The 114,129-nt window shown below is 65.0% G+C and carries 99 protein-coding genes and 12 pseudogenes; 43 read left to right on the top strand and 68 right to left on the bottom strand.

The window, feature by feature from the left end; all coding sequences use genetic code 11:
• Positions 1-191 precede the first annotated feature (191 nt).
• The 10 genes and pseudogenes from M5E06_RS14685 to M5E06_RS14640 all read right to left on the bottom strand — a co-directional run bounded on the left by M5E06_RS14685 (position 192) and on the right by M5E06_RS14640 (position 9,565).
• Positions 192-788, bottom strand: coding sequence for a fumarylacetoacetate hydrolase family protein (locus M5E06_RS14685; RefSeq protein WP_252138790.1), 597 nt, complete (start codon positions 786-788; stop codon positions 192-194).
• Positions 789-828: 40 nt separating this feature from the next.
• A pseudogene (locus tag M5E06_RS14680) lies at positions 829-1,521 on the bottom strand (IS6 family transposase); the annotation flags it as partial.
• 106 nt (positions 1,522-1,627) lie between these two features.
• Positions 1,628-2,632, bottom strand: a complete 1,005-nt coding sequence (locus tag M5E06_RS14675) for a helix-turn-helix domain-containing protein (protein ID WP_252138788.1) — start codon at positions 2,630-2,632, stop codon at positions 1,628-1,630.
• The gene (locus M5E06_RS14670; protein ID WP_252138787.1) at positions 2,608-3,786 is read right to left on the bottom strand and encodes a type II toxin-antitoxin system HipA family toxin; all 1,179 of its coding nucleotides are present in this window, start codon (positions 3,784-3,786) and stop codon (positions 2,608-2,610) included. The genes M5E06_RS14675 and M5E06_RS14670 overlap by 25 nt, the downstream gene beginning before the upstream one ends.
• Positions 3,787-4,255: 469 nt before the next feature.
• Positions 4,256-5,119: an IS5 family transposase gene (locus M5E06_RS14665; protein WP_252138786.1), complete on the bottom strand. Its 864-nt coding sequence runs from the start codon at positions 5,117-5,119 to the stop codon at positions 4,256-4,258.
• A 132-nt stretch (positions 5,120-5,251) separates the two neighbouring features.
• On the bottom strand, positions 5,252-6,406 hold the full coding sequence (locus M5E06_RS14660; protein ID WP_252138785.1) for an iron-containing alcohol dehydrogenase: 1,155 nt from the start codon (positions 6,404-6,406) through the stop codon (positions 5,252-5,254).
• A 26-nt stretch (positions 6,407-6,432) separates the two neighbouring features.
• Positions 6,433-6,879 carry an acyl-CoA thioesterase gene (locus M5E06_RS14655; RefSeq protein WP_252138784.1) on the bottom strand — a complete coding sequence of 149 codons (447 nt, stop codon included), beginning with the start codon at positions 6,877-6,879 and terminating at the stop codon, positions 6,433-6,435.
• Between the two features lie 39 nt (positions 6,880-6,918).
• Positions 6,919-8,121, bottom strand: coding sequence for an acetyl-CoA C-acyltransferase (locus M5E06_RS14650; protein ID WP_252138783.1), 1,203 nt, complete (start codon positions 8,119-8,121; stop codon positions 6,919-6,921).
• On the bottom strand, positions 8,118-9,086 hold the full coding sequence (locus M5E06_RS14645) for an SDR family NAD(P)-dependent oxidoreductase (RefSeq protein WP_252138782.1): 969 nt from the start codon (positions 9,084-9,086) through the stop codon (positions 8,118-8,120). The genes M5E06_RS14650 and M5E06_RS14645 overlap by 4 nt, the downstream gene beginning before the upstream one ends.
• Positions 9,083-9,565 carry a MaoC family dehydratase gene (locus tag M5E06_RS14640; protein ID WP_252138781.1) on the bottom strand — a complete coding sequence of 161 codons (483 nt, stop codon included), beginning with the start codon at positions 9,563-9,565 and terminating at the stop codon, positions 9,083-9,085. The genes M5E06_RS14645 and M5E06_RS14640 overlap by 4 nt, the downstream gene beginning before the upstream one ends.
• Before the next feature lie 241 nt (positions 9,566-9,806).
• Between M5E06_RS14640 and M5E06_RS14635 the strand changes: the two genes are divergently transcribed.
• Positions 9,807-10,451, top strand: a complete 645-nt coding sequence (locus M5E06_RS14635) for a TetR/AcrR family transcriptional regulator (RefSeq protein ID WP_252138780.1) — start codon at positions 9,807-9,809, stop codon at positions 10,449-10,451.
• Positions 10,452-10,516: 65 nt separating this feature from the next.
• Here the strand turns inward: M5E06_RS14635 and M5E06_RS14630 are convergent, their stop codons facing one another.
• Positions 10,517-12,088: an AMP-binding protein gene (locus M5E06_RS14630; RefSeq protein WP_252138779.1), complete on the bottom strand. Its 1,572-nt coding sequence runs from the start codon at positions 12,086-12,088 to the stop codon at positions 10,517-10,519.
• A 235-nt stretch (positions 12,089-12,323) separates the two neighbouring features.
• Here M5E06_RS14630 and M5E06_RS14625 point away from each other — a divergent pair, with 235 nt between their 5' ends.
• From M5E06_RS14625 to M5E06_RS14590, 8 genes are all read left to right on the top strand, one after another.
• Complete coding sequence (locus M5E06_RS14625; RefSeq protein ID WP_252138778.1) at positions 12,324-13,058, top strand: enoyl-CoA hydratase/isomerase family protein; 735 nt, start codon at positions 12,324-12,326, stop codon at positions 13,056-13,058.
• 42 nt (positions 13,059-13,100) lie between these two features.
• Complete coding sequence (locus tag M5E06_RS14620) at positions 13,101-14,327, top strand: ABC transporter substrate-binding protein (protein WP_252138777.1); 1,227 nt, start codon at positions 13,101-13,103, stop codon at positions 14,325-14,327.
• Between the two features lie 73 nt (positions 14,328-14,400).
• Positions 14,401-15,156 (top strand): ABC transporter ATP-binding protein, encoded by a 756-nt coding sequence (locus M5E06_RS14615; RefSeq protein ID WP_252138776.1) that lies wholly within the window; start codon positions 14,401-14,403, stop codon positions 15,154-15,156.
• A complete protein-coding gene (locus M5E06_RS14610) occupies positions 15,149-15,871 on the top strand; it encodes an ABC transporter ATP-binding protein (protein ID WP_252138775.1) in 723 nt (240 codons plus the stop codon). The genes M5E06_RS14615 and M5E06_RS14610 overlap by 8 nt, the downstream gene beginning before the upstream one ends.
• An 18-nt stretch (positions 15,872-15,889) precedes the next feature.
• The gene (locus M5E06_RS14605; protein ID WP_252138774.1) at positions 15,890-16,777 is read left to right on the top strand and encodes a branched-chain amino acid ABC transporter permease; all 888 of its coding nucleotides are present in this window, start codon (positions 15,890-15,892) and stop codon (positions 16,775-16,777) included.
• 61 nt (positions 16,778-16,838) lie between these two features.
• Entirely contained in the window at positions 16,839-17,750 is a 912-nt protein-coding gene (locus M5E06_RS14600) for a branched-chain amino acid ABC transporter permease (protein WP_252139351.1), read from the top strand.
• Positions 17,751-18,118: 368 nt separating this feature from the next.
• Entirely contained in the window at positions 18,119-18,289 is a 171-nt protein-coding gene (locus M5E06_RS14595; RefSeq protein ID WP_252138773.1) for a hypothetical protein, read from the top strand.
• Positions 18,290-18,523: 234 nt separating this feature from the next.
• Positions 18,524-19,522: an IS5 family transposase gene (locus tag M5E06_RS14590; RefSeq protein WP_252138772.1), complete on the top strand. Its 999-nt coding sequence runs from the start codon at positions 18,524-18,526 to the stop codon at positions 19,520-19,522.
• Here the strand turns inward: M5E06_RS14590 and M5E06_RS14585 are convergent.
• Positions 19,450-20,649, bottom strand: coding sequence for an IS256 family transposase (locus M5E06_RS14585; RefSeq protein WP_252136941.1), 1,200 nt, complete (start codon positions 20,647-20,649; stop codon positions 19,450-19,452). The two genes, M5E06_RS14590 and M5E06_RS14585, sit on opposite strands and share 73 nt — an antisense overlap.
• A gap of 259 nt (positions 20,650-20,908) precedes the next feature.
• Here M5E06_RS14585 and M5E06_RS14580 point away from each other — a divergent pair, with 259 nt between their 5' ends.
• Positions 20,909-21,514: a hypothetical protein gene (locus tag M5E06_RS14580; protein WP_252138771.1), complete on the top strand. Its 606-nt coding sequence runs from the start codon at positions 20,909-20,911 to the stop codon at positions 21,512-21,514.
• 74 nt (positions 21,515-21,588) lie between these two features.
• On the opposite strand, the gene M5E06_RS14575 is transcribed toward M5E06_RS14580, so the two are convergent.
• The 4 genes from M5E06_RS14575 to M5E06_RS14560 form a co-directional block, all read right to left on the bottom strand.
• A complete protein-coding gene (locus M5E06_RS14575; protein WP_109075382.1) occupies positions 21,589-22,308 on the bottom strand; it encodes an SDR family oxidoreductase in 720 nt (239 codons plus the stop codon).
• A 220-nt stretch (positions 22,309-22,528) separates the two neighbouring features.
• Positions 22,529-23,173: an HD domain-containing protein gene (locus tag M5E06_RS14570; RefSeq protein WP_252138770.1), complete on the bottom strand. Its 645-nt coding sequence runs from the start codon at positions 23,171-23,173 to the stop codon at positions 22,529-22,531.
• Between the two features lie 49 nt (positions 23,174-23,222).
• On the bottom strand, positions 23,223-23,678 hold the full coding sequence (locus M5E06_RS14565; protein WP_252138769.1) for a carboxymuconolactone decarboxylase family protein: 456 nt from the start codon (positions 23,676-23,678) through the stop codon (positions 23,223-23,225).
• A gap of 17 nt (positions 23,679-23,695) precedes the next feature.
• The gene (locus tag M5E06_RS14560; protein ID WP_252138768.1) at positions 23,696-24,115 is read right to left on the bottom strand and encodes a cupin domain-containing protein; all 420 of its coding nucleotides are present in this window, start codon (positions 24,113-24,115) and stop codon (positions 23,696-23,698) included.
• Positions 24,116-24,190: 75 nt separating this feature from the next.
• Between M5E06_RS14560 and pdxR the strand changes: the two genes are divergently transcribed.
• Positions 24,191-25,618: a MocR-like pyridoxine biosynthesis transcription factor PdxR gene (pdxR, locus tag M5E06_RS14555; protein WP_252138767.1), complete on the top strand. Its 1,428-nt coding sequence runs from the start codon at positions 24,191-24,193 to the stop codon at positions 25,616-25,618.
• Positions 25,619-25,780: 162 nt separating this feature from the next.
• Here the strand turns inward: pdxR and M5E06_RS14550 are convergent, their stop codons facing one another.
• A complete protein-coding gene (locus M5E06_RS14550) occupies positions 25,781-26,422 on the bottom strand; it encodes an HD domain-containing protein (RefSeq protein WP_252138766.1) in 642 nt (213 codons plus the stop codon).
• Positions 26,423-26,644: 222 nt separating this feature from the next.
• On the opposite strand from M5E06_RS14550, the gene M5E06_RS14545 reads away from it, so the two are divergent.
• The gene (locus M5E06_RS14545) at positions 26,645-27,613 is read left to right on the top strand and encodes a GlxA family transcriptional regulator (RefSeq protein ID WP_252138765.1); all 969 of its coding nucleotides are present in this window, start codon (positions 26,645-26,647) and stop codon (positions 27,611-27,613) included.
• A gap of 61 nt (positions 27,614-27,674) precedes the next feature.
• Here the strand turns inward: M5E06_RS14545 and M5E06_RS14540 are convergent, their stop codons facing one another.
• The 6 genes from M5E06_RS14540 to M5E06_RS14515 all read right to left on the bottom strand — a co-directional run bounded on the left by M5E06_RS14540 (position 27,675) and on the right by M5E06_RS14515 (position 32,239).
• Positions 27,675-28,634 carry a GlxA family transcriptional regulator gene (locus M5E06_RS14540; protein ID WP_252138764.1) on the bottom strand — a complete coding sequence of 320 codons (960 nt, stop codon included), beginning with the start codon at positions 28,632-28,634 and terminating at the stop codon, positions 27,675-27,677.
• A 69-nt stretch (positions 28,635-28,703) separates the two neighbouring features.
• A complete protein-coding gene (locus M5E06_RS14535; protein ID WP_252138763.1) occupies positions 28,704-29,360 on the bottom strand; it encodes an energy-coupling factor ABC transporter permease in 657 nt (218 codons plus the stop codon).
• Between the two features lie 29 nt (positions 29,361-29,389).
• Positions 29,390-29,746 carry a nitrile hydratase accessory protein gene (locus M5E06_RS14530; RefSeq protein WP_252138762.1) on the bottom strand — a complete coding sequence of 119 codons (357 nt, stop codon included), beginning with the start codon at positions 29,744-29,746 and terminating at the stop codon, positions 29,390-29,392.
• A gap of 26 nt (positions 29,747-29,772) precedes the next feature.
• Positions 29,773-30,393 (bottom strand): nitrile hydratase subunit alpha, encoded by a 621-nt coding sequence (gene nthA, locus M5E06_RS14525; protein ID WP_149272633.1) that lies wholly within the window; start codon positions 30,391-30,393, stop codon positions 29,773-29,775.
• Positions 30,394-30,408: 15 nt separating this feature from the next.
• Positions 30,409-31,131, bottom strand: a complete 723-nt coding sequence (nthB, locus tag M5E06_RS14520; protein WP_252138761.1) for a nitrile hydratase subunit beta — start codon at positions 31,129-31,131, stop codon at positions 30,409-30,411.
• Positions 31,132-31,168: 37 nt separating this feature from the next.
• Positions 31,169-32,239 carry a CobW family GTP-binding protein gene (locus M5E06_RS14515; protein ID WP_252138760.1) on the bottom strand — a complete coding sequence of 357 codons (1,071 nt, stop codon included), beginning with the start codon at positions 32,237-32,239 and terminating at the stop codon, positions 31,169-31,171.
• Between the two features lie 291 nt (positions 32,240-32,530).
• On the opposite strand from M5E06_RS14515, the pseudogene M5E06_RS14510 reads away from it, so the two are divergent.
• A pseudogene (locus tag M5E06_RS14510) lies at positions 32,531-32,725 on the top strand (IS6 family transposase); the annotation flags it as partial.
• A gap of 53 nt (positions 32,726-32,778) precedes the next feature.
• Here the strand turns inward: M5E06_RS14510 and M5E06_RS14505 are convergent.
• Positions 32,779-33,492 (bottom strand): IS6 family transposase, encoded by a 714-nt coding sequence (locus tag M5E06_RS14505; RefSeq protein WP_252138757.1) that lies wholly within the window; start codon positions 33,490-33,492, stop codon positions 32,779-32,781.
• A gap of 53 nt (positions 33,493-33,545) precedes the next feature.
• Between M5E06_RS14505 and tnpC the strand changes: the two are divergent.
• Positions 33,546-34,247: pseudogene (gene tnpC, locus M5E06_RS14500) on the top strand (IS66 family transposase); the annotation flags it as partial.
• 85 nt (positions 34,248-34,332) lie between these two features.
• Here tnpC and M5E06_RS14495 read toward each other — a convergent pair.
• Together M5E06_RS14495 and M5E06_RS14490 are read right to left on the bottom strand one after the other, a co-directional pair.
• Positions 34,333-34,947 carry a hypothetical protein gene (locus tag M5E06_RS14495; protein ID WP_252138759.1) on the bottom strand — a complete coding sequence of 205 codons (615 nt, stop codon included), beginning with the start codon at positions 34,945-34,947 and terminating at the stop codon, positions 34,333-34,335.
• Positions 34,948-34,949: 2 nt separating this feature from the next.
• Complete coding sequence (locus M5E06_RS14490; protein ID WP_252138758.1) at positions 34,950-35,096, bottom strand: hypothetical protein; 147 nt, start codon at positions 35,094-35,096, stop codon at positions 34,950-34,952.
• 682 nt (positions 35,097-35,778) lie between these two features.
• Here M5E06_RS14490 and M5E06_RS14485 point away from each other — a divergent pair.
• Complete coding sequence (locus tag M5E06_RS14485) at positions 35,779-36,492, top strand: IS6 family transposase (protein WP_252138757.1); 714 nt, start codon at positions 35,779-35,781, stop codon at positions 36,490-36,492.
• Between the two features lie 184 nt (positions 36,493-36,676).
• Here the strand turns inward: M5E06_RS14485 and M5E06_RS14480 are convergent.
• From M5E06_RS14480 to M5E06_RS14425, 12 genes and pseudogenes are all read right to left on the bottom strand, one after another.
• A pseudogene (locus M5E06_RS14480) lies at positions 36,677-37,747 on the bottom strand (IS630 family transposase).
• A gap of 188 nt (positions 37,748-37,935) precedes the next feature.
• Positions 37,936-41,100, bottom strand: coding sequence for an ATP-binding protein (locus tag M5E06_RS14475; protein WP_252138756.1), 3,165 nt, complete (start codon positions 41,098-41,100; stop codon positions 37,936-37,938).
• Between the two features lie 203 nt (positions 41,101-41,303).
• A complete protein-coding gene (locus tag M5E06_RS14470) occupies positions 41,304-42,581 on the bottom strand; it encodes an ABC transporter permease subunit (protein ID WP_252138755.1) in 1,278 nt (425 codons plus the stop codon).
• Positions 42,582-42,594: 13 nt separating this feature from the next.
• The gene (locus M5E06_RS14465) at positions 42,595-43,464 is read right to left on the bottom strand and encodes a branched-chain amino acid ABC transporter permease (protein ID WP_252138754.1); all 870 of its coding nucleotides are present in this window, start codon (positions 43,462-43,464) and stop codon (positions 42,595-42,597) included.
• A 10-nt stretch (positions 43,465-43,474) separates the two neighbouring features.
• Complete coding sequence (locus M5E06_RS14460) at positions 43,475-44,191, bottom strand: ABC transporter ATP-binding protein (protein WP_252138753.1); 717 nt, start codon at positions 44,189-44,191, stop codon at positions 43,475-43,477.
• 7 nt (positions 44,192-44,198) lie between these two features.
• A complete protein-coding gene (locus M5E06_RS14455) occupies positions 44,199-44,939 on the bottom strand; it encodes an ABC transporter ATP-binding protein (protein WP_252138752.1) in 741 nt (246 codons plus the stop codon).
• The gene (locus M5E06_RS14450; RefSeq protein ID WP_252138751.1) at positions 44,933-45,850 is read right to left on the bottom strand and encodes a branched-chain amino acid ABC transporter permease; all 918 of its coding nucleotides are present in this window, start codon (positions 45,848-45,850) and stop codon (positions 44,933-44,935) included. Before M5E06_RS14450 ends, M5E06_RS14455 begins: the two co-directional genes overlap by 7 nt.
• 12 nt (positions 45,851-45,862) lie before the next feature.
• Positions 45,863-46,756, bottom strand: coding sequence for a branched-chain amino acid ABC transporter permease (locus tag M5E06_RS14445; RefSeq protein ID WP_252138750.1), 894 nt, complete (start codon positions 46,754-46,756; stop codon positions 45,863-45,865).
• Between the two features lie 66 nt (positions 46,757-46,822).
• Positions 46,823-48,031 carry an ABC transporter substrate-binding protein gene (locus M5E06_RS14440; RefSeq protein WP_252138749.1) on the bottom strand — a complete coding sequence of 403 codons (1,209 nt, stop codon included), beginning with the start codon at positions 48,029-48,031 and terminating at the stop codon, positions 46,823-46,825.
• Positions 48,032-48,081: 50 nt separating this feature from the next.
• Positions 48,082-48,846 (bottom strand): SDR family NAD(P)-dependent oxidoreductase, encoded by a 765-nt coding sequence (locus M5E06_RS14435; protein ID WP_252138748.1) that lies wholly within the window; start codon positions 48,844-48,846, stop codon positions 48,082-48,084.
• Complete coding sequence (locus M5E06_RS14430; RefSeq protein WP_252138747.1) at positions 48,843-50,033, bottom strand: acyl-CoA dehydrogenase family protein; 1,191 nt, start codon at positions 50,031-50,033, stop codon at positions 48,843-48,845. The genes M5E06_RS14435 and M5E06_RS14430 overlap by 4 nt, the downstream gene beginning before the upstream one ends.
• A 6-nt stretch (positions 50,034-50,039) precedes the next feature.
• Positions 50,040-51,710, bottom strand: coding sequence for an AMP-binding protein (locus M5E06_RS14425; protein WP_252138746.1), 1,671 nt, complete (start codon positions 51,708-51,710; stop codon positions 50,040-50,042).
• Between the two features lie 672 nt (positions 51,711-52,382).
• Between M5E06_RS14425 and M5E06_RS14420 the strand changes: the two genes are divergently transcribed.
• A complete protein-coding gene (locus M5E06_RS14420) occupies positions 52,383-54,116 on the top strand; it encodes a methyl-accepting chemotaxis protein (protein ID WP_252138745.1) in 1,734 nt (577 codons plus the stop codon).
• A gap of 211 nt (positions 54,117-54,327) precedes the next feature.
• On the top strand, positions 54,328-55,509 hold the full coding sequence (locus M5E06_RS14415) for an acetyl-CoA C-acyltransferase (protein WP_252138744.1): 1,182 nt from the start codon (positions 54,328-54,330) through the stop codon (positions 55,507-55,509).
• A 182-nt stretch (positions 55,510-55,691) separates the two neighbouring features.
• Here M5E06_RS14415 and M5E06_RS14410 read toward each other — a convergent pair whose 3' ends face one another.
• Positions 55,692-56,882, bottom strand: coding sequence for an acetyl-CoA C-acyltransferase (locus M5E06_RS14410; protein ID WP_252138743.1), 1,191 nt, complete (start codon positions 56,880-56,882; stop codon positions 55,692-55,694).
• A gap of 199 nt (positions 56,883-57,081) precedes the next feature.
• Between M5E06_RS14410 and M5E06_RS14405 the strand changes: the two are divergent.
• Together M5E06_RS14405 and M5E06_RS14400 are read left to right on the top strand one after the other, a co-directional pair.
• Positions 57,082-57,393 (top strand): annotated as a pseudogene (locus M5E06_RS14405) (AraC family transcriptional regulator ligand-binding domain-containing protein); the annotation flags it as partial.
• A gap of 102 nt (positions 57,394-57,495) precedes the next feature.
• Positions 57,496-58,464: an IS5 family transposase gene (locus tag M5E06_RS14400; protein WP_252139350.1), complete on the top strand. Its 969-nt coding sequence runs from the start codon at positions 57,496-57,498 to the stop codon at positions 58,462-58,464.
• A 27-nt stretch (positions 58,465-58,491) separates the two neighbouring features.
• Here M5E06_RS14400 and M5E06_RS14395 read toward each other — a convergent pair.
• A pseudogene (locus M5E06_RS14395) lies at positions 58,492-58,959 on the bottom strand (transposase); the annotation flags it as partial.
• Between the two features lie 206 nt (positions 58,960-59,165).
• On the opposite strand from M5E06_RS14395, the gene M5E06_RS14390 reads away from it, so the two are divergent.
• A complete protein-coding gene (locus M5E06_RS14390) occupies positions 59,166-59,660 on the top strand; it encodes a Ros/MucR family transcriptional regulator (protein WP_252138742.1) in 495 nt (164 codons plus the stop codon).
• A gap of 662 nt (positions 59,661-60,322) precedes the next feature.
• Complete coding sequence (locus M5E06_RS14385) at positions 60,323-60,589, top strand: hypothetical protein (RefSeq protein ID WP_252138741.1); 267 nt, start codon at positions 60,323-60,325, stop codon at positions 60,587-60,589.
• Between the two features lie 793 nt (positions 60,590-61,382).
• Here M5E06_RS14385 and M5E06_RS14380 read toward each other — a convergent pair.
• On the bottom strand, positions 61,383-62,261 hold the full coding sequence (locus M5E06_RS14380; RefSeq protein WP_252138740.1) for a MurR/RpiR family transcriptional regulator: 879 nt from the start codon (positions 62,259-62,261) through the stop codon (positions 61,383-61,385).
• 166 nt (positions 62,262-62,427) lie between these two features.
• Here M5E06_RS14380 and M5E06_RS14375 point away from each other — a divergent pair, with 166 nt between their 5' ends.
• The 10 genes from M5E06_RS14375 to M5E06_RS14325 all read left to right on the top strand — a co-directional run bounded on the left by M5E06_RS14375 (position 62,428) and on the right by M5E06_RS14325 (position 74,068).
• Positions 62,428-63,480 (top strand): ABC transporter substrate-binding protein, encoded by a 1,053-nt coding sequence (locus M5E06_RS14375; RefSeq protein WP_252138739.1) that lies wholly within the window; start codon positions 62,428-62,430, stop codon positions 63,478-63,480.
• An 87-nt stretch (positions 63,481-63,567) separates the two neighbouring features.
• On the top strand, positions 63,568-64,947 hold the full coding sequence (locus tag M5E06_RS14370) for an amidase (protein WP_252138738.1): 1,380 nt from the start codon (positions 63,568-63,570) through the stop codon (positions 64,945-64,947).
• A gap of 92 nt (positions 64,948-65,039) precedes the next feature.
• A complete protein-coding gene (locus tag M5E06_RS14365) occupies positions 65,040-66,164 on the top strand; it encodes an ABC transporter ATP-binding protein (RefSeq protein WP_252138737.1) in 1,125 nt (374 codons plus the stop codon).
• A gap of 11 nt (positions 66,165-66,175) precedes the next feature.
• Positions 66,176-67,057, top strand: coding sequence for an ABC transporter permease (locus M5E06_RS14360; RefSeq protein ID WP_252138736.1), 882 nt, complete (start codon positions 66,176-66,178; stop codon positions 67,055-67,057).
• Entirely contained in the window at positions 67,054-67,908 is an 855-nt protein-coding gene (locus tag M5E06_RS14355) for an ABC transporter permease (protein WP_252138735.1), read from the top strand. The genes M5E06_RS14360 and M5E06_RS14355 overlap by 4 nt, the downstream gene beginning before the upstream one ends.
• 15 nt (positions 67,909-67,923) lie before the next feature.
• Positions 67,924-69,468 carry an N-acyl-D-amino-acid deacylase family protein gene (locus tag M5E06_RS14350; protein WP_252138734.1) on the top strand — a complete coding sequence of 515 codons (1,545 nt, stop codon included), beginning with the start codon at positions 67,924-67,926 and terminating at the stop codon, positions 69,466-69,468.
• Positions 69,469-69,486: 18 nt separating this feature from the next.
• A complete protein-coding gene (locus M5E06_RS14345; protein WP_252138733.1) occupies positions 69,487-71,148 on the top strand; it encodes a methyl-accepting chemotaxis protein in 1,662 nt (553 codons plus the stop codon).
• Between the two features lie 47 nt (positions 71,149-71,195).
• Positions 71,196-72,485 carry a D-amino acid dehydrogenase gene (locus M5E06_RS14340; RefSeq protein ID WP_252138732.1) on the top strand — a complete coding sequence of 430 codons (1,290 nt, stop codon included), beginning with the start codon at positions 71,196-71,198 and terminating at the stop codon, positions 72,483-72,485.
• Between the two features lie 99 nt (positions 72,486-72,584).
• A complete protein-coding gene (locus tag M5E06_RS14335) occupies positions 72,585-73,496 on the top strand; it encodes an ornithine cyclodeaminase family protein (protein WP_252138731.1) in 912 nt (303 codons plus the stop codon).
• A gap of 407 nt (positions 73,497-73,903) precedes the next feature.
• Positions 73,904-74,068: a hypothetical protein gene (locus M5E06_RS14325; protein ID WP_252138730.1), complete on the top strand. Its 165-nt coding sequence runs from the start codon at positions 73,904-73,906 to the stop codon at positions 74,066-74,068.
• On the opposite strand, the gene M5E06_RS14320 is transcribed toward M5E06_RS14325, so the two are convergent.
• From M5E06_RS14320 to M5E06_RS14280, 9 genes are all read right to left on the bottom strand, one after another.
• Entirely contained in the window at positions 74,046-75,509 is a 1,464-nt protein-coding gene (locus tag M5E06_RS14320) for an N-acyl-D-amino-acid deacylase family protein (RefSeq protein ID WP_252138729.1), read from the bottom strand. The two genes, M5E06_RS14325 and M5E06_RS14320, sit on opposite strands and share 23 nt — an antisense overlap.
• A 130-nt stretch (positions 75,510-75,639) precedes the next feature.
• Positions 75,640-76,650: an ABC transporter ATP-binding protein gene (locus tag M5E06_RS14315; protein WP_252138728.1), complete on the bottom strand. Its 1,011-nt coding sequence runs from the start codon at positions 76,648-76,650 to the stop codon at positions 75,640-75,642.
• The gene (locus tag M5E06_RS14310; protein WP_252138727.1) at positions 76,647-77,711 is read right to left on the bottom strand and encodes an ABC transporter ATP-binding protein; all 1,065 of its coding nucleotides are present in this window, start codon (positions 77,709-77,711) and stop codon (positions 76,647-76,649) included. Before M5E06_RS14310 ends, M5E06_RS14315 begins: the two co-directional genes overlap by 4 nt.
• Before the next feature lie 9 nt (positions 77,712-77,720).
• The gene (locus tag M5E06_RS14305) at positions 77,721-78,614 is read right to left on the bottom strand and encodes an ABC transporter permease (protein WP_252138726.1); all 894 of its coding nucleotides are present in this window, start codon (positions 78,612-78,614) and stop codon (positions 77,721-77,723) included.
• Between the two features lie 40 nt (positions 78,615-78,654).
• Positions 78,655-79,590: an ABC transporter permease gene (locus M5E06_RS14300; RefSeq protein WP_252138725.1), complete on the bottom strand. Its 936-nt coding sequence runs from the start codon at positions 79,588-79,590 to the stop codon at positions 78,655-78,657.
• A gap of 70 nt (positions 79,591-79,660) precedes the next feature.
• Complete coding sequence (locus tag M5E06_RS14295) at positions 79,661-81,274, bottom strand: ABC transporter substrate-binding protein (RefSeq protein ID WP_252138724.1); 1,614 nt, start codon at positions 81,272-81,274, stop codon at positions 79,661-79,663.
• 33 nt (positions 81,275-81,307) lie between these two features.
• A complete protein-coding gene (locus tag M5E06_RS14290; RefSeq protein WP_252138723.1) occupies positions 81,308-82,318 on the bottom strand; it encodes a succinylglutamate desuccinylase/aspartoacylase family protein in 1,011 nt (336 codons plus the stop codon).
• A gap of 195 nt (positions 82,319-82,513) precedes the next feature.
• Complete coding sequence (locus M5E06_RS14285; protein ID WP_252138722.1) at positions 82,514-83,398, bottom strand: LysR family transcriptional regulator; 885 nt, start codon at positions 83,396-83,398, stop codon at positions 82,514-82,516.
• An 89-nt stretch (positions 83,399-83,487) separates the two neighbouring features.
• Positions 83,488-84,366 carry an MBL fold metallo-hydrolase gene (locus tag M5E06_RS14280; RefSeq protein WP_252138721.1) on the bottom strand — a complete coding sequence of 293 codons (879 nt, stop codon included), beginning with the start codon at positions 84,364-84,366 and terminating at the stop codon, positions 83,488-83,490.
• Positions 84,367-84,488: 122 nt separating this feature from the next.
• Between M5E06_RS14280 and M5E06_RS14275 the strand changes: the two are divergent.
• The 4 genes and pseudogenes from M5E06_RS14275 to M5E06_RS14260 form a co-directional block, all read left to right on the top strand.
• Positions 84,489-85,199, top strand: a pseudogene (locus M5E06_RS14275) (IS6 family transposase).
• A 137-nt stretch (positions 85,200-85,336) separates the two neighbouring features.
• A pseudogene (locus tag M5E06_RS14270) lies at positions 85,337-86,189 on the top strand (IS3 family transposase); the annotation flags it as partial.
• Positions 86,190-86,389: 200 nt separating this feature from the next.
• Entirely contained in the window at positions 86,390-87,448 is a 1,059-nt protein-coding gene (locus M5E06_RS14265; protein WP_252138720.1) for an IS110 family RNA-guided transposase, read from the top strand.
• A 27-nt stretch (positions 87,449-87,475) separates the two neighbouring features.
• A pseudogene (locus M5E06_RS14260) lies at positions 87,476-87,661 on the top strand (IS3 family transposase); the annotation flags it as partial.
• Here the strand turns inward: M5E06_RS14260 and M5E06_RS14255 are convergent.
• From M5E06_RS14255 to M5E06_RS14245, 3 genes are all read right to left on the bottom strand, one after another.
• Positions 87,607-88,275 (bottom strand): RES family NAD+ phosphorylase, encoded by a 669-nt coding sequence (locus M5E06_RS14255; RefSeq protein ID WP_252138719.1) that lies wholly within the window; start codon positions 88,273-88,275, stop codon positions 87,607-87,609. The pseudogene M5E06_RS14260 and the gene M5E06_RS14255 sit on opposite strands and share 55 nt — an antisense overlap.
• Before the next feature lie 22 nt (positions 88,276-88,297).
• Positions 88,298-88,942 (bottom strand): hypothetical protein, encoded by a 645-nt coding sequence (locus M5E06_RS14250; protein WP_252138718.1) that lies wholly within the window; start codon positions 88,940-88,942, stop codon positions 88,298-88,300.
• A gap of 189 nt (positions 88,943-89,131) precedes the next feature.
• Positions 89,132-90,055 carry a LysR family transcriptional regulator gene (locus M5E06_RS14245; RefSeq protein ID WP_252138717.1) on the bottom strand — a complete coding sequence of 308 codons (924 nt, stop codon included), beginning with the start codon at positions 90,053-90,055 and terminating at the stop codon, positions 89,132-89,134.
• Positions 90,056-90,187: 132 nt separating this feature from the next.
• Here M5E06_RS14245 and M5E06_RS14240 point away from each other — a divergent pair, with 132 nt between their 5' ends.
• Positions 90,188-91,222 carry an aldo/keto reductase gene (locus M5E06_RS14240; RefSeq protein WP_252138716.1) on the top strand — a complete coding sequence of 345 codons (1,035 nt, stop codon included), beginning with the start codon at positions 90,188-90,190 and terminating at the stop codon, positions 91,220-91,222.
• Between the two features lie 144 nt (positions 91,223-91,366).
• Here the strand turns inward: M5E06_RS14240 and M5E06_RS14235 are convergent, their stop codons facing one another.
• A complete protein-coding gene (locus M5E06_RS14235) occupies positions 91,367-92,503 on the bottom strand; it encodes a mandelate racemase/muconate lactonizing enzyme family protein (RefSeq protein ID WP_252138715.1) in 1,137 nt (378 codons plus the stop codon).
• Positions 92,500-93,834 carry an MFS transporter gene (locus M5E06_RS14230; RefSeq protein WP_252138714.1) on the bottom strand — a complete coding sequence of 445 codons (1,335 nt, stop codon included), beginning with the start codon at positions 93,832-93,834 and terminating at the stop codon, positions 92,500-92,502. The genes M5E06_RS14235 and M5E06_RS14230 overlap by 4 nt, the downstream gene beginning before the upstream one ends.
• Before the next feature lie 120 nt (positions 93,835-93,954).
• On the opposite strand from M5E06_RS14230, the gene M5E06_RS14225 reads away from it, so the two are divergent.
• A complete protein-coding gene (locus M5E06_RS14225; protein ID WP_252138713.1) occupies positions 93,955-94,851 on the top strand; it encodes a LysR family transcriptional regulator in 897 nt (298 codons plus the stop codon).
• Between the two features lie 118 nt (positions 94,852-94,969).
• Here M5E06_RS14225 and M5E06_RS14220 read toward each other — a convergent pair whose 3' ends face one another.
• Positions 94,970-95,164, bottom strand: coding sequence for a hypothetical protein (locus M5E06_RS14220; RefSeq protein WP_252138712.1), 195 nt, complete (start codon positions 95,162-95,164; stop codon positions 94,970-94,972).
• A gap of 128 nt (positions 95,165-95,292) precedes the next feature.
• Positions 95,293-96,006, bottom strand: coding sequence for an IS6 family transposase (locus tag M5E06_RS14215; RefSeq protein ID WP_252138711.1), 714 nt, complete (start codon positions 96,004-96,006; stop codon positions 95,293-95,295).
• 67 nt (positions 96,007-96,073) lie between these two features.
• Here M5E06_RS14215 and M5E06_RS14210 point away from each other — a divergent pair.
• Positions 96,074-96,649, top strand: a pseudogene (locus M5E06_RS14210) (IS6 family transposase); the annotation flags it as partial.
• 94 nt (positions 96,650-96,743) lie between these two features.
• Here the strand turns inward: M5E06_RS14210 and M5E06_RS14205 are convergent.
• Positions 96,744-98,066 (bottom strand): MFS transporter, encoded by a 1,323-nt coding sequence (locus tag M5E06_RS14205; protein WP_252138710.1) that lies wholly within the window; start codon positions 98,064-98,066, stop codon positions 96,744-96,746.
• A 403-nt stretch (positions 98,067-98,469) separates the two neighbouring features.
• The gene (locus M5E06_RS14200; protein WP_252138709.1) at positions 98,470-99,348 is read right to left on the bottom strand and encodes a LysR substrate-binding domain-containing protein; all 879 of its coding nucleotides are present in this window, start codon (positions 99,346-99,348) and stop codon (positions 98,470-98,472) included.
• Between M5E06_RS14200 and M5E06_RS14195 the strand changes: the two genes are divergently transcribed.
• From M5E06_RS14195 to M5E06_RS14185, 3 genes are read left to right on the top strand one after another with little or no spacing between them, the layout of a single operon-like run.
• Complete coding sequence (locus tag M5E06_RS14195; protein WP_252138708.1) at positions 99,347-100,675, top strand: CaiB/BaiF CoA transferase family protein; 1,329 nt, start codon at positions 99,347-99,349, stop codon at positions 100,673-100,675. The genes M5E06_RS14200 and M5E06_RS14195 overlap by 2 nt on opposite strands.
• A complete protein-coding gene (locus tag M5E06_RS14190) occupies positions 100,672-101,490 on the top strand; it encodes an enoyl-CoA hydratase-related protein (protein ID WP_252138707.1) in 819 nt (272 codons plus the stop codon). Before M5E06_RS14195 ends, M5E06_RS14190 begins: the two co-directional genes overlap by 4 nt.
• A gap of 56 nt (positions 101,491-101,546) precedes the next feature.
• A complete protein-coding gene (locus M5E06_RS14185) occupies positions 101,547-102,926 on the top strand; it encodes an NAD-dependent succinate-semialdehyde dehydrogenase (RefSeq protein ID WP_252138706.1) in 1,380 nt (459 codons plus the stop codon).
• Positions 102,927-103,063: 137 nt separating this feature from the next.
• On the opposite strand, the pseudogene M5E06_RS14180 reads toward M5E06_RS14185, so the two are convergent.
• The 4 genes and pseudogenes from M5E06_RS14180 to M5E06_RS14165 form a co-directional block, all read right to left on the bottom strand.
• Positions 103,064-103,249, bottom strand: a pseudogene (locus M5E06_RS14180) (IS3 family transposase); the annotation flags it as partial.
• 27 nt (positions 103,250-103,276) lie between these two features.
• The gene (locus M5E06_RS14175) at positions 103,277-104,335 is read right to left on the bottom strand and encodes an IS110 family RNA-guided transposase (protein WP_252138705.1); all 1,059 of its coding nucleotides are present in this window, start codon (positions 104,333-104,335) and stop codon (positions 103,277-103,279) included.
• 200 nt (positions 104,336-104,535) lie between these two features.
• A pseudogene (locus M5E06_RS14170) lies at positions 104,536-104,847 on the bottom strand (DDE-type integrase/transposase/recombinase); the annotation flags it as partial.
• Between the two features lie 78 nt (positions 104,848-104,925).
• Entirely contained in the window at positions 104,926-105,639 is a 714-nt protein-coding gene (locus tag M5E06_RS14165; RefSeq protein ID WP_252138704.1) for an IS6 family transposase, read from the bottom strand.
• Positions 105,640-105,893: 254 nt separating this feature from the next.
• Here M5E06_RS14165 and M5E06_RS14160 point away from each other — a divergent pair, with 254 nt between their 5' ends.
• Positions 105,894-106,790, top strand: a complete 897-nt coding sequence (locus tag M5E06_RS14160; protein WP_286208816.1) for a LysR family transcriptional regulator — start codon at positions 105,894-105,896, stop codon at positions 106,788-106,790.
• Between the two features lie 15 nt (positions 106,791-106,805).
• Here the strand turns inward: M5E06_RS14160 and M5E06_RS14155 are convergent, their stop codons facing one another.
• A complete protein-coding gene (locus tag M5E06_RS14155) occupies positions 106,806-108,131 on the bottom strand; it encodes an NAD(P)/FAD-dependent oxidoreductase (RefSeq protein ID WP_252138702.1) in 1,326 nt (441 codons plus the stop codon).
• A gap of 245 nt (positions 108,132-108,376) precedes the next feature.
• On the opposite strand from M5E06_RS14155, the gene M5E06_RS14150 reads away from it, so the two are divergent.
• Positions 108,377-108,853, top strand: a complete 477-nt coding sequence (locus tag M5E06_RS14150) for an Lrp/AsnC family transcriptional regulator (RefSeq protein WP_252138701.1) — start codon at positions 108,377-108,379, stop codon at positions 108,851-108,853.
• Between the two features lie 78 nt (positions 108,854-108,931).
• On the opposite strand, the gene M5E06_RS14145 is transcribed toward M5E06_RS14150, so the two are convergent.
• From M5E06_RS14145 to M5E06_RS14130, 4 genes are all read right to left on the bottom strand, one after another.
• Positions 108,932-110,587 (bottom strand): ABC transporter ATP-binding protein, encoded by a 1,656-nt coding sequence (locus tag M5E06_RS14145; protein ID WP_252138681.1) that lies wholly within the window; start codon positions 110,585-110,587, stop codon positions 108,932-108,934.
• A complete protein-coding gene (locus M5E06_RS14140) occupies positions 110,587-111,441 on the bottom strand; it encodes an ABC transporter permease (protein WP_252138680.1) in 855 nt (284 codons plus the stop codon). Before M5E06_RS14140 ends, M5E06_RS14145 begins: the two co-directional genes overlap by 1 nt.
• Positions 111,438-112,388: an ABC transporter permease gene (locus tag M5E06_RS14135; protein ID WP_252138679.1), complete on the bottom strand. Its 951-nt coding sequence runs from the start codon at positions 112,386-112,388 to the stop codon at positions 111,438-111,440. Before M5E06_RS14135 ends, M5E06_RS14140 begins: the two co-directional genes overlap by 4 nt.
• Before the next feature lie 121 nt (positions 112,389-112,509).
• Entirely contained in the window at positions 112,510-114,117 is a 1,608-nt protein-coding gene (locus M5E06_RS14130; protein ID WP_252138700.1) for an ABC transporter substrate-binding protein, read from the bottom strand.
• Between the last annotated feature and the right edge of the window lie 12 nt (positions 114,118-114,129).

Here is a 114,129-nt window from a genome sequence, read left to right as displayed (position 1 = left end):
ACCGAAAGACTCATGTCCGGTTTGGAGAGAGGGCGCCGGAAAAGTACCGGATGGCAACTCGCCGACGCCCTACTCTACCGCATGCCCGGATCTGTGAGGGCGAAAGCCGAATGGCTGAGCTACTCGACCACGCCCCACGCCCAGCGCCGCGCGGAAGGCGACCTGACGGAAGTGGGATGCCGGGTGGAGAGTTACGCCGCGCCGGCAACCTCATCAACGATTTCATCAGCAACTTCATCGGCAATGCCGTTGCAGAGGGTGCCGATGCCATTGGCGATCACCTCCACCCTGTCTCCCGGCTTCATCCACAGGGGCGGCTCATGAAAGGCTCCAACCCCGCTGGGGGTGCCGATGGCGATCACGTCTCCTGTGGCAAGCGGCGTGAAGGACGAAATGTAGGCGATCAGAGCTGGGACTGGAAAGATCAGGTCGCTGATCGGCGACCGCTGCACGGTGACGCCGTTGAGCCGGGTTTCGATCGACAAAGCCGCCGGGTCGGGAATTTCGTCGGCGGTGACGATCCACGGGCCAATGGAGCCGGAACGCCAGAAATTTTTGCCCGGCGTGAATTGGGTGGTGTGACGCTGAAAGTCGCGGATCGAACCGTCGTTGCACAGCGTGTAGCCGGCGACGTGGTCCAACGCGCGGTCTTGCGGGATGTGGCGGCCCGGCTTGCCGATGACCACCGTCAGTTCGCCCTCGTAATCGAAATGGTCCGAGACTTTCGGCCGGACCAGCGCTTCGCCGTGGCCGACGATGCTGTCGGGGTAACGGGGGTTCCGTTGCAAAGTTTGCCGGCAGACGCGGAGTGCCGCGGCGGCGGCATCATCAGGCAGCAATACCGAACAGATTCGCGATGAAGGTCGCCTGGGCGGGCATGTCGTTGGCGGGCATGGCGGCAACCTGCCCCTTGCGCACCATCGCCAGGATCTCGTAGCCGGCGATCGTCCGGCGCGCGGTGTGGAAGCTCTTGAAGCCGAGCCCCGGCCGGACCAACCGTTTGATGCGCCGGTGATCTTGTTCAACGATATTATTGAGGTACTTGACTTGGCGCAGCTTGGCGAAACGCCACAGCTCTCCGGCTTTCTTCATCGCCTTGGTCGCGCTCGGATACGCGGCGTTCTTGTCCACAGTCACGGTACGCGGGTTCACCGTGTGCGCCTGCTTCAAAGCTTTGCGGAAGAAGCGCCGGGCGGCTGCAGTGTCCCGCTTGGCGCTGAGCAGGAAGTCGATGATCTGCCCGCGGGCATCGACGGCACAGTACAGGTACATCCAGCGGCCCTTGACCTTCACGTAGGTCTCGTCCACCCGCCAGGAGCCGGTGGTCATCCGCAGGTGCGGACGGAGGCGCTTGTCCAGTTCCGGGGCGTAGGCCTGGATCCAGCGGTAGAGCGTCGTGTGATCGACGGCCACACCGCGGTCGGACAGCATCCCCTCCAGATCGCGATAGCTGATCGGGAACTGCAGATACCAGCGCACCGCCCCCAGGATCACCGCCGCCGTAAACTGCCGGCCCTTGAATGGGCTTCGTGCTGCGCATCACCGTGTCACCTCAACGTCGAAAGGGCTGGGTTTTACCCGATCTCCGCCCGCCGGCAAACTTTGCAACGGAACCCCGATCTGTGCCCTATCCAGAACGGCGCCGGCTCTTCATGTCGAGGATTTCGCGCTCAACAAGATCGCGTTCCAGGACATAGCCGTCGAAGCGCTCGTAGAGCGGTTTGAGCAGCTCGTGCACGACACCGACGGGATCCTCGTCAATCCGCGGCGCCGACGTGGCGATCGCGAGATGGGCCTCCGGCAAGCGGCTGCGGTGGATCCCAACGATGAGGCTGCGATCCGCAGGCTTTGCCCAGGAGGCGAGGTCGCGCCCTCCGAGACCGGTATAACGGACGCGGAAACGGATTTCCGGGTCGCCGACGGGTGCGGTCAGCGTGGCGAAGCGGGCCGCGTGAGAGAGGCCTTCCCAGGCGCGCCAGATCGGCAGGGTGACATCGAAGAAGGTGCCCGGCTGAAGCACGTCAGAGCCGTCCTCCTGGTAGCCGCGCTGCAGGTAGAGCCGCCCGTCTGTCGAGGCTCGCCAGTAGTCGCTGTGGGCGGCATCATCGAACACCCGCTCTGCTTCGGTATTACCAAGCCAGCACTCGACGCCGCTCTCATCGCACACCGGGGCCAAGTCTTCCCTGGTCGGGACCCAGAAAGGCGGCCAGCCGGTGTAGCGCACCACAGACTTGTCGAGGACAACGAGCAGTCGTTTTGGCGACAGTCGAGTGATTGGGCCAACCACCTCGTAGTCAAAGCTGTAGTGGCCGTGCACCTGGCGCGCGGGGGCATCGTCGGGGAGCTTGCCGACCAAGTCGTTCCAGCGCTGCCGGCACACGGACACGAAGGCATCCTGCGGGTTGGCGTTGTTCTCGGCGACCAGTCCTACTACGCCCAGGATGGCCAGCGCGCGGCTGAGGGTGATCGATGTGTCGCTCTGATCGAAGGCAACCACCGTGGTCCTGCCGACGCCAGCCAAGCCGGCATGCTGCGCCTGGGTCAGCCCTTCATCCTTGCGCCGGCGGATGGTTTCAGCAACGAGCGCCGGCCAGTCGAGCGGCTGGACTACTCCTCGAAGATTCTCTGGCATGCGCCCTCCACAATCTCGGCGTAGCGATGGACGAAGCCGTCCGCCGGCTCCGCGGCCGGCGGCACGATGGCTTGGCTGCGGCGGACACGATCACCAAGCTCCTTGAGGGCCAGTTTGATGGCCCGCTCCGGAAGCCCGATGGCCTGACCGAAGGCGACAATCAGTCTGCGGTCGATCCGGTCGGTCTGAACGTGATCATCGCACAGCGACAGCGCGAACTCGGTTTTGTACGCGCCGCCATAGACCAGCGTGTTCAGCAGGTCGTAGGCCGGCGACAGTCGCAAGCCGCGCGACGTTTCCAGAAGTGAAAAGTTCTTCAGGTGCGCGTCGGCATTCCCGATGAGCGCACAGAGGACCACGCGCCGGAAGAACTGTTCGACATCGATCTGTGGGCGCGCGGAATGCTCTCGGATGGCGCCGGCGATCTCTTCGTAACTCCCGGCATATTTGCCGGTGAAATCGCGACCGCGCGGGCGGGCAAGGATCTGGGCGAAATCCTCCTGACGGAGCTTTTCGCCATTATCCGTGCGGTCGAAGCGCTTCACGACGAGCGCCAAATTTTCGATTCCAGCGAGAAATGCCGTCTCGAACTCTGTGACCTGCTTAGCGCCAAGAACATCGCGGGCAAAGCGCAGGGTGAGATATTCGTTGCGTACCAACGTAGCGTTGGTCTGATCGTTATATTTCGCAATGTGGGTGGCCGGCCCTTCGGCTTCGGCCGGGTGGTACTGGTCGCCGTGGCGAAAGCCAAGAAGCTTCTTTTGCACACCGGAGACGGTGCGTTTGCCCGCTGCGGCTGCGGTGGTCTCGGCATCGACCGCGACCAAGGGTGCCGCAAGCGGCTGCACGGCGCTGACGCCAACGGCGCCGATGCAGTCCTGCCCATAGCGCAGAAGGAGGCCGAAATCGTCCTCGTCCTCCACGCGGCCGGCGCGCGCCTGCTTCTCGCGAAGCCAGCCCTCGGGCCCCAGGTGCTGGAAGAACGGATGCAGACCAGTCGGCCACGCGTGCTCCCGCTCCCGGACCGGAAGGACACAGGCGATCGTCTCTGTCACGCCTGGATTGTAGACAAAGCGCGTGCCGCCCTGCGGCGTCTCGTAGAGAACCGCGACCCTTTGTCCCTTATACAGGATATCTGCAGTACGCTCAGTCACGACAGTCGCCCTTATCCGACATAGCCAGCCTCACCGCCGCAAGGCCCGGCTACACGTTGTATATGGCAAGCATAAGGCCATCTTCAACGCCATATATCCGTTATGAGCGACATAGTGCCAGTGGTTCGCCTGTTGTGTCTTTCATGGCAGGCAAATCGTACGGCTGGTGGGCTGCGGGGGCAGCAGTGATCCAGATAACCGACATTGGAAGCCACTTACCGTGGCGTTGGTGCATGGAGGCGTTGCCGAGCCAATTTGCGGAGGGCTGACGTGCCGTGTAGAAGGGCGCCCCGTCGTTCTGAATGCTGCACCCGCCATGCCCTTCAAGCACAATGCTGCCCGCCGCCACCGCATCCCTAAGAGCCTGACCCGAAAAGAATTGAGTGATTTCAGTCCCTTGTGATTCGATCGATGTTGCGAAGCATGACGAATGACAAGACAATGTGGACTGAGTGGTTGTTCGTGGACGTCATACGGGGGTGGCCTGGGTGACGAGCCGCTGCAGGCGGCGTGAGAGGATCGAAATGAAGGCGATCTCGATGAAAGCGACGAGGTGCTCCTTTGTCCGCTCGACAACGGTGTTCAATCGTCGGTAGCGGCTTAGCCATCCAAACGAGCGCTCCACGACCCAGGCTATTTCGGTGGGAATGAACACGCCGTTGCGGCCTCGGGCGATCGGCTGAATGGTGATGCCAAGCGCCTCCCCGGCTTTGGCCAGGCGCTGGCCACGATAGCCGAGGTCGCCAATGGCCGGGCCCTGGAAACCGCGGCCAGCGATCTCCCGCAGGACCGGGACGATGCCCTTGGTGTCGTGCACATTGGCCGGCGCTGCATCGATCGCCAGCGGAATGCCGTACTTCTCGACGGCAATATGGACCTTCACGCCGCGGATCTTCTTGCCGCCGTCCACGCCCCGCGCGAAGCAGCTCGGGGCCGACGGGCAGGTTCGGCTGTCGATCACCACCGTGCTCGGCTCGGCCGTATCGCCGCAGGCCTGCCGCCAAGTGCGGCGTAGCCGGTCGAGCAAACGGCGCCATAGCCCCAATCGGGTCCAGCGGGCAAACAGAGTGTACAGTGTGCCGAAGGGGATGCCGGAGAGCTGGCCGATGGCCCGCCATTGCATGCCGCAGAAGCACACGCACCACACCGCCATGATCGCCTTGCGCAAGGTGGCGCCGGCAAGCGCTGGCTTCGAGCCGGATCGTGTTGTCCGCGTCCTCTCCGCCGCCATGGTTGTCAACTCCGTCAGCACCTCATCCACAAAGGCATCGACATTCGAGAACGCGTCCCAGGAGGCGGGCGTGGTGCTTGCGGGACGAACGGCGCTGCCCATAGACTGCTGACCCGAGGCTGTTGACGACGCTCACAGCCCTACCAGATGGGCCACCCGGCGCAACACCCCTGTTCATCTTAAAGTAGCATCCCGCCCAGCACCGGTCAGGACGAGCCCGTCACGAACAAGCTCTCAGTACGCTTGGCTGTATAGGGCCAAGGCATCTTCATAGGAGACCTCGCGCGGATTGTTGATCAGGAGTCTCTGAACCTTCATGGCATCGGCAGCCAGCATCGGCAAATTATCGCGCCGCACGCCGACTTGCTCCAGCCGCTGCTCCATCGGCATGGCAGCGACCAGATCGCGCATGGCGCGGAGGAAGGCGTCCGCAGCCTTGGCCGGCGTGGCGAAGGCGCTGCCGGGCAGGATCGCCGGGGCGAGTTCGGCATAGAGTTCCTCGGCAGCCGGCCGGTTGAACTCCAGCACCGGTCCAAGCATGAGCGCGTTGCTCAGCCCGTGCGGCACATGGAAATGGCCACCCAACGGATAGGCCAGGGCGTGGACCGCCCCGACCGGCGCATTGGCGAAGGCGATGCCGGCGAGCAGCGAGCCCTGGAGCATGGCCGCGCGTGCGGCGACGTTGCGCCCGTCGGCGATGACGGTGCGGATGTTGCCGCCCAACAGGCTCAGCGCCCGCAGGGCGAGGCTGTCGGACAATGGGTTCTTCTTGTGGCGGGTGGTGTAGGCTTCGATGGCGTGGACCATCGCATCGATGCCGGTCATCGCCGTGACGCGTGGCGGAAGCCCCAGCGTCAGATGAGCGTCCAGCACCGCCAGATCAGGATAAAGCAGGCTGGAGACCACCCCCTTCTTCTCGCTGGTGGGCGTGGTGACGATGGCGATCGGCGTCACCTCCGACCCGGTGCCGGCGGTGGTCGGCACCTGGATCAGCGGCAGGCGCGGCCCCTTGGCGAGACCAATGCCGTAGATGTCCGACAGATCCTGCGGCGTGCCGCTCAGCAGGGCGACCAGTTTCGCCGTGTCCAGCGAGCTACCGCCCCCGACCCCGATCACGCCGTCGACCCCGGCGTCCCGCGCCGCCTGCACCGCCAGCGCGACCGACTGCTCCGGCGGGTCGGCCACGACGTCGGAGAACAGGGTGCAGACTGTTCCGGCGGTCCTGAAACCGGCTTGGACCGGCTCCAGCAGCCCGGCTGCGACCAGACCGGCGTCGGTGACGATCAACGCGCGGCGGATCCCCAGTCCCTTCGCCATCTCGCCCAGCCGGGTCGCCGCTCCCGCCTCGCACACCAGCTTAGGGGTGGTTTCGAACACGAAGTCCATCATGTCTCGGTCCTCACCGGAAAGGGGCGTCAGGCGGATTCAGCCGGCGCGACCAGCCGCTCGAGCACTGCGCGAAGCTTCTCCTGCAGCGCTGCCGGACGACGCGTCTCGCGATCGACGTAGACATGCACGAAATGGCCGCAGGCCGCCGGATTCGGATCATCGTTGCGGAACAGTCCGACCTCGTAGCGGACGCTGCTGGTGCCCAGCCGCGCCACGCGCAACCCGGCCTCCACCCGGTCCGGGAAGCTGACCGGCGCGTAGTAGCTGCAGCCGGTGTCCACCACCAGCCCGATCACCGGGCTGTTTTCGATGTCAAGTGCACCGTTCTCGATCAGGTATTGGTTCACCACCGTGTCGAAGTAGCTGTAATAGACCACATTGTTGACGTGGCCGTAGGCGTCGTTGTCCATCCATCGGGTAGGGACGGTCTGGAAATGGGGGTAGGCGGCGCGGGTGTCGTGCTTGCGGTCCATGCGGGTTCCTCTCTCTGTCTCTGGTTCGATCCTGGGGACTCAGGCGACGTCGAACAGGCCGGCAGCGCCCATGCCGCCACCGACACACATGGTGATGACGACATGGCGCACACCGCGGCGCCTGCCCTCGATCAGGGCGTGGGCGACCAGACGGGCGCCCGACATGCCGTAGGGATGACCGACGGCGATGGCCCCGCCGTTGACGTTCAGCCGCTCGTCGGGGATGCCGAGTCGGTCGCGGCAATGGATCACCTGTGCCGCGAAGGCCTCGTTCAACTCCCACAGCCCGATGTCGTCGACGGTCAGGCCGTGCTGCTTCAACAGCTTCGGCACGGCAAAGACCGGCCCGATCCCCATCTCGTCCGGATCGCAGCCGGCAACGGCAATGCCCCGGTAGATGCCGAGCGGGTGCAGGCCCCGCCGTTCGGCCTCCGCCGCCTCCATCAGCACGCTCGCCGACGCGCCGTCCGACAGTTGCGAGGCGTTGCCGGCGGTGACGAAACGCCCTTGCTGGATTTGCTGGCCGTCGCGGAACACCGGCTTCAGCGCCGACAGCCCGGCCAGCGTGGTGTCCGGCCGGTTACTCTCGTCGCGGTCCAGCGTCACCGCATGGCGGGTGGTCTCGCCGGTCGCCTTGTCGAGGCGGGTCATGGTGGTGGTGAGCGGCACGATCTCCGCGTCGAAGCGCCCGGCGTCCTGCGCCTCGGCGGTGCGGGCCTGGGAGCGGGCGGCGTAGGCGTCCTGCGCCTCGCGCGGCACGTCGTAGCGGGCCGAGACGATCTCCGCCGTCTCGATCATCGCCATGTATACGTCGGGGCGGTGCTCGACCAGCCAGGGATCGCGCCAGCGGTCGACGTTGATGCGCTCGGTCTGGACCAGCGACAGCGATTCCAGGCCGCCGCCGACCGCCACGGTCATGCCGTCGCCGACGATCTGCTTGGCGGCGATGGCGATGGCCATCAAGCCCGAGGCGCATTGCCGGTCCACCGACTGTGCCGCCACCGAGGTCGGCAGCCCGGCGCGCAGTGCGCACTGGCGAGCCATGTTCATGTGGGTGGCGCCCTGCTGCAGAGCCGCCCCCATCACCACGTCGTCGATCTCGGCGGGGTCGATCCCGGCGCGGGCGACGGCATGGGCGATGGCATGGGCGCCCAGGGCCTGCGCCTGGGTATCGTTGAAGGCGCCCCGATAGGCCTTGCCGATCGGGGTGCGGGCGGTCGATACGATGACGGCTTCTCTCACCGGTCTTCTCCTCGGTCACAGCCCGCGTTCGGACCGGCGGCTTCCGCCGCGCGCTTCAGGATGCGGTCGACATGGCTCAGGCCGGCGTCAATCTCGTGCTGGCGGTCGAGCGACGCGATCTCGGCGAAGCGGGCCGCCACGGCTTCCGGCGTCCGCTCGCCCTCCGGCAGAAAGACGCCGTCCGACTCGACGATGGCGAGCCGGGCATAGGTGCCGGCGCCGGCAAGGATCACCGTGCGGCTCGGCGCCTGCTCCGACACCAGGAACAGCGCCGCCGGGGTGACGAAGTCGGGGTTCAGCCGGGCCAATGCCGTCTCGTCGAGGATGTCGGACGTCATGCGGGTCGCCGCGGTCGGAGCGACCGCGTTGACGTGGATGCCGTTGCGCACGCCTTCCAGATGCAAGACGTTCATCAGCCCGACCAGGCCGGCCTTCGCGGCGCCGTAGTTCGACTGGCCGAAGTTGCCATAGACGCCCGAGGTCGAGGTCGTCATCAGGATGCGGCCGTAACCCTGCGCCCGCATAATCGGCCAGACCGCGTGGGTGACGTTGGCCGCCCCCATCAGATGCACGTCGACGACCGAGCGGAAATCCTCCAAATCCATCTTGGCGAAGCTCTTGTCGCGCAGGATGCCGGCGTTGTTGATCAGCACATCGATGCGGCCCCACAGGCCGAGGGTGCGCTCGACCATGGCGGCGACCTGCGCCGGGTCGGTGACGTTCGCGCCGTCGGCGATGGCCTCGCCGCCGCGGTCGCGGATCTCCGCAACCACGGTTTCGGCAGCGCCCGAGGCGCCGCGGCCGTCGCGTCCGCCGCCCAGGTCGTTGACCACCACCCTGGCGCCACGTGCCGCCAGTTCCAGCGCATAGCCGCGCCCCAGGCCGTTCCCCGCCCCGGTGACGATCGCGACGCGCCCGTCGAAGCGGACGCCGTTGGGGGCGATGTCTTCCGATTGAATGCTCATGCTGCGTCCACCTGTTCTTTCAAGAGGGTCAGGATGATCCAGTCGGCCGCCAGCGCCGGCTTGGCGCCGCCTTCGATCTCCACCGTCACCGCATAGCGTGCGACCAGTTCCCGCTCCGACCGGCGGGTCGCCTCGCTCAGCACGAAGCGGGCGCGGACCCGCGTGCCTGACCTCACCGGCGCCAGGAAGCGGACGCGCTCGAAGCCGTAATTGATGACCATCGCCTCCCCGGCAATCACCGGCAGCACGCCCGCGCCCATCGCGGTCAGCAGCGACAGCGACAGGAAGCCGTGGGCGATGGTGCCGCCGAAGGGGGTGTCGCGGCTTGCCCGCTCGGGATCGACATGGATGAACTGGTGGTCGTCGATGACGTCGGCGAAGGCGTCGATGCGCTCCTGGGGGATCGTGAACCAACGCGACGCGCCGATCTCACCGCCGACGTGCCGTTCCAGGTCCCCAGGAGAAACAGGTTCGATCATTGGGGGTCTTCCCATGTCCGTTTGGCCGTTGCTTGGATGCGGACGCCGCAAAGTTTGCTTGCGCCACGCACAAAAAACATACCAAGTAGTATGTGAGCATGCCGGTCCTGTCCAGGCAGAAATGTTGCCTGAAGCATGGATTGGTCCTAGCTTCGCCGAACCGAACGGCGCCGCGCCGTCGCGGCGGTTTGGGGCGGGCGAAACGGGTTGGTCGTCGACGAACATATTGAGCTGGAACTGGATGATGAGCAGTGAAAAGAACCCGCTGTCGCCCCGCATAGACAAGACCGGGAACATCGACATCCTGATCGCCGCCGCCGAATGCTTCATGGAGCAGGGATACCATGCGACGAGCATCGACGATGTGGCCCGACGTCTAGGCGCCACGAAAGGCCGCATCTATCATTATTATCGCTCGAAGACGGAGCTGTTCTTCGACGTCCACCGCGAGGGGATGCGGCGCAACTTCGAGGCCGTCACCCCGGTGATGAAGGGGCCGGAGCCGGCGGCGCGGCGCCTCAGCGCCATGTTCCGCCAGCATGCCCTCTCGATGATGGAGAATCTCGCCCTGGAAGCGGTGGTGGTTCAGGGCGTGGAAATGCACCGCTTCGGCGCCACGACGCCCGAGCAGCGCCGGACGCTGGCCGAGCTGATGACCGTGCGCAATGACTTTGAGAGCCTGTTCAAGCGCGTCGCCTACGAAGGCGTCGAGGACGGCTCGATCCGCACCAGCGACGTGTCGGTGGCGGTCAAGGTGGCGCTGGGCGCCATAAACTGGCTGTCGATCTGGTATCGCCCCCGCCCGGCGGAGACCCGCGACGACCGCGAGATCCTGGCCGACAAGATCGTCGGCTCGATCATGCAGGGGCTGAACACGCCGGAATGACATGGAGAAGCCCTCATCCCGCATCGGGACAAGGGCTTCGGTGTTCCTGGAAGGACGCGGGCTCGTCAGGCGAGAGTTTCCCGCTTGAAGCGGATGCCCGCCGCCTCACGGTCCCAGCACTCCTCCGTCAGCCCCTCGGCGCGCAACGTATGCTTCTGGAGCTTGCCGCTGGCCGTCTTCGGCAACTCCTCCACCACCCGGACGTAGCGCGGCACCATGTAATGCGCCACCCGCGCCGCCAGGAAACCGACCAGTTCCGCCGGATCGACTGACGCGCCGGGAAGCGGGGCGACGACCGCCAGCACTTCGTCCTCGCCGACCGAACTGGGCACAGCGACCGTCACCGCCTCGCGCACCGCCGGGTGGGCGCAGATCTCCGCCTCCAGTTCGAAGGAGGAGATGTTTTCGCCGCGGCGGCGGATCACGTCCTTCAGACGGTCGACGAAGAAGAAGCGACCGTCATCCTCCATACGGAAGGCGTCGCCGGTGTGGAACCATCCGTTGCGCATGGCCGCCAGCGTCGCCTCCAGGTTCCGGTAATAGCCGGAGCCGAGAGCCCAAGGGCGATGGGAGCGGATGATCAACTCGCCGACGGTGCCCGGTGGCAATTCCGCGTCGTTGCCATCGACCACGCGCAACTCGAAGCAGGGCCGCGCACGGCCGCACAGGCCCGGCACCATCCCCTCCGGCCCTGCCGTCAGGGGGCTGGCGATCTCGGTCATGTTGTAGACGGTGTGGAGTTCGACGCCGAAGCGCGCGCCGAAGCGCGGCGCGTCGTCGCCGAAGGGGACGATGAAAACCTTCCTGAGGGTATGGTCGCGGTCGTCCGGCCCCGGCGGCGCCTTCAGCAGGAAGCTTGCCATGACGCCAAGAAGCAGGACCACCGTGCTGCCGGTGTCGCGGATCGAGTCCCAGAACTCCGACGTCCGGAACTCCGGAACCATCGCCATGGAGCCGCCTTTGCCCAGCATGCAATAGACGTAGAGCGTGCTGCCGCAATGGAAAATCGGCCCGCAGATCATGCAGCGGTCGTCCGCCGTGATGCTGTCGAAGGCGTCCGGCCCCATCGTGTAGATCTGCACGTAGGACGTCACGACCCCCTTGGCCGCTCCGGTCGTGCCCGATGAATACATGATCGCATGCGGGTCCCAGGGCTGGATCGGCCGCTCGAGGTCCAGGTGAAGATCGGCATCGGCGGGCGCATCGACCAGCGGCGCGATGGTGACGCCGGGCAACTCGGGCGGGTCCGAGTCCGCCGCGCCGACGGTCAGGACCGTAGCCACAGCCCCCCGGTCGATCTCCGCCAGGCGGCCGACCAACGCCACGTGAGCGATAAGGACTGCGGCGCCGGCGTTGTCCAGCATGTGCTCCAGTGGGCGTCCCCGGCTCGCCGTATTGAGCGGCACATAGACCGCCCCGAGGTAATTGATGGCGAACCACGAGGTCAGCAAATCAGGCCCGTTCCCCATCCAGCACAGCACATGGTCACCCTGGCGCACGCCTTGCGCGCGCAGGGCCGCGGCGCGGCGGCGGACACGCTCCAGCGTCTTCCGGTAGCTCCAGGTCTCGCCCTGCCAGAAAGCGACGAATACCGCGTCGGGCTGCCGCTCGGCCTGTCTTTCCAGAAGATTGCGCAAGACGCACTCGTCCGCCGCGGGGATCCGCCCCCGATCATCTCCGTGCATCGCCGAAAACCCTCCCTCTTCGTCCAACTTTGACGCCCAGCTATTGGGCCGCCCACCGCCCGGCAGCAGCTGCCATGCATATGTTTGCACCACCAATCAAAGGATTGCAACATACTCAGTAGAATGTTACGTCATAAAGGCCGGCTCGGATGGCCGTAGGCTCGGGAGGAGAGGGGGGTTAAGCGAGATGAACTTTGTTTCGGTTGAGCGGTCGGACGGGGTGGCACTGGTCCGCTACGACCGTGGTGGACGGGCCAATGCCTTGAGTGCGGCGGCGATGACAGAGTTGACGGACGCGGCCCGCCACCTGCGCGCCGATACCACCGTGCGGGCGGTGGTGCTGACCGGCACCGCCGCGGTGTTTTCCGGCGGAATCGACCTGTCCGATCCGCAGCTCTGGCCGACCGGCGGGGATGTCCTGGAGCAGCATGCCGCCATCGAGCGCGGCCGGATCCTATGCGACGCCTGGGCGGCGCTGCCCCAACTCACCATCGCCGCCGTCGAAGGGCCGGCGATCGGCGGCGGGGGGGTACTGGCGATGGCGTTGGACTGGCGGGTTTTCGGGCGCGGCGCACATCTGCGCCTGCCGGAAGCCCGGCTCGGCTTCACCCTCGCCTGGGGCGGCCTCCCGCGTCTGGTGTCGCTGGTCGGCCCGGCGCGGGCAAAGCGGCTGCTGTTCACCGATTTGCGTGTCGACTCGGGGCTGGCGCTCGACTGGGGCCTCGCCGACCTCGTCGCCGAGGACCGCGCCGTGGTCTCGGACAGCCTGCGGCTGGCCCATGACGCGGCAACGGTCCCGCCACTGATCTTGCGCATGACCAAGCGTGCCATCGACGCCCAGACCGACCAGACGCGCCTGGCCCATGGCGACAGCGACCAGTTCCTGCTCGGCCGCCTACTGCGCGACGCCGCCGGGGCCTGAGCCTTTCCCTCAAAACAGCACAAGAACCGGGAGGATAAACGCATGAAGACGCTCAAGACGGCCCTGCTCGCGGGCATGGCCACAGTCACTGTTGCCGGGGCTCCGATCGGCACGGCCCAGGCGCAGATTTCTGACGATGTCGTGAAGATCGCCGTGCTCGACGACATGACCGGCATCTACGCGGACCTCGCCGGGCGCGGTTCGGTGGTCGCCGCGCAGATGGCCGTCGAGGATTTCGGCGGCAAGGTCAAAGGCGCACCGGTCCAGGTCGTCCATGCCGACCATCAGAACAAGGCCGACATTGCCGCCAGCATCTCCCGCCAGTGGATCGACCGGGAGCAGGTCGACGTGATCGTCGACGTCGGCAACTCCGCCGCGGCGCTGGCGGTGCAGGAGGTGACGCGCGAGAAAGGCCGGGTTCATCTGAACTCCACCGCCGGCAGCACCGATCTCACAAACGAGAAGTGCTCGCCGACCGGCGTACACTGGACCTACGACACCTACGCCCTCGCCAACGGCGCCGGCCGTGCCCTGACCCGGCAGGGCAACAAATCGTGGTTCTTCATCACCGCCGACTACACCTTCGGCCGCAGCCTGGAGACCAACACGGCGAACGCGGTCAAGAAGACCGGCGGCGCGGTTCTGGGTGCGGTGCGGGCGCCGGTCGCGACGCCGGACTTCTCGTCTTTCCTGCTTCAGGCGCAGGCGTCGGGCGCGCAGGTGGTGGCGCTCGCCAACGCCGGGGGTGACTTCGTGAACGCGGTGAAGCAGGCCAACGAGTTCGGACTGACCCAGGGCGGCCAGAAGATGGTCGGCATGCTCGTCTTTCTGACCGACATCGACAGCCTCGGCCTCGAGGTGACCAAGGGGATGGTCATCACCACCGGCTGGTATTGGGACACCGACGACCGGACACGGGAATTCGCCCGACACTTCGGCCAGCGGCACGAGGGCAAGATGCCGACAATGGCCCAAGCCGGCGTCTATTCGGCGGTGCTGAACTACCTGAAGGCCATCGATGCTGCCGGCACCGACAAGGGTCTGACGGTGGTCAACCAACTGAAGAGCATGCCCGTCGAGGACATGTTTGCCCGCAACGGCAAGGTCCGCGCCGACGGTCGCATGGTCCACGACATGCAACTCGTCGAGGTTAAGAGCCCCGCCGAGTCCAAGGGCCGGTGGGACTATTACAAAATCCTCAGCACCATCCCCGGCGACGACGCCTTCCTGCCGCTGTCCGAAAGCAAGTGTCCCCTGATCAAGGGCTGAGGATGGCGGGCTGATGGCGCCGTGCCGGCTGCCGGCACGGCGCGGGAACGGGAGGGAGGTGACGGAGGTGCCGATGAGTGACGACATCATCCTGGAAGCGCGCAACCTGACGAAGGAGTTTAAGGGGTTCATGGCGGTGAAGGAGGTGAACCTGCAGGTTCGCCGCGGCACCATCCATGCGCTGATCGGCCCGAACGGCGCCGGCAAGAGCACGGTGTTTAACCTGCTGACCAAGTTCCTAACGCCCACGCGCGGCCAGATCCTCTACAAGGGCCGCGACATCACCCGCACCAAGCCGGCCGACATCGCGCTGATGGGGCTGGTGCGCTCCTTCCAGATCTCGGCGGTCTTCCCGCATCTCAGCGTGCTGGAGAATGTCCGCGTCGCGCTCCAGCGGCCGCTCGGCACCAGCTTCCATTTCTGGAAGTCCGAGTCGTCGCTCTACGACCTGCACGACCGGGCGCTGGAACTGATCGAGGCGGTCAACCTCACCCCCTGGGCCGGCCACACCGCCGCCGAGCTGCCCTATGGCCGCAAGCGCGCGCTGGAGATCGCCACCACCCTGGCGCTCGACCCGGAGGTGATGCTGCTCGACGAGCCGCTGGCCGGCATGGGCCATGAGGACATCGAAGGCACCGCCGCGCTGATCAAGCGGGTCGCCGCCGACCGCACCGTGCTGATGGTGGAGCACAACCTGTCGGTCGTCGCCCACCTGTCGGACACCATCACCGTGCTGCGCCGCGGCGAAATCCTGGCGGAGGGGCCGTACGAGGTCGTCTCCAAGGACCCGCAGGTGATGGAAGCTTATATGGGGACCGGACATGCCTGACGGGATGCACACCAAAACCGCCATGCTGGAGATCGCCGACCTGCACGGCTACTACGGCGAAAGCCATGTGCTGCACGGCGTCAGCCTGGAGGTGCGCCAGGGCGAGGTGGTGACGCTGCTGGGCCGCAACGGCGCCGGCAAGACCTCCACCATGCGCGCCATCATGGGGATCATGGGCAAGCGCACCGGCTCCATCCGCTTCCAGGGCACCGAGCTGATCGGCATGGCCCAGCACAAGATCCCCCGCCTTGGCATCGGCTATGTGCCGGAGGAGCGCGGCATCTTCTCCTCGCTCAGCGTGGACGAGAACCTGACGCTGCCGCCGGTGGTCAAGGAGGGCGGCATGACGGTGCCGCAGATCTACGACCTGTTCCCCAACCTGAAGGGCCGCGGCTCGACGCAAGGAACACGCCTGTCGGGCGGCGAGCAGCAGATGCTGGCGATTGCCCGCATCCTGCGCACCGGCGCCACCCTGATCCTGCTGGATGAGCCGACCGAGGGTCTGGCCCCGGTCATCATCGAGCAGATCGGCGTCGCCGTGCGGGCGCTCAAGGCACGCGGCTTCACCATCGTGCTGGTGGAACAGAACTTCCGCTTCGCCGCCACCATCGCCGACCGCCATTACGTGATGGAGGAGGGCCATGTGGTGGACATGATCCCCAACGACCAGCTCGACGCCAACATGGACAAGCTCCACACCTATCTCGGCGTGTGAGCGGGAGAGAGACGCCCGATGTCCCAACTGCTCGGCATTCCGCCGCAAGTCCTGTTCGGCCAGCTTCTGCTCGGCCTGATCAATGGTTCCTTCTATGCGCTGCTCAGCCTCGGGCTGGCGGTGATCTTCGGCATGTTGAACGTCATCAACTTCGCCCATGGCGCGCTCTACATGGTCGGCGCCTTCGTGGCGTGGCTGCTGCTGACCTCTGTTGGGGTCGGTTACTGGGGCGCGCTGGTGCTGGCCCCGCTGGTGGTCGGGCTGCTCGGCATCGTGCTGGAGAAGACGATGCTGTCGCGGCTCTACAAGCTCGACCATCTCTATGGCCTGCTGCTGACCTTCGGTCTGGCGCTGATCCTGGAAGGGGCGTTCCGCCATCAGTACGGCGTCTCCGGCCAGCCCTATCCGATTCCCGCAGCCCTTCAGGGCGGACAGAATCTGGGCTTCATGTTCCTGCCCAACTACCGCGCCTGGGTCGTCATCGCTTCGCTGACCATCTGTTTCGGCACCTGGTTCGCCATCGAGCGGACCAAGCTGGGCGCCTATCTGCGCGCGGCGACGGAGAACCCGACGCTGGTGCAGGCCTTCGGCATCAACGTGCCGGTGATGGTGTCGCTGACCTACGGCTTCGGCGTGGCGCTGGCCGGTCTGGCCGGCGTGCTGGCGGCACCGATCTATCAGGTGTCGCCGCTGATGGGGACCAACCTGATCATCATCGTCTTCGCCGTGGTGGTGATCGGCGGCATGGGATCGATCCTTGGCGCCATCGTCACCGGCCTCGGGCTGGGGCTGCTGGAGGGGTTGACCAAGGTCTTCTATCCCGAAGCGTCCAACATCGTCGTGTTCGTCGTGATGGCGATCGTCCTTCTCATCAAGCCCGCGGGCCTCTTCGGACGGGAGCGTTGATCCAATGACCGTCGCCAGCAATTCCACCCGCGTCGCGGTTCGAGGTCCGGCCATCGGCACGATGCTGATCGCCGCCGTCCTGCTGCTGCTCGCGCTTGCGGCACCCTATGTCCTGTATCCCGTGTTCCTGATGAAGGTGCTGTGCTTCGCACTGTTCGCCTGCGCCTTCAACCTGCTGATCGGCTTCGCCGGCCTGCTCAGCTTCGGCCATGCCGCCTTCTTCGGCGGGGCAGCCTACATCGCCGCGCATGTGGTGAAGGAATGGGGCTGGGCGCCGGAGTTCGGGCTGCTTGCCGCCACCGTGGTGGCCGGGCTGCTGGGGCTGGTCTTCGGCCTGATCGCCATCCGCCGGCAGGGCATCTATTTCGCCATGATCACGCTGGCGCTGTCGCAGATGGTGTTCTTCCTGGCGCTGCAGCTGCCCTTCACCCATGGCGAGGACGGCATCCAGGGCGTGCCGCGCGGCCTGCTGTTCGGGCTGTTCGACCTCAGCCAGCCGCTGACCATGTACTACGCCGTGCTAGCGATCTTTGTCGCCGGCTTCGCCCTGATCTGGCGAACGGTGCATTCGCCCTTCGGCCAGGTGCTGAAGGCGATCCGCGAGAACGAGCCGCGCGCGGTGTCGCTCGGCTACCGCACCGACCGCTACAAGCTGGTGGCCTTCGTGCTGTCGGCCTCGCTGGCCGGGCTGGCCGGCGGGACCAAGGCGCTGGTGTTCCAGCTTGCCAGCCTGACCGACGTGACGTGGCAGATGTCGGGCGAGGTGGTGCTGATGACGCTCTTGGGCGGCATGGGCACGCTGTTCGGGCCGGTGGTCGGTGCCGGGCTGGTGGTGACGCTGGAAAGCTACCTCGCCGCCACCAGCCTGCCGGTGCCGGTTGTCATCGGCTGCATCTTCGTCGTCTGCGTCCTGCTCTTCCGCCGCGGCATCGTCGGCGAGCTGTTGGCCCGGTTCAAAAACCGGCCGAAATGAACGGCTCCGTCAGATGCCGCGCCACGCCTGGGCTGGCCGACGGATAGGGTGTTCCCGATCGGGCTGTGACGCCCGCGGCCGACACACATCGCACAACGCCGATCCGGCCGGCGCCGGTTGCCGTAGCCGCGGTTTACGGGACGATGCCCGCCCCGGCGTTCAGGGCACCCTCACCGTCATCTGCGCCGGTTCCATCACGCTAATCTCGCTCAGCCAGTTGCACAGCAGCTTGCAACCGCAGTCCAGCGCCAGCAGGCCGCCCACGGTGACGGTCTTCGCGCCGGGTGTCTAGGGCGTGGCTGTGGCGGGGATGCAGGGAGCGGGCGTCGGCGTGCCGAACGCCGCCATCGTCGTGGCGATCCTCGGGATTGGCGTCGCTGGAGCAAAGGCCGAACGGCAGCGCATTTAGCAGCGGCGTGTGGTCCATGATGCTCGCGGCCGGCAGGACGCCGACGGTCACGCGGTTGGTCGGCTACACGACGAAGGACAAGGGCACGGCGTCGAAACTGCATTTCAGCGTGGCGCCGGAGGTTACCTGAGGTGTGGACATGGTCGTCTTTGCTCCTTCCCGATCCGCCGTCAGCCGCCGAAGGAGCGGCGATCCTCGTACAGTTCGATTTTTATGCCCTCCAGCAGATTGAGAGCTTGTTCGTGACGGGCGCGTCCTGGCCGGTGCTGGGCGGGATGCTACTTTAAGATGAACAGGGGTGTTGCGCCGGGTGGCCCATCTGGTAGGGCTGTGAGCGTCGTCAACAGCCTCGGGTCAGCAGTCTATGGGCAGCGCCGTTCGTCCCGCAAGCACCACGCCCGCCTCCTGGGACGCGTTCTCGAATGTCGATGCCTTTGTGGATGAGGTGCTGACGGAGTTGACAACCATGGCGGCGGAGAGGACGCGGACAACACGATCCGGCTCGAAGCCAGCGCTTGCCGGCGCCACCTTGCGCAAGGCGATCATGGCGGTGTGGTGCGTGTGCTTCTGCGGCATGCAATGGCGGGCCATCGGCCAGCTCTCCGGCATCCCCTTCGGCACACTGTACACTCTGTTTGCCCGCTGGACCCGATTGGGGCTATGGCGCCGTTTGCTCGACCGGCTACGCCGCACTTGGCGGCAGGCCTGCGGCGATACGGCCGAGCCGAGCACGGTGGTGATCGACAGCCGAACCTGCCCGTCGGCCCCGAGCTGCTTCGCGCGGGGCGTGGACGGCGGCAAGAAGATCCGCGGCGTGAAGGTCCATATTGCCGTCGAGAAGTACGGCATTCCGCTGGCGATCGATGCAGCGCCGGCCAATGTGCACGACACCAAGGGCATCGTCCCGGTCCTGCGGGAGATCGCTGGCCGCGGTTTCCAGGGCCCGGCCATTGGCGACCTCGGCTATCGTGGCCAGCGCCTGGCCAAAGCCGGGGAGGCGCTTGGCATCACCATTCAGCCGATCGCCCGAGGCCGCAACGGCGTGTTCATTCCCACCGAAATAGCCTGGGTCGTGGAGCGCTCGTTTGGATGGCTAAGCCGCTACCGACGATTGAACACCGTTGTCGAGCGGACAAAGGAGCACCTCGTCGCTTTCATCGAGATCGCCTTCATTTCGATCCTCTCACGCCGCCTGCAGCGGCTCGTCACCCAGGCCACCCGATCGTGTCCCTGGCCGTGGTGTAGGAGCGGAGAGGCGCTCATGGTCTCCGGGTGGTCTGGCCGGGATTGTCAGGCGGCCACAGCGGGCAGGCTGACGAGGGGATCATCGCCGAGTGGGGCGATGGTTTCCAGCGTCATGTAGCGCGCCCTCTGGACAGCCCATTCGTCGTTCTGTTCCAAGAGGATGGCACCAATGAGGCGCGTAATCGCCTCCTCGTTCGGAAATATGCCGACAACCTCGGTGCGTCGCTTGATCTCGCCGTTGAGACGTTCAATCGGGTTTGTCGAGTGGAGCTTGGCCCGATGCTCCTTGGGAAAGGTCATGAAGGCCAGGACGTCTTCCTCCGCCTCGTCCATCAGGTCGGCTAGCTTCGGCAGCTTTGGACGGACCTGATCAGCCACTTGCCGCCACTGCGTTCGGGCGGATGCCGCATCGTCCTGTGCGAAAGCAGTGGCGATGAAGGCCGCCACGACGCGCCGGCCGCTTTTGCCGGCATGGGCAAGCGCGGTCCTGGAGAAATGCACCCGGCACCTTTGCCACGTCGCCTGGAAGACGCGGGTGACCGCCGCCTTGATGCCGCCATGGGCGTCGGAGATCACCAGCTTGACGCCGCTCAGCCCCCGGCGTTTTAGCTTGCGCAGGAACTCGATCCAGAAGGTCTCGGCCTCCGACGGGCCGATGTCCATGCCCAGGACCTCGCGGCGGCCGTCGGTGTTGACCGCCACCGCGATGGTGACGGCCACCGAGACGATGCGCCCGTTCTGGCGGACCTTCACGTAGGTGGCGTCCAGCCACAGGTAGGGCCAATCGCCTTCGATGGGACGGCCAAGAAAGGTCTTCACCCGTTCGTCGATCTCCTCGCACAGCCGGCTGACCTGGCTCTTGGAGATGCCCGACATCCCCATGGCCTGGACCAGATCGTCGACCGAGCGGGTCGAGATGCCCTGGATGTAGGCCTCCTGGATCACCGCGGTGAGCGCCTTCTCGGCCATCCGCCGCGGCTCCAAAAAGCCGGGGAAGTAAGACCCCTTGCGCAGCTTGGGAATGCGCAACTCAACAGTGCCGGCGCGGGTCTCCCAGTCGCGATCCCGGTAGCCGTTACGCTGGACGAGCCGCTCGGCAGACCGCTCGCCATGACCGGCCCCGGTCAGGCCCTGCACCTCCAGTTCCATCAGCCGTTCGGCGGCGAAGCCGATCATCTCACGCAGAACATCGGCATCCGCGCCCTTCTCAAGCATCGCGCGAAGCGCCATCATCTCGTCGGTCATCGTGGTCACCCTCGGTCGAGGTTGTGTTGTGGTGACCAGACTCTACCGAAGAACCACGATGACCGCCCGCTGTGGATAACCGGCCCGCCTACGCCAGCCATGGGAGGGCGCTGCGGCGGGCCGGTTCCCCACAGCTCCTACACCACCCCGTGGGGCACGACCGGCCACCCCCGTATGACGTCCACGAACAACCACTGAGTTCCCTCGTGCAGGGGCACCGGCGAGTAGATGAATATAGGAGGCAATTCGGCGGGTTCCGTTGCAAAGCACGCCCGCAAACTTTGCAACGGAACCGACGAAGGCCAGTGTGCGGGCCGCCAAGGCGATCGGCAAGCAGCCGGGCAACCCGGGGCTGATCGCCAAGGACCCGCTCGCCCGGCGCCGTGTGGCCCGCGCCCGGGACGACCGGCTCAGCGAGCGGGTCGCTGCAGGCGCCGGGGAGTTTCTCCCGGTCGTCGAGCGGCTGCGGCCGGCGCACCCTTGGGACCGTGTCGTCGACGTGCTTAACAACGCGGTGAAGAAGCGCCCGGGCGACAACCCGGCCCCCTGGACGCGCGACGCGCTGATCCGGGCCGTCCGCCGCCTGGTCGGCGACGGCCTTGCTGATCCGGGCCTGTTGAAGCCCGCACCACGGCGCTCCAAGAAGGCGGTGGCGCAGGACAGGCGGCTGGTGGAGCTGGTTGCGACCATCCACAACGCGGCCGATGGAGAGAAGCCGACGCTCGCCCGCATCGGCCGCCAGTTGGAGCGTCAGGGCATCCCGACCAAAACCGGCGCCCGGACCTGGGCGCCATCGAGCGTCAAAGCCCTCCTCGACCGGGCCCGAGAGCAGGGCTTGCTTCACCCTCCCGAGGACAAGACCTGACACTTGGCCAATCCGTAGAGGCTCCCGCCCCCCGACGTGACGGAATCAGGGCGATCCGGACACAGGCACGCGGGTCAGGGCAGCGCTTTACCGATTGAGCCACCACCGTCGACAAACAGCGTCTGCCCGGTGATGTAGCTGGCCTCTTCGGAGAGGAGAAAAGCGATCGCCGCTGCAATCTCGTCCGGCTGTCCGAGGCGCTTCATGGGAATGAGCGAGAGGAAGCGGCGCTCCGCCTCGCTGCCGGCCGGGGTATTCTGGCGGAAAAGCTCGGTCTCGGTCGGGCCGGGCGCCACTGCGTTGACGGTGATGCCGGTCTCGGCCAATTCCAGTGCCCAGGTGCGGGTGAAGCTGCCGACCGCCGCCTTTGCCGCGGCGTATGCGGTGCGCTGGGCGACGCCGAGCACGGTCAGGCTGGACAGGTTGACGATGCGGCCCCAGCCCTTGGCGCGCAGCGTCGGCAGCAGCGCCTGCACGGTCAGAAGCGTCGGGTGCAGGTTGACGCGAAGGATCTCATCCACGTCGGTCAGTTCGATGGAGCCGAGCTGGTGCAACCGGACCAGGCCGACGTTGTTGACCACGCCGTCGAAGGAGAATCGCTCGGCCAGTTCGGCGAGCGCCGCGGCCGCGCGTTGGCTGTCGCTGAGGTCGATGGACACCAGCGTTCCGGGAAAGCTCGGGTCGCTGCCCCGGGCGATACCGACGACCCGATGCCCGTTGGCGGCAAGGCGTGTGGCCAGAGCCCGCCCAATGCCCTTGGTGGCACCGGTGACGAGAAAGGTCCGCTGAATCATGGTGTTCGATCTTTCATGTTGTGCCGCCACGGTGCGCGCCTTCACGGCCCGTGGCGTGACCCGGCCGGCGGCAATTCGCCGCCAAGGGTGCTTTCAGGTTGGTGGATGCCCTGTCCGCGTCAGTCACGGCAGGGGCTTCAACAGGTGGCCCTGGGATGGTTGCCTGACCGGGACTCTGTTCTGTTCCGGGATGCCGGCGCTCCGCGGCTTCTTGCTTCGGTCAGCGCGCCCAGGGTGATGCGAGGATGACGCTGCACATATCCACCCGCTGGAACGCCGAATCCTTCGCCGCCAGGAAATCGTCGTTGAAGGTACCGAAGGTGCTGTTGGGGCGGTGCTTCATGCCCTCATAGAAAGCGTCGATGATCCCGTGCTTGAAGTCGGCTTCGCGGGGGAAGGCTGCGATGACGGCGTCACGTTCGTCATCCGTAAACTGGTCGTAGCCGCGGCCGGCAACGTCCATACCGGCGCCCGCCTGCACCAGCGCGATCTCCGGACGCATGAATTCCGGGATGCCGGGCGTCGTGTGAAGGGCAACGGCGTTCCAAACCGTTTCGATGTCACCGTCCGAAATCCCCTGCGCCCGCAGGAAATCCCGCGCGGCGTTGGCGCCGTCCACTTCGAACCGCAGCTGGCTGTTCTTGTAGGTCGCGGTGAGGCCGATGTCATGGAACATGGAGGCCGTATAGAGCAGCTCCGGATCGAAACTCATGTGCCGTCGCGTTCCCGCGATGGCTCCCCAGAAATAAACCCGGACCGAATGATGGAAGAGCAGATCGCTCTCCGTGTCCCGGATGAACCGGGTCACCTCACGGGCCAGTTTGCTGTCGGGAATTCTCACATCCGAAATGTCATTGGCCACCATGGTCTGTACTCCTTCCCAAGCTGGGCCTTGCATCGGAGTCGTGGCGTGTTCAGCTCTCCAGAACGGCCTGCGGCGTGTTGCGGAAGCTGATGGCCATGCGATTGTAGCTGTTCATCAGGCTGATCGCGATCGTCAGGTCGACGAGCTGTTTCTCGTCGAACACCTCCCGTGCAGCGTTGTAGGCGTCGTCCGGAACGCCGGTCTCGGCAACGAGCGTCACGTTCTCGGCCCAGGCCAGGGCGGCGCGCTCGGTCCGGCTGAAGAGAGGACCGCCTTCCTTCCAGGCCTGCACCAGCGCGAGCTTCTCGACCTTCACGCCTCTTTTGATGAGTTCGCGCGTGTGCATGTCGAGGCAGAAGGCACAGTTGTTGATCTGTGAAACCCGCAGATAGACGAGATCCACCAGCTCTCCGGGCAGACCGCTCTGCATGACATAGCCATAGACACCACCCAGCGCCTTTGCGCCGTTGGGGGCGATTTGATTGTAGTCGAGCCTGTTGGTCATTGGTCAGGTTCCTTCTTTCACTTGACGGGGAAGGTGAGCTTGTTCTCGCCGGAATCGACGACAAAGACGGCAAGCAGCTTCGCCGGCGTGGTCTTGCTGGCGTTGCGGCTGACGGAATGGACCGCGCCCGGCGCTTCGGACCAGCCCTCACCCGCCTTGTAGAGGCGGGTTTCACCGACGTTCACCCTCGACTCGATCTCGCCGGACAGCACGTAGGCGTAGATGAAGGCGGACTTCGCGTGGGTGTGCGGCAGGGAAGCGGCACCGGGCGCGTACTCCACTTCGACCACGCGGAGCGACTTGCCCGGAATGTTGGCAATGGCCTGATCGAACTTGGCCGTCACCGTTTCGGTTTGAGTGTCGTGAGCCGGGGCAGGACCGGCGAAGGTCGCAACGAGCACGGCCATGACAGCAGGGGCAATGATGCGGTTCTTCATGGGCTTTCTCCTGTGACGCATCTGAAGATGCGGCTTTTCTGAGCCAGCAAAAAGGCCCAAGAACGTGATGAAATCATGTACCATGACGGCATGAACAAGCCGCTCGACCTGACTCTCGACCGTTCGGCCAAGGCCTCCCTGTCGGAGCAGATCCGGAGGGGGGTTGCCAAAGCCATCGAAGACGGCGTGCTGGAACCCGGCGCACGGCTGCCGTCCTGGCAGGATCTTGCGGCCCAGCTCGGCGTTGCGCGCGGAACGGTGCGGACCGCCTACGAGAATCTCGCCGCCGCCCAGCTGATCGAAGCCTCGCGCGCCATGGGCACGCGCGTCGCCCAACGCCCGCGCACCGCCACAAGGCGCGAACCGCCGCCGGACGCAGGGTCGTTCCTGGAGACCTACCTGGAAATGACGCGGGGGCCTGCGTTCTTTCAGATGGGCGTGCCGGCGGCCGAGACCTTTCCGGCAACCTTGTTCGCGCGCATTCGCGCGAATGCCATCCGTGCCGAGGCGAGCGTTCCCCCGTCATATCCCGACCCCCGCGGCGAGCATGAGTTGAGGCGGGAGATCGCCGCCTATCTGGCCGTCGCTCGCGGCATCAGCTGCTCGCCGTCGCAGGTCATCGTCACCGGGGGGTTCGGCGCAGGACTGGGGCTGGGTCTCAGCGTGCTCGGCTTGGGTGGGCAGTCGGCCTGGTTCGAAAACCCAGGCTTTCCATGGACGAGGAAAGGGCTTGAACTCGCAGGTTTGGCGGTGGTCCCGATTCCTGTCGATGCGGACGGAATCGACGTCGATCATGGGCTGCGGCATCATCCCGACGCGAAGCTCATCGTCGTGACCCCCGGACAGCAGGCGCCGCTCGGGTCGACCTTGTCGCTGGAGCGGCGCCTTCGCCTCCTTGAATGGGCGGACGCGAACCGGGTCTGGGTGATCGAGGACGATTATCTGAGCGAACTGCAATTGGCGGGAAGGGCGGCACCGGCGCTCGCCTCGCTCGATCGGGGCGGGCGCGTCATCCACATCGGCTCGTTCAGCAAGACGATCAGCCCGACCCTCCGATTGGGCTTCGTGGTCGCCCCGGTCGCGTTGGTCTCCCGCTTCGCCGAGGTGGCGGCATGCCTGGCACCGCCGCCTGGACCCGCGGTACAAATCGCGACCGCCGAGTTCATCCGCGAAGGACATTACATGCGCCACCTCCGGCGCACTAAGCGCGCCTATGCGGCCAAGCGGCAGGCGGTTCTGGATTGTCTTCACGCCTCCGTCGGCGCGGAGCTTGTTGCCGCTCCCGGTTTGGCGGTGCTGCTCAGATTGCCGAAGGGAACGCCGGATGTCGCCATCGCGCGCGAAGCCTTGACGTTCGGCATGTTTCCCGCACCGCTTTCGCCCTGGTATGCGCCGCCGGACGACGCCGTGTCCGGGCTTCTGCTGGGTGTCGCCACGGCACCGACCAAAAATCTTGCTCGATCCTGCGACCGGCTCCTGGAAACGGTCCGGCGGTTCAAGTGAGGAGATGGACGCTCCGGAGCGAGTACAGAAGGCCCGCGCCCCGGCACCACAAGCCCCGGGCCCGTCCGGCTGTGGTTGGGCAAAAGAAAGCTGAACGGCGGCGCCGACTGGGACCAGTGCCGCCGTTCAGGTGGATGGCCTGGGCGGATCTCGGAAAGCCGATCAGGTCGGCCACGCCGAATTGAGGATCATCGAACAGAAGTTCGTCCGCTGGAATCCCGGCTTCTTCAGCGCGAGAACATCCGCCTTTACATTGCCGAAGGTGGTCTGAGGTTTCCTGGTGATGCCCTGGGCGAAGTGATCGATGATGTTTTCCTTGAAGTCGGCGTCGCGCGGATGATGGGCGCAGACGTGATGGCGTTGCTCATGCGTGAAATCGTGATAGGCGATCCCCAGCACGTCCATCTCCACACCGGCCGTCACCAGGGCGACCGTGGGCCGCATGTGCTCGGGGATGCCCGGCGTGGTGTGGAGCGCGATCGCAGTCCAGACATCCTCGATGTCGCGTTCGGCGACGCCATACCCCTTGAGGAATTCGCGGGCTGCATTCGCACCGTCGACTTCGAACCGGAGATCGGTGCTCGAATAGCGGTCGGTCAGCCCCATATCGTGGAACATCGCGCCCACATAGAGCAGTTCGGCGTCGTAGGCTAGTCCACGGCGGTTGCCGGTGAGCGACCCCCAGAGGAACACCCGCCGGCTGTGATTGTACAGCAGGTCATCCTCCGTATCGCGGACAAGCTGGGTCGCCGCGCGGGCAATCTCACTGTCGGGAATGGTGATTCCGGCGATGACTTCGGACATGATTGCACTCCATGAAAGGAATTTGGATTTCCTCGCTGTGTATTCACATGCGGAGGACTTTACCGTTACGATCGAGAGGGCGGCTCATGCCGGATGAGAATACAGTCAACGGCGCGACCGCCGATTTACTTCTGCCAATCATGGCTCGACACCGCAATGCCGGCTGACCTATAGATCAGGACAATGGCACGTCGGTTCGTGCCAGTAACGACTGGAGCGGCGGTGGCTGTTCAAAAGGTTGCGATCGTGATCCATGAGGGCGTCCAGGCGCTGGACGTCGCCGGACCCATCGACGTTTTCGCTGAAGCCAACACTTACGTTCCGGTCGGGGACCGGTACGAAACGGTCCTCATCGCCGCCGACCGGAAGCCGTTGCGCGCATCGAACCGGATGCAGATGCTGGCGGACATGAGCTTCGAGGACGTATCCGGGGGCTTCGACATCCTGCTGGTCGCTGGCGGACCCCATTTGCCCGACGCCGGTCCGGACGCGCGGCTTACCGATTGGCTCCGCTCGGCACCGGAGCGGGCGGAGGTCTATGGCTCCATCTGCACGGGAGCATTCGCGCTCGGCTGTGCCGGGCTGCTCGACGGTCACACTGTGACCACCCACTGGCAGAATGCGCAGGCACTCGCCGAGCACTTTCCTGCCGCCAAGGTGGAGCCGGACCGCATTTATGTTCGTGATGGGCGGCTGGTCACATCCGCCGGCGTGACCGCAGGCATCGATCTCGCACTGGCGCTCGTGGCCCAGCGCCACGGGGTCGGCGTTGCCCTAACGGTCGCGAAACGGCTGGTGGTGGTGGCCCAACGCCAAGGAGGGCAGTCGCAGTTCAGCCCCTATCTGACTGTGCCGGCCGACCCGGCGTCGGTCAGCGCGCGCATCCGGGACCATGTCATGGCCAACCTGGGGAAGCGCCATACGCTTCAGTCGCTCGCCGACAAGGTGGGCATGAGTTCCCGCAATCTTGCCCGCCACTTCGTGCAGGAAACCGGCATCACGCCGCACGACTTCGTCCAGGGCGCCCGGATCGACGCCGCCCGCATGCTGCTGGAGGCAACCGACAGCCCGCTCAAGGCGGTGGCGCACGACTGCGGCTTCGGCACGGCTGACCGGATGCGCATCGTGTTCAGCGAAAATCTTGGAGTCTCGCCCGCCCAATACCGGGCAAGCTTTCGCCGGGGACAATAAGGGGTTCCCCCGCTGTCGCCGCGGCATCCAGGATGGCCGCCTCGCCCCATCATCCCATGGATCAGGAGGCTGTCGTTGTGCGAAAACGCTTCCGGTAGTCAGCCGGAGTGGTGCCGAGAGTGCGGACGAATACACGCCTCATGGTACCGGCGTCACCGAAACCGCAAATGTAGGCGATTCGCTGAAGCGGCGTGGAGGTATCGACCAGCATCCGGCGTGCCGCGTCGAGCCGCGCGGCTTCAACGAACTCAGCAGGCGGGTGACCGACGTCGCGCTTGAACACCCGGGCAAAATTCCGCGGACTCATACCGGCGTGGGCGGCCAAGGCGTCCACGGACAAATCGCCGGAAAGGTTGTCCAGCACATACTCCTGGATCTTCTGGATTCCGGTCCGGCTCGATGCTTGTGCAGCGAGATGGGCGCTGAATTGCGACTGCCCGCCGGGCCGCTTCAGGAACATCACCATGTAGCGGGCGACCAGCAGGGCCAGATCCCGCCCGTGATCCTCCTCCAGGAGGGACAGCGCCAGGTCGATGCCCGACGTGACGCCGGCGGCAGTACAGACCTTGCCGTCGCGAATGAAGATCTGGTCCGGATCAACGGTCAGGGCTGGAAAATCGGTGCGAAGCTTGTCGGCGCATTCCCAATGGGTGGTGACGCGCCGGCCATCCAGCAGCCCGGTCGCTGCCAGAAGGAACACCCCCGTGCAGATCGAGCCGTAGCGGCGGGCTTGCGGCGCGCGACGCCTGAGCCAGTCAATCACCGCCGGATCGACGGCCTTGAACGACGGGTCACCGGCGATCAGCAACGTGTCGATCGGCTGATCCGGATCGTGGATGGAACGATCGGCCAGGAACCGCAGGCTGCCGGTCCCGCAAACCGGCCCCTCCGCAGTGCCCATCACCTGCACCTCGTAGGCATTCGGATCACCGAGACGGCGCGCCGCCTCCCAGAACACCTCCGCCGGACCCACCACATCCAGCGCCTGAACCCCGGGAGGGGCGAGAAGCACAATTCGCATGAAGAATGCTCGTCCTGCAGTCGGGCGGCCGAATTGTCCCGGCCGCCCGATCGTATTCGGTTATGCCAATTATCGGGCAAGGGCAGGGCTGCGGAGCGTGGTGACGCGAAGCAGCGGATTACCGGCGTCCAACCGGCCCAGCGCCCGAAGCAGTCCGCAACTGATTGCCGGCTCGCACAGCACGACGGGTAGATAGGCGGCGGCGAAAACCACCCAGTCCACGAACGGCGTTGCCTCCTCGCCCAACATCAGCCAGAAGCCGACCATGGCGACCACACCGCTGTAGTAGACGGCATCGAAGCGCAGGACCGACGCCCAGCGGATCGAGGTCAACCCGCCGGATTCCAGCAGGCGCTTTCCGCCCATGGTGTGAGCGGCGACCAGCGGCACCATCAGCGACAGCGAGTTCACGGCGAGATGCACAAGATCCTGGGGTTCGAAAAGCAGTCCCTGCAGCGCAAGGCCGATGCCGAACCCGAACAGCGTCGCCCGGAAGCCGAAGACGAAATAGATGGCGGAGGCGCCGATGAAGTGCAGCTCCGATGGACCAACCGGCTGATGCCAGACCTCCATGAGGACCGAGAAGAAGGCGGCCGCCAGGAGTGCTTTGATCCATTCCTGCGGTCGGCGCAGGAAGGCCGGAACATGCGTGGCGAGAAGGCTGAGTACGGCGGCATCGGCGCCGACGATCTTGGCGGCGGACAGCATGCCGGGTTCGATATGCATGGACGTCTCCCGATGTCTGGATGGGGGATTCAGGCGGATTGCGTGTCAGCGGGCGCGAGGGCTGCGGCCATGCGGGCCGACAGCTCGTCCAGCGTGGCGAGGCCGGATTGGAGGATTGTCGCCTCCAGGGCGCTCAACCACTGGTCATAGTAGTTCCACGAGGGGGCGTCGGCGGACTGCACCCGTTCCCAGTCGCCGATGGCGGCGATCAGGTTTTGGCGGAAATCCTCCCATTCGAAATGACCGTCCCGCGCCAGGGCGAGCGCCACCCCGAAGGCCGACCGCTCCCACTCCTCCGCAAAACAGAGAGAGCCGTTGGTACGGGGTGGGGAGTCCTCGGCCCCGACCATGCTGGTCAGGGCGAAATGTTCGAAGCGGGTCAACATGCCCGTTTCTCCTGCCAGTTCGGGGGTCAGGGGGACGTCGCCACCGCCACGCCCATCATGGCTTCCGGTGTGACCAGGGCGGCGAGTTCGCTTTCGCTCATGCCCTCGGTCCCGGCGGGGCGTTCGGGAATGACGAACCAGCGGATCTGCGCGCTGCTGTCCCAGACCTTGACCTCCGTGCTTTCGGGAACAGCCAGCCCGAACTCCTTCAGCACGGCACGCGGCTCGCGAGCAGCGCGGCTGCGGAAGGTCGGATCCTTGTACCAGTAGGGTGGCAGCCCCAGCACCGGCCAGGGGTAGCAGGAGCAGAGCGTGCAAATGACCAGATTGTGAACGCCCTCGCCATTCGCCACGGCGCGCATGTGTTCACCCTCGGCACCAGCCATGCCTTCCGGCAGGTCCGTCATCTCGGCGATGGCAGCCGGCGCATCCTCGATCAGCCGCTTTTTGAAGGCCGGATCGACCCACGCCCGGGCAACGATCCTGGCGCCGTTGAACGGACCCATCTTCGTCTCGAAAACATCCAGCACCGTGTCTACGGTCTTACTGGTAATGATGCCCTTTTCGATGAGCAGTGCTTCGAGGGCGCGGACGCGCGCGGCGCTCCGGGCTTCGCGGTCATCGGGATGGTGGAAACGATCGGTCATTCTCGACGACTCCGGTCAGGCGGCAGGTTTGGCGACATAGGCGGCATAAAGATCGGCGTAAAGCGTGACGTTCGGCTCCGTGTTGCCGGGCCACAGCTCCTCGGCCTCGAAGCGCACGCAATAGACCGCCATCGGTGCGCCGACGCCGTCGGTCCCGGTATCGGTCAGATAGCCGTAGGCTCCCGGATAGACCGTCTCGACCACGCCGCTGTGGTTTCGCAAAAAGCCGGGCAGGCGGGTGTGGTCGACCGTCGGCACATTCCTGACGGTAACGGTATCGCCTTCCTGGAAGTCGGGCCCGACCGCGACGTCGCGCTTTGGCGAGTCCCCTTCTGCCAGATAGCGTTCGACGCGCCGGTCGATCTCCGGCGCGCCGCCCTGCGGCAGCGGCTTGTCCGGTTCGGCAAGATACTCGGCCGTGCGTGCGTCCAGCTCCTCGACCGTGATGTAGCCGTTGTCGATCAGGTAGCCGCAAATGCCGCCAAGCCACTTCTCGTAGTACCGGTACTTGAAGTAATCGAAGGGGTTCAGGCCTTCCGCGCCGGTGCGCAGATGAGCCCAGGTCCAAACGGTGTGAAAAGCGCTCGGCGTGGTGCGGAAGGGCAACTGCGGGCTGAGCGCCATCATGGCCGTGTGAATGCCGAAGATGCGCTTTTCCCACTCCTCCACGAACACACGTGTTTCGACCGTGATGGGGCCCAAGCCTTCCAGGCCCCCGAGATAATGTTGTAGCTTCATTGGGCTGTTCCTGAGATGGGGAACGGAATCGGAAACATCAGAGAACAGGATCGTCCACCCGGACCTTGCAGCCGCGGAGCCCCTCCAGAAGCGCTCCGGCATCAAGGTGGCGGCCGATGAAGACGAGTTGGTTCAGGCGTTCTTCGACGGGTCTCCACGGTCGGCTTGGCCGCCCGTCCAACGTCATGTGGACGCTGTGGAAGACGAAGCGCCGCCCCTGTCTGTCGAGATTGAGAACGCCCTTGGCGCGCAGCAGGTCGCGCCCCTTGTCCTGGACGAGCTGGTTGAGCCAGCGGTCAACCGCCGCCGGGTCGAGCCTCCCGGCCTCGCGCAAGGCCACACAGCTGATGTCGGCATCGTGCTCGTGCTCATGGTCCTCAAGGATACCCGGGTCGAGACGCAGGATGTTCGCAAGATCGAAGGCACCGATCCCAAGGATCTGGGAGAGAGGCAGGGCACACGCTTCGGTCCGGTGGATGCGGGCCAAGGGGTTGAGCCGGCGGATATCGCGCTCCACGGAGTCGAGTGCCGCGGTGGGCTCCAAATCGATCTTGTTCAGCAGGATCACGTCGGCGAAGGCAATCTGTTCGCGTGCCTCGTCGTGGCCGAGTTGCAAGGGCAGGTGACGGGCATCGGCCACGGTGACGATGGCATCGAGCGCGAAGCGGCGGCGCAGCCCGTCGTCCAACACGAAGGACTGGATGACGGGTGCCGGATCGGCGAGGCCGCTCGTCTCGATCACCACCCGATTGAACCCGCACTCATCCTCGACCAACCTCATCAGCGCTTCGATCAGATCGCCGCGGACGATGCAGCAAACACAACCATTGTTGAGCTCAACAACCGTCTCGCTCGTCGCCGTCACCAGCAGTCCATCGATGCCGAGTTCGCCATATTCGTTGACAATGACGGCGGTTCGCTCTCCCCCGTGTTCGGCCAGGATGCGGTTGAGCAGGGTCGTCTTGCCGGCCCCGAGAAATCCGGTCAGCACGGTCACCGGAATCGGTCGCATGGCGATGCTCCGTTGCTTCAGGTTGCGAAGGGCGGCCTTGGTCTTGCAGCGTGCCAAGGGGATTGGCCGATCTGCTTCGGCGCCCGTGGTATACATTGCACCGCATACCTTCCGCTGACTCAACATGTGGCAGCGGGCAATTCCGGACAAAGCACCTATCAGAATCGGCCAACCGCTTTGCGGCCACGGCTGCGGCGGCGGGCGAGTGTGCGAACAGGAGGGCGAACTAACTCGGCGCATTCATCAGCGTTTTGGAACGGCTTGCCGAAGGCACGTAGATGGGTGGCGCCAACGGCGCGGCATGATGGGGGGTTCCGTTGCAAAGTTTGCCGGCGGGAGGAGATCAGGTAAAACCCGGCCGCTTTCGACGGTTGAGGTGACACGGTGATGCGCAGCAGGAGGAGCCCGTTTAAGGGCCGGCAGTTCACGGCGGAGGTGATCCTGTGGGCGGTGCGCTGGTACCTGCAGTTCCCGATCAGCTACCGCGATCTGGAGCGGATGCTGGCCGACCGCGGCGTTGCCGTCGATCACACGACCATCTTCCGCTGGATCCAGGCCTACGCGCCGGAACGGCACCGTCAATTTGTCGACGACCGGGCAGAGTGAAGGCATGGCGGACAGCAGCGGTCTGCTGATTACGCGAACAGCGGCGCGCCGGCGACCGCGGCCCAGACCTGGAACGCCTGGGTGCGAGCCTTCCGATAGTCGGCGGCAGGGCGGTGGTCGCGGCGAAGGTGGAAGAGGTTGGCGATCGGGTCGTGGATGGACAGGAAACGCTGAACATGGCGGGCTGACTTGAAGCATTTCATCTGCCTCTCGCGTCGTCGGGTCGGTTGGTGGGAGTTTTCGGCACGGTTGTTGAGGCCCTTATGCTGGCGGTGTTCCACCCCCGGCATGATCGTCCGCTTGGCGGCCGCGTAGGACTTCAGCTTATCCGTCACCATCACCCGCGGGGCCAAACCCTGCTTCTTCAGCAGCTTGCGGAGCAAGCGCTTGGCCGCCTTGGCATCGCGCCGGCTCTGGACAAGGACATCAAGCACGAAGCCGTCGCGGTCAACCGCCCGCCACAGGTAGTGCTTCTTACCGGCGATGGTGAGGACGACTTCGTCGAGGTGCCACCTATCGCCTCGGCGCGGCGCTCGGCGGCGCAACCGATCTACGATGTCGCGACCGAACTTCAGGGCCCACTGCCGCACTGTCTCGTGGCTCACAGTGATGCCGCGGGCTGCCAGCATCTCCTCCACCATGCGCAAGCTCAGTGGGAAACGGAAGTACAGCCACACCGCCGTCGTAATGACCTCGGCAGGGAAGCGGTAGCCGGCGTAACGGGGATCACGGGACGTCGTCATCGCGATCCTTTACCGACCTGCATTCTCGCGAGCCAGCCTGAACTTGACTGTGCCACCGCTACACCCCCGACCGCAAGGGCGAACATCCGCAACGGGAGCTGGCCGGCTTCCGCGGGCACCTGCATGCCGACGGCTATGCCGGGTTCGACGCTCTGTACGAGGTCGCAGACGACCAACCGGCCGCTGTTGCTGAAGTGGCCTGTATGGCTCACGTGCGCCGGAAGTTCTTCGACGAGCATGCCGAAACCGGCTCACCCCTGGCCGCTGACACACTGAAGCGGATCGGGAGGCTGTTCGACTTCGAACGTCCCCTGATTGGCCAACCTGCCGAGGAACGCCGCCGGGTTCGCCAGACGGAAGCCCGGCCCATTCTCGATGAGCTGGCCGCTTTCCTCGACACCGCGTTGGCGCGTATTCCTGGCAAGGGCGACTTGGCCAAGGCGATCCGCTATGCCCGCTCGCGCTGGACGGCGTTGACACGCTACGTCGACAATGGACGGCTGGAAATTTCCAACAATGCAGCCGAGCGGGCGATCAGGCCGCTGGCCATCGGAAGACGCAACTGGATGTTCGCCGGTTCCGATGCTGGCGGGGAGCGCGCCGCGGCGATCTACACCATCGTGGAATCTGCCAAGCTCAACGGCCTCGATCCACAGGCCTACCTACGCCATGTGCTCGGCTGCATCGCGGATCACCCGATCAACCGCATCGCCGATCTCCTGCCCTGGAACATCACCATTCCAGAGCAGGGGTGAACGGCGCCGGCAACCCATTCACGCCGCAGTCGCCAGACGACGCTTACAGACAACCCGGGGCTGCCAAGCCTGCAAGCCACTTTATTTATGGCTTGTAGTGGGACTCGGGAACCCGGAAGTAGCCCTGGATGCTCTGCTCTTCCGTCAACACTGCGATCTGAATGTGTGTCCGCTCTTTGATCACGGAGTCGGCGAAGACCGGATCGTCTTCCTGATAGAGACCGCGCACTGTGTTGAACGGCGGCAGGGGAGGGCCGGGATTGCCATCCTCGTCGAGATTGTCCGCGAGCAGCTTGTGCAGGTGATTGATCACCGCGCAGTCGAGGTCGTGCCTCTTGCTCTTGGGCTTGTTCACCGGCAGCGGCTTGCCTGGGAACGCTTTGGCACGGAAGGTCGGAAAGGAAACGTAGGCTGCCTTGAGCATGTTGAGTGAGGCGCGATCCATCAAGTTCAGGCAATTGCCGAGATGGATCACTGCGCCAATCACGAAGGGCTCGCCGCCCTTTCTTGCGCAATAGGCTTGCGCCCACTCATAGCCGCGGACTGGATCGGCTTCCCAAAAGTAGATGCCTCTGCCGAGCCAGTCCCAGGGATTGTCGCTGTGGAGGAGATGAGGCGTAGTGCCCGCGAGGATGGCTTCCCCGACGTCCCTTTTGCAGCCGTGATAGCCGAGGACGAAGGGGTTCGATAAGACCGACATGATTACCGGTAGTGCTCGCCGGGCTCGCCGTTCTCCGTATAGACGCCTTCTTCGATGAGCGTGCGGCGGGCGTAATCGGCATCCTTCTCCGCGCGCTCGGTGGCGCGCTCAATCGCCTTCAAGATCGCCTTTTGCTGCTGCTCGCTCATTGTTGGCCCTCGATCAATCATCATGCTCTGGTCCTCCTATTAAGCACCATACCGGATCGCTTACAACCGGATTGTGGGGCTTTAGGGCTAGTAGGCCGCTTTTGGAGCTTTGAGAGCGCTTCCCTACTAAGATAGCACAAAACGCCCTAAATGGTCTTTTTGTTCCCTCTTTCGCGCTAAAAGGCGCTCTCTGCCAACGTTCGCAGAGATTTGGAGTCGCTACTAAGATCTCGGCGTGCCGATGAGCCTTGTTAGCGGCCCGCTCGGCCTTGAAAGTTCCCCAAGCGGAGTCGTAGGTAGGAACCCGCTCTTGGCCTCAAACTCACTCCCGACTCGATCCGTCTCTGAAGAGCTCTAGGAACGGCGAGGAATTCGGCGCCGAGTTGGGCCGCGAAATCCTTAATTTCGTAAGGCGAACCGGGGGATTCCGTCAGGGCTCGCGCTAGCTTGAGCGCTGGGCCGTGGTCGAGTAGCTCAGCCATTCGGCTTTCGCCCTCACAGATCCGGGCATGCGGATTTCCCGCACCCGGCTCTTCCTGAAGGTAACCCGCCTCATGCCGGACGTCTCGTCCACGGGCGCGTGATGCGAGGAGTTGGCAAGGGGAAGCGCGCTGTCAGAGCCTCGAACGGCACAGTCAAGTTCAGGCTGGCTCGCGAGAATGCAGGTCGGTAAAGGATCGCGATGACGACGTCCCGTGATCCCCGTTACGCCGGCTACCGCTTCCCTGCCGAGGTCATTACGACGGCGGTGTGGCTGTACTTCCGTTTCCCACTGAGCTTGCGCATGGTGGAGGAGATGCTGGCAGCCCGCGGCATCACTGTGAGCCACGAGACAGTGCGGCAGTGGGCCCTGAAGTTCGGTCGCGACATCGTAGATCGGTTGCGCCGCCGAGCGCCGCGCCGAGGCGATAGGTGGCACCTCGACGAAGTCGTCCTCACCATCGCCGGTAAGAAGCACTACCTGTGGCGGGCGGTTGACCGCGACGGCTTCGTGCTTGATGTCCTTGTCCAGAGCCGGCGCGATGCCAAGGCGGCCAAGCGCTTGCTCCGCAAGCTGCTGAAGAAGCAGGGTTTGGCCCCGCGGGTGATGGTGACGGATAAGCTGAAGTCCTACGCGGCCGCCAAGCGGACGATCATGCCGGGGGTGGAACACCGCCAGCATAAGGGCCTCAACAACCGTGCCGAAAACTCCCACCAACCGACCCGACGACGCGAGAGGCAGATGAAATGCTTCAAGTCAGCCCGCCATGTTCAGCGTTTCCTGTCCATCCACGACCCGATCGCCAACCTCTTCCACCTTCGCCGCGACCACCGCCCTGCCGCCGACTATCGGAAGGCTCGCACCCAGGCGTTCCAGGTCTGGGCCGCGGTCGCCGGCGCGCCGCTGTTCGCGTAATCAGCAGACCGCTGCTGTCCGCCATGCCTTCACTCTGCCCGGTCGTCGACAAATTGACGGTGCCGTCTCGACTGCTCCGCCTCCTGCTATGCGTGCCAGTCTCACCGTGTTTCCATCCGGCGTTAAACCGGAGACGACCACCTGCGCCCATAGCCCTTGAAACGGGACATGAGAGTGCACTGACTCATTCAGAAGGTGCAGGCAAACGGCTGAGTTTATCGAGGATGTCGTCGGCTGGCTTGGTCCAGACGAAGGGCTTGGATGCCCTATTATGCTCGCGGATGTAGCGGGTGATGGCGTCCTGGAGATCGGCCACGGACTTGAACACGCCGCGTCGGATGCTCCGGCGGGTGATGATGGAGAAGAAGCCCTCGACGGCGTTGATCTAGGATGCCGAGGTCGGCGTGAAGTGGAAGACCCATCGTGGATGATCGGCCAACCATTCCAGCATCTTGGGATGCTTGTGGGTGGCGTAGTTGTCGACGATGGCCTGGATCACCTTGCCGACCGGCACGACGCGCTCGACGGCGTTGAGGAACTTGATGAACTCCTTGTGGGTGTGCTTGGGCAGGCAGCGCCCCACCATGGTGCCGTCCAGGGTGTTCAGCGCGGCAAACAGCGTGGTGGTTCCGTTGCGCTTGTAATCGTGCGTCATCGTTCCGCACTTACCGGGCTTCAGCGGTAAACCCGGCTGGGTGCGGTCAAGTGCCTGGATCTGGCTCTTCTCGTCGATGGACAGAACCACCGCATGGCACGGCGGGTCCATGTAGAGGCCGACGATGTCCTCCACCTTGGTGGCGAAAGCTGGATCGTTGGAGCGCTTGAAGGTACGGATGCGATGGGGCTGGAGGCGGTTGGCCTCCCAGATGCGCTGAACGGCACGCAGGCTGATGCCGATGATCTTGGCCACGGCTCGACCGGTCCAATGGGTGACGGCGCCGGGTGGTTCCGAACACGTCAGCGCCAGCACCTTGGCCACGGTGGCGGTCGGCAGAGGCGCCCGGCCGGGCTTGCGCGTCTTGTCGCGCAACAGCCCATCGACGCCTTGTTCGGAGTAGCGCACTTGCCAGCGCCACACCGCCGGGCGGCTGACGTCGGCCCGACGGGCCACCTCCAGCACGGGCAGTCGCTCGGCCGAAAGCAGAACGATGTTCGCCCGTTGCGCATGTTTCTGCGGGCGATTGCGGTCAGCGAGGATCGCGGCCAAACGCGCACGATCCTCCGCTCCAATGATGACGCTGACGGTCTGGGCCATGCCGACAGAATCGCACGTCGCCCGCCCGTTGTGAATCCTATGTCTGTGTCAGTGCACTAGCGGACTATGTAAGCAGGGACATCAGTTCTGAATTTTGATGACTCAAAGAGTTGTGCTCATTCGTAATGAAGAAGCCATGAATATTTAGAGCGGTCGAAGCTACGGCACCGAGCTATTTCATGCATCAATCATGAAAACGTCTTCTTCACCCGGTCGAGCTCATCCTTCCACAAATACTCCCCATGCGTGTTCTGGAATTGCTGAGCTGCCTCAAGCAGGTCTCGCGCCTTTTCAGGGTCATCGGCGACCCGGCAGGCCTCCGCTGCTGTAATCCAGAAGCAGGGGCTGAGGAATCCTCCCCAGTAGGCCCGGAACTCCTCGGCGGCCGACAGCATCGCTTCAATCAATGCCGGGTCCTTGTGTTCCAGAAACTTGGCAAACAGCTCGAACGCCTTGCCGAATGGGCGCCAGTGTGGAAAGCCTTTTTCCGCACAGAGCGCGTCAAGAGCCGCACCGACGCGCTTGACCTCGCCCCAGTTCTGTTTGGTGGCGAGGTAGAGAATTTGCCACGTCATCACGAGAGCGATCGTGGGCGCGTGTCCCTTTTCCTCGGCAAGCGCCACAGCGTGGGCCGCGGATGCGTCGGCTCCCGCGACATCTCCAAGATGAAGCTCCGCCCAGGAGAGATAAATCAGGACGGTCGGGCCGGGATCAAAGCCGAACCGGGCACCATGGCGGACTGGATCGTAACGGCGGAGCGCCTCCCGGAAGGCCGCTGCTGCCTCCTCGAAGCGTCCTTGGTAAACCGCACTCGCCCCTTGCAGCCTCCATCGTTCGACATGGAGTTGGTCATCGTCCTGGCAGTTGCTTAGGGCCGTGAACTCCTCGACCAAGGACTCGGTCGCCCTCCAATCCGCATGGGCGGCGGCAAATGTCCAAAGGCCGAAAATATTTTTTGCGAGCGCCTCGACATTGCCAAGAGCGCTGCAAAGCTCGCTCGCGCGACGGTAGATTTGCCCGAGCTCGGGGTGCCCGTAGCCGCGGGACACACGCAGCACAAGTCCCAACTCCGTCAGGAAGGACAACTCCTCTCGCCGTCTGTCCCGGCCGTCGGTCTGGTCCCCCAGCAGGTCGAGTCCTGCACGGAAATGGCTGATTGCCTCGGCATTGGCGAAGCGGCTCGCCGCCTTTCGGCCGGCATCGAACCAGAACGGAACGGCTGCGTCCACTTGGCCGGCGCCCGTCCAATGGCGTGCTACAAGCTCCGGCTGGGACAGCATGACGTCCGGGAAGGAGCTTTGCAACGCGGCCGCCACCTGGGCGTGCCAGTGGCGCTTCGTGCGGGCGACGAGTGACTCGTAGGCGGCGTCGCGCAGCAAGGCGTGGCGGAACGCCAGCGACTGTGACCGTCCCGTTCCATGCGCGACGATGACGTCTGCGGCCCGAAGCTGATCGAGAACCGCCTCTATTTCGCTTTCCGGACGATCGAGAACCACCGCAAGCAGGTGCTGACTGAACTCCCGTCCGATGACGGCCGCCACTTGGGCCACCGTGCGCGCAGTCCCCAGCCGGTCCAACTGCGTCGTCAGCAAGTCCGCCAGCGTTTCCGGGATCAGAACTGACCGTTGGGAGTCCAGCGCCATCAGGGATTTTGTCAATTCCTCGATGTACAGCGGAATCCCGTCGGCCTTATCCAGGATCAGGCTGCGCTTCCAGGACGACAGGGGAGCCAGGGCTGAAAGCCGGTCGATGATCGACAGGCAGTAGCTCTGTGGCAGCCGGGACAGGTTCAAAGCGGTGGCTTCGGTCACGCGTGACCGAACGATGCCGGCATCTACCGGCCGCGACGTCACGACCACCATAATGCGTTCGGTTTTGCAGATCGCTGACGCATGCCGGATGAACTCCAGTGTCGTCGGGTCAGCCCAATGCGCGTCTTCGATCAGCACGATGCATGGGCGAAGTGCACTCATCCGGACCAGGATCGAGGAGAGCAGGCCAAACACGTGGTCACGGCGCCCGACGGGTGTGCTGTACCGGCTCTTGCCCCCAGGGTGATCCTCGCCTTTGATGTAGGCGGTGATCTCGGAAACCTCGTCGGGATACATAAAACTCAGAAGACCGCCCTGGTCACCGGCGATGCATGCAGTCAAGGGATAAAGCGGGCTGTCCCCATGGTAGGGCGAACATTGTAGGTTGACCTGTATGGACGCGGCTCCCGCCTTGTCCAGAAAGGCGTGCGCGAGCTTGGATTTCCCAATGCCCGCCTCTCCAATAATGGTGACGGTTTGGCCTTCCCCTTTTTGGGTAAATTGCCATCGACGCAGGAGCAAGGCCAACTCTTCCCGACGGCCGACGATGGGAACCTGCAGGTTGGAGGCGGATGCGCTGAAGCGGCTGCCCGACGACCGGATACCGACCAGCCGCCACAGCAGCCCATCGCCATCTCGCTGGTCGAGCAGACCCGCGCTAACGAACTCGAACGCGTTGCCTGCGATACGGCGCGCGGATTCCGCCACCATGACGCCGTTAAGGGGAATCTGGGGCAGCATTCTGCCCGCCAGAGCGGTGGCTTCGCCCACCACGCTGGGAGCCCGGCCTACGGCCGGTCCCGAGGCTGTGGCGGACTGGATGATCACTTGGCCGGTCACCACTGCCACCCGAACACCGAAGGCCTCCTGGTCCGGGACCCCTCGGAAAAACGACACGATCTCGAAGGCTGCCGTCAGGGCACGGCCTGCGGCGTTCTCCAAGGCCTCCGGCCAGCCGAAAACAATGAGCAAGCGATCGCTGGCTTGCCCCTCGACTGTCCCAGCGTAATGACGGGAGATGGTGGTGACGGAGTCGAAGAAAAGGGTGAAGATTTCCTGGTACCGTTCGGGATCGAGCTCCGTGTCGGCGTGGTTGCCGGGGTTACATTCCAAACCGCAGACCAGAACGGTCACTTGGCGCCGTTGCAGATCCGGAATTGTTGCTTCCGGTCGCTCCGGCAAAACCCCGGAGCCCGCCGCTCGAGTTCCGGTCGCCGCGACCGGTTCGGCCGCGGTCTTCCGGCGGACGTCCGGGATGTACGACCCCTTGGGAATGGTGATCACGAGGTCGTCGTCGGCTCCGCTTTCCAACTGATACTGAGTCAGCAACCGGCGCAGCCGGCCCACTTCCACCCGGACGATCGGGTTGGTCGCCGGGTTGAAGTCGACGGGCTTGTCAAAGACCTCGACCGCAATCGTGTACTCCTTCAACCGGTCCGACCGGCCATCCAGCGCTTCCCCGACCAGAAACGAGATCAGCCTCTGCATGCGGCCAGCCCGCGCAAAAGCGGGCGATGCGAGGATGACGGCAAGCTGCGCCATGATCTCCGCGCGATGGCGCTGACTGTCCTCATCCGCCGCTGACGGTCGGATCGGGCCGCTCCCCGGCATATCTGGCTCCGCCTCCCTATGGCTCCGCATTTTTGGAGGATTATAACCGCGTATGTTTTGACATACCATGAGTTGCCGGGTTCATGGGTAATGAAGCGGTCTACCGCCGAGAGCCGACCGGCCCCGATCTCCTTCTACGGCTTTCCGCCCTGGCACGCGCCTCCAAGGCAATGACGCAGGTGAATCACCTCGCGAACCGGTGAGGAGATCCCGAACCGCACGACCCACTCGCCCTTCATGGGCAGCACAAGACGCGCAGCGTAAAGGCCAGGCTTGCCGTCCTGGGTCGCCGCAACCGGTCGCACCGTATGAGCCATCGGCATGGAGGGCATGTCGGCTGAGACCATGACTGTCGCCGATTCCATCGGGCGTGCGTCCTGCGGCCAGTGCAGTTCGATTACACACCGAACCTCGAGCGGGGTTCCGGTTGGCGTGCAATCGACTGCTTCGGCGCGCACCAGCGGCGCAGCGTGGCCGGTTCCGGCAGGAAGCGCTACTGCGGCGAGGGCGAGCACGACCACCCCGCAGGACAATTTCCGCCTGTGGGCCGCGGCAAGGTGCCGGACGGCCGATGGGCTCAGCAGTCCCTGTGGTCTGAAGAAGAGGAGAAGCGCGATCAGCCCCCCGAACGCGATCATCCGATACTGCGCCAGAGGGCGAAACGCTTCGAACAGCCCGAAATCCAGCACCGCCCCCAGCAGGGGCCCAACGGGAGAACCGATGCCGCCAACAACCGCATAGGCCATGCCATGCACTCCAAGCATGATTGAAAAGGACGCGGGATCGAGAAAGGTCGTGTGGTGGGCGTAGGCGCTTCCCGCGAGACCGGCGATCGCTCCGGACAGGCCAACCACCGCAAAGCGCACGCGGGCGACGTCGATCCCCACGCTGGCTGCAAGCGTGGGATCATTCCCGACCGCCTGGATGCGGCGCCCCGACCGTCGACGCCCAAGCAGAACCAGGGCGGCGACGGCGAGGGCGACAAGAACCGCTACGGCTGTCGCGTACATTCCATCGGACCACCCCTGCTCAAGGGCAGCTCGAATGCCACCGAAGCCATCGAGGGCGGCCGGGCCGACGAGGCCGCCATCACGCTCAATCCTTAGGTCGAGCGCCGCCAGTCCAAACCTCGTCAATTCCGCATAGAACAGCGACGACAGGGTGAAAGCAGTCGGCCCCCGCCGCGCGGCGATCCATGCCAGCGGAAGTCCGGCCACGATACCGGCCAGGGCGCCACATGCCCACCCTGCCCACAGCGGCGCGTCCCATCCGGCGGTCAGCAGACCGCCGCCATAGGCGCCGACCCCGAACATCGCCTGCTGGCCGAGCGACAACAGACCCGCCTTCAAGAGCACGTAGGTCGACAGGGCCAGAAGTGAAGCGATGCCGATGTTCGTGACGATGGTGTCCAACCCCTGCATCAGCTCACCTTGGTTCGGCAGGGCCCGACTGCAGCCGTCCCGGCGCTACGATGACGACCCCGAGCAGCAGGAGGTGGGTGGCCGCCTCCGCCATCGGCCGGCCCACCAGAACCCCGGCGACGGCCTCCCAAACGCCCAGGCACACGGCGCCGACCGCGGCGCCGAGAAAGCCACCGCCCCCGACGATGAGCGCCGCCAGCCCCTTCATCGTGACCCACAGCCCCATCATCGGCGTGAGCTGCTGCTGCAGATTGCCGATCAGAAGTGCCGCCGTTGCAGCAAGACCGATGCCGAGCAAGGCGGCGAATCGCGCCATCGTGCGATGGTCGATGCCGGACAGTGCCGCTGCCCGTGGCTGCGAGACGACGGCACGCAAGGCAACACCCCGTCGGCTGCCCTGAACGATGGCGCGCAGGATCAGGGCGGCGAGCGCCGTTCCGCCCACGACGACGAGGCTGTCGAGCCGGACCGTGTGGTCTTGGACGGTGAGCATCCGGTCGGCGGACAGGGATGGAAAAGGAAAGGCATGGCCTGGAGCCACCAAGGTGACCGCCTCCTCGACCTGCATCCAGACGGCGAAGCTGGCGACCATCGAGACGTCGCGCCAACGGCCCTCCAACCGCGAGAAGCAGAGACGATCGACATACAGGCCGGAAAGGCCGGTGACCGCAATGCACGCCGCCACCGTCCCCAACGTCCCGCCGCCGGCGGCGAAGGCAAGACCGCCGGCGTATGAACCGGCCATGACGACCGCTCCATAGGCCAGGTTGACCCGACCCAGGACTTGGAACGTCAAGGCGAAGGACAGCGCCACCAGTGCGTAGACGCTGCCCTGCAGGCCGCCGTCCACCGCCGCCTGGAGAATGTCACCCATGGCCGGCACGTCAATGAGCCGCCGATCCGCCCAGATAGGCACGCCGGATCACGTCATCGTTGGCCAACTCGTCAGGTCGGCCGCTGAAGGTGATCCTCCCCTGCTCGATCAAATAGAAGAAATGCGCAAACTTCAGTGCGACTGCGGCATTCTGCTCGACCAGGAAAACGGTCAGGCCCTCGGCGTTAAGCTCGGCGATGATCCTGAAGATCTCGGCGACCACCATCGGCGCCAACCCGACCGACGGTTCGTCCAGGAACAGGATTTTGGGGCGGCTCATCAGGGCACGCGCGAGCGCCAGCATCTGCTGCTCGCCACCCGACATCAACCCCGCCATCTGGTCCTTTCTTTCGTTTAGAATGGGGAAGCGCTCGAACATCCGCTGGACATCGCGGGCAACCTCGGCACGGTCGGTGCGGAGATAGGCACCAGCAAGCAGGTTGTCCTTGACGCTCATGTGCGCAAAGACCAGCCGATTCTCAGGCACCAGTGCCAAGCCGCGCCGGACGATGGCCGCCGGTGAATGGCCCAGCAGTTCCTCCCGTCCAAGCCGAACGCTGCCCTTGGTCTGCTGCAGCACGCCGGCAATGGCGTACATCAAGGTCGTCTTGCCGGCGCCGTTCGGTCCAAGGAGGCAGGTGATCTGGCCCGTTTCAGCGCCGACAGAGACGCCGCGCAACGCTTCGATTTTGCCGTAGGAGGCGAAAAGATTGTGGACTTGCAGCATCGTCGCCTCACTGATGGGTGCCGAGATAAGCCTCGCGGACAGCAGGATCGTCCTGAATCTCCGCAGGGCTTCCTTCGGCGATTTTGCGGCCAAAATTGAGCACCGCGACGCGGTCGGACACACCCATCACCAGATCCATGATGTGCTCGACCAGCAGAATGGTCATGCCGCTCTTGCGCAGTTGGACAATGCGTTCCCGCAGCTGACCGATCTCGTCGAGGTTCATTCCGGCCGCGGGTTCATCCAGCATCAGCAGTTGCGGTCGTGTCGCGAGCGCCCGCGCCAACTCCAGGCGTCGTTGCTCGCCAAAGGCCAGGTTCCCGGCCAGCATGTCACGCTTGGACGCCAAGCCCGAGAACTCCAGCAGCGTGTCCAGCTCCTCGCGTTCCCGCGCCGGGTCCGTCGGCCACAGCTTCCAGAAAGGCGTCCGGTCTTTCGGACTGTTGCGGGCAACCCACAGATTGTCCCGGACGGTCAGGTCGGGGAAGAGGCGGATGTTCTGGAAGGTGCGGGCGAGGCCGGCTCGGATGCGGCGGTGGGCCGGCAGCCGGGTGATGTTCGAGGCTCCGAGGACGATGCTGCCTGAAGAGGGCGGGAACAGTCCGGACAGCAGGTTGATTGTGGTGCTCTTCCCTGATCCGTTTGGTCCGATCAACGCCATAACCTTGCCGGCGGGGATCGTCAATTCCAGCCCGGACACTGCCCGCACGCCGCCGAAATTCTTGCTGAGATTGGAGATGGTCAGCATTCCGCGTCCCTCTTCACCAAGTGGTCGCCCCTGATTTTTTGGATGAGCGCCCGGTAGCGCACAGCGACTCCTGGAGCGTGGCGCAGATTCATGAACAGGATGATGATCAGGCCGAACAGCAGGCTCCGCCAGTCGCCCAGAAAGCGGAACCCTTCGATCATCACTCCCTGGATCAGCACAGCGGCGTACAACGAGCCGAACGGAGACGACAGGCCGCCCAAAATGGGATAGGCGATGGCGAAGGCCGCCAGGGTTACACCGAACTGGGAATGCTCGATGTGCGTGGTGGTGTGAGCATAAAGCCCGCCCCCAATGGCGGCGATCGCACCGCCAAGTGCCATCGCCGCGACCTTCACGGCCGTGATGTCCACGCCGACATTCTGGGCTGCGACCTCGTCGCGACCGACTGCCCGCAAGATGCGACCCGTCCGGGAACGGTCGAGCGCCCACAGACAGAGCAGGATCGCCGCCGTGATCCCCCAAACCAGCGCAGCCACTGCACCAACGCTCCAGCCATTTTCCGCGAAGTAGCGGATCTGACGGAACCCCTCTGCCCCGGAAGGCCCGATTGGAATCCCGTCCTTTGTAGAACCAAGTGAGAAGATAAAGAAGAAGAGGCGGACCGTCTCACCAAAGGCCAGGGTGGCGACGACCAGCATCAACCCCTTCACACGTAGGGCCGGGAAGCCGACCGCTCCGGCCACCACGGCGCCGATCACAGCGGCGATGGCGAGCGCAGGCAGGATGTGGATCCCGCCCAGCACGGTCAGTATCCCGGCGGAATAGGCCCCGATGGCGAAAAAGCCGGCTTGGGCCAAGCTCACTTGGCCGGCAATCAAGACGCAATAGGCGGACAGCCCGAGGAGGGTGTGGATGCCGATGGTCTGCACCAAGCCAAAATAGTAATCCATGATTCGCTCCCCTCAATCGCGGCCTTGCGGAGGGGCGAACAGCCCTCCGGGCCGGAAGACGAGGAACGCGAACAGCATGAGCATCACGTAGATGTCGCGCTCGCTCACGCCCCGAAGATACTGGGCCAAGTTCTCGGCGGAGCCGACCAGAAGTCCGGCGATGACGGCACCCGGGATGCTTCCCAGCCCACCGACGACGGTGACGATCAGCCCCTTGATCGTCAGCGGCAGGGACAACAGCGGTGACAGCACTCCGATCGCCGAGCCGGCGAGCGCCCCTGCGATACCGCCGAGCAGGCCGGTGAGGACAAAGGTCAGTCCGTTGGTCCGCGTCAGCCCGATGCCGCAGAGTTGGGCCGCCGTCGGCTGTTGCGAGACCGCCCGGGTTGCGAGGCCGAGGCGGGTGTGGAACAGGACGACAACCAGCATCAGCATCAGCAGGATGGCAGCTACGAAGACGAACAGCAGATCGCCGCGCAGCAGGAAGGTTCCAATTTCCAGCGACCAATCGCCGAACAGCGGTGGGAAGTTCTTCGGGACGCCATTGGTGGTGTGGACGATCAGTTCGTCGACCAGCAACAGCATGCCCAGACTTGTCATCAGGGTAACCAGCGGGTTGGCCGCCGCCACGAAGTGGAAGCACAGGGCGTAGACGCAGGCTCCAAGCACCGCTCCGGCAACCGCGGCGGCGGCGAGCAGCAACAGGGGTGGTGTTCCCGGCAGCAGGCCCGGCAACAGCAGGCTTAGGTACGCGGCGGCGAGTGAAGCGGCGGCGTAGGCGAGGTTGAGCTTGTGCATCACCCCGAACACCAGGGTGAAGCCAATGCCGATAACCGCATAGACGGCACCGAACAGCAGGCCGTCGACGACCGATTGCAGGAGGTCGACGAGGTCCAAAAGGGACATGGCATGATCCTTTTGTCGGGACGCACCCAAGCGGCAGCGTGGGCGCGTCCGGGCGACAGGCTTGGCTTACTGGGCGGGGTTGTGGACGACGTGCCACTGCCCCTTGCGCGCCTCAACGAACACGAAGGGCTTGATGGCCTCGCGCTCGGGCGTCCGGCCCACGTCTCCCAGCAGCCCCTTGGTGGTCTTCAGAGCGGCCAGTCCCTCGCGCATCTTGATCCGGTCCTCGGCGACGGTGTCGGGACGCGCCATGATCTTCTGCCCTTCGATGACATCCTTCAGAATGAACATCACCTCGTAAGCCGCCATTGAGTGGAGGTCGGCCGAGCCGCCCTGCTTGGCAACCAGCGACGCGGCCTTGACGGCTTCCGGATTCACCGGCGCGAAGCCGGTGGGGATGATCATGCCCTCCGCTTCCTCGGCGCAGCCCTGCATGGTTTCGATGGTGGAGGAGGAGGTCAGGCCGATCAGCAGCTTGGGCTTCACCCGCTGGCGCTTCATCTCCTTGAGCGCGCCGCAGGTGGTAAAGGAATGGGCGGAGATGGCGACGATGTCGGGCTGAGCCCGCTTCATCTCACGGACCTGCGTCGCGAAGCTGGTGTCGTTCAGCAACCATTCGGCGGTTCCCAGGTCCTGGAAGCCGTTCGCCACCGCCTGTGCCTTCATGATCCCGAAGGTGCCATTGGAATGCGCGAAATCCTTCTCGACGCCACCGTAGAAGGTTTTCAGATCGGGGTGGGTCTGCTTAACCCAGGCGAACAGCGCCTTGTACATCTCCTGCTCGGACGGTACGTTGCGGAAGGACCACTCGGAGATCTTGGCAAGACCGGTTTTCGCAGCGACGTCGGTGAACACCGGGATTTGCAGCCCGCTGTCGGCCTCATCCCCGACCTTCTTCTGCAGCACACCGAACATTGACTCCGCGACGTTGGAGCAGCTCGGGCCGACGGCGACGAAGGAGTCCGTCCCAGCGATGCGGCGCAGTACGGCAATACCTTCTTCGGCGGAGCAGCGATCGTCGAGGAAGTCCACGGCCAGCTTGGCCTTGCTCCCGTCGCCCAGCTTCACGCCACCGCCGGCGTTTATCTCCTCGGCGGCGGCCTTCATGGCCGCTTCGCTGTTGACGCCGAAGATGCGGACAACGCCCGACTTGGCCCCGAGCCCACGGATCGTGACGACCCGATCGTCGGCTTGCGCCACGGTCGCCGTCCCCAGGGCCGCACCCAAAACAACAGCCGCCACTGCGGCTCTGGAAATGGTCTCAGCGATGCGCATAGTCCTCCCCCTGTTCTTCATTTAATGGTTATGCTGTTGGACGCGGCTGGTCACCGCGGCGGCATCCGCAGGGCGCCGTCCAGACGGATCACAGTGCCGTTGAGCAGCGGGTTGCCGACCACGTGAAGCACCAGCGAGGCGAATTCGTCCGGTTGACCGAGCCGGTTCGGGAAGGGCACCTGTGCGCCCATTCCTTCGCGCACCTCCACCGGCAGCGCATCCATCATGGGTGTCGCCATCAGCCCGGGAGCGATGGTCACCACCCGGATCGCGCTTGATGCCAGTTCCCGCGCAGCCGGCAGGGTCAGGCCGACGATGCCGCCCTTCGACGCCGCGTAGGCGCTCTGGCCGATTTGCCCCTCGAAAGCGGCGATGGAAGCGGTGTTGATCACCACGCCCCGCTCCGCCGTTTCCGGATCGGGCTCGAGCGCGGTCATATCGTGCGCCGCGTGGGCGAGGACATGGAAAGTGCCGACCAGATTGACCATAACCGCGCGCTGAAAGTCGGCCGACGGCATCGGGCCATTGCGGCCGACGATCCGCTTTCCCGGAGCGATGCCGGCGCAATTGACGCAGATCCGCGCCGGGCCATGACGTTCGCGTGCGGTCGCCAGTGCCTGCGAGACTGAGTCCTCCGAGGCGACGTCGCAGACAACGGCGAAGCCACCGATCTCAGCCGCCAGTCTGGATGCCGCCCCCGGGTCGCGGTCGAGAATGGCGACCATTGCTCCTGCACCAGCCAATGCACGCGCCGTCTGCGCGCCCATGCCCGAGGCGCCGCCGGTCACGATGGCGGCCTGATCCCTAATCTTCATGCTTGCTCTCCCAATCCGGCCAGCAATTCGCGTCCGACGACGATCTGACGGATCTCCGTTGTCCCGAATCCGATGGAAAAGAACTTTGCGTCACGGAGCAGCCGCGCAGCCCGCGAATTGCCGTCGTAGCCCGCAGCCCCCAGAATCTGCACCGTATCGGAGGCGACGCGATGGGCCGCATCTCCCAGGAACAGCAGCAGGCCGGCGCTGTCGTAGCGGCGGGCTTGGCCCACAGCCAGGGCGGCGCCCACCGCGTAGGCATAAGACCGGGCGGCATTCACGGTCGCCACCATGTCCGCAAGCTTGCCTTGAACCAGTTGGAAGGCGCCAATCGGTTGCCCAAATTGCCGACGGGTCCGAGCATACTCGACCGCGACGTCCAGGCAGGCCTGCATCAGCCCAAGCGCGCCGCCGCCAGCGACGAAACGCTCATAGCTCAATCCGCCCATGAGAACAGCGGTGCCATTCTCCCAGCCGCCAAGCAGATGATCGTCGGTGGCCCTGCAGTCGGTCAGCGTGATGTCCGCTGTGCCGGCTCCCCGCATGCCTAGAGTTTCCCGTGCCGGCGAGGTCTCGAAGCCGGGCAGACCTCTCTCCAGTACAAATGCCGAGATCTTCCGTCTTTCCAACGAGGTTCGGGCATACACCACCACCACATCGGCGCGGGCGGCGTTGCAGATCCAAGCCTTGCGCCCGTTCAATAGGTAGCCGCCGTCTGCCCGCGTCGCGAGGCTCACCATGCTCAGAACATCCGAGCCGGCCTCCGGTTCGGTCATTGCGAGGGCACCATGGGCTTCGCCGCGGATCAGGCCCGGTAGGAAGCGTCGCCGCTGCGCGTCAGTCCCGTGCAGGAAGATCTGGTTCACGCAGGCGTGCGAGTGAACCAGATATGAAAAGCCGACAGCCGGTGAGGCGCGGCTGATCTCCTCATGGACGAGGAAATGCTCGAGGTAGCCGAGGCCGGCACCACCGAACTCCGTCGACACCGTCAGTCCGAGAAAGCCGGCGCTTCCCAGCTTCGGCCAGAGATCCGTAGGAAATTCGCCTGTCCGTTCGATCTCGTCCGCGTGCGGAAGGATATGCGCTCGCGCGAACTGGCGTGCTTTCATGCGCAATTCCTCGGCCGCACTGGGCAAGGGAACCGCGAGGACCGGCCACTCGCTGGCAGCCTTCGATGACGTTTTCATGCTGTATCAGCCCCGGCTGTCCAGAAAGGCGAGCTTGGTGATCGCGTCGCGGCTCCCAGCGACTTCGCGCAGGCGGAACTTCTGGATTTTGCCGGTCGCAGTCTTCGGCAGCTCGGTGAAGAACACGTTGCGGGGGCATTTGTAGTGGGCGAGATTCTGACGACAGAAAGAGATAAGATCTTCTTCGGTGACCGGCTCCGCATCAGCCCTCAGTTCGACGAAGGCGCAGGGCGTTTCACCCCATTTTTCGTCCGGGCGTGCGACGACTGCCGCGTGCAGCACCGCGGGGTGGCGGTGAATGACGTCTTCCACCTCAACCGACGAAATGTTCTCGCCGCCGGAGATGATGATGTCCTTCAGGCGGTCGGTGATCTGCATGTAGCCGTTGGGGTGGATGACTGCCAGATCGCCGGTGTTCAGCCATCCACCTGCGAACGCCCGCTCGGTCGCCGCCGCGTTGCGGTAGTAGCCCTTCATCACGGTGTTGCCGCGGATCATGATCTCGCCGACCGTCTTACCATCGTGCGGCACCGGCTGCCAGGTGTTGGGGTCCATGACTGTGAGATCGCTGAGGAGCGCGCACCGCACTCCCTGCCGTGCCCGCAGCAGGGCCTGTTCCGCCAACGGGAGATCGCTCCACTCCTCGTGCCAAGCGCAGCTGATTGGGGTGCCGGAGATTTCGGTCATTCCGAACACGTGATCGACCAGGAAACCGCGCTCTTGGATGGTCTTCAGAACAGTGGCCGGGGGTGGCGAGCCGGCGGTGAGAACCTTCACCTTACGCCCTAGCCTCATCGAGGCCGGCTGCTCGGCGGACTGGACCAGCGTCGCGAGGACGATGGGGGCTGCGCAGAAATGGGTGACACCATGGCGCTCGATCGCCGCGTTGATCTCTGCAGCGGCAACACGGCGCAGACAGACATGTGTTCCGGCGATTGCGGTGACGGCCCAGGTGAAGCACCAGCCGTTGGCGTGGAACATTGGCAGGGTCCACAGGTAGACGGCGTGCCGCGGCAGTCCCCAGTCCACAACCTGGGCAAGGCTCATGACGTATGTGCCACGGTGGCTGGGCACCACGCCCTTTGGATCGCCGGTTGTCCCCGAGGTGTAGTTCAGTCCGATGGCATCCCATTCGTCCTCGGGCTCAAGGCCGCGAAACGCAGGGTCACCCCGCAACAGAAACTCCTCATACTCCACATCACCGATCAGTTCTCCTTCAGGAGCCAAGTGATCGTCGATGCGGATGACGAGAATGGGAGAGGACAGCTTCTCGATCGCCTTTGCCGCAAGTGCAGCAAACTCACGGTCCACCAGCAGCGCCTTGCTTTGCCCATGCTGCAGAATGTAGGCGACGCCCTCAGCGTCGAGACGGTAGTTGATGGAGTTGAGCACCGCGCCAGCCCAGGGCACCCCATAATGCGCCTCCAGCATCGCCGGAGTGTTGGGGCACAGAATGGACACTGTGTCGCCCCGCTGGATTCCGCAACCAATCAAGGCAGACGCCAGCCGGCGGCAGCGATTTCGGGTTTCGGCCCAGGTCTGTGCCAAATTGCCGTGAACCAGAGCGATATGGTCAGGATAAACGTCCGCGGTCCGGTTGAGAAAACTCAAAGGCGTCAACGGGACGTGGTTGGCGGAGTTTTTCTCCAGACCGGTTCGGTAGTTCTGGTAGCTCATTGCGATGCCCAATAATCCGTGAGGCCGACAGCTGCATCCAGCCATCTCGCAAGGCACCAGTGGCAGTATCATACGGTTAGATGCGGACGCATCGACTGAAGCGGGTACCTCCCCGCATGCGGCTTCAACCGCAGAACAGCCCTTATTGGCGGACTTGATGCAAGAAATGGCGGCGACAACGCCGCAAGGCGGCGTTGTCGGCGGCGATGGCGTGGTGCGTGGCTCCGTCTAACCGTGAGCTTCTAGCGGTAAATGGTGGTGGGGCCGATAATCCCGGCTACAGGCTGTTCCAGATGGGAGCATGATCCAACACACCCGTTACCACTCTGCCGGTCCCTGTCGTGGCGTCACACTTTGCCGCTGAGCGACATAAGAGCTGAACATCCATATGCGCGGGTTTGCTCGCCCTGCGCCGGTGGAAAGCTCCTCACTGCGTACGAGCCGCGAATGTACGCTTGAAACACAAACCCAATCAGCGGTGGCTCGTGGTTGTCGCGCAGTCCGACGTCTAAGCTGCGCAAGCTTCGTCCAATCGCCGCATGGTTACGACTTGCCATGGTTCAGGCGGCACAGGGCGCTTGGCGGGGATGGCAGGACTTGGGCCAATCAGCGTCGTGCCGCTCCACGAAGCCCACATCGCTCAAAACTACTGAAAACATGGGGAGGGTAGGAATGAGGGTTTTCAAGGCTGGGGGCTTCCGAGCTGGTATACTTGCCATTTCGTTCGTCGGGGTTTTGGCCGTTGTTGCCGTTACACTGCTCGGCGTCCATGGCCTGTACCATCAGCAGGGGGCGCCCACATCCTTCCAGCAGGCAGATCAAATGGGGGGGCTCAGGCCGCAGGGTGACCACAGCGTTCATGCGCGGGCTGGGGACGCGGAAGTTCCTGCCGCCGGCTCGCTGCTTGTCCTTGCCATCGTGTCATCGGTGGCCATCCTCACGCTGGCTATCACGGTGCTGCGGGCCGTTTCACGGGATATCAAAGCTATGACTGTCAGCATCGGACGGTTGGGGGACGGCGACCGGGACGTCGATATTCCCGGCATTGGCCGAACAGACGAATTCGGTGCTTTGGCCACGGCGGTGCATGACCTGAAAGCCCGTGCTCTTCGTGCTCAGGCGGATAGCGAGGAACAGGAGAAGCGGCGCAAACAGGACGAGAGCACCAAGCGCCGTTCCATTCTGGTCCTAGCGTCGGAGCTAGAGCGAAGCATTACGACCGCGGTTGTTTCTGTCTCGGTAACGGTCGACGCGATCCAGGCGCAGACCACCGAATTGGCCGGCAACGCGACGTGGACGTCGGAGCGCTCGGCTGCGGTGTCGGCATCGTCGGAGCAGGCGAGCGCCAACGTTCAATCCGTGGCGGAGACTACCAGCCGGTTGGCGCATTCTATCAGCCAGATCAACGAACAGGTGAGCGAATCCAGCCGGATCGCACGCAAGGCCGTTGCCGAAGTGGGACACACAGAGTCCACGGTGCATGAGCTGATGAGCATGTCCGACCGCATCGGCGAAGTCGTTCAACTGATCACCTACATTGCACAACAGACCAACCTTCTCGCGCTGAACGCCACGATCGAAGCAGCGCGAGCCGGTGCGGCCGGCCGAGGTTTTGCGGTGGTGGCCAACGAGGTTAAGAGTCTTGCCAACGAAACCTCCCGAGCCACGGAGGAGATTGCACGGGAAATCAACGCCATGCGGTCAGCGACCGTGGGCACGGTCTCAGCGATCAGGGGAATTGTCAGCACCATCAACCGTGTCGATCAGGCGCTTGAGATCATCGCAGGTGCGGTTCAGGATCAACGCTGCGCCACTCAGGAGATCAGCCGCAGCGTCGCCGAAGCGGCGACCGGCACCAGCATGGTTTCAAGAGACATCGCCAATATCCAGTCGATTGCCACCGCAGTGGGTGGCGCCTCCGATACGGTTCAAGTCTCAACGCAAGGGCTGGCAGCGGCTTTCGACCGTCTTGGCAGGGACGTCGATGGCTTCGTATCCACGTTGCGAACCTCATGGATTGAGGATTGCATCGCTCTCATTGACGACGCGATCATGCATTACCAGACGGTTGGACGCAGCCAGTCCCTGGCCGACTTCTCAAATTGTGATGATAAAACCTGGATCGATGACGCCAGTGAGCGTTATGTCGTGATCGCCGATGCTGCGGATGGGCGCTTCCTCGTTCATCCCAACCCGAAGCTGTGCAACGATCCCAAGATTTGGGACCTGCAGGACGTCAAAGGCGAGTACATCACGCGGATGCTGGTGGAGGCTGGTCAACGTGAACCGACTGGCTCCTGGGCGAAGTATGTCTGGACCAATCCCAACACCAAAAAGCACGCCGTCAAGAACACCTATGTCAGAGTCCATGACGGCCTGCTCTTCATGGCCGGATATTACGAGTGATTGGCTTTCGCTGATCAGCCGAGGGCCGCCAATGCCATCGACGATGTACAGTCGAAAGATTTCGTGACGCCTCGGCGGATAACGGCGATCACGAGTGTTCGCCACATGGTGGGGTCGCCTAACCGTGGGTTTCTTGTGGGGGTTGGCTATTTGGTGCCCCTTTTTGACTGGAGCTCTTTGAGTGGCTACGTCGTCTTCCAGAGGGACCAATATGACATCAGGATCAATCGAGGTTGTGATTGCCGCGGCGGCGAGAACTCCGCTCGGCGGGTTCAGGGGAGCCTTCAAGGACCAAAGCGCAACCCAGTTGGGGAGCCACGCGATCAAAGCGGCGTTGGCCCGCAGCGCTCTGCCCACCGCCGGCGTTGAGCAGGTCTTTATGGGCTGCGCGCTGCCTGCAGGAATCGGTCAAGCCCCAGCCCGACAGGCAGCCCTCGGCGCTGGTGTCGACCTCTCGGCCTCTTGCACGACCGTCAGCAAAGTCTGTGGGTCGGGAATGCAGGCCGCCATCTTCGCTCACGATGCGATCCGCGCCGGCACAGTCAAAGCGGCGGTCGCGGGAGGGATGGAAAGCATGTCCAACGCTCCCTTCCTGCTGGACAAAGCCGGACGGGCGCACCGGCTTAGCCATGGCAGGCTCGTCGACCACTTGGTTGTCGATGGGGTGCAGGACGCCTACGACAAAGGCCGCCTGATGGGCAGCTTTGCCGATGACTGCGCCAGCCATTATGGGTGGTCTCGCACGGCCCAGGACGAATTTGCCATCGCATCCCTAACCCGGGCGCAGGAGGCGACAAAGCTGGGACACTTCGCCAAGGAGGTTGTGCCGGTTGAGTTGACCGGTGCCGAGCAATTGGTCGTGGATGAAAAAGTGCTTCGCGCAAATATCGCCGAGGTCCCCGAGCTGACGCCGGTATTCCGTCCTGACGGGACGGTCACGGCTGCCAACTCCTGCTCGATGTCCGACGGTGCGGCTGCCCTGGTTCTGATGGATCGGCGCGAAGCGGATTGGCAGGGCATCGCTCCGCTCGCGGTGATCCGCGGTCATACAAGCCATGCCCAGGCCCCGTCGTTGTTCACGATGGCTCCGATCGCCGCCATTCGCAAGCTGGTCGATAAGATCAACTGGTCGATAAATGACGTCGACCTTTTTGAAATCAACGAAGCCTATGCGGTGGTGGTCATGGCCGCCATACAAGAGCTGCGCCTTGATGATGATCGTGTAAACCCTCACGGCGGCGCCTGCGCCATCGGTCACCCGATCGGAGCATCGGGCGCGCGCATTCTTGTCACTCTTATCCATGCTCTTCGTCAGCATGGCCTGCGACGAGGCATTGCCGCTCTTTGCATTGGCGGCGGTGAAGCAACGGCAATGGCTATCGAGATCGTCTGAAGCCGGCTGGATGGAACGAGGTTTGGTCTAGGCTTGGCAACTGCAATGTGGTCGGCAATCGGGAGTTGAGACGCGGTGCGGCGGTAATTGGACTGCCGCACCGCGTCTCGATCGCCGATGCTGGTGGGTCGGGAGCAACCGGTCACCCTGAGAGGGCAACAGAGGATAGGATGAGGATCTGGTTACGCCACCCGCTCGACTGCGATGGCCGTAGCTTCGCCGCCGCCGATGCACAAGGAAGCAACGCCGCGCTTCAGGTCGTACTTCTCCAGTGCCGCCAGCAGCGTCACGAGAACCCGCGCCCCCGATGCGCCGATCGGGTGCCCGAGCGCGCAAGCGCCGCCATGGACGTTCACCTTGTCGTGCGGCAGATCGAGGTCGCGCATCGCCGCCATGGTCACCACCGCGAACGCCTCGTTGATCTCGAACAGGTCGACGTCGCGGGCCGACCAGCCCACCTTCTCGAACAGCTTCTGCATCGCGCCGACCGGCGCGGTGGTGAACAGCGCCGGCTGCTGGGCGTGATTGGAATGGCCCTTGATCTCGGCGACCACGCGCAGGCCGCGCTTGTCCGCCTCGCTGCGGGTGGTGACGATCAGCGCCGCGCCGCCATCGGAGATCGACGAGGAGTTCGCCGCCGTCACCGTGCCGTCCTTGGCGAAGGCCGGCTTCAGCGTCGGGATCTTCTTGGGATCGCCCTTGCCCGGCTGCTCGTCGGTGTCGACCAGCGTGTCGCCCTTGCGGCCCTTGACCAGGACCGGCGCGATCTCCGCCTTGAAGGAGCCGTCCTCCACCGCCTTGCGGGCGCGGTTCAGGCTTTCGATGGCGTAGTTGTCCTGCGCCTCGCGGGTGAAGTTGTAGCTGCTGGCGCATTCCTCGGCGAAGGTGCCCATCAGGCGGCCCTTCTCGTAGGCGTCCTCCAGACCGTCGAAGAACATGTGGTCCAGCACCTTGCCGTGCCCCATGCGGTAGCCGGCGCGGGCGCGGTCCAGCAGGTAGGGGGCGTTCGACATGCTCTCCATGCCGCCGGCCACCACCACCTTGGCCGAGCCGGCCTTGATCACGTCATGGGCGAACATCACCGCCCGCATTCCCGAACCGCAGACCTTAGAGATGGTGGTGCAGCCCACCCCCTTCGGCAGCCCGGCGCCCAGCGCCGCCTGACGCGCCGGCGCCTGGCCCAGACCGGCCGACAGCACGTTGCCCATGAACACCTCGTCCACCGCGTCTGCCGGCAGGCCCGAGCGCTCCAGCGCCGCCTGGATGGCGACGGCGCCAAGCTGCGGGCCGGTCAGGCCCATGAGGTCGCCCTGGAAGCCGCCCATCGGCGTGCGGACGGCGGCGGCGATGACGATGCTATCGATAGAGGTCATGTGAATCTCCTAGGGTGACGGGAATGGCCATTAGGTCAGCGCCGCACCATGTCAGGCGTCCATCGGACCGAATCAGTGCAGTCTATCTGCTGAAGGGGCGAACCTTCGCTGAGACGCATTACACGACAGAAAAAAGTGGCAAGCTATGACACGAAGAACATAGTTTTCCGGCCGATTTTGCTATGTTCGGACGTGAGAGATGACAGCGAAACGAAGGATGATTGCGGCACGCTTCGTTGATGAGGCGCTGGAGAGCCTGCGCCGACGCGGTATCGCAACCGAACCAGTGCTACTGTCCGCTGGTTTGCCGCCTCGGGTGACCGAACCTGTTTCCGCGGAGTGCTATGGGGAACTCTGGCGTTTGATCGCGACAATGATCGATGATGAATTTTTCGGCCTCGGTGGGAGGCCGATGCGGGTGGGCAGCTTTGTTTTGCTGTGTCATTGCGTGCTGCATGCCGAAACACTGGAGCATGCGCTAAAGCGGGCCTTGCGTTTCCTCCGCGTGACACTGGACGATCCATGGGGGGGACATTGGTGCGTAAAGGCAGCGGTGGTGATGGGACGCTGGGTGGGTTATAGGCGGCCGTTCGCCCGTTGCTTCGAGATCCGCATGCCATACAAGGCCAACGAAGTCCGCCGCCACAGGATCCCACGGACCCGCTACAAAGTTGAGAACTGGGCGGAGTACGACGCGGGGCTGGTCCGGCGGGGCAGCCTGACGGTTTGGGTGACACCGGAGGCGATTACCGCCTGGACCCTGGCACGAACCGGACGGCGTGGCCGACCGCAGAAGTATTCCGATATCGCCGTGGAAGCCGGACTGATGCTGCGGCTGGCGTTCGGTCGGCCATGGCGCCAGACCGAGGGCCTGTTGGGCTCGATCATGGGGCTGCTCGGCCTCAACCTGCCAGTTCCCGACCACACCACGTTCTCGCGCCGCAGCGCCGATCTATCGGTCGCCCCGGCACTGAAGCGGACAGCCGGGCCGGTCACCGTGGTGATCGACTCCACGGGGCTGAAGTTGTTCGGCGCCGGCGAATGGCAGCAGGAGAAGCACGGCGGCAAGCCGCGCCGGACCTGGAGGAAATTGCATTTGGCCGTCAATCCGGACACCGGTGACATCCTCGCCTCCGAACTGACGACCACGGACGACGGCGATGCCTCTCTGGTCGGCGCCCTGCTGGAAAAGGTCCCGCAGGAGATCACCGCAGTTCTTGCGGACGGCGCGTATGACGGCGATCCCGTCTACCGGGCCGTGGCGGCGCACTCAGCTGAGGCCGCGGTGATCATCCCACCGCGGAAAACCGCGGTGCTGAGCGACACGGCCGAAACGGCACCGACCCGACGCGACCGACATCTTCAGCTGATCGCCGAAAAGGGTCGGCTCGGCTGGCAACGGGCCGTCGGCTATGGAAAGCGTTCTCTGGTTGAGGTGGCGGTACTGCGCTACAAGGCCCTGATCGGACGCGGCCTGAGGGCCCGGACTCTGCCCGCGCAGAAGACCGAAGCCGCCGCCGGCTGCCGAGTCCTCAACGTCATGACCAGCCTCGGCAGGCCGGTGTCACGCCGCGTCGCCTGAACATTCCGGGAAAGGGCGAAATCCGCCGGTACGCCGATTTGTGCGCCAAAGTCTCTCCTGCTGCCATTCGCCGGCGCCGAACACCTTCAGCCCCGTGGAGTCGATCACCACGGTGACCGGCCCGGCTGTCCGCTTCAGTGCCGGGGCGACCGATAGATCGGCGCTGCGGCGCGAGAACGTGGTGTGGTCGGGAACTGGCAGGTTGAGGCCGAGCAGCCCCATGATCGAGCCCAACAGGCCCTCGGTCTGGCGCCATGGCCGACCGAACGCCAGCCGCAGCATCAGTCCGGCTTCCACGGCGATATCGGAATACTTCTGCGGTCGGCCACGCCGTCCGGTTCGTGCCAGGGTCCAGGCGGTAATCGCCTCCGGTGTCACCCAAACCGTCAGGCTGCCCCGCCGGACCAGCCCCGCGTCGTACTCCGCCCAGTTCTCAACTTTGTAGCGGGTCCGTGGGATCCTGTGGCGGCGGACTTCGTTGGCCTTGTATGGCATGCGGATCTCGAAGCAACGGGCGAACGGCCGCCTATAACCCACCCAGCGTCCCATCACCACCGCTGCCTTTACGCACCAATGTCGGAGCGAGAAGCACTTTCGCATCGTGCAAATGGGAAAAATTCTTTTTACGCCTCTGTTTACATTAGCCAATTTAGGGGGCACTATCACTGACATAATTCTATGTGACATTGGGAAGTGCTTAAATGAGCGCGCATGCGGACCAACATGAGATCGTTGCTTTGACCGCGAAAATCACTGCGTCCTACGTGCGCGGGCAGGCAATTCCAGCCTCTGCTCTGCCTGAGTTGATCCAGTCTGTTCACGACGCTTTGAGCCAAGCCGGGCAGCAGAAGCCGATTAAAGAGGAGAGACAAGCACCCGCGGTGCCGATCCGCCGGTCGGTCGCGCCGGATGCGATCACTTGCCTGGAGTGCGGTAAACGAAACCGGATGCTCAAGCGGCACCTGGGGAGCGAACACGATCTGACGCCTGACGAGTACCGAGCCAAATGGGGACTGCCAGGCGACTACCCGATGACGGCGCCCAACTACGCCGCACAGCGCTCGGAATTGGCGAAGGCTCATGGGCTGGGGCGCTTGCGCAGTATACAACCAGACTCTGAAAGCAATGAGCCGCCAGTGGCAGCCGCTCCGCAGCCATCGCCTGCCAAGAAGGGACGAAAGAAGTCTGCGGCTTAATGCACGGGAGGCGCGGTTCATGATCGAGAAGGGGGGCGGTGACCGTCGGTGCTGGATTTGGACACCAGATCGTGCTCCGGCGCCGCTGCCCACCTGGCTGCGTGCTGGTACCAGAAGACGCTGAGAACGTTGGCATGCGTGTTCTGGCCAGTCGACCGTCAAGATGTCCAGAAGCCCGCCAAGATCAGCCAACTGGCCAATTGATGACAATGCCCAGCTCGCCCCAAATCGCTGTAAACTGGAGGGGGTTCGGGGCAGACGCTGCCGCCAGGCGGTAAGGAGAGGCAATGTTTGTCGTGAGTGAGGAGGAGCGGTCTGCCATCCGTCAGGCATTTGAAGCCGGGGGTGAATGGGCTGCTGTAGCCGAGCTGCGTCGGTACTTTCCGCTCCAGCGCAATGAGGATGCTCTGTTAGCTGTGCGGGCGATCGTGCGTTGGCCCTCGGAGGCGTCCTCGTCCAACCGCGACACCCGCCGTAAGTCAGCTCCCTCAACTCCTCCAGCAACCGCTCGCAATGAGCAGACCGTCCCTGGACGCACTGCGGAGGAGCCGCCAAAAACATCTGGGCGGAACGCTGCACTTGTTGGGAACAGCCAGTGGACGCCAGCGACTTACGAGGCTGTTGCCGCCGATCCCGCCGGCGGAGAGGGTGTAATAACCATCATGCTGTCTGGTGAGGTGTGCGGCGCCTTCGGGATCGACCAACGTGTGGCCGATGATAGGGCTGCAGTCTGGGTTGTCACGCATCTGTCGACTGGGCAGCGTCTTCCCCGTGAGTTCCTGACGCATGAGGCGGCAAAGGCCTGTACACAGAAGCTACAGGGGCTTCGCTGCTGGAGCAGCGGCGATGCAGCGGCAATGCTGAACCATCCCGATACACTGCTTGCCCAACGTATTCTGCTGGATGCACCAGACAGCCGCGAGGCGTGAGAGGATGCTGTTGGCGTTTGTTGTCGAAATAACAGCATTGTAAGGTGGCGGCATCTCTAGATAAAAACCAATTACGTATATTGTGTAAAGCTTTTACATTCACTCTCCTCAATTTCAGTGGGCCGTGCGATTGCGTTCTGGTGATAATTTCCGCTATCGCCAGCAGGGGAGGGCAGCTATCCTCGACTGTCGTTGTGTCGAATTTCCGGGATCTGTCGGCTGGCGAAATAACCTTTACTGAAGCCGCTTCAGCCAGAAGCCTGGTCGCAATAACGTGAATTGGCGCGTGTCGCCGGTGCCCCTTCGACCTCAATAACTTTTACCAACCATCTCAATAATTTTGACTGGAACCCGGCCGCAGGTCCGCCTTCGGGTGGCACGCGCCGCCGTTTGGCCATGCTACCGACCGACAGAGCGTCAGCTCGACCGCTATCGGACCTCATTCGGTCCGATAACCGCCGTGGCCCTTCGGAGCAGTTTGTTGCATCGGGGCGCTCCGGTTAATCTTATTGATGTCAGGCTCGTGCTTCAGTTTGCGTTATTGGTATCCAGTTACTAATATTGCTGCTGGGCTAAGCACGTGGATATCAACGTTTCGCGAGTTAAGCTTATTGAGAAGACTGACATCGCCGCAACCACCGCTCCGCCGCCGACTATCGAAAGGCCCGCACCCAGGCGTTCCAGGTCTGGGCTGCGGTCGCCGGCGCGCCGCTGGCGGCGTAATCAGCAGACCGCTGCCGTCCACCGTGCCCTCGCCCGGCCCGGCTGTCGACACGTTGACGGAATCCCTGAATCAGTGCTCGTCAGGCTGTTTGCTCTTGGTTGCGAATGTCTCGAAGCGAGACCAGAGCCGTTCCGCTTCCTTCAGGCGGTCGGCGATTTCAGTTTTGCGGAGTGCAGCCACGACGTTGCTCAGAGCGTTGGCCGCGAACATCAGGGCCGCATAGGAATCGAACAACGAGGCCCCTTCAACCGGGCAGTGGATACCGAAACTGGCCATCGCGGCTATGGGCGACGTTTCACTGTCGCCGAGCAGCAGCACCTGGGCCGACCGCTCACTGAAGGTTTGCGCCACATAAAGCGATGAACGGGCATAGCGTCGAGGATCGACGACCAGCAGACTGTCGTCGGGGCCAACCTGCAGCAAGCGGTCCGCAAGCAGCGACTGCTCGGACGTCAGCATCACCACCCGGTCCAGACAAAGGTTGAGTTGGGCGTACAGGTAGAAGGCGACGGCATGCGCCTTCTTTTCCCCGTAGACGTAGAGCGTCCCCTTCGACTGTACGAGAATCTCGGCCATGCCGATGATCCTGCTCGGCTGCATCCCGGCACTGGCGTCCTGAATGTTGCGCAGATCGCGCTCCAGGGTTTGGGCGACCAGGTCCGTCATGGACTCCGCGTTGGACCCCTTCGACCCCAAGCGGCCGAGCGGAGAACTCAGGCGCTGTTCGATCTGTTCGCGGACTTCCCGCTGCACGTCGGCAAAGCTGTCGTAGCCCAGCTTCGTGAAAAACCGGGTCGCGGTCGCTGCGCTGACATCGCACTTCTGCGCAATCTGGGCGGCCGGTTCGTAGGCCAGACCGGCGTAGTTCATCGCGACGTAGCGGGCGAGAGTCTGCTCGCTTTCCGTCAGGTCGGCGCGGCGCAGGCCGATCCGTTCCAGCAGGTTCATTACTCGGTCTTCCCGGCAGCGTGTCGTGCAAATTTCATAAACGGATGCCTATGAAAAACACATTGCGGTCACTCATGCAACAATGTAAGGTGTCTTTCATAAAACGTTGTTAACGAAATGCACAGATCTACAAACTGTGCGTTGCCCACTCATAAGGGAGGCCATCTTGCTTTCATTGCGGACCCTCACCCTCCTGTCCGCGTCGCTGGCGGTCGCGCTGGGCAGTGCGGCTCCATCACGTGCGCAAGAAAGGGAGCTCGTCGTCGTCGCGACGGGCGGCGCGTTCGAGCAGGCGCTGCGCAAGAATTTCTATGAGCCCTTCACGGAAAAGACCGGTGTCCGCATCCGTCCGGTCGCCGCCAGCAACGCCGAGACCTGGACCAAGGTGAAGGCCATGCGCGAGGCGAACGCCATCGGCTGGGACATCGTCACGGCTTGGCCGGAGGATCTGGTGGCGCAGGCCGACAGCTTGGCCAAGCTTGACTGCTCCAGGCTCACGAACCTCTCCCAGGCGGTTGACGGCGCCTGCACCGAACGTGGCCTGCTGCGCACCATGGGCGGCGTCAGCATCGTGTACGACGCCAAGCGGTTCCCTCAGGGCGGGCCAGAGACCTGGGCCGATTTCTGGGACGTCAAGCGCTTTCCCGGACCGCGCGCGATGCCCAACGCCGGCGCGCCCTGGTGGCCGCTCATGGCGGCATTGATGGCCGACGGGGTGCCGCGGGACAAGCTCTTCCCGCTCGACCTCGACCGTGCGTTCAAAAAACTTGACGAGCTGCGCCCATCGATCGCCGTCTGGTGGCGCACCGGCGACCAGAGCATGCAGTTGCTCCGCTCCGGCGAGGTCGTCATGGCCATGATGTGGTCGGGCAGCGGTTTCGTCCTCAAGGACCAGGGGCTGCCCATCTCCGTCGTCTGGAACGACGCCGTGCCGAACATCGGCTATTGGGCGATGCTCAAGGGTGGAGCGAACCAGGACAATGCCTACGCCTTTCTCGACTATTACCTGACCCGGCCGGAAGCCCACCTCACCTTCGCGAACGCATTCAAATACGACACCTCGAACCGCAACATGCTGGCGCTTCTCAGCCCCGAGGACCGTGCAGCGCGTGGCTCGGCGCCGGAAAACATGGCGAAGATGGCCGTGATCGACCCTGCATGGATCGCCGCCAACCGCGCCGCGGTCATCGAACGGTGGAATCGCTGGCTCAGCAGGTGACGCTCCCGACTGCCGCCCGAACTTGAAACGCGAGCCTGAAACGATGGCGCCGGTCGAAACGGCGCACCAATCCTGGATGCATCGACCATGGACGCTTGCAACCCGACTGGGTCCGGCCTGACCCTGTCCCAACTGGCGACGGCTCTGGCCGAGGGCCATCTGTCCTCCGAAGCCGTCGTCTCCGGCTGTCTCGATCGCATTCATCGGGACGATCCGACGTTGAACGCCTTCGTCGCACTGGCCGACGACTCCCTGTCACTGGCCCGCGAAAGCGATGCCCGGCGCCGCAGCGGACTGGCGCGCGGTCCGCTCGACGGCATTCCGCTGGCGGTCAAGGACCTGTTCGACGTGGCCGGCCTGCCGACGCGCGGCGGGTCGAACGCGCGGCCAGCGACCCCGGTGCCCGCATCCTCCTGGCCGGTGAAGCGGCTGCAGGACGCCGGGATGATCGTTCTCGGCAAGACCGCGACGGTTGAGCTGGGCTGTGGCGGCTGGGGCACCCAGAGTGCATCCCCGATCCCCCGCAATCCCTGGAACGCCGGGGAACACTGCGTTCCCGGCGGGTCGAGCAGCGGGTCCGCGGTGGCCGTCGCCGCCGGGTTGGCGCCGGTTGCCCTGGGCTCCGACACCGGAGGGTCGGTGCGCATTCCCGCGGGCTTCTGCGGCATCGTCGGCTTCAAGCCCTCTCCAGGGCTGGTGCCGCTCGATGGGGTGATTCCCTACAGCCCGACGCACGACGTCGTCGGGTTGCTGGGCCAGACCGTCGATGACGTGCGGACGGTGTTCACGGCGCTGTTGCAAGGCAGTGGGATAGCGGGTGGGATGTTCCAGGGCTCGCTTGCCCCGGTGCGGATCGGCGATCTTGAGGACGCCGAGCTGGACACGGTGTCGCCGGAGATCCAGGCTCTCTACCGGGCGGCCCTGGCCAGACTGGCGCAGGCCGGACAGCAAGTCGGACGGTTCCGCAGTCCGGAGCGCTTAGAGACCTACTCGGCAGTGGCTGGCCACCTTGCACTCCACGAAGCCTACACCATCCATGGGGCGGCAATCGAGGCGACGCCTGATCTGTTCGGGCCGGTTGTTCGCAACCGCATCCTGAGCGGCCGGGCCAAGCCGCCGCACGAGATGATGATCGCGGAGCGGCGGCAACACCAGCGGAGGTTCGACACCGCGATGCGCGGGTTCGACGTCATCGCGCTTCCGACCTGCCCCGATGGCGCGATCCCCGTCTCCGTGGTGGACGAGGATCACGTGCCGACCGTCTTCACCCGGTTCGCCAACTATCTCGACCTCCCGGCGCTGTCCGTCCCGATCGGTTTCACCGCCCGGGGCATGCCGGTGGGCTTGCAGTTCGCCGCACGGCGCCATGACGACACGATGCTGCTGTCGTTCGCGGTTGAGGCGGAGCGCGCCATCGACAGCCCGGTTCCAAGGCATCGCGCGACGCTGCGCCGCGTCGCGGCGTGACGCACGGCGTCCCGGGATATTCCCCCAACGCCGCACCAAGAACCCCGCCCCGCCGCCATGCAGCGGTGGGTGTCTCCTGGGAGGAGAGCTCCATGACCACAGCCCATTCCATCCACGAGGACTATTCCGGCTTGCAGCCCATTCGCGGCGGAACGGTGTCGATGGACAGCATCATCAAACACTACGGCAGCTTCACCGCGGTGGACGGCGTCAGCCTCTCCGTCGGCCGGGGTGAGTTCGTGGCGCTGCTCGGCCCTAGCGGGTCGGGCAAGACGACGCTGCTGATGATGATCGCCGGCTTCGAACACCCGGACAGCGGCACCGTGTGCATCGACGGCGTCGACGTGTCACGCATGCCGGCGCACCGCCGCGACGTCGGCATGGTGTTCCAGAAGTACGCGCTCTTCCCCCATATGACCATTCTCGACAACGTGGCGTTCCCGTTGCGCATGCGCGGCGTCACCACCGGGGAGCGCCGGCTCAAGGCGCAGGACGCGCTGCGCGTCGTCGGGTTGGAGGGCATGGAGAAGCGGTTGCCGGCGCAGCTCTCTGGTGGCCAGCAGCAGCGCGTGGCTCTGGCCCGCGCCATCGTCTACCGGCCCCCGGTGCTGCTGATGGACGAGCCGCTGGGGGCGCTCGACAAGAAGCTGCGCGAGCGCATGCAGATCGAGATCAAGCACCTCCAGGAGTCGCTGGGCGCCACGGTGATCTACGTCACCCACGACCAGGAGGAGGCGCTGACCATGGCCGACCGTATCGCGGTCATGAACCGCGGCCGGCTGGAGCAGGTCGGCACCCCGGCCGAGCTGTACGAGCGGCCGGCGAACCCCTTCGTCGCCAGCTTCATCGGCGAGACAAACCTGCTGGACGGCGAGCTTGTGGCCACCGCCGGCAAGGAGTGGACGGTGCGGCTTGCCGGCGGTGCGGTGGTGCGGGGCACGCCGGCGGCGGCGGCCCGTAATGGCACGGCGGTGGGGGCACGCGTGCGTCTGACGGTCCGTCCGGAGCGCGTCGCATTGGCGCCCGCCACCGCTGGCGGGATGGCCGCCACGGTGTCCGACGTGATCTATGCCGGCCCGACGCTGATCTACCTGCTGCGCTCGGGCGGCCTGCCCGAGATCACCGTGCGCGTCCCGGTGCAGAGCGACGCGATGAAGCCCGCGCGCGGTGAGGCCGTGTCCCTGACCTGGGACCCCGCTAACGCGCTGGTCTATTGAGAGGCGCCGCCATGACCGCATCACTAAAACGGTTCGCGGCCACGCTGTGGCAACCCGACGGGCGGAGGTTTCCGGCGCCGCTCTCCCTGCTGCTGGTCAGCCCGCTGGTGATCGGCCTGTGCGTGGCGTTCATCCTGCCGGTCGGCCGCCTGCTTGCGGTGAGCGTCTGGAACCCGGATTTCACCCTCGCCGAGTTCGTTAACATCACCGAGTCCCCGCTTTACCTGCGCATCCTCGGCCGGACCTTCCTGTTGGGCGGCGTGGTCACCGTCCTGACGCTGGTGCTCGCTTATCCGGTGGCCTTCCTGATGGCCCGGCTGAGCGGCTGGCGGCTCGCCGTGGCGACCGCCTGCGTGCTGGTGCCGCTGTGGACCAGCGTGCTGGTGCGCAGCTATGCCTGGATCATCATCCTGCAACGCAATGGCCTGCTCAATTCCGTGCTGATGGGCCTGGGGCTGACTGATGCGCCGCTGCCGCTGCTCTACAACGAGCTGTCGGTTACCATCGCCATGACCCACGTGCTGCTGCCCTACATGATCCTACCGATCTGGGCGGCGCTGCGCACCATCCCGCGCGACCTGCCGCTGGCGGCGCAGAGCCTCGGCGCCAATGCAACCCGCGTCTTCTTCCTTGTGGTGCTGCCGCTGAGCCTGCCCGGCGTCGCCTCGGGCGTGCTGATGGTCTTCATCCTGTCGCTGGGCTTCTATGTCACGCCGGCGCTGGTCGGCGGACCGGAGACGCTGATGGTCGCCACGCTCATCGGCCAGCAGACCACGGAGCTGCTTAACTGGCCCTTCGCCGGAGCGCTCGCAGCCCTTCTGCTCGGCATCACCCTGCTGCTCGTCACGGTGTTCAACCGCTTCCTCGGGCTCGACAAGAAGGCCGCGTCATGACCTCGCACGCGCATTCCGCGCCGGCGGCCACCGTGGCCGCCCGACGCCAGACCCTCTCGAAACATTTCGGCGACGCCCTGCTCAAGGGCGTCTGCGCCCTGATCTTCCTGTTCCTGCTGCTGCCGACCCTCGTGGTCATTCCGACTTCTTTCAGCGACACCCAGTATCTGGCCTTCCCACCGGCCCACTGGTCGCTGCGCTGGTACGTCGCGTATTTCCAGGACCCTGAATGGATCGGCGCCACGCTGTTCAGCCTGAAGGTCGCCGGATTGACCACCGTCGCGGCCATGATCTTCGGCACCATGGGCGCGCTGGCGCTGGTGCGGGGCAGGGTGCCGTTGAAGGGCGCTGTGCGGGCCGTCGTCCTGGCGCCGATGATCGTGCCGCACATCGTGATCGCCGTCGCCATGTACATGGTCTACATGAAGTGGAACCTGCTGGGCTCGCTGACCGGCTTCGTGATGGCCCACACGGTGGTCTGTCTGCCCTTCGTTGTCATCACTATCTCGGCCGGCCTGCAGAAGATGGACCCCAGCCTAGAGATGGCGGCGGCCAGCCTGGGGGCGAACCGGCTGCGCGCCTTCCGGCACGTCACGCTGCCGCTGCTGGGGCCGAGCTTCGCGACCGCCGCGGCCTTCGCCTTCATCACCTCGCTGGACGAGGCGGTGATCTCCTACTTCCTGTCCAGCAGCACCGAAAAGACGCTGACGCGCAAGATGTTCGAGGACATCGACTTCGACCTGTCGCCGACCATCGCGGTGGTTTCCACGCTCATCATCGTCATGTCGGTGCTGCTGATGGGCACCATCGAGGGATTGCGGGCGCGGGCCGCGCGTCGGGCCAAGGCATAAGGTAAGGGACGCACCATGGAAAAGCTCATCAGCCCGTCTCTGCCGCAGCCCTGCGGCGGGGATGGAAACGGGGAACCGCGCCCGCTCTACGACGTGGTTCTGCGCAACGGCATGGTGGCGGACGGCAGCGGGCGCCCAGTCTTCGCGGCGGATGTCGCCATCGCGGCGGACCGCATCGTCGCGGTCGGTCCGTTGCTCCAGGGCAGCGGCGCGCTGGAGTTGGACGTGGCTGGACTGGTGGTGGCGCCCGGATTCATCGACGTCCACACCCACGATGACCGGCTGATCCTCATCCAGCCGGAGGCGGAACCGAAGGTCACGCAGGGCGTGACGACCGTGGTCACCGGCAACTGTGGCGTCAGCCTCGCTCCCGTGATCCTTGATGCCGCGGTCTCCGATGGCATCGTGCCGGCCCCGCTGAACGTGCTGGGCAAGGCGACGGACGACTTCTTCGGCACCTTTCCCGCCTATCTGGCGGCGGTGGAGGGGGCGTCCCCGGCGGTGAACGTGGTGCCGCTGGTCGGGCACATGGGGCTGCGCGCGTCGGTCGGCGCCGACCCGGCACGGGCGGCGTCGGATGGCGAGGTCGCCGCCATGCGGGCGATGCTGGACGAGGCGATGAGGGCGGGGGCCTTCGGCTTCTCCACCGGCCTCGCCTATCCCTTCAGCCGCAACGCACCGATGGAAGAGGTGGTGGCGCTCGCCTCGGTCGCCGGCCGCTACGGTGCGGTCTACACCACCCACATGCGCGACGAAGGGGAGGGGGTGCTGGCCTCGCTGGACGAATCCTTCGCCACCGCGCGGGCGGCCGGCGTGCGGCTGGTCATCTCCCACCACAAGTGCCTCGGCGTGTCGGTCTGGGGGCGCAGCGTCCTGACGCTGGCGGCCATCGACGCGGCGACCGTCGACAAGGATGCGGGGGTGTCGGACATCGCCCTCGATGCCTACCCCTACACCGCAAGCTCCACCGTTCTGCTGCCGGAAAAGCTCAAGCGGTCCAGCGAGACCTGGGTGACCTGGTCCACCCCCTTTCCCGAGGCGTCCGGCCGGCGGGTCGAGGACATCGCCGCCGACTGGGGCTGCACACCGGAGGAAGCGGCGGAACGCCTGGCGCCGGCCGGTGCGATCTACGTCAACATGGACGAAGCGGACGTCCGCCGCATCCTGAAACACCGGCTTTGCATGATCGGCTCGGACGGGCTGCCGCACGACCAGCACCCGCACCCGCGGCTTTGGGGCACGTTCCCACGCGTGCTCGGCCATTATTGCCGCGAGACCGGCCTGTTCACCCTGGAAGAGGCGGTCCACCGGATGACCGGGCTGCCGGCGCGACAGCTCGGCATTCCCGACCGCGGAGCAGTCCGCGCCGGAGCCTACGCCGACCTCTGCGTCTTCGACCCGGCCACGGTGTGCGACCGCGCGGATTTCCGCAACCCCACCGAGCCGGCGGACGGCATCGTCCACGTCTTCGTCAACGGCCAGCCCGTGCTGCGGGATGGCGGCATCGTCGGCGCGCGTCCCGGGCGGGTCATCCGCAATCCCCACACCAGCGCGGCCTGACCCGCGCAGGAGGCGTTCATGAACAATGGTCCGGGCACGCACGCAAGAGGCATCGCGGCCAAGCTGCTGCTCCTCTTCGGTGTTTTCACGGCGGTGTCGCTCGCCGTGGCCGGCGTCAATCTGCGGGGCCTGGAGGCGATCGGCCGCAGCGGGGAGGCCACCGTCCAGGGATATGAAGTGATCGGCCGGCTGCAACAGATCCTCCAGAACGTCTCCGAGCAGGACATGGCCGTCAGCCTCTATCTGGCGTCCACCAATCCGGAGGTTCTGGCCCCGTTCAAGGACGCGCTCAAGCGACGGTTCGACACCCTCGTCGAGGAGGCGCAGGCGCTCCGGCCGGCCGACCTGCCTCACCGCGCCCGGCTTGAGGCGACCGTCGAGGCGGTCAACTTGTGGCGTGACGCGGTGCAGGGCGACATACGGATCATGACCGCCACCGACGCGTCGCGCACCGCGATCGAACGCATCCGCCACGCGGTCAGCGAAACCATCGAGGCGGAGCGCGCGAGCCTTGCCGCGCAGTCGCAGGCCGCGTCGAAACGGTTCGCCGAACAGCGTCTGATCATGGCCGTCGGAGCAGCGGCGTCGGTGATCGGAGCGGTCATCCTCTATGCCTTCGTGGCGCGGCTGGTATCCCGTCCAATGCTGCGCATCGCGCAAGTCATGCAGCAGCTGTCGGCCGGCGATACGAGGCTTACGGTGCCGCATGCTTCGCGCTCCGACGAGATTGGCACCATGGCGCGGTCCGTCCAGGTGTTCCGCGACGCGTTGCTGGAGCGTGCACGGCTGGAAACCGAAGCAGCGGCGCAGGCCGACCGGGCTGCCGCCGAGCAGCAGTGCCTGGTGGACGGTATTTCGAATCGCCTGGAAAGTAGCGTGCACGGCGTGGTGGCGGCGCTCAACGAGCGTGCCGGCCAGCTCCAGAAGCGCTTCGGCGTCGTCTTCGAGGCCGCCGAGTGCTCAAGTCGCGAGGCGGCCAAGGTCGCCTGTCTTGCCGACGAGGCGTCGGTGCGCGTGGATGCCGTGGCCGGCGGTGCCGAGGAGTTGTCGGTATCCATTGCCGAAGTGTCCAGCCAAGTCAGCCGCGCTGCCGATGTCGCCCGTGAGGCCACCGCCAAGGCCCATCACACCAATGCGATGGTCGCCGGCCTGGAGGCGGCGGCGGAGCGCATCGGGCGCATCGTCACGCTGATCAGCGAGATCGCCCACCGGACCAACCTGCTTGCTCTGAACGCCACCATCGAAGCGGCACGGGCCGGCGAGATGGGCCGCGGCTTCGCGGTCGTCGCCTCGGAGGTGAAGAGCCTAGCTTCGCAGACGGGCAGGGCGACCGACGAGATCAAGGCGCAGGTCGGTGCCATGCAAAGCGCTACCGGCGGTGCGGTGACCGCCATCCGCGAGATCGCCGATACGATCGCCGCGATGCAGGAGATCTCCGCCACCATTGCCACGGCGGTCGAACAGCAAGGCGCCGCCACGTCCAACATCGCCCGCAACGTCCAGGGAGTGGCATCGGGCACACGGAAGGTGTCGCACCACATCACCGACGTCAGCATGGCGGCCGAAACCTCGTCGGCGATGGTCCGCGAAGTTCAGGCGGTCGCCGGCGAATTCGTCACCGAAGCCGAAAACCTGAACGGAGCGGTGGCCCGGTTCCTGGCGCAGTTGCGCGCCGCGTGAGCGGGGGCCGCGCTCAACTTGCCGCGCTACAATTGAGAGACGCACGCATGCACATCATCGTTCTCGGAGCCGGCGTCGCCGGCCTGACCACCGCTTACTGCCTTGCCCGGGACGGCCACGATGTCACGGTCGTCGACCGGGAGCACAGTCCGGCGCGCGGTGCCAGCTATGCCAACGGCGGTCAGCTCAGCTACAGCTACGTCGCACCGCTGGCCGGCCCCGGCGCCTTGCGGGATTTGCCGCTCTGGCTGCTCGACCGCAATTCGCCATTGCGTTTCCACCCGCGCCTTGACCTGCACCAGTGGCGCTGGTGCCTGCAATTCCTGGCGGCGTGCACCGGCCGGCAGAGCCGCCGCGCCACCGAGCGCCTGCTGGCGCTTTCCCTGTACAGCCGCGCGCTGCTGGAAGAGTTCATCTCCAGAACCGAACTGGAATTTTCGCATTCCCGCACGGGCAAGCTGGTTGTTTACTCCAGCCAGAAGAGCTTCCAGGGCGCCGTGGCGCAAATGCGCTACCAGGAGCGCTTCGGCTGCGTTCAGCACGCCATGGATGCGGCGGAGTGCCTCAATATCGAGCCCTCTCTGTCCCGCATTCGCGACCGCCTCATTGGCGGGATTTTCACGCCGAGCGAGCAGGCGGCCGATTGCCATCGGTTCTGCGTTGGGCTTGAAGCGCTGCTGCGTGCAGAGCCCTACACTGTCAAATTCGCCTACGGCCTCGCGGCCAACCGGTTTGTTTGCGACCGGGAGCGGGTGTTGGCGCTCGAGACCGATCAGGGCGCCATCGAGGCCGACGCCTATGTCCTTGCTCTCGGAACGGGGAGCCGGGCGCTGGCCGGCACGGCGGGGGTCGATCTGCCGATCTACCCGCTCAAGGGGTACAGCATTTCGGTGGCGGTGCGCGCGCCGGCGGCGTCTCCCGCCGTCAGCGTCACGGATTATGCCCGCAAGATCGTCTATGCTCCGCTCGGCGATCGGCTGCGTGTCGCGGGCATGGCCGACATCGTCGGGTACGGACGGGAGATGGACGAACAGCGGCTCGCGCTGCTGATCCGCGAAGCGAGGGCCGCTTTCCCCGATGTTTCCGACTATCGGCAAGTCGAGCCATGGTGCGGCTTGCGGCCGGCGACGCCGACCAGCATGCCGATCCTCGGACCGACGAAATTCTCCAATCTGCTCTTGAACGTCGGGCACGGCGCCCTCGGCTTCACCCTGGCGATGGGGTCGGCGCGGGTCGTCGGCGATCTGGTGGCCGGTCGTCGGCCGGCCATTTCGCTCCAGAGGTTCACCTTGCCCAGCCTCGCTGCAACCAGCGCCGAACTGGTTCCCGCCTCTTAACGAGTGCCTGGGCGGGTATCCGGGCGGATAGGGCAATGGAGCTGACCAATCTCCCAACGCGATTCAACGGCGGCCATTCCGCCATTTCCGGAGGTTACAGTGTTCATCAGCGATGCGGACGTTCGTAGCGTCCTGACCTTTCCTGATGCCATCGCTGCCATGGCAGACGTTTTCCGCGATCATGGACGCGGCGGCGGCGCCATGCAGGACCGCGTTCGGGTACATGGCGGCGGTGTATCGCTCAGCATGATGGGTGCCATCCTCACCGACGCCGGCGTCACGGGCGCCAAGGTCTACCCGACGGTGGACGGCAAGTTCAATTTCATCCTCCCTCTGTTTTCCAACACCGATGGCCGGCTGATCGCCGTCATGGAAGGTAACGCGCTGACTGAATTCCGCACCGCGGCAGTCACGGTGGTGGCTGCTAATGCCTTGGCCCGGCGCGATGCCGAGGTGCTGGCCGTGTTCGGCACCGGCATCCAGGCTCGTGCGCATTTGGAAGCCTTTCTGACCACCCGAACGTTCGGCCGCGTGCATATTGTCGGTCGGGAGGGGGCTGTCGATTGCGCCAGATGGGTTCGCGACCGCTTCGGAGTCAATGCGGCGGCGGTCGAGGCGGCCGAGGCCGTGCGTGAGGCTGACATCATCGTAACGGCCACCCGTGCCAAGACCCCGCTTTTTTCCGGAAATGCAGTGAAGCGTGGTGCCTTCGTGGCGGCAATCGGGTCAAGCAAACCAGACACCCGGGAAATCGATGCGACCCTGCTCGAGCGCGCGGAGCGCATCGTCGTGGAGTGGAAGCCGCAGGCGCGCCGCGAGGCGGGGGATCTGGTGCTCGCCGGTGACGTGGTGGACTGGGAGTGCGTTGAGGAGCTGGGCGCCGTGGTCGCCGAACCCAACGCGTGGAGAGGTAATCACGAACAGATCATCGTCTACAAGTCGGTTGGCGTCGGAATTGAAGATGTGGCGCTCGCCAACCTCGTTGCTCGTCGGCTCAGTATCCGCACATAAGGTTAGAGAATTGCCACCGAGACCTTGTTCGCAGCGGGGGCGTTTCAATTGGAATTCTTGAGAACGCTCCTTTGAGGAGAGCGGTGCTGTTGCAGCGGTCGGACAGACTGGTATGCAGATATCCGTCACCAGTGCCTGCAACAGCATTCGTAAGACACGTCGATGCCGCCGACCTCCCGGTGGCTAAATGTAAAGCCCAGATACAGCCAGATCGCATGCTGGACAATCGCGGGCGGGAATTGGTGGCGGGCATATGAGAACGGCGACATCCTGCGAGGTTTCCGTCACGAATGACAGGCCGCCACCGTTGATGTGACAATGCCCCTTCGACGTAGCACGCGCCGACGGCCGTCGGCGTTGGCGACGCTGCCTAACCGGATGTCGCCAGGCCGTGGTTTCTGCGCCAAGTGAAGCGCGAGTTCGTCTTTAACGACAAGATCCACTCGCTCACGATCCTGCCGGCGCGGATCGAACGCCGAGTGAAGAATGGCGGCAACGACGTCATTGCGGAAATCGACGCGTTCCCCGGCGAGCAGGTCGTTCAGAAGGTCATCCGCCGGCTTTGCCGATGATACGGCCCACACCGCCGCCGGTGTGGCGACCATCGCGCAACGCCATGTGCCCGTTGACAAGCACATGGACGATGCCGGCGGCGGGCTCCGTCGGACAGGCGAAATCGGCGTGGTCACGCACCGTCGCCGGATCGAAAACGCAGAGGTCGGCAAAGGCGCCGACGGTGACGGTGCCGCGGTTGGCGATGCCGAAGTGACGGGCCGGCAGGCCGGTCATGCGATGCACCGCCTCCTCCAGGTGGAACAACCCGATATCCCGGCTATAGTGGCCGAGGACCCGCGGGAACGTGCCCCACAGCCGCGGGTGCGGGTGTTGGTCATGCGGCAGCCCGTCCGATCCGATCATGCACAGCGGGTGCTTCAGAATGCGGCGAACATCGTCTTCGTCCATGTTGACGTAGATGGCGCCGGCCGGGCTGAGCCGTTCCGCCGCCTCTTCGGGCGTGCAACCCCATGCCGATGCGATGTCCTCGACGCGCCGGCCGGTCGCCTCCGGGTGCGGGGTCGACCACGTCACCCAGGTCTCGCGCGCGGTCTTGAGCTTGCCGGGCAACAGGATGGTCGAACTGGCCGTGTAGGGATAGGCGTCGAACGCGACGTCCCACGACCGCGCCGCCTCGTCGATCACCGCCAGCGTCCGTGCGCTGCGTCCCCACATCGACATGCCGAGGCACTTGTGATGCGAGATGACCAACCGCACCCCGGCGGCGCGCGCGGTGGCGAACGATTCCTCCAGGGCCGCCAGCATGCCTTCACCCTCGTCGCGCATGTGGGTGGTGTAGATGGCGCCGAATTCTCCGGCCACCGCGGCGAGCGCCGTCACTTCCGCCGTGGACGCCTTGTTGCTGAACGGATAGGCCAGTCCCGTCGAAAAGCCGCAGGCGCCGGCTTCCAGGGCTTCCCTCAGCATGGCCTGCATGCGGACGATCTCGTTCGCCGACGCCGCGCGCGCCGGATCGGCGCCAACCGATGCGCGCAAGGTCATGTGTCCGACCAGCGGCACGACATTCACCGCGGGGGAGGCCTTCCCGACGGCTGCCATGTAATCGACGAACGAGGCGAAGAAGTCGCCGGCGCTCTTGCCCAGGAGGTTCAGAGGTCCCGGGACCGGGTCGTTCAGCATGGCCGGTGCGAGACTGGCCCCGCAGTTGCCGGTCACCACGGTCGTGACCCCTTGGGTGATCTTCGGCACCGCCTGCGGCTGGATAAGCACAAGCCGGTCGTCATGGGTGTGGACGTCGATGAATCCGGGGGCCACCACCAGCCCGGTCACGTCCACCTCCACTGCGCCGCTTTCCGCCGGCAACCGGCCGACCGCAGCGATGCGGTCCGCGGCGATCGCAACGTCCGCCGCGAAGCCCGGCCGGCCGCTGCCGTCCACCACGGTTCCGTTGCGCAGGACCAGATCATAGGCCGGCCGTGACGCCACCAAACTGTTCATGGGGTAAAACCTTCCAGTCCGGCGGCGCCATCCGGCGATATGTGGAGGTGCGATGGAAAGGAGAATGGCCGTAGTGGCGACATCTTGGTGCAGCCTTGATCAGGGGGTGGGGCGACGGACGTGGACCGGGCTATGCGGCGAGATGGCATGCTACCCGATGCGACGGCGGGCCGCCCGCGGTGGGCGGCGCCAGCGCCGGCGCGGTCTCCCGGCATTCGGCCCGAGCGAACGGACAGCGGGGGTGAAAGCCGCAGCCGCTCGGCGGCTTGAACGGACTCGGCGGGTCGCCGAGCGGCAGCATCCGCTCCGCTTTCGCCCTGGGGCGGGGCGACGGCACCGACGACAGCAGCATCCGGGTGTAAGGGTGGGCGGGGCTGTCGAACAGCGTGTCGCGGTCCGCGATCTCGACGATGCGGCCGAGATACATCACCGCCACCCGGTGGCTGATGTGGCGGACCACCGCCAGATCATGGGCCACGAACAGATAGGCGATGCCGAATTCCGCCTGCAGGTCCATCAGCAGGTTGACCACCTGAGCCTGGACCGAGACGTCGAGTGCCGACACCGGTTCGTCGCAAACGATCAGCTTCGGGTTGAGCGCCAGCGCGCGGGCGATGCCCAGACGCTGGCGCTGTCCGCCGGAGAACTCCGCCGGCAGCTTGCGCATCGCCTCTGGCCGCAGACCGACTCTGGAGAACAGCCAGGCGATGCGGTCCTCCCGTTGTCCGGCCGAGCGCCAAGCCGGGTCGTCGAAGTTGCGCAGCGGCTCGGCGACGATCTCGCCGGCCGGCAGGCGCGGGTTCAGCGAGGCATAGGGATCCTGGAATACGATCTGCATGTCGCGACGGCGGCGGCGCATTTGGGTCGGGGACAGCGAGAGCAGATCCTCGCCGTCGAGGCGGATCGAGCCACCGTTGGGTTCGATCAGGCGCAGCACCGACTTACCCGTGGTGGTCTTGCCGCAGCCGGACTCGCCGACCAGGGACAACGTCTCGCCCGGGTCCAGCGCGAAGGACACACCGTCCACCGCCTTCACGCTCGGGGCAGGCGCCCACGGCGCCCGGTGGCCAAGCACGAAGTGCTTGGTGAGGTTCGTCACGTCCAGGAGAGGCGACGGGGTGACGATCGATTGCGGAGTCATGCGGATGCTCCAGCCTGGGATGGAGAGGTCTGGAAGGGGAGGGGGAAGGCCGCTGTGGTGCAGCCCACGCGCTCCGCCTCGAAGCAGGCGACGGCATGGCCGACGCCGACGGCGGTCAGGGGCGGGGGCTCGCGCCGGCATCGCTCCGTGGCGAAGGCACAGCGTGGGACGAAGGCGCAACCGGCGCCGAGACCCTGGGGAGCGGGCACCATGCCCGGAATTTCCGGCAGGCGCGAACCGCCGCCGGCCATGGACGGCATCGATGCCATCAGCGCGCGGGTGTAGGGATGCAGCGGACGGTCGAACAGATCCTCGACCGGCGCCTCCTCCACCTTGCGGCCGGCATACATCACAACAACGCGGTCGCAGCATTCTGCCACCACCCCGAGATCATGGGTGATCATGATGATCCCCATGCCGAGCCGGGCCTGAAGATCGCGCAGCAGGTTGAGGATCTGCGCCTGGATGGTCACGTCCAGCGCGGTCGTCGGCTCGTCGGCGATCAGCACGTCGGGATGGCAGGCCAGGGCCAGCGCGATCATCACCCGCTGGCGCATCCCGCCCGACATCTGATGCGGGTACTCGGCGGCACGGCGGTCCGGCTCGGCGATCTGGACCAGGCGCAGCATCTCCACGGCGCGGGACCACGCTTCGCGCCGGCCGAGACCCTGGTGCAGCATGACCGTCTCGGCGATCTGGCGTCCGACCGTCAGCGCCGGGTTCAGCGAGGTCATCGGCTCCTGGAAGATCATCGAAATCCGGTTGCCGCGGATGTCGCGCATCTCGCGTTCCGGCAGCGACAGCAGATCGATACCGCGGAAGCGGATGGCGCCTCCGGCGAAGCGGGCCGGCGGCGATGGCAGCAGGCGCAGGATCGACAGGGCGGTCACGCTCTTGCCGCATCCGGACTCGCCGACGATGCCGAGCGTTTCTCCGGCATTCAGCCGGTAGGAGACGCCGTCCACAGAACGGACGGTGCCGGCTAGCGTGTCGAAGTGGGTGCGCAGCTCGTCGATTTCCAACAGGGGCGGATCGTCCCGCAGGTCGCGTGAGGCGGTCATGGCGGAATCCTAGAGTTGGCGGGCCAGACGGGGATCGAGGGCGTCGCGCAGCCCGTCGCCGATCAGGTTCACCGACAGCACGGTGGCGGCCAGGAACAGACCGGGGAACAGCGCGGCGTGGAAGGCGATGGCGATGAAGTTGCGGGCGTCCGCCATCATGGTGCCCCAGCTCGGGATCTGCGGCGGCAGCCCGACACCCAGGAAGGACAGCAGCGCCTCGATCAGAATGGCGGTCGCGGCGATGAAGGTCGCCTGCACGATCAGCGGCGTGATCATGTTGGGCAGCACATGACGGACCAGGATCACCAGCAGCGGCGTGCCCAGCGCATGCGCGGCCTCGACATACTGCCGCTCGCGCAGGCTCAGCGCCAGCGAGCGGACCAGACGCACCACCCTCGGTACCTGCGGGACGGTGATGGCCACGACCACGGTGGTCAGGCCGGCGCGCGTCACCGCCATCAGCGCGATGGCGAGCAGGATGTCCGGAATGGCCATCAACCCGTCCATCAGCCGCATCACCGGCCCCTCCGCCCAGCGGACGAAGCCGGCCAGCAGGCCGAGCGCCACCCCGGCCGAGGTCGCCAGCACAGCGACCAGCAGGCCGACCGACAGGGAGGCGCGGCCGCCCCAGACGGTGCGGCTGAACAGGTCGCGGCCCATTGCATCCGTGCCGAAAAGATGCTCAGCCGATGGTGGCCGGAAGCGGGCCAGCGGATCGAGCGCCTGGGGATCATGGCTGGCGATCCAGGGTGCCGCCACCGACAGGGCGGCGACGGTGGACAGCAGGGCGGCGCCAACGATCAGGGTCGGATGTTTGCGCAGCCAGCGGCGCATGCGCGAACGGATGGTGGGCGTGCGTACCGCGGCACCGGCCGGCGCCGGAGCGAGGGAGACTGTCGTCATGGCAGTGGACCTTTCGTCGGGGCTTTCATTCCGGCCGGGTTCAGGCGCGGATGCGCGGATCGAACAGGCGATAGCTGAGATCGATCAGCAGATTGATCAGCACATACATTCCTGCCGACAGCAGCAGCACGCTCTGGATCACCGGATAGTCGTGGCGTTGGACGGAATCGATCACCAGCCGTCCGACACCGGGGATCGCGAACACCGTCTCGCTCACCACCACGCCGCCGATCAGAAAGGCGATGCCGACGCCTACGGTGGTCACGATGGGAATGGCGGCATTGCGCAGCGCGTGGCCCAGCACCGCGACCACCCCCAGCCCCTTGGCGCGGGCGGTCCGGATGTAGTCCTCGTGCAACACGTCGAGCACGGTGGCGCGCGTCATCCGGGTCAGGAGCGCGATGTAGACCAGCGACAGGTTCACGCAAGGCAGGATCAGGTGGCTCAGCCACGGCCAGAAGCCCTTGGCGAGGCTGACATAGCCCTGCACCGGCAGCCAGCCGAGCTTGATGGCGAAGCCGTAGATGAACAGGTAGCCGACCAGAAAGACGGGTGTCGAAAAGGCCAGCACGGCGAAGATCATGACCAGCCGGTCGACCCAGCTTCCCGCCTTATGCGCCGCCAGCACTCCGAGCGGCACCGATACCAGCACGGCCAGCGTCATGGTCAGCAGCGCGATGGAGAGTGTCGGTTCCAGCCGCTGTGCCAGAAGCGAGGAAACCGGCACCCCTGTGAAGATCGAGGTGCCGAGATCACCCCTAGCGAGCCGGCCGATCCACAGCAGGAACTGACTCCAGAGGGGTTGGTCGAGGCCGAGCACGCCGCGCAGCCGGGCGATGTCCTCGGCGGTGGCGGTGTCGCCGGCGATCAGAGCGGCCGGATCACCGGATGACAGGTGGATCAGCAGAAAGACGAGGATCGCGACGACCGCCATGACCGGAAACGTGGCGGCGACGCGGCGAAGAACATAGGTCATGACGATCACTCCACGAGCGCGTTGACAGTCATCGGGGGACGGTCATCGGGGGGCGGTCACCTGGCGGTGGTCACTGTGTCGCGGGACTCTTGTCCAATATCCACAGTTGGGGCATGTCGCCCATCAGCCGATTGACGTTCGTCACGTCGTTGCGCACCGCGTAGGGGGAGGCGTACTGGCCAAGCGGGATATAGGGCACCGTCTGGTACGCCCGCTCCTGGAAGGCGTCGAGCCGGGCGCGGCGCTCTTCCGGCTTGTCGGCCCGGATCCACTCCGCCCGCAGTTTGTCCAGCGTCTCGTCGCAGGGCCATCCGGGCATGCTGTTGCCGCAGGCCGAGCCCAGCATGAAGTTGTTGATCGGCGAGTTGACGTCGAAGCTGGCGGCGTAGGTCGCATACGCGCTCCAGCCGCCGGCGCCCGGCGGATCCTTCCTGGCGCGGCGGGCGACCACCGAAGCCCAGTCCATCGACTGTGTCGTGACGTTCATCCCGATGTCCTTCAGCGTCTGGATGACCATCAGTGCCGCGGCATTCAGCACGGCATAGTCGGTGGGCAGTAGCACCACCACCGGCTCGCCCTTGTAACCGGCTTCGGCCAGCAGCCGTTTGGCGGTGGCGATGTCGGGCTTCTTGTAGGCGTCGGCACCGGCCGAGGTTTCGTTGGGGCCGCCGCAGATGAAGAAGGTCGAGCAATGCGTCATGCGCAGGTCGGGCGGGTAGCCCATGGCGGCCAGGAACTTCTCCTGGTCGATCGCATGCAGCACGGCCTGACGGATTTTCGGGTTGTTGAAAGGGGGATGCAGATGGTTGACGATCATGGAGGCCTGGATGGCGCCGCCCTGCCGGACCTGGATCGTCTTGTCGTCGCGCAGGGGGGCGATGTAGTCAGGCGGCACCAGCTCCAGCATGTCGACTTCGCCCAGGGCGAGCGATGCCGTGGCGCTGTTGGAATCGGGAAGGTAAAGCCATTCGATGCGGTCGATATGTCCGGCGCGGTTGCCGGAGAGGAAGTCAGCCGGCTCGCTCCGCCCGACATAGGCCGGATTGCGCACGAACACCACCTTGCTGCCGGGTACCCATTCATCCCGCTTGAACATGTAGGGGCCGGAGCCGATGGCCTCGTTCGACGGCTCGTCGCCCGACCGGCTGGCGGTGCGTTCCGGCATGATGACCGGAATCATGCCTGATGCCTTGGCAAGGGATTCGAGCACCAGACCGAAGGGCTGGGCAAGCGTCAGGGTGAAGCGGCGCTCGTCCTCCACCCGCCACTGCGCGCCGGCGGCCATCATGGCGCGGCCGTAATTGTCGCGCTTGGACCAGCGTTGCAACGATGCGACGCAGTCAGCGGCGCGGACCGAGGCGCCGTCGTGGAAGGTGAGACCGGGTCGCAGAGTGAAGCTCCAGGTCAGCCCGTCGTCGGATCGGGTGTAGCTTTCCACCATCTGCGGTTTCGGCACGCCGTGCGAATCCAGGCCGAACAGCGTGTCGAAAACGAGATAGCCGTAGTTCCGCGTCACGTAATTGGTCGTGAACATCGGATCGAGGAACTTCAGGTCCGCCTGCGGCACCATGCGCAGGGTCGTGGGAGCGCCGGCGGCGCCTGCATCCGCAGCGGTGAGCAGCGGCAGGCAGGCGCTGGCGGCGAGGACCGAGCGTCGAAGGAGCGATGGCATGGGCAAGGGCATGGGTAAGCTCCGGTCGGGAGGGGACGGCGGGGGTCAGGTCCAGTTCGTGTCGGCGGCGAGATGGACGACGCAGTCGCCGGGTTGCACGTGGGTGAAGCTGCGGACGCAGACCGCGACACCGGAGCCGCGGAAATGCAGTTCCACGGGGTCGCGCCAGGGCGCGTGGGGGTCGTGGATGCGACCGGCGAGCTGCCCCTCGCTGACATCGTCGCCGAGGCGGAAAGCGGGCTCGAACAGGCCGGGGCAGGGCGCGAAGACATAGTGCCGTTCACCCTCCACGCGCAGCAGCCGGCCCGGGCGCGGCTCGGGTGCCGGATGTTCGGGCAGCAGGCCGATCGCGGTCAGCAGACGCTCGATGCCGTCCTCGACGATGGCCAGATTGGTCGGATCGCAGGTGCCGAACCCTCCGAATTCCCCGCACAGGAACAGCTTGCCCTGGCGTTCGGCGGCGGCGGCGAAGGTGCGGTCCTCGCCCAGCAGGTTGGCGATCATCACGTTCGGCGCGCCGAATCCCTCGACCAGCCGGCGGTAAAGTCCCTGCCGCTCTTCGTCCGGAGGTGGCGAGGCGAGCAGGGTCGGCAGATGGTTCATTGACGCTCCCCCGGCGTGCAGGTCGAGGGCTAGGTCGGCCATCGGCAGCAGGACGGTCTCCACATAGTGGGCGATCATCTGGGTCGGCGTGCCGTCGCGGGCGCCGGGGAACATCCGGTTCAGGTTGCCCTTGTCGATCGGCGAGGTGCGGCTGCCGTTCATATGGGCCGGGAAGTTCAGCGCCGGGATCACGATCAGGCGGCCGCTGATCGCCAGCGCGGGCAGGCGGCGCACCAGCTTGGCCAGGGCGATCGGCCCCTCATATTCGTCGCCGTGATTGCCGCCGGTCAGCAGAACGGTCGGCCCGCTTCCACGCTTCAGCACGGCGACGGGGATGGCGATGTGCCCGTAGGCGGAACGGTCGTGGGAATGGGGAACGCGCAGCGTGCCGGTCTGGAAGCCGTCGCGTACGAAATCGACATCGATGGAGATGCGGGACGTCGCACGGGTCATGCGGACCTCGTTGGGCCAAGAGGATCTGTTTTGAAAGCAGCGTCGCGAGGCGTCGGTCGTTCCGACAGCATCGTTCGGATCACTGACTGTCATCAGTGTTGCGAATTCCCGATGGAACTGCGAGTGCTGTTTTCTGCTCATACTGATGCCTCCTAGGCATCGGTATGAGCATGGCGGCGCGCCCGCAAAGGGTGTTCAGAGAGCGGCGGCGATGACGGAGCGGAAGCGGATCAGCGCCTGGTTGGCGTTCTCGGACAGGCACGCGAAGGATAGCGGCAGGCGGATCGACACGTCCGCCAGATCGAGGAACTGGGCCCGTGCGGGGGGACGCGCGCGGTTCGCCGAGTTGACGATGGCTGCTCCGATTCCGGCGGAGACCAGCGACAGGATGGCGGCTTCGGTCGACACCTCCTGCACCACATTCAGGGTCAGCCCGGCTTGGCGGCAGGCGCTCAGCAGCAGGTCGTAGTAAGCTGGGTAGATCGAGCGGGGAAAGGTGACGAAAGGGCGGCCGGCAAGGTCCCGAGCGCGCATTGGAACATCCGCCGGCAGCCCCCAGGCGCGCGGCACCGCGAGCGTCACGCCATGGTTGAGCAGGGGGACGGTCGCGAGGTTGGCCGGCGGCGGCTCGAACAGGTAGACGAAGCCGCCGTCCAGAGTTCCATCTTCCATTTCCTCCAGCTGCATCGGGGTGTTGAGCGGCGCCAGCTCGAACTGGACACCGGGAGCCTCCCTTTGGAAGCGGCTGAACAGTTCCGGCACCAGTCCGTCCCAGCCGGCGTTTTCTACGAAGCCGATCCGCAGCCGCCCCTGTAGACCGGCGGCGATGAGCTTGACGGAGCGGCCAGCGGCTTCCAGTTGTGCCAGGAGTCTGCGCGCCTCGACCAGATAATGGGCGCCGGCGGCGGTGAGCCGCAGCCCGCGCGGCCCGCGATCGAACAGCGCGACCCCCAGTTCCTCCTCCAGGAACTGGATCTGGCGCGAGATGGCGGGTTGAGTGATGTGCACCCGCTTGGATGCCAGCCGCACGCTCTCATGCTCCGCGACGGCAATGAAGTAGCGGAGATGGCGCAATTCCATGGGCTACGCTCCGAATGGGGGCGTTTGGGTGGCGAGTTCCCGGCCGCCGCACGCGCGTGGTCGGCGCGGTGACATCGCCCCGGGGCGATTCATGCGAAGCTCCAGTGGAAGCACTCGCCCCTGCGTACGACGCGGCCCGCCGAACGGCCGCCGAAATGTGCGGGAAGGACCAGCGCCGAACGCTCCGCGGCGTGCTCCAGCGCCCAGCGGCGCGATCGGCGGGCCGCTTCGGCATCCTGGCAGAACATCGAATTCCAGGTGGGGCGAAGCACCTGCACCGGGCTGTGAAGGACGTCGCCGCTGAAGAAGGCCTCATGGCCGGCGGAGCGGACGGAAATGGACATGTGGCCGGGTGTATGGCCCGGGGTGGGATGGAAGGTCACCCCCTCGATCACTTCGCCGCCGTCGTCGGGTACGAGGTCGAGCAGGCCGGCCTCGATGACCGGCAGCACGCTGTCCTCATAGACGCCGGCGGCGGGGCCGGTGCGGAAGCCTTCGCTGGCCGCCTTGTCGTTCTCGGTCCGCGACCAGAGGTAGCGTGCGTTGGGAAATGCGGGGGTCCAGCGCTCGTCGTTCCAGTGTGTGTTCCATCCGACATGGTCACTGTGGATATGGGTGCACAGCACGTAATCGACGGTCTCCGGAGCGATGCCGGCCGCCCTCATCCGATCGAGGAGGCCTGTGTGCAGACCGTCGAACTGCGGGACCCGACGGGTGCGGCCGTCGCCGATCCCGGTGTCGATGACCATAAGATGATGCGGGGTCCTTACCACCCACAGATTGACGTTGACCACCAGACCGGCGCAATCGGGGGTCATCGCATCCGGGATCAGCTCGTCCTGATGTGGAGCGATCAACTCATCCGCCCAGTCCGGCAGGAGCATGGTCGCCTCATAGGGGGGAAAGACGATTTCGGTCAGCCGGAGAATGTCGAGGCTGCCCAATTGGAGGCGCGGTTCGTCGGTCATCCTCGCAGCCTCCCATGGAGCATGCCATCTGTGGTGCCGTGGCCGGCTAGATATAACATGGGCACCGTCAACTTGTCGGTTACCTTGTTGCAAGGGCCGGCGAACGCGGGGTATGGGACGGCATGACGACGTGCCCCGATCCCCGCTACGCCGGCTACCGCTTTCCCGCCGAGATTGTCGCGACGGCGGTGGGGCTGTACCTCCGCTTTCCACTCAGCTTGCCAATGGGGGAGGAGATGTCGCGGCACGCGGCATCACGGTGAGCCATGAGATGGTACGCCAGTGGGCCCGGAAGTTCGGCCCAGATATCGCTACTCGACTGCGCCGCCGGGCGCCACGGCGGGGCGACCAATGATACCTCGACGAGGTCGTACTGACCATCGGCGGCCGCAAACAATACCTCTGGCGGGCCGTGGATCAAGACGGCTTCGTTCTTTGCCCTGCTTCAGAGCCAGCGCGACACCAAAGCAGCCAAGCGCTTACTACGCAAGCTGCTGAAAAAGCAGGGCCGGGTACCGCGCGTTCTGATCACCGACAAACAGAAGTCCGACGCCGCCGCCAAGCGGGAGTTGGCCATGGGCGGGGAACACCGCCAGCACAAAAGGCTGAGCAATCGGGCCGAGATCTCCCACCAACCCACCCGGCGACGTGAACGGCAGAGGAGGCGCTTCAAAGACCTCGTGCAGGCCCAGCGCTTCCTATCCATCCACGACCCGATCGCAAATCACTTCCACCTTCGTCGCGACCACCGCTCTGCCGCCGACTTTCGGAAGGCTCGCACCCAGGGGTTCCAGGTCTGGGCCGCGGTCGCCGGCGCGCCGCTGGCCCCCTAATTAGAAAGACCGTTCCAGGCTCATGCGTCTTCACTCTGGCGGGTCATCGACAAGTTGACGGTGCCTGCACAACAATGATCTTGCCCTGGTTCGGTGGACACCACAGCTAAGCTCCGAGTGGAGCGGGAAGGTGTCTGATGACGAAGACGAGGCGATCCTTCACGGACGAGTTCAAGCGTGAGGCCGTTGCCCTGCTGGAAGCGAGCGGCCGGCCACTGGAGCATGTGGCGCGAGAGTTGGGCCTCCAGGCCTCGGTGCTGCGGAACTGGCGGCGGGTAGCCCAAGGCCACCCGCCGCGCTCACGGTCTGGCGCCCCTGCCGTATCCGGCACCGCCACGCCGGCCAAGCCGGACGAGCAGACGGCGGAGATCGCGAGGCTGCGACGCGAGCTGGAGCGCGCCCGGCAGGAACGCGACATTTTAAAAAAGGCAATCAGCATCTTCTCGGAAGCACCGAGATGAGGTTCCGCTTCATCGAGGACCACCGGGACGAGTTTCCGACCCGGCTCATGTGCTCGGTGCTCGGGGTGTCCGCCAGCGGTTACTACGCGTGGCGTGGGCGGCCGGAAAGCCAGCGGGCCGCTGCCAACCGACAGCTTCTGGTCGAGGTCCGACGCATTCATGGTCGCCACCATGGCCGCTATGGCAGCCCGCGCGTGCATGCAGCCCTCCGCGCGGAGGGCGTCGCCGCCAGCCGGGGCCGGGTGGCGCGTCTGATGCGCCGGCACGGCATCTGGGGTGCAGCCGCACGCCGGTTCCGGCCCGTCACGACCGACAGCCGCCATGGCCTGCCGGTTGCTCCCGATCTGCTGGGCCAAGCCTTCCAGGTGGCCGCGCCCAACCGGGTCTGGCTTGCCGACATCACCTATTTGCCCACTGCTGAAGGCTGGCTGTATCTGGCGGCAGTCAGTATGCTTCCCGGGACTACCGGGACCTGTTGCAGGCGGCCGGGATGCGGCAGTCCATGTCGCGCAAGGGCTGCTGCTACGACTGTGAGACTATGGCGGCAGTCTGGGAGGCCTGACCCGTGCTTACGACTGACCCTGTGTCATGGCATTGAACTGTCGGTCCCCCAGGCTGCGCCGGAGGGCTGCGAAGCGTGACTTGATAGGAGCTTGAGGGAGTGCCGTCCCGTCACAGTCCTGTCCGCTCGCAGGTCGCCTTCGGGTTCTATCTGCCTGGGGGACCCACATGCATGATATCACACCGGATGCCGTCGTCGTTGGCATCGATACTCACAAGGATGTTCATGTCGCTGTTGCCATCAGCGGCTTGGGCGCTCGGCTCGCCAGTGCTTCTTTCTCCGCAACAAGCCGAGGCTATCAGCAACTCGCAGACTGGGCTTGCAACCTCGGTTCCGTACATGCCTTCGGCATCGAAGGCACTGGGTCATACGGTGCCGGTCTCAGCCGGGCGCTGATCGCCCGAGGCTTGCACGTCGTTGAAGTCGGTCGGGTCAACCGGCAACTCCGCCGCAGACATGGCAAGACCGATACCGTCGATGCCGAGTCCGCTGCACGCGCCGTTTTGGCGGGTGATGTCGATACCCAACCCAAAACGGGAGACGGTGCCGTCGAGATGATCCGTCACCTCAAGGTTGCCCGCGATACGGCTGTCAAGGCGCGGACCCAGGCCATCGTCACGCTCAAGACGCTTCTGGTGAATGCGCCGCAGCCGCTCCGTGAACGGTTTATCGGCATTTCTGGCAAGATGACGCTCATCAAGGCAATCGCAGCCCTACGCCCAGGAAAGCCTGTTTCGACAACTGCGTCTGCGAAGATGGCGTTGCGGGCTTTGGCCCAGCGTTGGCTGATGCTGGACGCTGAAATCAAGCAGCATGAGGCCGTTCTCGAGGTGTTGGTACGCGCCCAGGCGCCAGCGCTGATGGAGGCGCCAGGTGTGTCGACCGGTACGATCGCCGACATGCTCATCGTGTTGGGCGACAATCCGCAACGAATCCGATCCGAAGCCGCGTTCGCGAAGCTTTGTGGCGTCTGCCCAGTTCCGGCCTCAAGCGGCAAGACGAGCCGTCATCGCCTCAACCGTGGTGGCAACCGGCGCGCGAACGCCGCCCTCTACCGCGTAGCTCTTGTTCGCATGCGACATCATCCGCCGACCCGCGAGTACGTCCAGCGTCGAACAGCTGAAGGCAAATCACCTCGCGAAATCCGCAGATGCTTGAAGCGCTATATCGCGCGGGAAATCTATCAACATCTCTGCACCGGCAAACCGCCAGGCAAAACGGCTTAAAAGACGGTTGACCAACATAGGAGCATCAATGCTCCCATGGAGAGCTTCTTCCACACTCTCAAGGTCGAGTTGGTCCATCGTACTCGGTTCGAAACCCGCGACCAGGCGCGCCGGGAGGTGTTCGCCTACATCGAAACCTACTACAATCGCCAACGCGCTCACTCGGCCATCGGATACATCACCCCAGAACAGGCCGAGCTAAGATCTGCGTGAAACCCTGTCCACCGAACCAGGGCAAGATCACAGGGCGTAAGCACCTTCCCGTACAGCGTCAAAGCCGAGGCGAGCCACGGCACGTCGAACTCGGCAGAGGCGCCGGCGGTGACCGTCAAGTCGGCACGATCGAACAGCGCGACGCAACGAAGCGACGGGTTGTGCCGGGATAGGTACAGGATGCCGTCCGGCCCGTCCGGATGCCGGTGCAGAGCGGCAGCCCAGGCTTGCGACACCCGGTAGCTGCCAGTGTTGACACCGCCTGTCGTGCCGACGGCGCTCAATCCCGGGCCGCAGAAGTCGACGAGGCGCAGATCGCGGCTGGCTTGAATTGCCGACCACCGCCGAACGGCGACCTCCTCCAGGGAGACCAGACGCAGCCTGGGGTTCCGGAGCATGGTTTCAACCAAGGCAACCTCCAGCGTCTCGCCCGCATAGAGCGTGCCGAAGATGCAGGCCGGATCGTCGTAGCGGTTGCCGGGTGGAATGCGCGGCCCGAAATGAATGGCTCCAAAGGTCTCGTGATGGACCCTGTACCAGACTGTGGCTTGCGGCACCGTCAACAGGGGCAGTGGCCGTCCGTCCAAATCCGCCCCAGGCATCGGCGCCTGCATCGGCGCTGCGAATGGCCGCGGGTCAGGCGCCATAGCCGGCCGCGTTCGCGACGACCTCGTCGGCGAGGCCGGCCTTCAGCGCCTCCAGCGGGCTGGACCCGTCGAGTTCGTCATCTGCGGTCAGCAGCCACTCCAAGCGCATCCACGGATCGCGGATCGGCATTGCCGCAAGCGCCTGATCAAGGCCGGGCACAAGTCCGTCCCCTGTGAATTGCGCCGCCGGGTAAGCGTAGTCATGGCCCTGGGAGATCGCGATCAGGCGGTGCGCCCGCCGCCTTTTGTCGACTGCCTGGCGTGTGATGCCAAGCAGGGCGGCAACGTCGTTCACGCCGAGGATTCCCCCCGCGCGTTCCAGAATGTCCTGCTTGGTCTTCGCACCGGCAGCCAGCAAAGCCGCTGTCGGGTCCAGGTCGGCCACTGCTGGGGTGCCAGCCAATTCCGATGCGACATAGGCGAGCGTGCCGACATCGGTCGAGGCTTGCATGGCCGCCGCGATCACCTCGTCGCCGCCTTTGGCAAACCGGGTCAAGCCGGTGACGACGCGCTGGAAGAAAGCCCGCTGGAGCGGTGATCCCTCCGCTGCAAGGCGGGCGATCGACACCGCTGTCCCAGAGTCCGGACGCCGGTTTTGCCGCTTCGTTCCCTTGTCGGCCCTGACTGCCACCATGTCGACCTCCACGGTTCAGAACGGTTGGTTGACGCGCGACTATATATGTATCACAAAAACCACGTAAACCACCCTTCCTGAACGCGGGCATCTTCACATAAACGGTGCCGTACGCCTGGAATCTGAAAAGCATTCGTGATCGGGAGTGGTCTGCTGGCCAATTCCCAAATACTTGAAATGTTGCGGACGCTAACGATCGGAAAAACGGCAGCGGGTCGCGATGAAATCCACAAACGCGCGGACGCGAGCGGGCAGGGGGCTTGCACCTCCGAGATACACAGCGTGGATGTCCTCATCGTGGTTGGGGTTCATATCCTCCAGAATCGGCATAAGCGTACCGGCAGCGATGTCGGAACCCACTTGGAAGCGCGCCAATCGGGCTAAACCGGCGCCACCCAGGACGAGCAACCGCGCCGCGCTTCCGTCGCTCGCCCGAACGACAATGGGCGGCATGTGCTCCTCGATCCTGTCGCTCACTTGGAACGACCAGCCGCCGATGGTACGCGCGAAGGTCCAGCCAATGCCCTTGTGCTGGGCGAGGTCGCCGGGTTGGGTTGGAGTTCCATATTTGTCCAAATAAGCCGGAGAACCGACCACGACCATGCGAGTGCTCCCCAGCTTGCGGATCATCAGGCTGGAATCGCGCAACGGCCCGGTTCGGATCGCGACGTCAGCCCGCTCCTCCATCAGGTCGACCACCGCATCTGACATTACGAGGTCGATGGTGACGCCGGGATATGCGGCCAGGAACTCGGGCACCAATGGTATCAGGTAGTGAATGCCGAAGGGGACATTGCTGTTGACGCGCAGATGGCCGCGTGGCGCAGCACCAGCCGAGGCATCCCGTTCGGCCTCCTCGATCTCGCCCAGGATCCGCACAGCGCGGGCATAGAACGCCTGACCCTCCGCCGTCAGGCTGAGGCGGCGGGTTGACCGGTGGATCAGCCGCGTGCCGAGCCGTGTCTCCAACCGCGAGATGAGTTTGCTGACACCTGATGGTGTAAGGGCGCACGCACGGGCTGCCGCCGTGAATCCACCGAGAGAGACGACCTGCGCAAAGACCTCCATCTCGGCCGTCCGGTTCACCTCCATCCGCGTCACAATGATGATCATCCGTCACAAGTGCTGAGACTAGAAGCAGTCTAATTCATAGATGTTACGTCAGCTATATCCTTGACAAGTGGACGACGCGCTTCGGCACGGCGACCGGCGTGACCGTGACAGCCTTGATGAGGAAAGAAGGACATGGAGTACCGCACACTCGGAGCCTCGGGGCTCAAGGTCCCAGCGCTCAGCTTCGGAACGGGTACCTTCGGCGGCAAAGGACCGCTGTTCTCGGCTTGGGGGAACAGCGGCATCGATGACGCCCGCCGGCTGATCGACATCTGCCTTGACGCTGGCGTCACACTCTTCGACACTGCTGATGTCTACTCCGACGGCAGCTCGGAGAAGGTGCTTGGCGCCGCAATACGCGGGCGACGCGACCAGGTGCTGATCTCGACCAAGACCGGCTTGCCTATGGGTGACGGGCCGAATGATGCAGGCGTCTCCCGTCACCGGCTGACCGGCGCCGTGGAGGCGGCGCTCCGACGGCTCGGAACGGACTACATTGACCTGCTCCAGCTGCATGCTTTCGATGCCTTCACTCCGGTGGAAGAGGTGCTGCACACGCTGGACACGCTCGTCCGTTCTGGGAGGGTCCGCCATATCGGCGCCTCGAATTTCGCGGGCTGGCAGCTGATGAAGTCGCTCGCGACCGCCGACCGTCATGGTTGGCCGCGTCATGTCGCGCACCAAGTCTACTATTCTTTGACCGGGCGCGACTACGAATGGGAGTTGATGCCCCTTGGCCTCGACCAGAAGGTCAGTGCGCTCGTCTGGAGCCCCCTCGGCTGGGGGAGGCTGACCGGTAAAATCCGCCGCGGCCAGCCGATTCCGCAGGGCAGCCGCCTCCACGACACCGCTCAGTGGGGGCCGCCCGTCGAGGACGAGCGCCTTTACCGGATCGTCGACGCGTTGGACGTTGTTGCGGCTGAGACCGGCCGCAGCGTGCCCCAGGTGGCGATCGCCTGGCTGCTCTCGCGGCCGACCATATCCTCGGTGATCATCGGCGCCCGCAACGAGGCGCAGCTGCGCGAGAACCTGGGCGCCGTCGGCTGGAGGCTCGAATCCGGGCAGATCGCCCGTCTTGATGCGGCCAGCGACGTGATGCCCGCCTACCCTTATTACCCGTACCGTACGCAGGAGGGGTTCGCTCGCCTCAACCCGCGGCCTGTCTGAGGTCCTGGAGTGCTTCAGGCGGCACCTTCGGTCGCACCGCCGCCGCCGACCCAGCGGGAAGACAGTGCTTAATAGACCCGGCGCACACCCCTGGCCGGTACACACTCCTGGAATGACGGTCGCCGGCCCGTGGTGGGGTGGAGATTACCGTCCCGTCACGTCCTGCCGTGCGACGACGAAGGGTGACAGGATGTCAGCGTTCAGATCGATGCCGAAGCCTGGGCCATCCGGCACCGTGACGGTCCCGTCGTTGTTCACCGCGGGACGGCCGCAGAGGTCCAGCAGGGGATTGGGCCCGGCATCGAATTCAAGGAACGGATAGCCTCCGGCAGCGCCACCGCTGCGCAGCGCGGGCAAGGTCGCGGTCAGATGCAGAGCCGCCTGGAAGTTTACGATTCCTCCCCAGACATGGGGAACGACCGGCCGGTCGTAGAGCTCCGCCAGCGCAGCCACCCGTCCGACACCGGTCAATCCGCCGCAGACGGCGATGTCCGGCTGCAGAACATCCATGCAGCCGGCCTCCAGGAAGGGCCGGAAGGCACGCGCATCCGAGAAGGTCTCTCCACCGGCCAGCGCGGGCGTCATCCGGCCGGACAGCATGCGGTAGCCTTGCAGATCGCCGGGGACCGTTGGTTCCTCCACCCAGAGCAGACCGGCCTCCTGCATTTTCGACACGGCGGCCAGCGCAGCCCGCGGCGCGTAGGACTGGTTGAAATCCAGCATCAGTGTGCCGTCCGGCCCCATCAGTCGGCGAACGGCGTTGACGACGGCCGCATCGTCCGCCGGGGCGAATCCACTGCGCAGCTTGATCGCCTTGAATCCCGCCCGGAGATAGCCCTCCACCTCGCGTTCGAAATCCCGGTAGGGATGACCGCCGGGCTTGAAGAAGGGACCGCTGGCGTAGGCGGCGACACGGTCGCGCAGGGTGCCGCCCAGCAGCGTGCTGACCGGAATGCCGCGCAGGCGTGCCGCAAGATCGTGCAGCGCCATGTCAACGGCCGCCACGGCCCCCATAGCTCCGCCGGCGACCTCGCGCATCTCCTGCCAGAGCCGGCCGATCTGCTGGGCATCCTGCCCGAGAAGGCGGGGGGCCAGGCGCGAGGCGATGGTGGCGTGATCGGCCGCGGGAGTATGCCAAGCTTCGCCCCAGCCGGATCGGCCGTTGCGATCCACGATCTCGACGAACAGGGTCTCGCGACGGTCGAAGGACACCAGCGCGTTGCCGATGATTTCGGGCAGAGGGGCGACCAGATGATAAAGGCGGACGGCGGCGATGCTCATGCCTTGCTTTCCTGTGTATTTTCCAGGGCGGAGGGGGACGCGTTGGCGACACCGCCACGCATCACGTCGCGCATCAGATGGCCGAGCAGCAGGATCGCGCAGGCCGTCAGCGCCATGGCGCCGGCAAGGACCAACTGTGCACCGGCGAAGCTGCCGGTGGCATCCCGCGCCCAGCCGATGATGGTGGGACCGAAGAAGCCGCCCGTGCTGCCGACGGAGTTGATCAGCGCGATGCCGGCGGCGGCGGCGGTGCCGGTCAGCAGGGTGGTCGGGAAGATCCAGATATTGGGCGACGCCCCGCCAATTCCGGCCGCCCCGATGGTCAACCCGACCAGTCCGAGCAGCGGATCGCTGCTGAGCGCGGCGAGGACGAAGCCCGCGGCGCTGACCAGGAAAGGCCCGGCCGCGTGCCAGACGCGTTCGCCGGTACGGTCGGCGTGGCGGCCCACCAGCACCATGGCCAGCGCCATGAAAGCGGAGGGGATGGCGGCGACGAACCCCGTCTGCACGGTGGTGAGGCCGAATGCCTTGACGAACTGCGGCATCCAGATGGCGATGCCCGTCGTGCCCATGACGAGGCCGACCGTGATCAGGCACATCAGCAGGACACGGGGATCGCGGGTTGCGCGGGAGACGGTGAAGCGTTCCGCCTTCTCTTGGGTCGCGCGCTCGGCCTGCAGCCGGGCGGACAGCCAGCGGCGCTCGTCCTCGGCCAGGAAGCCGGCCTTCTCGGGCGAGGACGGAAGGAAGAGGGCGACGACGATGCCCATGACGATGGCGGGCATGGCTTCCAGGATGAACATCCACTGCCAGCCGGCCAGACCGTTCCAGCCGTTCAGATGTTCGATGATCAGGCCTGAAGCGGGGGCGCCGATGACCGACGACAGCGGCACGGCGATGTTGAAGGTTCCGAACATCCGGGCGCGGTATTCCCGCGGGAACCACAGGGTCATGTAGAAGATCATGCCCGGAAAGAAGCCGGCCTCGGCGGCGCCCAGGAGGATGCGCACCAGATAGAAGCTACCGGGGCTCCAGACGAGGGCCGTCGCCGCCGAGAGCAGCCCCCAGGTGATCAGGATCCGGGCAATCCAGAGTCGCGCGCCGTAGCGGACGAGGAGCAGGTTGCTCGGAACCTCGCACAGCACGTAGCCCAGGAAGAAGATGCCGGCGCCGAAGCCGAAGGCGGAGGCCGAGAATCCCAGGTCTTGATTCATGGTCAACGCGGCGAAGCCGATGTTCACCCGGTCGAGAAAGGCCGCAAAATAGCAGACCATCAAAATCGGCAGGATGCGCCATCCCACCTTGGCGATGACGTCGGATCGCTCTTTCATCTTGGTTTCCTCCGAATTGCGAGGACTTCGCCACGCTTGCTTCGCTGTCCAAGAGTGTCCGTTCATTGACATTGATAATCAAATAGGATGTACTGAACATCTGATATTGGGAAAGCTGATATGCGGATCACCATCGCGCAGCTGGAGGCGTTCTTCTGGACCGCGCAACTGGGCTCTGCGCAACGGGCCGCCGAGCATCTCAACCTGGCGCAGCCCACGCTGTCGCTGCGCCTGAAGGACCTGAGGGAGGGCCTGGGAAGCGACGTTCTGGAACGGACGGGCCGCGGCCTGCGGCTGACACCCGAAGGCCGCCTGCTGCTGCCGAGGGTTTCCGCGATCATGACCGAGCTGCGGGCCATCGGCGGACAGGATGAATCCCGGACCATCGCCGGCCGGGTCCGGGTTGGCTTGGCCGAGGGCTTTGCCGTCACATGCCTCTCGCCGCTGCTGGCCGGGCTTTTGGATGATCATCCAGCCCTGCAGCCCGAATGGGTGGTGTCCACCAGCACCACGCTCGAAGACGCCCTTCTGCGCGACGCGCTGGACGTGGCGGTGCTGCTAAACCCGATCGGCGACGAGCAACTCCACCTCCAGCCGCTCGGCGCGCAGCCGACGAGCTGGGTGGTTCCGAAGTCCTGGGGGCTGACCGGTCCGCTGACCCCGCGGGATCTCTGGTCGCAGCCGATCTTCTCCAACCCTCCCCCTTCGGCCATGCACCGCCAGATCAGCGGCTGGTTCGCGACGGCGGGCCTCTTTCCCGGCCGTCTCAGCACCTGCACGAGCGTTGCGGTGATCGCGGAGCTGGTGGCCGGAGGGGTCGGCGCCGGGCTGCTTCCCATTCCCATGGCGAAGCGGTTCATCGCGCTGGGTCAGGTTCAGCTGGTGGCGTCCGATCCCCGGGTGGAGAATGGCCGGCTTTTCATCTGCTATCGAACCGGCGTCAACGATCCCAAGGTGGCTGCGGTCGCACGATCCATCGCCCAGGTGATGCGGCGGATCGACTATTTCGACATCTGACTGGTGGCGAGGGATGGAGCCGATCAGGCCTTCGGTCTGGCGCAGCGCCAGCCTGAACAGGGTGCGCCGTGGTGCATCGAGGCGAGTGGTGACGGACGGACCCCGTCTTCCGGTCTTTTCAAGAGACGCGGACATAGCTCGGGCATGCTAAACCGAACATGCGGTTGAGCAGGTTGGCCGCAATCATGAGCTCGGTACGCCGCCCGTCGTCACTGTGGGCGCGCAGGCGGTCGCCAATGAGCTGTTTGTAGCGCGCGATCACCGCCTCCGCTTTGGCCCGCGCGTTGTAGCCGGACGTTCGCTGCCAAGCCATGCGGCCAGTCTCGGCAATCGCCAGAAGGTGGCGGTCGCGCTGGGTCGGCGCCGCCTCCGCGGTGGCGCTGAGGGCGGTTCCGTTGCAAAGTTTGACGGCAGGCGCGAAGAGCCGCGGCGTCCGCGTCGTCAGGCGGCAACACCGAACAGGCTGGCGACGAAGGCCGCCTGGGTCGGCATGTCGTTGGTGGGAAGGGCGGCGACCTGCCCCTTGCGGACCATCGCCAGGATCTCGTAGCCGGCAATCGTCCGACGTGCCGTGTGGAAGCCCTTGAACCCGAGCCCCGGCCGGACCAGCCGCTTGATCCGTCGGTGATCCTGTTCAACAATATTATTCAGGTACTTTATCTGGCGCAGTTTCGTGAACCGCCACAGCTCGCCGTTCTTCTTCATCGCCTTGGTCGCGCTCGGATACGCGGCGTTCTTGTCCACGGTGAGGGTGCGCGGGTTGACCGTGTGCGCCTGCTTCAGCGCCTTGCGGAAGAAGCGCCGGGCCGCGGCCGCATCGCGCTTGGCGCTGAGTAGGAAGTCGATGGTCTGCCCGTGCGCATCGACGGTGCGGTACAGGTACATCCAGCGCCCCTTTACCTTCACGTAGGTCTCGTCCACCTGCCAGGAGCCGGTGGTCATCCGCAGGTGCGGGCGGATGCGCTTGTCCAGTTCCGGGGCGTAGGCCTGGATCCAGCGGTAGAGCGTCGTGTGATCGACCGTCACGCCGCGGTCGGCCAGCATGCGTTCGAGGTCACGGTAGCTGATCGGAAATTGCAGGTACCAGCGCACCGCCCACAGGATCACCTCCGCCGTGAACTGCCGGCCCTTGAACGGGCTCTTCCCGCTGCGCATCACCGTGTCACCCCAGCCGCCGATAGCGGCTGGGTTTTACCCGATCTCCGACCGCCGGCAAACTTTGCAACGGAACCGTCCGCGGTCGACCAGCTGGCGGGTTGACGAGACCTACGTGAAGGTGGGCGGAAAGTGGGCCTATCTATACCGAGCTGTCGACAAGCATGGCAACACCATCGACTTCTACCTCACTTCCACGAGAAACACCGCCGCCGCCAAGCGCTTCTTGTCCAAGACGCTCAACGGCTTGAAGGCGTGGGAGACGCCGACGGTCATCAACACCGACAAGGCGCCAAACTATGCGCCGGCCTTGGCGGAGTTGAAGGGCGAGGGCAAATGTCCCGAGGAGACCGAGCACCGGCAGGTCAAGTACCTGAACAACATGGTGGAAGCCGACCACGGCAAGCTGAAGCAGTTGATCCGCCCGGTGCGGGGTTTCAAAACCCTGAAGACGGCCTACGCAACGATCAAGGGCTTTGAGGTGATGCGGGCACTCCGCAAAGGCCAAGCGTCCCGCTTCAACATCACCCGCGACATGCGGGGCGAGGCGCGCCTTGTCGAACGGGCCTTCAACGTCGGACCCGGCGCGCTTGCCGAAGCCATCCAGTTCATCAGCCAACGGCTCGAACTCCAGGACGCATAGCGTCGGCGGTGATGCCCGTAACCATCATCTCCCGCTTGCCAGAAAACTTTGCAACAGAGCCACCTATCGCACCGACCAATACCAGCACTGGCCTTCATCCCATCGATTGGGTCTGAGCCTCGATCGGAGGTGCAGCCTTGGTCGCATTTCTCCCCTTCTCCGCCCTCATCGCCCAGCTGTAGGTGACCACCGCACAGGGGATCAGGGACGCGATGGAGTATCCAACGCCGGCAAGTGGATTGCCCGTCCAGTTAACGAGCGTCAGCGAGATCAGCGGCAAAAACCCGCCGAACATGACATTGCCGACCTGTTGCGCCAAACCAAAGCCTGTCGTGCGGCTCTGAGGCGGGAAGCATTCCGAAATAAAAGCGGGGAGGGGGGCCATGATCATTGCCGTCAGCGCGGCCAGCGCCATGATGAGAAGGGTGACGAGGGTCCACGAGCCCGTCTCGGCACCCGCCGCAATGCCGGAAAAGGCCGGATAGGCGATGACCATCCAGGAGACGATGCCGATCAGCATGGTCCTGGCACGGCCGATCCGGTCCGAAAGTCCGCCGAAAACCGGAAACAGCGGCGCGGTCACCAGCACCGCGACAGCGACGCACATGTTGGCCTGCATACTGTCGACCTTCAGGACGCCTTGCAGGAAATACAGCATGTAGACCACCGACGTGTACAATGCGACCGATGTCCCGCCCTGCGCGCCGAAGATCGCCAGCAGGATTCCTTTCCAGGCTGCCCGGCTCGTCAAAGATTCCGCGAGGGGCGACGCGGAGAGCGTTCCGGATCGCTTGAGTTCCAGGAAGACCGGCGTCTCTGTCATCTTCAATCGGATGAAAGTCGCCACGATGACGATCGGTGCCGACAAAAGGAACGGTATCCGCCAGCCCCACAGATCGAACATCTCGGCGCTGAGGCTGGTCTTGAGGACGGCGACGATGACAAGGGCGAAGAGCAGTCCGACCCCGGCGGTACCTTGCAGCACGCTGGTGTAGAGTCCGGCCCGTCGGGCTGGGGCGTGTTCCATCACGTACACCGCCGCCGAGCCATATTCGCCGCCCAGTGCGATACCCTGCACGACGCGCAGAGCGAGCAGCGCGGCAGGGGCGGCGACGCCGGCGGTGGCATAGCTCGGCAGGCACCCCATCAGGAACGTCGCCGCCCCCATCAGCGTCAGGGTCACGACGAAGGTTTTCTTCCGTCCGACCCGATCCGCCATCGGACTGAAGATGAGCGTGCCGATCGGTCGCGCGAGGAACGCCGCGCCGAAGCCCGCGGCGCCGACCAGAGCGCCCACCGCTGGATCCTCCGTTGGAAAGAAGAGCCTGGTGAAGGTTGCCGTAAGGGCGACGTAGACAAAGAAATCATAGTATTCCAGCATGGTTCCAAGGCTGGATGAGAAAACGATCGACAACATGTTCGGTGGCCGCGATTGGACCATTTCGGTTCCTCCCCTGCGCATCCGGTGTTTCAGAATGCGGATTGTTTGTGACGGTGGCCGCTCATGGTGCGGGGGCGAGCCGAAAGGCTCCTCCATTGCAAGCGGCATGGCTTTCGTTCCGGTCCCCAGGGGTCTTCGGAGCTGTATTTTTCCGGGCGATCAAAGTCTGGCTCGGACATCCGCGCCTTGGATTCCGGGCGCGCTCCGGACCGGCAGTGGATTTGTCCACGGAGCCAAGGCGGCTCTGTCTTTACGGACGGTAGTGAAAATCAGGCAGACGGACTAGCAAGTAAAATCGCTCAACTGTTGACCTGAGGGAAACGATTGCCGGAGACGCGGTGGGCGGGGCCGCGGATGTGACCGTCGAGCTTCCGATCCGTTAGGCGGCGTCGACCGACGTCAACCAGCGCTGGAGTTGATCGAGGACGGTGCGTTTCTGGCTCCGGACATTGGACACCAGATAGTAGGTGACGTTCCGGCGATCGAGCGCGAACGCGATCGGCGCCACCAGGTCGCCGGCCGCCAACTCGTCCTCGACGAGGACGAGTTGGGCCAGAGCCACCCCATGCCCTTCGAGCGCCGCCTGATAGGCCAAGGCCGAACTTTCCAGTTCCCTGCGGCGCTTGAGCCCGGTCATGTCGATGCCGGCTGCGTCGCACCAGAGCGCCCAATCGTCGGGACGGGCGCGTACGAAGAGCAGCGTTTGTTGAGCGAGCCAGGAGGCGTCCTTCGTCTCCGATCCTTTCAGCAAAGCCGGGCTGCAGACCGGGCGCAGTATGTTCGGCACCAGCGGAGCGGCGCGATGCTCGGGCCATTGCCCGTCGCCAAGCCGGATGGCCGCATCGAAGTCGCCCAAGTCGCTCCATTGAGATTCCGTCGTCAGACGGACATCGATTTCCGGATGGGCCAGTTGGAAATGCGACAGGCGGGGCAACAACCATCGCGTCGCGAAGGTCGTGTAGGAGCGCAGCTTCAGCACCGCCCGGCCGGACGAGGCGTGAAGAAGCGTGCTGGCCTTGCGCAACCCGTCGAAGTGGCTGGTGACCCGCTCGTAGTAGGCTGCACCGACCGAGGTCATGGTCAGACCACGGCCTTGGCGGGCGAACAGCGCGACGCCGAAATGATCCTCCAGCAGACGGATCTGCCGACTGATGGCGCTCGGCGTCACCAGCAATTCATCTGCGGCCGCCCGGACGCTGCCCGTGCGCGCGACGATCTCGAACGCCAGGAGCGCGTTCAGCGGAGGCAGGTCTCTCATGATCGACCGTGCAGTTTTGCTCAACAGTTGCGCAAGATTACTCGATTGTGGCGAAAGCGCAATCGGCGGCACATGGACTCATCACGGAGCGGCACCGCTCATGTCCATGGAGTCATTGATTCTTATGCTCGCACAGTCTCTTACCGGACTCACCGTTCTCGATTTCGGCCAGTTGATCGCCGGACCGGTCTGCGGGATGTGGCTCGCGGACATGGGCGCAACCGTCATCAAGATCGAGCCACCGGACGGCGAACTCGCGCGGCGGCTCGGCCCGCCCTGGCAGAATGGCGAAAGCCTGACAGCTCTGACGGCGAACCGGAACAAGCTGGCCCTCAGCATCGATCTCAAGCGGCCGGAGGCGGGCAGGGTGATCCGCCGACTGGTGGAGCGCGCCGATGTCGTTCTGGAGAATTTCCGGCCCGGCGTCACCACCCGCCTCGGCATCGACCACGCGGCCCTGTCCGCGGTCAAGCCGGACCTCATAACCTGTTCGCTCTCCGCCTACGGACAGATCGGGCCTTGGTCCGGCCGCCCCGGCGTGGATGGGATCATCCAGGCGGTCACCGGGCTGATGGCGGGGATCTCGGCCCCGGATGGAGGGCCTGGAAAGGTGCCGCTGCCGCTGGCCGACATGACGGGCGCGCTGTTCGCGACCGTCGCGGTCCTGGCTGCCCTGCGGCGGCGCGATGCGACGGGTGAAGGCGGGCATCTCGATGTCAGCCTCTACAATTCCATGCTGATGCTCCAGCAGCTGAACCTCGCCGCCTATCTCAACTCCGGTGCGGTACCGGAGCCGACGGGCAGTGCCGCTCCCTACGCCGCCGTGAACGAGGCGCTGCCGACCCGCGACGGCTGGATCATGGTCGCCGCCTACCAGGATCGCCGGTGGCAAGCGCTCTGCGCCCTCATCGGGCGCCCTGATCTCGTCGCGGATCCCCGCTTCGCGACGAATGCCGGGCGCGTCGCCGAACGGCCGGCGCTGCTTGCCGTGCTTCAGCCGATCTTCCGCCAGCGGACATCCGCCGAGTGGTTGCCGCTGTTGCGGGAGGCCGACATCGTCGCGGCCCCGGTCGCCGATTACGCCGAAGTCGCCGGCACCGAGCAGTATACGGCGAGTGGCATCGAGATCGAACTGGATCACCCGCGGGCAGGCCGCTTCCGCATGCCGGGCTTCGCCCTGGGCACTGCCGGCGCGGCGCGGCCGTCCGCACCACCACCCCTCACGGGTCAGGATTCGCGCGTGGTCCTGCAACGCTTCGGCTTCACTGAAGCGGATGTGGACGCGCTCGTGTCGGATGCTGTGGTCTTCACTGGAGCAACATCGTGATACGCCCATTTCTGAGGACTGAACGGGAGGGCGGACTCGTCTTCCTGACGATGGACGAGCCGGCAACCCGCAACGCTCTTTCACGGCCGGAGCAATGCGACGACTTCATTGCGGCCATCGAGGCCATCAATGCGGATGACAGCATCCACGTGGCGACCCTGACCGGCGCCGGGTCGGCCTTCTGCGCGGGCGGCAACGTCAAGGACATGCAGTCGCACCAAGGATTGATGGCCGGCGGGCCGATCGACATCGGGGAACGCTATCGGCGCACGCTGCAACGCCTCGCGCTCGCTCTTTACGGGCTGGAGGTGCCGGTCATCGCGGCGGTGAACGGTCCGGCGATGGGGGCTGGCCTCGATCTCGCCTGCATGTGCGATCTGCGCATCGCGTCGCCGTCCGCCACCTTCGCGGAGACCTTCGTCAGATTGGGGCTGGTGTCGGGGATCGGCGGCGCGTGGTTCCTGCCCAGAGCAGTCGGGCACGCCCGCGCGGCGGAACTGGCCTTCACCGGCCGGATCATCGACGCCGGCACGGCGCTCGACTACGGGCTGGTGTCGGAGATCGTTCCGGCCGACGGGCTGATGGATCGCGCCCACGCTTTGGCGGAGGAGATCGCGCGGAACTCCGCGCCGGCCCTGCGCTACACCAAGCGACTTCTTCGCATGTCGGAGCGCAGCGATCTGGCGGGCTGCCTCGACGCGACCGCGGCGCTTCAGACGCTGGCGCATTTGTCGCCGGAACATGCGGCCTCGGTCGACCGCTACCTGGAAGAACAGGCGGTTCGGCGGGCTGCGCGCCGGCAATTGCCTGCCTGATCGCGGCTAATCAGCGCTATTGGGGCTCGGCATTTCGGAATGTGGGAAGAACAATCATGATCAAGGTCTACAATCCTGCCGACGGTTCGCTGGTCGGCGAGGCACCAGACATGGGCATTGACGAGGTGCGGGCTGTCATCGACCGGACCTGCGAGGCGTTCAAGCCGTGGTCCCGCAGGTTGGCGAAGGAGCGCGGCGACATCCTGCGCCGCTGGTTCGACCTCGTCCGGGCGGACAGGCAGGCGTTCGCCGAAACCATGGTCCGGGAAAACGGCAAATGCCTGACCGAAGCGATGGGAGAGATCGACTATGGGCTTGGGTTCATCGAATGGTATGCCGAGGAAGCCAAGCGCGTGTATGGCGACACCATCCCGACGCACATGAACAACGCCGCGGTCATGGTGGTCAAGGAGCCGGTCGGCCCGACCGCCGCGATCACGCCATGGAATTTTCCCTTCATGATGATCACGCGAAAGGTCGCGACCGCGCTCGCGGCCGGATGCACGATGATCATCAAGCCGTCGGAGCTGACGCCTCTCACCGCCTACAAGCTGCTCGAGTATGCGCGGCTTGCCGGCATTCCCGAAGGCGTGTTCGAGATGGTGACCGGCGACCCCAAGGCCATTGGCGAGGCGTTCACAAGCGATCCGCGGATCCGCAAGATCTCGTTCACCGGTTCGACGGGCGTCGGCCGGCTCCTTGCCAGGAACAGCGCGGAAACGCTGAAGACGATGACCATGGAACTGGGCGGCAATGCTCCCTTCATCATCTTCGACGACGCGGACATCGAGGAGGCGGTGAAGGGGCTGGTGGCCGCCAAGCTGCGCAACTCCGGGCAGGTCTGCATCTCGCCGAACCGCATCTATGTGCAGGACGGCGTTCACGACCGCGTTGTCGCGCTGCTGGCGGACAGGGTCGCGTCGATCCGGGTCGACCAGGGGCTGCAGAGCGACTTCGTGGTCGGCCCGCTGATCAACCAGTCGGCCATCGACAAGGTAAGCGCTCTGGTGGCCGATTCCGTCGAAGGGGGAGCGATTGTCCGCATGGGTGGCAAGCCGCACGCCAAGGGCGGTCTGTTCTACGAGCCGACCATCCTCACCGGGGTCGAGGACAGGCTCCGGATCGCCCGGACGGAAATTTTCGGACCGGTCTTTCCCATTTACCGCTTCCACAGCGAGGACGAGGTGATCCAGCGGGCCAATGACACCGAGTATGGGCTGGTGGCCTACGCCTACACCCGCGATGCCGGCCGGTTTCTCCGCCTATCGCGCGATCTGGAAGCGGGTATGGTCATCCTGAATTCCGGCGCCGTTGGAACTGCGTCGGTGCCGTTTGGCGGGGTGAAGCAGTCAGGCTATGGCCGCGAAGGCAGTCATCTTGGGATCGAAGAGTATGTGCAGGTAAAATATGTGCTGATGAGCGGCATGGACCGATAGGCCGGACAGCGACCGGCCTTCTGGGAAAGCGGGGTGCGGAATGAAGCTGAAATGTGACAACACGCCTTTGATGATCTGAATTCCTGCTTTTTAAACATAGCGTCAGGTGATCTTGCCCCGGTTCGGTGGACACAGGTTCACGCAGATCTTAGCTCGGCCTGTTCGGGCGTTCTGTAGCCGATGGCAGAGTGGGTGCGTTGGCGATTGCAGTAGGTTTCGATGTAGGCGAACACCTCCCGGCGCGCCAGGTCGCGGGTTTCGAACCGAGTACGATGGACCAACTCGACCTTGAGGGTGTGGAAGAAGCTCTCCATAGGAGCATTGATGCTCCTATGTTGCTCAACCGTCTTTTAGGTTGCTTTGCCCGGCGGTTGGCCGGTGCAGAGATGTTGATAGATTTCCCGCGCGATATAGCGCTTCAAGCATCTGCGGATTTCACGAGGTGATTTGCCTTCAGCTGTTCGACGCTGGACGTACTCGCGGGTCGGCGGATGATGTCGCATGCGAACAAGGGCTACCCGGTAAAGGGCGGCGTTCGCGCGCCGGTTGCCACCACGGTTGAGGCGATGACGGCTCGTCTTGCCGCTTGAGGCCGGAACTGGGCAGACGCCACAAAGCTTCGCGAACGCGGCTTCGGATCGGATTCGTTGCGGATTGTCGCCCAACACGATGAGCATGTCGGCGATCGTGCCGGTCGACACACCTGGCGCCTCCATCAGCGCTGGCGCCTGGGCGCGTACCAACGCCTCGAGAACGGCCTCATGCTGCTTGATTTCAGCGTCCAGCATCAGCCAACGCTGGGCCAAAGCCCGCAACGCCATCTTTGCAGACGCAGTTGTCGAAACAGGCTTTCCTGGGCGTAGGGCTGCGATTGCCTTGATGAGCGTCATCTTGCCAGAAATGCCGATAAACCGTTCACGGAGCGGCTGCGGCGCATTCACCAGAAGTGTCTTGAGCGTGACTATGGCCTGGGTCCGGGCCTTGACAGCCGTATCGCGGGCAACCTTGAGGTGACGGATCATCTCGACGGCACCGTCTCCCGTTTTGGGTTGGGTATCGACATCACCCGCCAAAACAGCGCGTGCAGCGGACTCGGCATCGCCGGTATCGGTCTTGCCATGTCTGCGGCGGAGTTGCCGGTTGACCCGACCGACTTCGACAACGTGCAAGCCTCGGGCGATCAGTGCCCGACTGAGACCAGCACCGTATGACCCAGTGCCTTCGATGCCGAAGACATGTACGGAACCGAGGTTGCAAGCCCAGTCTGCGAGTTGCTGATAGCCTCGGCTTGTTGCGGAGAAAGAAGCACTGGCGAGCCGAGCGCCCAAGCCGCTGATGGCAACAGCGACATGAACATCCTTGTGAGTATCGATGCCAACGACGACGGCATCAGGTGTGATATCATGCATGTGGGTCCCCCAGGCAGCTAGAACCCGAAGGCGACCTGCGAGCGGACAGGACTGTGACGGGACGGCACTCCCTCAAGCTCCGATCAAGTCACGCTTCGCAGCCCTCCGGCGCAGCCTGGGGGGCCGACAGATCAATGCCATGACACAGGGTCAGTCGTAAGCACGGGTCAGGCCGCCCAGACTGCCGCCATAGTCTCACAGTCGTAGCAGCAGCCCTTGCGCGACATAGACTGCCGCATCCCGGCCGCCTGCAACAGGTCGCGGTAGTCCCGGGAGGCATTCTGACTGCCGCGGTCGGAATGTTGGAGGAGGCCGGTTGGTGGCCGCTGGCGCTGGATTGCCATCGCCAAGGCCGATGTGGCGAGTTCGGCACTCATATGGTCGCGCATCTCCCAGCCAACGATCTTCCGGGTCGCCAAATCGAGCGCCGCCGCCAGATACAGCCAGCCCTCGCCGGTGGGCAGATAGGTGATGTCGGCAAGCCAGACCCGGTTGGGCTCGGCCACCTGAAAGGCTGGCACCGTCAACTCGTTGGCACCGGTGAAGGTTGCGGGCGCGGTTTGACCAGGAACATGCGAAGGGTGGGCTGATTACGCGGCCAACGGCGCGCCGGTCACCTCGGACCAGGCGGTGAAGGCCTGGGCTCGGGCGGCACGGTACTCGGAAGCGGAGCGATGGTCGCGGTGCAGGTTGACGAAGTTGTTGATCGGGTCGTGGATCGACAGGAAGCGTTGGACTTGGCAGGGTGACTCGAAGCGCTTCATCTGCCGTTCGCGTCTTCGAGTGGGCTGATGGCTGTTCTTGGCACGGTTGTTCAGGCCCTTGTGCTGGCGGTGTTCACACCGGAGCTTCAGGTCCTTCTTGGCCGCGGCGTAGGACTTCAGCTTGTCGGTGACTAGCACACGCGGAGCCCGGCCCTGCTTCTTGAGTAGCTTGCGCAGCGAGCGCTTCGCCGCCCTCTTGTTGCGCCGACTCTGAACCAGCACGTCGAGGACAAAGCCGTCCTGATCGACGGCGTGCGACAGGCAGTGCTTCTTGCCGGCAATGCTGAGGACGACCTCATCCAAGTGCCACTTGTCGCTACGACTCAGGCGGCGCTGGCGGATGCGGGTGGCTATCTCACGGCCGAACTTCAGGCCCCACTGGCGCACGGTCTCATGGCTGACCGTAATGCCGCGCAGCGCCAGCATCTCCTCCACCATGCGCAGGCTCACCGGAAAGCGGAAGTACAGGTACACCGCGTAGCCGATGACCTCGGTAGGGAAGCGGTAGCCGGCGTACGTCGGATCGGGGCGCGTCGTCATTCCAGCCCTATACCGTCACCCAGGAGCCTCGGCCAGCGGCAACTTGACGGTGCCGGCTGAGCTACTCGACCACGGCCCAAAGTCTTGCATCGCTGGGTTTCATCGGGGAAGTCGGTGCGGCTTCGTAATCGGATATTGCCATCCTGCCGTTGCTGCTCGACCCTTGGTCCCGCCGATCGGTATAATGGCGCTGCCAAAGTCGGAATCCGGCGGTGCCGGTTCCGCCTTCCTTCCGTCAGCGTCCAGGATCGTGAATGCAAGCCCGCCAATTGGAAGTCTTCTGCATGCTGATGCGCTGTGGAACGGTCACCGGGGCGGCGGCGATGCTGAACATTTCACAGCCGGCCTTGAGCCAAATCCTGCTGCACGCCGAGGATCAGCTCGGATTCAAGCTGTTCGACCGGGTGCGCGGGCGTCTGGTGCCGACGCAGGAGGCCAACGAGCTGTATCCGGAGGCCGAGCGGATCTTTTCCGAACTCGGCGCCTTGCGCCGGCGTACGGTCGACATGCGCCATGGCCGCACCGGTCTGGTTCGTCTCGCTGCTTCGGCCCCGCCCTCCATGTCGATCGTGCCCAAGGCGCTGACCGCCTTCCGCGAGGCGCATCCCGACATCGTTGTGCGGTCGCTGGTCGCGCCGGTCGCCAGCATTCTGGACATGCTGCGCAGCGGCGATGTTCTGCTGGGGGTGGCGATGAACGACATGCCCCACCACGACCTTGATGTCGAGACAGTCGGGCATGCCGAACTGGTCTGCCTTTTGCCGGTGGGGCATCGACTGGCCGAACGGGCTGAAGTTGGATTTGCCGATCTGGTGGAGGAAACGCTGATTTCCTACCGGGTGGACACGCTGCCCGGCCGGCTCCTGGCCGGGGCGGTCGAGGCGGAGGGCGGCGTTTATGCCCCGGCGGTGGAAATCGACCTGTCGATCACAGCGCTGCCCTTCGTACGCGAGGGGATCGGCGTGGCGGTCGTCGATGGGCTCCTGCCGTGGAATCAGTTCTCCGGCATCGTCCAGCGGCCCTTCCACCCGAGCATCCGCGTGCCCATCACCATCCTGACCAGCAAGGAGCGCCCGCTGTCGGGCAGCCACGATTTGATGCGCGAATGCCTGCGCCGGGCCGCCCGTGCCCTGGAGCCCGGCGGTTCCTGACAGACCGGTCTCCGGTCAAAAATCGGCGACCTTGCCGGCGGAGAATCCGGCGAAGCGGTCGGGATGATAGGGCTTGGGATCGACGATCGGCGCCTGATCGGTGATGAGGTCGGCGATCAGATGGCCGGCGCCGGGGCCGATGCCGAAGCCATGGCCGCTGAAGCCTGCCGCCAGGATCAGGCCGGGCAGGCTGCCGACCTCACCGATGGCGGGAACGCCGTCGGGCGTGCTGTCGATGTAGCCGGCCCATGCGGCGGTGACCGGCGCGCCCTTCAGGCCGGGCAGCAGGGCGGTGGCGCGTTCGTGGGTGAGGCGGATGGTGCTGTGGTCCGGCGTGGGGTCCAGAACCCGCACCCGTTCCATCGGCGTCGGACGGTCGAGCCGCCAGCGCCGCAGCGTCTCGTGGCCGGAGCGCACACCCTCCAGCCCGCCGGGCATCAGGCTGCGCCAGCGCCGACGGAACATCGGCATGAATTGAGGCGCGAAGCGGATCTGCTGCATGGTCGGATCGACGCGCCCGCGCCCGCTGATCGCCAGCGTGTGGCCGCCGTCGCCGCGCCGGGTGACCGATACCGCGGCAGTGTGCAGGGCGTCGGGCAGACCGGACGGGCTGGGACCGACCGACAGGATCGACGAGCGGATGGAGGCGAGCGGGAAACGCACGCCGATCTGGTGGCAGAAGGAGGAGGCCCAGGCCCCGCCCGCCAGGACCACCAGCTTGGTGCGGATCGTGCCCTTTTCGGTGACGACGCCGCTGACCCGCCCGCCGTTGGTTTCCAGACCGCGCGCGGCGCAGCCCTGATGCACCGTGCCGCACAACTTCATGATCGCCCGCGCCACGGCGGGAGCCGCACAGGCGGGATTGGCGATGCCGTCCGACGGCGAGAAGACGCCGCCCTTCCAGGGCCGTCCGGTGGCCCGGCCCCGCTCGGCGGCTTCGGCGCTGCTCAGCATGTGGGTGGTGACGCCGACCGTCCGGGCGAAGTCGCGCCAGCGCGACCAGCCCGCCAATTCCTGGTCGTCATTGCTGAGATAAAGCAGGCCGCAGCGGCTGAAGCCGGTGTCCTCGCCGCTCTCGGCGGCGAAGCGTTCCCACAAATCCAGGCTCTTGGTCGCCATCGGCAATTCCCGCGCGTCGCGGTTCTGCTGCCGGCACCAGCCCCAGTTGCGGCTGGACTGTTCCGCCCCGACCTGCCCCTTCTCCACCAAAGCAACCGACAAGCCGCGTCGGGCCAGATAGTAGGCCGCCCAGACGCCGACGATGCCGCCGCCGATCACGACGACGTCGGCCTGATCGGGCAGGGTCGGGGAGGACGCGATGGTTTGCAAGGGCGCGGGCATGGGGCGGGTCTCCGATTTCGGCGATGGGCCATCTAGCCATGGCACGCGGCCCGGTAGGCGCTGCTTTGGCCGATTCAACGGCATTATCTTCTGTCGTTGCCCAAAGACATGATGCTTTGTTCTGCCGGATAACTGCGTCTTGGTCATCGACAGGCAGGCGGCGCGTGCTAAGCTGGCTGGGTCCGATCGGCAGAATTTTCTGCTGCCGCTTTCCATTCCCCGCCCTCGAACCGGATGGGTTCCCCATGAAGCTGGACCGCATCGACATCAAGATTCTGCATCAGCTCCAGAAGAACGGCCGGATCACCAACGTGGAGTTGGCCGAGCTGGTGAATCTGTCGCCCAGCCCCTGCCTGATGCGGGTCAAGAAACTCCAGGCGGAAGGTTACATCGAAGGCTACACGGCGCAGATCAACGTCAGCAAACTCGGCCAGACCCTGACCGTCTTCACCGAGGTGACGCTGAAGAACCATCGGCAGGTCGATTTCGCCCGCTTCCTCGCCGCCGTCAAGAAGATCGAACAGATGCTGGAATGCCATCTGGTGTCAGGTGGCTACGACTACATGCTGAAGTTCGTCACGTCCGGCATCGGCGAGTATCAGGAGATCATGGAGAGGCTGACCGACATGGACATCGGCATCGACAAGTATTTCAGTTACGTCGTGCTGAAATCGCCGATCGTGCGCGCCCACATGCCGCTGACCACGCTGTTTCCGATGTAAGGCGGTCGCGGCGGAACCGTTGCCGCCCGCGCGGCGGCGAACCGCGCGGGGGCGAAGGCAGGGGCGAGGGAATGCCGGTCAGGCCACCCGCATCCGGTCGGCGTCGATGTCTAGCGTGTCGAGCCAGCTCGGATCCAGCTTCGGAACAGACGAGAACAGCAGCTGCGAATAGGGGTGCTGCGGCTGCTGTCGGACGGAGGGGATGATGGTCTCGACCGCCTGCCCGCGATACATCACGATAATCTCGTCGCAGATCGCCTCGATCACCGACAGGTCGTGGCTGATGAAGACATAGGACAGGCCGAGCTCGCGCTGCAATTCCTTCAGCAGATCGATGATCGTCGACGCGACGACGGTGTCGAGGGCCGAGGTGATCTCGTCGCACAGGATCAGTTTCGGTTCGGCGGCGAGCGCACGGGCGAAGTTCACCCGCTGTTTCTGGCCTCCCGACAGTTCCGCCGGAAGGCGGTGACGCAGGGCGCGGGGCAGGCGGACCATGTCCATCAGCGCGTCGATCCGCGCATCGCGGGCCTTGCCTCGCAGGCCGTGATAGAAGGTCAGCGGGCGGCCGAGAATGTCCTCGATCGACTTGGCCGGGTTGAGCGCCGTATCGGCATGCTGGAAGACGATCTGAAGGTCGCGCAACTGCTCGCGGCTGCGCTGGCGGGCGCTGTGCCACAACTCCCGCCCGTCGAACTGGATGTCGCCGTTGCAGGCCGGCAGGATGCCGGCGATGGCGCGCGCCAGGGTCGATTTCCCACAGCCGGACTCCCCGATGATGCCGAGGTTGGTGCCCCGCTTCACCTGCAGGCTCACCCCCTTGACCGCGAGGGCCAGCGGTAGCCCGTTCGACTGCGGCGGGCCGTAGCCGGCGCTCAGCGTCTTGATTTCCAGCAGCGGGGAGGAATCGGTGGCAAAAGCTTCCGCCGCGGCAACCCGCCCGCCGGTGTCGGGGTGGAAGGCGTGCAGCAATTCCTTGGTGTAGGGATGGGTCGGGCGCGTCAGGATATCGTTGACGCTGCCGGTTTCCTGCACCTCTCCGTGGCGCAGCACCATGATGCGGTCGGCGATCTGGGCGACGACGGCAAGATCGTGGGACACATAGACACAGGCGATCCGGCGCTTGGTGGTCACCGCCTTGAAGGCGCGCAGCACCTCGACCTGGGTGGTGACGTCGAGCGCCGTGGTCGGCTCGTCGAAGATCACCACCTTGGGATCGCCGATCAGGGCCATCGCCGCCGCCAGCCGCTGCAGCTGCCCGCCGGACACCTGGTGCGGGTAGCGGTCGCCGATGCTGTCGGGATTGGGCAGCGACAGGGCGCGGAACAGGGCGACCGCCCGGCGGCGGGCCTCGTCCGGCGGCATCAAATTGTGAATCCGCGTCACCTCGATGACCTGATCCATGATCGTCGCCGCCGGGTTGAAGGCGGCCGCCGCACTCTGCGGCACATAGGCCACGACCGTGCCGCGCAGGGCCGCCCGTTGCTTTTCCGACAGGGTCACCATGTCATGGCCGTCGACCCGCACCGTCCCGCCGGAAATCCGGCAGCCGGGACGGGCGTAGCCCAGCAGGGTCATCGCGGCGGTCGTCTTGCCGGACCCGCTTTCGCCGATGAAGGCGACGGTTTCGCCGGCGGCAATGTCGAGGTCGATGCCCTTCAGGATTTGGATCCAGCGGCCGGAATCGGTGGTCGCCTCGACCGTCAGGTCGCGGATTTCGACGAGGTTCGTCATCAGGAGGCACTCCGATCCCGGATCTTCTGCGGAAGATTGTCGATCAGCAGATTGACGCTGATGGTCAGGGTGGCGATGGCCAGCGACGGCACGATCACCGCCGGCGCCGCGAAGGGCAGGCCGCCGATGTTCTCGCGCACCAGCGCGCCCCAGTCGGCGTAGGGCGGCTGGACACCCAGCCCCAGGAAGGACAGGCCCGACAGCAGCAGCACGATGAAGACGAAACGCAGGCCAAGATCGGCCAGAACCGGACCGACGATGTTGGGCAGAATCTCCGACCCGATCAGGTAGGGCAGGCTTTCCCCGCGGATGCGGGCGACCATGATGAAGTCCATCGTGTCGATGTTGATCGCCAGCGACCGGCTGAAGCGATAGGCTCCGGGGATATAGATGACCGACAGGGTCAGGATCAGAACCGGGATCGACGATCCGACCGCCGCCACGACCATCAGGCCGAACAGCTTGCTGGGGATCGAGTTCATGGCGTCGAGCACCCGGCTGACCACCATGTCCACCGGTCCGCGCAGGACGGCCGAGGTCATGCCCAGCACGACGCCGGTGAAGCAGGCGATGGAGACCGCGGCCAGCGAGATGCCGACGGTGTAGCGGGCTCCGAAAATGACGCGGGACAGCATGTCACGGCCGAGATAATCCGATCCGAGCCACAGGCCTGGCCGCATCGGGCCGAAGTAATCGAGGTCGATCATGTCCCCCACCGAATGGGGGGCGATGTAGGGGGCGAACAGGGCAACCAGCGCCCAGAACAGAACCACGCAGAAGCTGACCAGGCCTACCGGATTGATCCTGTAGCCGGACCATGTTGCGAGGGAGCCGGTGGAGGTGTGTGTCTTCATCGGAGCCTCGGGTTCGACAGGATAGCGACGATGTCGGCGGCGGTGATCAGGATCAGATACCCTACGCAGAAAATCATCGCGCAGGACTGGATCAGCGGCAGGTCGCGGGTGGACACCGCGTCAACCATCAGCTTGGCGATGCCGGGATAGTTGAAGATCGTCTCGACGATGATGACGCCGCCCACCAGATAGGACAGCGACAGCGCCACCGCGTTGGAGATCGGGCCGAGCGCATTGGGCAAGGCATGGCGCAGGACCAGCCGGGGGCGCGACGCGCCCTTCAGCAGTGCCATCTCGACATAGGGCGTGTTCAGCGTTTCGATCACGGCGGCCCGGCTCATGCGGATCATCTGCGCCGAAACCCCGAAGGTCAGCGTGATGACGGGCATGGCATAGGCCCGCAGCAGCCCGGAGAAGCTGTCCACCTGATAGGTGAAGGACAGGGCGGGCAGCCATTTCAGGTAAACCGCGAACACCAGGACGGCCAAGGTCGCAACCACGAATTCCGGAACCGAGATGATGCCGATGGTGGCGATGGTGACGACGCGGTCATACAGCGTGCGCCGCCACATGGCGGCGGTGATGCCGAGCGTGAGCGCAAGGGGAACCGATATCAGGGTGGTCAGGCCGGCCAGCTTTAGCGTGTTGAGCAGCCGTCCGCCGATCAGCGACGCCACCGGCATATGGTTGGCGTAGGAGGTGCCGAGATCGCCCTGGAACAGCCCGCCGATCCAGTAGAGGAAGCGCAGCAGGGCCGGTTCGTCGAGATGCATGGCGGTGCGCAGGCCGGCGATCGCTTCCGGCGTTGCCGCCTGACCCAGCAGGATGGTCGCCGTATCGCCGGGCAGCAGCGTGGTGGCGAAGAAGACCGCGAAGGACACGATGGTCAGCGTGACCAGCGCGATGAGCAGCCGGCCGAGGACGAGGGAGGGAACGCGTGATGTCATGCCTGGCCTCCGCATGGTGAGGCGCCCCCGGAGGGCTTGCCCGGTTGGGCGGCGACGAGAGGGGCCACGGCGGGTTGGGACGGTCGGACAGCCGCCCGCCCCGGCCCGCCGATCCATTGTATCAGGCGGCCAGCCAAACATATTCGGCAAACGCGTAGCCCATCATGCCGCCCAGCGGGTTGGGAGCGAGGCCCTTCAGCTTGTTGGAGATGGCGTCCACGTTGGAGATGTAGGCGGGGATGATGGTGCCGGCTTCCTCGGAGATCATCACCTGCATCTGGTCGTACAGTTCCTTGCGCTTGGCCCAGGCGAGCGTGCCGCGCGCTTCGAGCATCATCTTGTCGAACTTCTCGGACTTGTACTGGCTCTCGTTCCACGGCGCTTCGGAGGCGTAGAGCAGGGAGAAGAGGATGTCCGGCGTCGGGCGCGGGTTGATGTTGCCGAAATGGATCGGGGCCTTCAGCCAGTAATTGCTCCAATAACCGTCGGACGGCACGCGCTGGACGTCGAGCTTCATACCGATGTCGGCGCCGGAGGCCTGGATCACCATCGCCATGTCGACGGCGGACGACGCGGCATCCGACGTGATCACCGGGATGGACTGCCCCAGCACGCCCGCCTTCTTGAACAGGGACTTGGCGCGTTCCGGATCGAAGGCCTTGGGCTTCAGCGCGGCGTTGTGGAAGGGGCTGGACGGGGACACCGGCTGATCGTTGCCGACCTCGCCGAAACCGCGCAGGGCCGATTTGACAATCTGTTCGCGGTTGACGAGATATTTCATCCCGTCCACGAAATCCTTGCGGCTGCCCGGCTCCATATCAAGGCGGATGTTCAGGTCGGTGTAGTTGCCGGACGTCGTCTTGGACAGAGAGAAGCCCTGCTGCCCGTCGACCAGCCGCGTGGAGCGCGGGTTGATTGAGGCGGCGAGGTGGATGTCGCCGGACAGCAGCGCGTTGACGCGGGCGTTGTCGTCGCTGATCGCGAAGAATTCGAAGGAGTCGACGTTCGGGCCGCCCTTCCAGTAATTCGGATTGCGCACGCCGATGGACCGCACGCCCGGCTCGAAGCTCTTGCAGATGAAGGCACCGGTGCCGTTGCCCTTGGAGAAGTCGGTGGTGCCGTCGGCCACGATCATGAAGTGATGCGTGGCCAGGATGGTGGGCAGGTCGGCGTTCGCGGTCGCCAGCGTGATGGCGACGGTGCTCTTGTCCACCGCCTTGATGTCCGTCATCTGGGCGGCGATCTTCGCGACCTTGGACCCGACGGCCGGATCGAGATGGCGCTTCAGCGAGAACACCACGTCGTCCGCGGTCAGCGACTTGCCGTCGTGGAAGGTTACGCCCTTGCGGAGCTTGATCGTCCAGGTCTTGGCGTCTTCGGTATCGACCGACTGGGCCAGTTCCATCTGGGGGATGCCGGCCTTGTCGAGGAAGGTCAGGCGGTTGTAGAAAGCGCAGCAGCGGACATAGTCGGTCGACAGCGACGCCTTCGCCGGGTCGAGCGTGTCGGCGGTGGATGACGACCAGCCGGCGGCCTTGAGCGTGCCACCCTTCACCGGTTCCTCGGCAACCGCGGCGTTGGCGCGGCCCAGAAGGAGGTCGGCGGCGGCAAGCGACACACCGCCCGCCATCAGCATCTTGAGCAGATCGCGGCGGTTGGCTCCACGCCGGATGGCGCTTTCGACCATGCTGTCGTCGATCCGGGACCAGCTATCAGGCGTTTTTGTCATGCTAGCCTCACT

It is taken from the genome of Azospirillum sp. A1-3, from assembly GCF_023806445.1.
Classification (GTDB): Bacteria; Pseudomonadota; Alphaproteobacteria; order Azospirillales; family Azospirillaceae; genus Azospirillum.
This window is presented reverse-complemented; position numbering and strand designations above follow the sequence as displayed.

Coding starts and splice junctions, on each gene's coding strand:
- M5E06_RS14675 (WP_252138788.1), bottom strand. CDS start 2,632: ATGCCAGAGAATCTTCGAGGAGTAGTCCAGCCGCTCGACTGGCCGGCG.
- M5E06_RS14665 (WP_252138786.1), bottom strand. CDS start 5,119: ATGGGCAGCGCCGTTCGTCCCGCAAGCACCACGCCCGCCTCCTGGGAC.
- M5E06_RS14660 (WP_252138785.1), bottom strand. CDS start 6,406: ATGATGGACTTCGTGTTCGAAACCACCCCTAAGCTGGTGTGCGAGGCG.
- M5E06_RS14655 (WP_252138784.1), bottom strand. CDS start 6,879: ATGGACCGCAAGCACGACACCCGCGCCGCCTACCCCCATTTCCAGACC.
- M5E06_RS14645 (WP_252138782.1), bottom strand. CDS start 9,086: ATGAGCATTCAATCGGAAGACATCGCCCCCAACGGCGTCCGCTTCGAC.
- M5E06_RS14640 (WP_252138781.1), bottom strand. CDS start 9,565: ATGATCGAACCTGTTTCTCCTGGGGACCTGGAACGGCACGTCGGCGGT.
- M5E06_RS14635 (WP_252138780.1), top strand. CDS start 9,807: ATGATGAGCAGTGAAAAGAACCCGCTGTCGCCCCGCATAGACAAGACC.
- M5E06_RS14625 (WP_252138778.1), top strand. CDS start 12,324: ATGAACTTTGTTTCGGTTGAGCGGTCGGACGGGGTGGCACTGGTCCGC.
- M5E06_RS14620 (WP_252138777.1), top strand. CDS start 13,101: ATGAAGACGCTCAAGACGGCCCTGCTCGCGGGCATGGCCACAGTCACT.
- M5E06_RS14615 (WP_252138776.1), top strand. CDS start 14,401: ATGAGTGACGACATCATCCTGGAAGCGCGCAACCTGACGAAGGAGTTT.
- M5E06_RS14610 (WP_252138775.1), top strand. CDS start 15,149: ATGCCTGACGGGATGCACACCAAAACCGCCATGCTGGAGATCGCCGAC.
- M5E06_RS14605 (WP_252138774.1), top strand. CDS start 15,890: ATGTCCCAACTGCTCGGCATTCCGCCGCAAGTCCTGTTCGGCCAGCTT.
- M5E06_RS14600 (WP_252139351.1), top strand. CDS start 16,839: ATGCTGATCGCCGCCGTCCTGCTGCTGCTCGCGCTTGCGGCACCCTAT.
- M5E06_RS14590 (WP_252138772.1), top strand. CDS start 18,524: ATGGGCAGCGCCGTTCGTCCCGCAAGCACCACGCCCGCCTCCTGGGAC.
- M5E06_RS14585 (WP_252136941.1), bottom strand. CDS start 20,649: ATGACCGACGAGATGATGGCGCTTCGCGCGATGCTTGAGAAGGGCGCG.
- M5E06_RS14575 (WP_109075382.1), bottom strand. CDS start 22,308: ATGATTCAGCGGACCTTTCTCGTCACCGGTGCCACCAAGGGCATTGGG.
- M5E06_RS14570 (WP_252138770.1), bottom strand. CDS start 23,173: ATGGTGGCCAATGACATTTCGGATGTGAGAATTCCCGACAGCAAACTG.
- M5E06_RS14565 (WP_252138769.1), bottom strand. CDS start 23,678: ATGACCAACAGGCTCGACTACAATCAAATCGCCCCCAACGGCGCAAAG.
- M5E06_RS14560 (WP_252138768.1), bottom strand. CDS start 24,115: ATGAAGAACCGCATCATTGCCCCTGCTGTCATGGCCGTGCTCGTTGCG.
- pdxR (WP_252138767.1), top strand. CDS start 24,191: ATGTACCATGACGGCATGAACAAGCCGCTCGACCTGACTCTCGACCGT.
- M5E06_RS14550 (WP_252138766.1), bottom strand. CDS start 26,422: ATGTCCGAAGTCATCGCCGGAATCACCATTCCCGACAGTGAGATTGCC.
- M5E06_RS14540 (WP_252138764.1), bottom strand. CDS start 28,634: ATGCGAATTGTGCTTCTCGCCCCTCCCGGGGTTCAGGCGCTGGATGTG.
- M5E06_RS14535 (WP_252138763.1), bottom strand. CDS start 29,360: ATGCATATCGAACCCGGCATGCTGTCCGCCGCCAAGATCGTCGGCGCC.
- M5E06_RS14530 (WP_252138762.1), bottom strand. CDS start 29,746: ATGTTGACCCGCTTCGAACATTTCGCCCTGACCAGCATGGTCGGGGCC.
- nthA (WP_149272633.1), bottom strand. CDS start 30,393: ATGACCGATCGTTTCCACCATCCCGATGACCGCGAAGCCCGGAGCGCC.
- nthB (WP_252138761.1), bottom strand. CDS start 31,131: ATGAAGCTACAACATTATCTCGGGGGCCTGGAAGGCTTGGGCCCCATC.
- M5E06_RS14515 (WP_252138760.1), bottom strand. CDS start 32,239: ATGTATACCACGGGCGCCGAAGCAGATCGGCCAATCCCCTTGGCACGC.
- M5E06_RS14505 (WP_252138757.1), bottom strand. CDS start 33,492: ATGACGACGTCCCGTGATCCCCGTTACGCCGGCTACCGCTTCCCTGCC.
- M5E06_RS14495 (WP_252138759.1), bottom strand. CDS start 34,947: ATGTCGGTCTTATCGAACCCCTTCGTCCTCGGCTATCACGGCTGCAAA.
- M5E06_RS14490 (WP_252138758.1), bottom strand. CDS start 35,096: ATGAGCGAGCAGCAGCAAAAGGCGATCTTGAAGGCGATTGAGCGCGCC.
- M5E06_RS14485 (WP_252138757.1), top strand. CDS start 35,779: ATGACGACGTCCCGTGATCCCCGTTACGCCGGCTACCGCTTCCCTGCC.
- M5E06_RS14475 (WP_252138756.1), bottom strand. CDS start 41,100: ATGGCGCAGCTTGCCGTCATCCTCGCATCGCCCGCTTTTGCGCGGGCT.
- M5E06_RS14465 (WP_252138754.1), bottom strand. CDS start 43,464: ATGGGTGACATTCTCCAGGCGGCGGTGGACGGCGGCCTGCAGGGCAGC.
- M5E06_RS14460 (WP_252138753.1), bottom strand. CDS start 44,191: ATGCTGCAAGTCCACAATCTTTTCGCCTCCTACGGCAAAATCGAAGCG.
- M5E06_RS14455 (WP_252138752.1), bottom strand. CDS start 44,939: ATGCTGACCATCTCCAATCTCAGCAAGAATTTCGGCGGCGTGCGGGCA.
- M5E06_RS14450 (WP_252138751.1), bottom strand. CDS start 45,850: ATGGATTACTATTTTGGCTTGGTGCAGACCATCGGCATCCACACCCTC.
- M5E06_RS14445 (WP_252138750.1), bottom strand. CDS start 46,756: ATGTCCCTTTTGGACCTCGTCGACCTCCTGCAATCGGTCGTCGACGGC.
- M5E06_RS14440 (WP_252138749.1), bottom strand. CDS start 48,031: ATGCGCATCGCTGAGACCATTTCCAGAGCCGCAGTGGCGGCTGTTGTT.
- M5E06_RS14435 (WP_252138748.1), bottom strand. CDS start 48,846: ATGAAGATTAGGGATCAGGCCGCCATCGTGACCGGCGGCGCCTCGGGC.
- M5E06_RS14430 (WP_252138747.1), bottom strand. CDS start 50,033: ATGAAAACGTCATCGAAGGCTGCCAGCGAGTGGCCGGTCCTCGCGGTT.
- M5E06_RS14425 (WP_252138746.1), bottom strand. CDS start 51,710: ATGAGCTACCAGAACTACCGAACCGGTCTGGAGAAAAACTCCGCCAAC.
- M5E06_RS14420 (WP_252138745.1), top strand. CDS start 52,383: ATGAGGGTTTTCAAGGCTGGGGGCTTCCGAGCTGGTATACTTGCCATT.
- M5E06_RS14415 (WP_252138744.1), top strand. CDS start 54,328: ATGACATCAGGATCAATCGAGGTTGTGATTGCCGCGGCGGCGAGAACT.
- M5E06_RS14410 (WP_252138743.1), bottom strand. CDS start 56,882: ATGACCTCTATCGATAGCATCGTCATCGCCGCCGCCGTCCGCACGCCG.
- M5E06_RS14400 (WP_252139350.1), top strand. CDS start 57,496: ATGCCATACAAGGCCAACGAAGTCCGCCGCCACAGGATCCCACGGACC.
- M5E06_RS14390 (WP_252138742.1), top strand. CDS start 59,166: ATGAGCGCGCATGCGGACCAACATGAGATCGTTGCTTTGACCGCGAAA.
- M5E06_RS14385 (WP_252138741.1), top strand. CDS start 60,323: ATGCTGTCTGGTGAGGTGTGCGGCGCCTTCGGGATCGACCAACGTGTG.
- M5E06_RS14380 (WP_252138740.1), bottom strand. CDS start 62,261: ATGAACCTGCTGGAACGGATCGGCCTGCGCCGCGCCGACCTGACGGAA.
- M5E06_RS14370 (WP_252138738.1), top strand. CDS start 63,568: ATGGACGCTTGCAACCCGACTGGGTCCGGCCTGACCCTGTCCCAACTG.
- M5E06_RS14365 (WP_252138737.1), top strand. CDS start 65,040: ATGACCACAGCCCATTCCATCCACGAGGACTATTCCGGCTTGCAGCCC.
- M5E06_RS14360 (WP_252138736.1), top strand. CDS start 66,176: ATGACCGCATCACTAAAACGGTTCGCGGCCACGCTGTGGCAACCCGAC.
- M5E06_RS14355 (WP_252138735.1), top strand. CDS start 67,054: ATGACCTCGCACGCGCATTCCGCGCCGGCGGCCACCGTGGCCGCCCGA.
- M5E06_RS14350 (WP_252138734.1), top strand. CDS start 67,924: ATGGAAAAGCTCATCAGCCCGTCTCTGCCGCAGCCCTGCGGCGGGGAT.
- M5E06_RS14345 (WP_252138733.1), top strand. CDS start 69,487: ATGAACAATGGTCCGGGCACGCACGCAAGAGGCATCGCGGCCAAGCTG.
- M5E06_RS14340 (WP_252138732.1), top strand. CDS start 71,196: ATGCACATCATCGTTCTCGGAGCCGGCGTCGCCGGCCTGACCACCGCT.
- M5E06_RS14320 (WP_252138729.1), bottom strand. CDS start 75,509: ATGAACAGTTTGGTGGCGTCACGGCCGGCCTATGATCTGGTCCTGCGC.
- M5E06_RS14315 (WP_252138728.1), bottom strand. CDS start 76,650: ATGACTCCGCAATCGATCGTCACCCCGTCGCCTCTCCTGGACGTGACG.
- M5E06_RS14310 (WP_252138727.1), bottom strand. CDS start 77,711: ATGACCGCCTCACGCGACCTGCGGGACGATCCGCCCCTGTTGGAAATC.
- M5E06_RS14305 (WP_252138726.1), bottom strand. CDS start 78,614: ATGACGACAGTCTCCCTCGCTCCGGCGCCGGCCGGTGCCGCGGTACGC.
- M5E06_RS14300 (WP_252138725.1), bottom strand. CDS start 79,590: ATGACCTATGTTCTTCGCCGCGTCGCCGCCACGTTTCCGGTCATGGCG.
- M5E06_RS14295 (WP_252138724.1), bottom strand. CDS start 81,274: ATGCCCTTGCCCATGCCATCGCTCCTTCGACGCTCGGTCCTCGCCGCC.
- M5E06_RS14290 (WP_252138723.1), bottom strand. CDS start 82,318: ATGACCCGTGCGACGTCCCGCATCTCCATCGATGTCGATTTCGTACGC.
- M5E06_RS14285 (WP_252138722.1), bottom strand. CDS start 83,398: ATGGAATTGCGCCATCTCCGCTACTTCATTGCCGTCGCGGAGCATGAG.
- M5E06_RS14280 (WP_252138721.1), bottom strand. CDS start 84,366: ATGACCGACGAACCGCGCCTCCAATTGGGCAGCCTCGACATTCTCCGG.
- M5E06_RS14265 (WP_252138720.1), top strand. CDS start 86,390: ATGCATGATATCACACCGGATGCCGTCGTCGTTGGCATCGATACTCAC.
- M5E06_RS14255 (WP_252138719.1), bottom strand. CDS start 88,275: ATGCAGGCGCCGATGCCTGGGGCGGATTTGGACGGACGGCCACTGCCC.
- M5E06_RS14250 (WP_252138718.1), bottom strand. CDS start 88,942: ATGGTGGCAGTCAGGGCCGACAAGGGAACGAAGCGGCAAAACCGGCGT.
- M5E06_RS14245 (WP_252138717.1), bottom strand. CDS start 90,055: ATGATCATCATTGTGACGCGGATGGAGGTGAACCGGACGGCCGAGATG.
- M5E06_RS14240 (WP_252138716.1), top strand. CDS start 90,188: ATGGAGTACCGCACACTCGGAGCCTCGGGGCTCAAGGTCCCAGCGCTC.
- M5E06_RS14235 (WP_252138715.1), bottom strand. CDS start 92,503: ATGAGCATCGCCGCCGTCCGCCTTTATCATCTGGTCGCCCCTCTGCCC.
- M5E06_RS14230 (WP_252138714.1), bottom strand. CDS start 93,834: ATGAAAGAGCGATCCGACGTCATCGCCAAGGTGGGATGGCGCATCCTG.
- M5E06_RS14225 (WP_252138713.1), top strand. CDS start 93,955: ATGCGGATCACCATCGCGCAGCTGGAGGCGTTCTTCTGGACCGCGCAA.
- M5E06_RS14220 (WP_252138712.1), bottom strand. CDS start 95,164: ATGGCTTGGCAGCGAACGTCCGGCTACAACGCGCGGGCCAAAGCGGAG.
- M5E06_RS14215 (WP_252138711.1), bottom strand. CDS start 96,006: ATGCGCAGCGGGAAGAGCCCGTTCAAGGGCCGGCAGTTCACGGCGGAG.
- M5E06_RS14205 (WP_252138710.1), bottom strand. CDS start 98,066: ATGTTGTCGATCGTTTTCTCATCCAGCCTTGGAACCATGCTGGAATAC.
- M5E06_RS14195 (WP_252138708.1), top strand. CDS start 99,347: ATGATCGACCGTGCAGTTTTGCTCAACAGTTGCGCAAGATTACTCGAT.
- M5E06_RS14200 (WP_252138709.1), bottom strand. CDS start 99,348: ATGAGAGACCTGCCTCCGCTGAACGCGCTCCTGGCGTTCGAGATCGTC.
- M5E06_RS14185 (WP_252138706.1), top strand. CDS start 101,547: ATGATCAAGGTCTACAATCCTGCCGACGGTTCGCTGGTCGGCGAGGCA.
- M5E06_RS14175 (WP_252138705.1), bottom strand. CDS start 104,335: ATGCATGATATCACACCTGATGCCGTCGTCGTTGGCATCGATACTCAC.
- M5E06_RS14165 (WP_252138704.1), bottom strand. CDS start 105,639: ATGACGACGCGCCCCGATCCGACGTACGCCGGCTACCGCTTCCCTACC.
- M5E06_RS14160 (WP_286208816.1), top strand. CDS start 105,894: ATGCAAGCCCGCCAATTGGAAGTCTTCTGCATGCTGATGCGCTGTGGA.
- M5E06_RS14155 (WP_252138702.1), bottom strand. CDS start 108,131: ATGCCCGCGCCCTTGCAAACCATCGCGTCCTCCCCGACCCTGCCCGAT.
- M5E06_RS14150 (WP_252138701.1), top strand. CDS start 108,377: ATGAAGCTGGACCGCATCGACATCAAGATTCTGCATCAGCTCCAGAAG.
- M5E06_RS14145 (WP_252138681.1), bottom strand. CDS start 110,587: ATGACGAACCTCGTCGAAATCCGCGACCTGACGGTCGAGGCGACCACC.
- M5E06_RS14140 (WP_252138680.1), bottom strand. CDS start 111,441: ATGAAGACACACACCTCCACCGGCTCCCTCGCAACATGGTCCGGCTAC.
- M5E06_RS14135 (WP_252138679.1), bottom strand. CDS start 112,388: ATGACATCACGCGTTCCCTCCCTCGTCCTCGGCCGGCTGCTCATCGCG.
- M5E06_RS14130 (WP_252138700.1), bottom strand. CDS start 114,117: ATGACAAAAACGCCTGATAGCTGGTCCCGGATCGACGACAGCATGGTC.